Origin of the sequence: Micromonospora sp. NPDC127501, from assembly GCF_040302185.1 — a bacterium.
Lineage (GTDB): Bacteria > Actinomycetota > Actinomycetes > Mycobacteriales > Micromonosporaceae > Micromonospora.
Genome location: NZ_JBEORJ010000004.1, coordinates 172616 through 284461, shown reverse-complemented (window position 1 = coordinate 284461; position 111846 = coordinate 172616). Strand labels below are relative to the sequence as shown.

Below are 111846 nucleotides of genomic sequence, written 5' to 3'. Positions count from 1 at the left end.
CTCCGGCTCGCCCTGCTGGGCAAGGTGCTCACCGCCGGGGACGACGTGTCGCTGCTGCCGCAGGACGTGCTGCCGGACGCCTCGGTCCGCAGCCTGGTCGAGGCGGCGCGGCGCAGCCTCGCCAACACCGTCGGCTTCGCCTGGACCAGCACCCTGCTCAGCGTGGTCACCGTCGAGCCGGCGGCCGGCGCGCTGGTCACCATGGGCACATCGGTCGCCTGGGAGCACGGTGCGACGACCCACGGCGGGCCCGCCCCGGTCGGTGCCGCGTCGACAGGGCCGGGTACGAGCGCCGACGCCGTTTCGACTGAGGACGCGCCCGACGTGGACGAGCTGCCCGGGCTGCGGGCCCAGGCCGAGGAGCTGACCGAGCTACTGGACCTCGGTTTCCACCACCGGGAGGTGCTGGGCCGGCTCGGCACCACCATCTCGTTGGGGGTGTTGCTGGTCGGCCCGGCGGGATCCGGGAAGTCGGCGCTGGTCCGGGCCGTGGCCGCCCGGGTCGGTGCCCGCGTCCACCCGCTGTGGGCGCCGGAGGTGGCCGCGCTGGCCAGTCAGGCCGCCGCCGAGCGGTTACGCGTCGCGGCATCGGCGGCCCGGGCCGAAGGGCCAGCGGTGCTGCTGGTCACCGACGTCGAGGCGCTCGCCCCCGCGGACGATCCCCCTCCGGTGGCGACGGTGTTCCGTCAGGTGCTCGCGGAGAGCATCCGCGCCGGCGTCGCCGTGGTCTGCACCTCCGGCCGGCCGGAGGCGGTCGACCCGGCACTGCGCGCCCCCGACCTGCTGTCGCTGCGGATCAGCGTCCCGCTCCCGGATCAGGCGCTGCGCCGCGAACAGCTCACCGTGCTGACCCGGCAGGTGCCGCTGGCCGACGACGTCCGGCTGGACGAGGTGGCCGCGCGCACCCCCGGGTTCGTCGCCGCGGACCTGGCCGCGCTGGTCCGGGAGGCCGGGGTACGCGCGGCGCTGCGGCAGAAGTCCGCCGAGACGCCGACGGTGTCGATGGCCGACTTCACCGCCGCCCGGGAGGTGGTCCGGCCCACCACGATGGCGGCGTCCACACTGGATCTGGCCTCGGTGACCCTGGACGACGTGGGCGGCCTGGACGAGGTCAAGCAGACGCTGACCGAGTCGGTGCTGTGGCCGTTGACCTACCCGGACACCTTCGCCCGGCTCGGCGTGCAGCCGCCGCGCGGCGTGCTGCTCTACGGGCCGCCCGGCTGCGGCAAGACCTATCTGGTCACCGCACTGGCCGGGTCGGGGCGGGCCAACGTGCTGTCGGTCAAGGGGGCCGAACTGCTCTCCAAGTGGGTCGGTGAGAGCGAACGCGCGGTCCGCGAGCTGTTCCGTCGGGCCCGTGAGGCGGCCCCCACGCTGATCTTCCTGGACGAGGTGGACGCGCTGGCGCCGGTACGCGGCCAGGCCACCGACGGGGGCACCACGGACCGGGTGGTCGCCGCCCTGCTCACCGAGCTGGACGGGGTGGAGACGCTTCGCAACGTGGTGGTGGTCGGTGCGACGAACCGGCCGGACCTGGTCGACCCGGCGCTGCTGCGGCCGGGTCGGTTGGAGCGGCTGGTCTACGTGCCGCCGCCGGACGGACCCGCCCGCGCGGAGATCCTGCGGGCCGCGTCCCGGCAGGTGCCGCTGGCACCGGACGTCGACCTGCCCGCTCTCGGTGACGAGCTGACCGGCTTCTCCGCCGCGGACTGCGCGGCGCTGATCCGCGAGGCGGCGCTGGCCGCGATGCGGGAGTCGCTCGCCGCCGCCACGGTCACCGCCGAGCACGTGGCGACCGCACGGGCCCGGGTACGACCGTCGCTGGACCCGGCCCAGGTCGCCGGCCTGGCCGCGTACGCCGCCGGCCGCACGTGATCAGACCAGCACGACCTTTCGTCGCGCCCGGGATGTTCCTAAGGGAGGAGCGGACCGAGCGGACCGAGGTCCAGGTTCAGGTCCTCCGGCGCCAGCCCGAAGTGTTCGCGTAGGCCGATCATCTGCTCCTCCAGGGCCATCAGCGTCACTCCGATGCGCTCCACCTGCTCCTCGGTGAGGTCACCGAGATCCACCCGACGCAGCGCCTGCCGCTCCATGAGCTGCCGCAACAACTCGACGACCGTCAGCACCAGGCTCGCCAGCCCTCGCTCGACCGAGTCCCGGTCCACGGCGATCCGGCGGTCCAGCGGAGTCACCCGCGGCGGCTGCCACGACTCCGAGCCCAGCGCGGCCGCCAGCTCCGCCGCCTCGTCCCGGCCGGTCATCCGGCATCCTGCGGCTGGGTCAGCGTGCCGACCGACGCGACAAGCGCACGCAGCGAGATCCGGACCAGGTCCACGTCGGCGATGGCCAGCGTGATGTCCCCGCTGATCACCACGCCGGTGGCAAGCACCCGGTCGAGCAGGTCCACCAGGGCGACCGGCCGGTACGCGAACGGGTCGTCAGCGCTGTTGGGCGCGAGCGAGGTGGTCACCCCGGCTCCCGTACGGTGAACGCGGGCTCCGGCCGTTCCGCGACGAAGGAGTAGGCCGGCCACGGCCCGGTCAGCTCCAGGTGGAGACCCGGATGCCGGTCACCCAACACGCCGACCAGCTCGGTGAAGCGGGGCAGCGCCGCCACGTCGACCAGGTACGCCCCGTTGAGCACCATTGGGGTGGAAGCACCTGACAACCGCCGGTCCTGCGGCGCGTGCCGCCGGCCCGCCACCGCAAGCTCGCACAGGGCATCGTGCACCGTGTCCGCGGCAGCGCTCACCACCTGCTGGCGTTCCTCCCGGGCGGTCAACTGGGCACGCCGACGGCGCAGATAAGCCGTCCCCACCCCGCCGCCCCCGGCCGTCTCGGCGCTGTCGGTGGCCGTTTCCCGGACCAGGTAGCCCTTGACGCCCCACTCGCCGCGACCGGTCAGCCGGTCCAGGGCGGCGAGCAGTTCGGCACGACGGACGGTGAGAGAGCCGGCCACCCGCTCGTCGTCGGTGTGCACGGTGGCGAGCCGGGCCGGCACCACCGGACCTCGCCGGGCCAGCGCCTCGACCACCGCATGGTGTGCCCGGGCGGCCCGCTCCAGCCAGGCCAGATCCTCCAGGTTGCGGCGTAGTGGCTGTTCGCCGTACTCGTCCAGCGGTGCGGTGCTGACCACCGCGACGAGTCCGGCGGCGGACACCGCGCGGACCGGTCCGCCGTCCATCCCGCCAATCGCTGCCAGGGTCGCCGGCTCGGCGTCGCGGACCACGCCGTGCAGCCAGGCCCCGGCGGCCGGGGCGGGCCGGTCGGCGGTCACCTCAGCCGTCGATGTCATCCCACTCCTCCATTTCGGCGTCGCGGCGGCGGGCCCGAGCCGCCCTCCGGGACCGCCGCTCCACTTCGACCTGCTCGGGGTCACGAGGACCCGGCTCAAGAGGGGGACGAGCCCGCGAGCTGAGCCATGGGTCGTGCTCCCACCAGTCGATGCCGATCTGGCGCGCGGTGTCGACCGATGCGATCACCAGACGCAGCTTCAGGGTCAGCAGCTCGATGTCGAGCAGACTGACCCGGATGTCGCCGGCGATGACGATGCCCCGGTCGAGCACCCGCTCCAGGATGTCGCCCAGGTTGGCCGGCTCGTGGCCGGCGGGCAGGACCTGGCCGGAGTTCTGCACCACCGACGGTGGCTGTGCAGCGGTCATCTCAGCCCACCTCACCCTTCCCACGTTGGTAGCGCCGCACCCGTCGATAGCCGAGCAGGTTTCCCTCGATGTCCAGCTCCACTTCGTAGAGGCCGAGCAGGTCGATCGAGTTGGGGATCCGGCGCGCCTCCACGACCTCCACCCCGACCAGCCAGCCGTCCTCGGTGGCCTCCACCGACGCGGCGACGGACGGCTCGCGGCCGGTCAGCTCGACCAGTTGCCGGAGCCCAGCCCGGGCCGCCTCGGCCGCCGACACCGGCTGCACGTACTCGTCGTCGGGGTAACCCTCGGCGGCCGGGTCACGCCGCCGGGCCCGGGCGTCGTCGGTCATGGCGCACTCCTTCCTGGCGGGCCGGGCCGCGCCGCGCCGGGCGTGATCGCTCGGCCCGGCCCGCACCCCCGGTCAGCCGGTCCAGCACCCGCTGCTCCGCCCGGTCGCGTTCCTCGTCGCTGAGTTCGCCGGCCATTACGGCGGCGTCCAACTCCTCCAGCTCGCGACGGACGTTGACCGGGTTCCGCTGCCGCGACTCGGCTTCCCGGGCAATCACCCCGACCACCGCGGTCAGCCCGCGCACCGGCGCGTACGGCAGGGTCAGCAGCGCCCAGAGCAGGTCCACTGGTCACCCCGCCAGCTGGTGCGCGGCGACGAAGTCGTACGGGGCGAGCGGCCCGAGCAGCCGCAACCTCAGCAGGCCCCGGCGGTCCTGCGCGTACTCCTCCAGCGCGTCCACCAGCGCGGCCTCACGGTCGGTGTCCACCAGCAGGGCCACATGGGCGGCGTCCATCTCGTGACTGGGCGGCCGCAGTTGCGTGGAGACGACGAACTCGGCCGAGGCGTCGAGCAACGTGCGGTTCTCCGCCTCACGGCGCAGCTCCACCGCCTGACTGATCAACTCCCCCAGCCGGATTCGCGGCTCACGGGTGGCCGCCTCGGCCCGGCCACGCACCTGCTCGGCGAGCCTGGCCGCCGCCGGGTTCTCGTCGAGGATGCCGCGCAGCAACGTCCGCTCGTCGAAGCGCCCGTGCACGACGTACTGCACCCGGCCCTCGAACTCGGCCAGCGCGGCGGCGAACCGGTCGTGGTGCGGCCGCAGCAGGTCGAGCACCGCGTCCGGGCCGGTGACCACGGTGCCGAACCGCACCGGCAGCACCGGCGCCACCGCGGCCGTCCCGTCCAGCAGGTTCTGGTACGCCCGCAGGTCCGCCGACCGGCCGAGCGGCCCGTCCAGCGGCACCGCGCTGACCAGGGCGGCAACATCCCCGTGCCGGATCACCGTCACCTCACCGGGCGGGTCGCCGACCCCGGCGGCGTCGGGCGTCGCCTCCACGTCGGCCGGCACCAGCCCGTAGACGAAGAGGCCCGTCTCGTCCGCCATGTCAGCCCCTCCCCAGGTCCCGTACGTTGCCGCTGAGGTCTCCGACCGACCCGGTGACGTCCCGCACCGCGCCGGTGACACCACCGAGGAGACCGGACAGCCCTCCGTCCTCGTCCGGGGCGATGTCCAGCCGCTCGACCGCCTCGGCGAACCGGAGATACGTCTCGATGCTCGCCACCACCACCCTGGCGTTGATCTCCACCAGGGGGATACCGACGACTCCGACCGTCACCTGCGCGTCGATCACCACGCCCTTGTCGAGCACGGTCTCCACCACGTCGGCGAGGCCGCCGGCGGAACCCACCCGTTCGAGGGCGCCGCCGACGGCGTCATCGCCCGGTACCAGCGTCACTCGTCCTCCTCCCGGCGGCGACGCACGACCGGGCGGCGCGGCTGCTCCGTTCCACGTCGGACGGGCGGCCGGGGCCGCTGCGGCTCCTCACGCGGCTGGGTCCCCCGGGCCCGGTCCGGCGCCCGGCGACGGGGTGGCGGCGGCTCCTCGTCGGGCTCGTCGGCGTACCCCTCGTCGTAGCCGTCCTCGTATGCCTCGTACTCCTCGTCGTACTCCGGCTCGGCCGGTCGACGGGGCGGCCGTTGGCGCAGCCGCCCGGCGGGCCGGCGGCGCGGCTCCTCGGCGAACTCATCGACCTCCGGTTCGACCCGCGTGCCGCCGCGCCGCTCCTGACCCCGTTCGCGCTGTTCCTGCTCCTCGCGCAGGCCGGTCTCGTGGTCCTTGACCACCTGCGAGTCACGGATCTCGCCGCGCCAGCCCTCGACCTGGTCCGGGTCGAGCGCCACCTCGGTCATCACGTGCCGGACGAAGTGCTTCAACTCCAGCCGCACCCGCCGGCCCTGGGCGCGCCACAGGTTGCCGGTGTGCTCGAAGAGTCCCTGGGGGTGGTACTCCAGCACCACGAGGATGCGGGTCAGGTCCGGGGTGATCTCGTGGAAGCTGACGGTGCCGTCGACCGAGCCCTTCCCACCCTTGGAGCGCCAGTGAATGAGCTTGTCCGGCACCTGACGGACGATCGTCGACTCCCAGGTCCGGTGCGACCAGAAGACCTGCGCCTTCCAGGTCATCTTCTCGTCCGAATCGTTCTCGGCCTGCTCGACCTTCTTCATGAAGCTGGGAAAGTCGCCGAACTGCGTCCACTGGTTGTAGGCGGCCCGTACCGGCACACCGACCTCGATCGTCTCGACGATGTTGGTGACCTTCTTCTTGGCGCCGCCCTTGCCGCCCGCGCGGCCGAGAGCCGACATCACCTTCTCCTTACCGCCGGCCACACCGGCATGCACCATCGCCTTCAACGGTGAGCCGCCCTCGGCCAACTTCTGCGCGCCGGTGGCGGCGGCGATCAATCCGGGCCCGCCACCCTGACGCGCGTACTCGCTGAGCCGGCCGGTCGCACCGGTGATCCGCTCGGTCACCACGCTCACCGCGCGGTCGCCAATCGCACCGGCCAGGTTGCGGACCTCGTCGGCCAGTTGGCCGCGCAGCTTGTCTCCGAGTCCTGCTGGGTTCGCCGCCATGGTCACCGCCCCCGCCGTTGCTCGGCCGCTGCCTCGCCGCGGTCGTCGTCGGTCGCGCTGCGGCCGCCGTCCCCGCGAGCGCCGTTGTCGTCGGCGCCGTTCCAGCTGACCGCACCGCCCTGATCGCCCGAGCGGCGGCGCAGGGTGTCCGCGGAGTCGCGCAGCCGTCCGGTGAGCGCATCGATGCCACTGCCTGCGGCAGCATTCGCGGCGGCTCGACCGGCGTTGACCAACGGCCCGCCGAGCCGACCCAGGTTGCTCAGTTGGGGGGACGACTGCAACGCGGCGCTGCCCCGCTTGAGCAGACCGCCCGGGTCTCGGCTCGCCCGGCCGGCGGCGACGGCCGCGGCCAGGGTCAGCGCCGTACGCAACTTGCGGCGACGGCCCAGCAGGTAGCCGAAACCCACCGCCAGCCCGATTCGTGTTCCGGTCTTCATCAGGTCTCCCTCGCTCCCCGGTGGGTCCGGACGCCTGCCCGCTACGGGCCGGAAAGGGCTACCAGGGAAGAGCGCGACCGTGCCCTCGACCAGACGTCCCATATCTGCGGACCCGGCGGGCAGTACCCGGCGGCATTACTCCGAAACCGCTACGACGAATTCCTTGGACGTCGAAAAAAAGGCATTCGGAAAGCCGGCACCGGGAGGCCGAAATCGGACACCATGCAGGTCACGAGCAGGGAGAATGCCAGGAGGGCGAAACGTTACAGTCGCCGTCAGAAAGCGGGAAGGGTCGAATCGAGGCATATTCTGGCGCGTACCTTGCCGCCATCTTCGCGCAGTTTCGCACCGCATTTTTCGAGTACGGTCACCGCGCCGATGTTGTCCGGGGTCGTCTCGGCGACCACGGCCCGCATGCCGGCCCGAGCGGCGGCGTTCAGCAGCTCCCGTAGGGCGGCCGCGCCGATTCCCTGCCCGCGTGCGGACCGGCCGAGCCACATCCCGGTCTCCACCGTGCGCGGCTCGTCACAGCGCGTCATCCGGACCATGCCCATCACCTCGCCGCCGACGAGGATGGCGTACATCTGCGAACCGGTCGGGCCGTCCAGCCCGCCGAAGCTTGCCCGGTGGAATTCGCGGAACGCCTCGCGACGGGCGAGCGACCAGCCGGCGGGGGCCTCGACCGGGGGCATCACATCACCCGGCTCTGCCTCCGCAGCCGCTACGGAGAGCAACGGCTCCAGGTTCCGTTCGTCCACCGGCTCCAGCCGGACCGCACCCGCCACGTGCCGCAGTCTGCCGCCCTCATCGGCCGAAGTCCACCCCATTGGCCATCCACTGGCGGTCCGGACAGCGGTACCGGCCGGTCGGGCGGCTCGGGTGTTCCACATCACGCTCTGTTGTCACCCAACCGGGTGTCAGTGGACCAGAACGCCTACCCGAACTCGCAGAACACCACCGAGGCGTCGTCGGTGGACTTGTGTCGGCGCAGCCGATCGGGATGGTCGCGCTCGGCGTCCCGCACCCGGTCGATCAACGCGCCCGGACCGTCGACGCTCAGCAGGTCCAGCAGACCGGCCCAGTCGGTCAGCGCGAACTGCTCCACCGCGCTGGACGCGCCGTCACTGAGCAGCGCCGCCCGCCGTAGCGCCCCCGGACCGCGCCGGGGCGCGGTCCCGGTGACCGCGTGGAACGCCGCGTCCGGGTCGGAGGCCGCCACCCAGTAGCCGTGGGTGCGGTTCATCCGCTCCCGCTGGACGCTCACGGCGTGCCGGAACCGGGTGACCGGGTCCGCCGCGCCGCCCGGCACGACGGCCACCGTCTCCCGCAGCTCCGCCATCGCCGCGTCCAGCCGGTTGTCGGTGACCACGCTGACCTGCCCGCCGGCGTCGAGGACCAGTGGGCTGTCGCAGAGCACCAGGTAGTCCACCTGGTCGCCGCAGTCCCGCAGGAGGCAGACCGTGCTGGACGGGGTGCCCGGATGGTCGAGGTCGCACTGCCCGCCGTGGTCGGCGCGTACGGCGAGGATGGCCGCGGCCAGGTTGCTGGTCAGCCGGGCGGCCGGGCGTACCGCCTCGGCGACGCCGATCCGGGCGGCCAGGTGCCGGACGTACCACTCGGGCCCGTGCACGCAGCCGGTCTCGAAGCCGTCCGGCACCGTCGCGCCGTCCAGGACACCGACCAGCGGGCCGAATCGGAAGACCAGATCCTCGTTGACCAGCCGACCCGGGGCTGGCGCGGACGCGGAGCGTACCCGCATCACCGGCGCCGGCCCCGGCGCACCGAACGGATCAGCGCTGTCGAAGGTCGTCGGCGGCCGCATGCGTCTCTCCCTGCACCTGCCCGGCGGCCGAACGGCCCTGGTCGCGTATTGCGGACACGCCCTGCTGGGCGCTGGACCGGACCGACTGCGCCGCCTGCTGCGCAGGCTCCCGCAGGTTGTCCTGCATCTGGTGGCCGACCTGGCTCGCCTGGTCGCGCAGCTGATCGGAGTGCTCACTCACCATGTTCCGCGCACGCCCGGCGAGTTGCCGCTCGCGCCCACTCGGCGGGATCAGCGAGGCGGCCAGCAGACCGACTCCGAAGGCGACCAGGCCGGCAGCCACCGGGTTGCCCTGGGCCTGCTCGCGGGACTGGTGCCCGAGCGAGCGCGCCTCGTCCCGCACCGAACCCATCGCCTCCCGAGACTGGTGCCCGAGCGATCGGGTCTCGTCGCGAACCGCGCCGGCCGCGTGCGACATCCGTTGGCTGGCCTCTTGCCCCATGTGACTCGAGCTGCCCATCACCTTCTCCTTCGCTCGGGTGAACGCGCCGCGGGCCTGCCCGACACGGTCACCGGCGATCCGACGCGGGTTGACCTTGTCGGTCAGTGCGTCGACATCATTGCTCAACTCGTTGCGGGTGGTTTCGATCTCCCGCCGGATTCGATCCGGATCACTGGACATGACCTGTTCCCTCCCGACTCGTTCACCGACCCCGCAGGGCGTCCGGCAGCTCCCGGGCAGTCTGCTGCGTCCGGGGCAGAACCGCACGAGCCCGCTTCAGCTGGGTCCGGGCGTTGATGAAGAGACCACCGGCCACGGCGGCCCAGATGACCGCGACGATCAGCGCCGCCCACCCCTGGTCCATCGTGTTGGACAGCCCCCACCAGAGGGCGTACGACACGAAGAGCACCGCCAGGAACCCGGCCAGCCCGGCGCCGCCGAACATACCGCCGGCCTTGCCGGCCTGGCTGACCTCCTCGCGCAGCTCGGCCTTGGCCAGCTCGACCTCCTTGCGCATCAAAGTGGAGACGTCCCGGGTCACTTCGCCCAGCAGTTCGCCGACCGAGGCCTGGGCCCGTTCCTTCTCCGGGGCGCTCATGGCGCCACCCCGCCGGGCAGATCCGACTGCTCCCGACCGGTGGCCGAGACGTTCTGCGCCCGTGCCGTCCCCACGTACGGCTGCTGACCGGTGTCCGCCGGTGCGCCCTGCGTTGGTGACGGAGTACCGGACGCGCTGCCACCCTGACCGCTGCCCGAGGACGGCGTGGTCAGACCCCGGGTGAGCCGCCCGACCAGCAGCCCGGCCACCGCCGCGCCGGCGAGGAACGTCGCCGGGTGCTGCCGCGCGTACGTGCGTACCTCGTCGAGCACCTCGCTGGGCTCGCGCTCGTCGAGCCAACCGGCGGCCTGCTGGGCGGCGTCGGCCGCCTTGCGTACCACTTGACCGGCCAGCCCGGAATCGCCGTCCCGTTCGGCCATCGAGCTGAGGTTCTGACCCAGGTCGCGCAGGCCCGAAGCGGCCCGCCGCTGCTGCGCCTGCGCCTGATCACGAAGCTGCCCAGTGGCCTGGCCGGTCAACTGCTGGGCCTGTCGCCGCGCCTCTGCGGCCACCTGCCCGCCCTGTTCAGCGGCGGTGTGGGCGACCTGACCCCCGGCCTGCGCGGCCTGGTGGCCGACCCGGGATGCCTCCTGGCGGGCCTGCTGACCTCTACCGCTCGGTGCTCCGCTCTGGTTCGTTGCCGTCATACCCCGCTCCCTCCTTGAGACCGAGGTCGCGTAGCAACCTCGGAACGCCTCCCGCCTACCCGCCAGGCCAGCCGGCATGCGGCCATGCCGGCCGGGCTGGCGCGGAAAGACCGGCAGCGAAGGCGTGAACGAAAGGAATCGGAGGAACCAGCCGCCAGGGCGCAAGGGCGAGTAAGGCGGTCAGCGGCGGCGGTTACGGGCGCGCGACGAGCGCAACCGGCGGAGTCGGCTGATCAGCACGGGGTCGGCGGCGAGGGCTGCCGGATTGTCCAGCAGGCCGTTGAGCAGCTGGTAGTACCGGGTCGACGAGAGCCCGAAGGTGTCCCGGACGGCCTGCTCCTTGGCACCGGCGTGCCGCCACCACTGCTGCTCGAAGGCGAGGATGGCCCGCTCCCGCTCGGTCAGCCCCGCTGCGGGATCAGCGGGCTCAGTGGGCTGCGTCGACTCGTCGGCGGCAGGCGCGTCGGCGGTCTCGATGGGCGGCGCCGGTCGGGGATTCGGGACGGTCGGCCCGGCAGCATCCACGGCCTCACCCGGACGAGCGTCGATGGACGGCTCGGGGGCGGCCGGGGTGGTGTCGGCGGACATGTCGTTCAGCCTAGTCAGCGGCGACCAGGGACGCAGTAGGCGGCGCGGCCGGTTCGTACCGCCGGGAACCCCGACGGCCGGACCGGCCGCGCCGCGTCACTTCGGTCGGGTCAGGAGATGTCGCGGCGACGCATCGCCCAGAGCGCCGCCCCGAGGATCACCACCACCCCGACCGAGAGCAGGATCGAGGACTGCTGCCAGGTGATGTCCATCGTGGCCGGCTTGCACTCCCCGTAGTAGGTAGCGTTGCAGGAGTTCCAGTCCTGCAACGTGACCGTCTTCGTCATCCAGGCCAGCACGTACGTGGGCAGCAGCCAGGCCTCGGCGAACCGCACGCTCGCCATGGACAGCAGGATGCCGAGGCCGAACTGGCCGACCACCATCACCGCCACCACGCCACCGAGGGCCATCGCGGTGTGCCGACCGAGCGAGGCGAGGGCGAAGCCGATGGTGGTGAGCACCAACACCAGCACCACGCCGCGTACGCCGGTCAGCACGAACGACTGCCAGACTCCCGAGGTCATCTTCTCGGTGCTGCCCCGGAAGTTGGCGACCGCCCAGAACCCGGCGAACCACAGCACCGCGGCCGGAAGCGTCACCGCCAGGATGCCGGTGAGCAGCGCGGCCAGCTTGGTGAGCAGTACGGTGAGCCGCTTCGGTCGCCAGAGCAGCAGGTTCATCATGCCGCCGGTGCTCCACTCGGCGCCGACGAAGGACGCGCCGATGACGAACCCGACCAGGGCGAGGATCGCCGCGAACGGGATCAGGGTCTCGGCGAACGTCTCCTTGAAGTCGAACGTCGACGGCAGGAACCAACTCGCCTCGATCTGGTCCCGGGGCGGCGCCGTGATCATCGAGCAGTCGTCCGGGTAGCGGCCGTCGGTCGCCGTGCCGGCCGTCTTGGCCTGCTCACACGCGGCCCGCTCCTGCTCGCTCCAGCGCACCTGCTCCTGGTACTGCTGGTCGGCCTGACGCTCGGCCTGGGCGAGCTGGCCGGCGTCGATCTTCTGGTTGGTGAAGAACACCCCGACCACCACAGCGGCCAGCACCAGCAGGCCGAGCAGTGTCATGTAGCGGGTGAAACGCCGCTTGCTGAGCCGGCGCAGCTCGGTACGAAAGAGGCTCACGCGCCCCACCCTCCTCCAGCGGGACCGGGCTGACCCGTCCCACCGACCTTCATGGACTCGTCGACCTGCCGGTGCTGACCGGGTACCGGCGCGGTGGCGGTCAGTTCGAGGAAGACGCTCTCCAGGTCGACAGCGATCGGCGCCAGCTCACTGACGTAGAGGTTCTTCTCGGCGAGCAGCCGGGTCACCGACGCCGGCTTGTCGACGCCGGCCAGCATCAGGTGGTCCGGGTGACCGGTGACCCGGATCCCGGCCTGGGTGAGCGCCTCGGTGGCCACCGGCAGGTCGCTGACCGCCTCCAGCCGGATCCGGACCGCACCGGACGAGTGCTGCGCGAGCACCTCGTCGACCGGACCGAACGCGACCCGCCGGCCCAGCGAGATGATGGTGACCGAGTCGCAGATCAGCTGGATCTCACCGAGGATGTGGCTGGACAGCACCACTGTCATTCCGGACTCGGCGAGCGTCCGCATCAGCGTGCGCATCTCCCGGATACCGCCCGGGTCGAGGCCGTTGGCCGGCTCGTCGAGGATGAGCAGCTTCGGGTTCTTCAGCAGGGCCGAGGCCACGGCGAGCCGCTGCTTCATGCCCAACGAGTACGTCTTGACCCGCTCGCCGGACCGGTCGCGTAGCCCGACGAGTTCCAGCACCTCGTCGACCCGGACGGCCGGCACCTCGCCCGCCCCCGCGAGCAGGGACAGCGTGTCGCGGGCCGTGAAGTGCGGGAAGAACTGCGGGCTCTCCACGATCGCGCCGACCTGACCGGCGACCGTGGGCAGCGCGTCGGGGACCTCGTGCCCGAGCAGCGCCATCCGGCCACCGTCGGGTCGGATCAGGCCGAGCAGCGTACGCAGCGTGGTGGTCTTGCCGGACCCGTTGGGACCCAGGAAGCCGTGCACCTGCCCCGCGTCGACCCGCATGTCGAAGCCGTCGAGCGCGTTGCGGGTGCCGCGTCGACGACTCTTGTACGTCTTACGTAGACCTTCGATCTCCAGGACAGCTGGCAAGCTGCACCTCCCCCGATGGGTGGGCGTGACAGCCGACACCATACGCGGTATGCAGGAGCGCGCAATACGCGGTATGCATCGACGCGCCGATCGGGCTAGTTCATCGACGGAGCGTGACCTCTCAGGCGCAGATGACCTGTACGCCGGCAGCGCGGAACGCGTCCACCACCTCGGGCGCGGCACCGGAGTCGGTCACCAGCGTCTCCACCCGCTCGACCGGGCAGATCCGGGCGAAGGCGTGACCCCCCAGCTTGGACGAGTCCGCGATGATCACCACGCGCTTGGCGCGGGCCACCATCAGGTTGTTCATCGCCGCCTCCCCCTCGTGGTGGGCGGCGGCGCCGAGCTGCGGGTCGATCGCGTCCACGCCGAGCAGGGCGACGTCCAGGGTGACCTCGCGCAGCAGCGCCCCGCCCAGCGGCCCGACCAGCTCGAACGATTTCGGGCGCACCACGCCGCCGGCCACCACGACCTTCATCCGGGATCGGACCAGCAGCTCGTTGGCGATGTTCAGCGCGTTGGTCACCACTGTGAGCTGGGCACCCTCGGCGCTGGTGTTGAGATCCGGTCGCACGGCGAGCGCCCTCGCCACCTCGGTGCTGGTGGTGCCGCCGTTCAGGCCGACCACGGTGCCCGGCGTGACGAGCGCGGCGGCGGCCGCCCCGATCCGCTGCTTCTCGGCCGAGTGCTTGGCGGTCTTGTAGCGCAGAGGCAGGTCGTACGACACGCCGTTGGCGACCGCGCCGCCCCGGGTCCTCGTGATCATCTGCTGCTGTGCGAGCTGGTCGAAGTCACGCCGGATGGTGGCCTGGGAGACGTCCAGCCGCTCGGCTGCCGCCTCGACGCTGACCCGGCCGTTGTCGGTCAGCATTTCGAGCAGGGCGTTCCATCTGGCGTACCGGTCCACCGCGGGGGCCCTCCCAGCAACTGCACGGACGGTGATTGATTGCGTGCACACTAGTGCGCGAAACTAGGCTGGCGCAAAAGACTGACCTGCGCGATCGGCCGGCCGGTTGCCATGGTCACCCGCGTTCGCGCAGAATAACGCGCGAAATGCGGGTCTAACGAGCCGTATTGCGCACCGATCGGCCCTGCGAGGAGTTTCCCATGGCGTACGTGGACGCGGAGATCGCGAGCCAACCCGACTGCTGGCGGGAGGCGGCCAGCCTGGCCGAGGTCGTACGCGGTGACCTGCCGCGCCCCGGGGAGCGGGTCGCCGTCGTCGGTTGCGGCACGTCGTGGTTCATGGCGATGGCGTACGCGGCCCGCCGCGAGCAGGCCGGCCAGGGTGAGACCGACGCGTTCCAGGCGTCCGAGTTCCCCGCCGGCCGCCGCTACGACCGGCTGATCGCGATCACCCGCTCCGGCACCACCACCGAGGTGCTGGAACTGCTCGCCGCGCTGCGCGGACGGACACCCACCACCGTCATCGTCGGTGACCCCACGTCCCCGGCGGTCGAGCTGGCCGCAGCCACAGTGGCCATGCCCTTCGCCGACGAACGGTCGGTGGTGCAGACCCGCTTCGCGACCACCGCGCTGGCCCTGCTCCGGGCCCAGCTCGGCGACCCGGTGACCGCACTCGCCGCCGACGCCGAGGTGGCGGTGCGATCCCCGCTGCCGATCGACCCGGCCACCATCGAGCAGGTCACCTTCCTCGGTCGGGGGTGGACGATCGGGCTGGCCCAGGAGGCCGCGCTGAAGTGCCGCGAGGCGGCCACCTTCTGGGCCGAGGCGTACCCGGCGATGGACTACCGGCACGGGCCCATCTCGGTCGCCGCGCCGGGCCGGCTGGTCTGGGCGTTGGGTGAGCTGCCCGACGGGCTGCCCGAGAACGTGGCCGCCACCGGCGCGGCCTTCGTGCACAGCCGCACGCACGGCTGGCGCACGGTGCTCGGCAGCTGGTCCGCCGGCCGTACCCCGGTCGACCCGATGGCCGACCTGATCCTGGCCCAACGCTTCGCGGTCGCGCTGGCCACCAGCCGGGGCCTCGACCCGGACGCGCCCCGCCACCTGACCCGGTCCGTGGTGTTGGCGTGAGCGACCGCGTGGTCGTTGCGCTGGACGTCGGCGGCACCGGCATGAAGTGCGCCCTGGTCCGATCGGACGGAGTCGTGGTGCGCACCGAACGGCACCCCACCGACGCCGCACGCGGGCCGGCCGCCGTGGTCGGCACCATCCTGGAGGTGGCCGGCGGGCTGGCCGACAAGGCTCGCGCCGACGGGCTCACCCCGATCGCGGTCGGCATCGCCGTGCCCGGGGTGGTGGACGAGGCACGCGGCGTCGCGGTCTGGTCGGCGAACGTGGGCTTCCGGGACCTACCCCTGCGGGAGCTGACGGTGCAGCGGCTCGGCCTGCCGACGGCGCTCGGCCACGACGTGCGTGCCGGTGGCCTCGCCGAGGCCCGGCTCGGCGCCGGCCGGGGCACCGGGCATGTGCTGTTCGTGGCGATCGGCACCGGCATCGCCGCCGCGCACGTCGTGGACGGCACTGCCGTCGTGGGGGCGCACGGCGCCGCCGGGGAGATCGGCCACATCCTGGTCCGGCCCGATGGTCCGCGCTGCGGCTGCGGTCGCCCCGGCTGCCTGGAGGCGATCGCGTCGGCGGCCGCGATCGGCCGCCGCTACGCCGAACTCGTCGGCGAGAGCGCAGACGTCCCCGTGACGGCGGCGGAGGTGGCCGAGCGGGCCGCAGCCGGCGAACAGCTCGCCGGCCAGGTCTGGCAGGAGGCGGTCGAGGCGCTCGCCGATGGCCTCGCCAGCGGGCAGGCGCTGTTCGACGTGGCGACGATCGTGCTCGGCGGCGGCCTGGCCCAGGCCGGGGACCTGCTGCTGACCCCGCTGCGGGCGGCGCTGCACGAACGAATGACCTTCCACCGGGAGCCGCACCTGGTCGCGGCAGCCCTCGGCGACGAGGCCGGTTGCCTCGGTGCCGCCCTGCTCGCCCTGGACGCCATGGGTGTCCGTGACCATCAGGAGAAGCGATGACCGTACGGGTGAACGGCCGGGTGGTGACCCCGACCGGGGTCGTCCGACAGGGCTGCGTCGAGTGGGACGGTGATCGGATCACCGCGGTGGCCGAGTATCCGTCGGTGCGCGACGGGCACTGGATCCTGCCCGGCTTCGTGGACATGCACACGCACGGCGGTGGCGGGCACACCTTCACCACCGGGGACGCCGGCGAGGCCCGCGCGGCGGCCGACTTCCACCTGGCCCACGGCACCACCACGCTGCTGGCCAGCCTGGTCAGCGCGCCCTTTCCACTGATGCGTACGGCCACCGAGGCGTTCGCCCCGTTGGTCGACGAGGGCGTGTTGGCGGGGATCCACTTCGAGGGGCCGTACCTGTCGGCCGCCCGCTGCGGCGCACAGAACCCGGAGTACCTGCGTGACCCGTCGACCGACGAGCTGACCGAGCTGATCGAGCTGGGCCGGGGCGCGATCCGGATGGTCACCCTCGCCCCGGAGCGCGACGGCGCGCTGGAGGCGATCAAGCTGCTCACCGCGCAGCGGGTGGTCGCGGCGGTGGGCCACACCGACGCCACGTACGAGCAGACCCGCGCCGCGGTCGCCGCCGGCGCGAGTGTCGGCACCCACCTGTTCAACGGGATGCGGCCGGTGCATCACCGTGAGCCGGGGCCGATCGTGGCCCTGCTCGACGCGCCCACAGTGATCTGCGAGCTGGTTGCCGACGGGGTGCACCTGCACGACGGCATGCTGACCTTCGTCACCGCCACCGCCGGCCCGGACCGCGCCGCGCTGATCACCGACGCGATGGCCGCCGCCGGCATGCCCGACGGCGAGTACGAGTTGGGCGGCCAGGCCGTCACCGTCGCCGACGGGGTCGCCCGACTCGCCCGCGACGGCGCGATCGCCGGCAGCACGCTGACCATGGACGCCGCGCTGCGGCACGCCGTGAACGCCGGAATCCCGATCGCCGACGCCGCCCGGATGGTGGCCACCACCCCGGCGCGGGCCATCGGCCTGGGTGACCGGGTCGGGTCCCTCCAGGTGGGCCTCCGCGCCGACCTGGTGGTGCTCGACGACGACCTCAACGTGGTGCGGGTGCTGCGCGGGGGCTCCTGGGTGGAGTGACGGCGGCGTCTCCCTCGCCGCTCGCATCCGCCGGGGGTCGCGGCCGGGCCGCCCTGGCAGGGTCCGATGTGTACGCCGCATTGCCTTTGAAGCTGAATCGTTTACGACATCAGCTGCAAAGGCATCTACCGCACACTCCCCGACGGCACCCTGCGACGACAATTCCGCCTCGGCGAAGCGGGGCGGCACTCCGGCCGAATGAACGTCGGAGCAGGCGGAGGCCCCGCTCAGCCGACGGCGGGGACCTCGACGCCGAGGACGGCCTGCTCGTCGGGGCGGTGCACCAGCACGTCCGACAGGTACGACTGGACCGCGTGGCGCATCCCGACGTCCCGGCCGGCCTTCTCGGAGAGCAGCCACTTGTGCTCGATGATCTGGGCGAACAGCTCCTGCGGCTCCAGCTTGCGGCGCAGGTGCGCGGGGACGGCGCGGACCACCGGCTCGAAGACCTCGGTGAGCCAGCGGTGCGCGGCCTGCTGCTCGTCGATCAGGTCGCTCTCCGCGCGGTAGGCGTCCAGGTCGTTGAGCAGCTTGCGGGCCTGGTTCTCCTCGGCGTCCAGCCCGGTCAGCCGCAGCAGCCGCCGGGTGTGGTAGCCGGCGTCGACGACCTTCGGCCGAACCAGGAACCGCCCGTCGTCGATGGACGACATGGCCACCTCGGCGACGTCGAAGCCCAGCTCGTTGAGGCGGCGGATCCGGCCCTCGATGTCGTGTCGCGCCTCCCGCTCGATCGCCTGCTCATAGGTGATCTCGTGCCAGAGCCGCTCGTAGCGCTGCACGACCTCCTCGCAGACCACCTCCGGGTCGATGGACTCGTGCAGCAGCCCGGCGGCCTGCAGGTCCAGCGCCTCACCGAAGATGTTCACCCGGGCGATCTCCAGGTCTTCGCCACGCTGGCCGTTGGAGAGCGAGTTGTGCAGGGCACCCGTCTCCGCGTCCACCAGGTAGGCGGCGAAGGCTCCCGCGTCCCGCCGGAACAGCGTGTTCGACAGCGAGCAGTCGCCCCAGAAGAAGCCGGTCAGGTGCATCCGCACGATCAGTGCGGCGAGCGCGTCGAGCAGCCGGCTCATCGTCTCCGGCCGAAGTGTGTGCGAGAAGAGCGCCCGGTACGGCAGCGAGAACTGCAGATGCCGGGTGATCAGCACCGATTCGAGCGGCTCCCCGTCCTCGGTCTGCCGGTCGGCGACGACCGCCACCGCCTCGACCGAGGGAAAGTCGATCCGCTCCAGGGCCCGGAGCAGGTCGTACTCCCGCTCGGCGATCCGCTCGCGGGTCTCCTTGAACGCGTACACGTAGTCGCCCAACCGGACGAAACGGACGACGTGCCGGGAGATGCCCTGCGGCAGCGCCACCAGGTGTTGGGCAGGCCACTCCTCCAGCGGTGTCGACCAGGGCAGGTCGAGCAGCGCCGGGTCCACGAGGGCAGACGTGATCCGCACGGGCACAAGCATGACGCCTCGCCCCCCGCATCGCCTCACATCGTGGTTGGGCCCACAGCGCCGCACACCCCGGCCTCGCGTCGGGCCGGTAGCGTGGTCGCGTGCTCAATCCCACAGCGGTACGACGTGACCTGCGGCTACGGCCCGTCCGCCCGGCCGGCTGGTGGTTCGACGCGCTCCTGCTGGTCGGTCTGGTCGGGTTGACGGTGGCGCTCGCCGCCGACCAGCTCTTCGGATTGGACCGGGCGGTCGCCGACTGGGCCGGCGGGCACCGACCGACCGCCGCGTACTGGGTCGCCCGGGTGCTGAACTTCCTCGGCCAGGGCACTCCGCTGACGTTGATCGCCGCCGGGCTGGGCGTGCTGCTGGCCGTCCGGCTGCGGTCGGTGCGGCCGATCCTGCCTCCGGTGGTCGCGTTCGTGCTGACCAACCTGACGATCGGCCCGCTCAAGATCTGGACCGCGCGGGCGGCACCGAGCGCCAGCGTGAAGGAGCCGTTCCTGACGCCCGAGCAGACCCTGCCGCTGTTCCACGACGACCTGCCGGTGCAGTTCGCCCAGTCCTACCCGTCGGGGCACGTCGCCAACGCGATCGTCTGGTACGGGGTCATCGCGATGCTGCTCGCCCCGCTGGCTCGCAGCTTCGGCCGCCAACTGCCGGCCCGGCTCGTCACCGTGATCCGCGTCGTGCCGCCGCTGGTCGTCCTCACCACCACCACCTACCTCGGCTGGCACTGGCTGACCGACTCGGTGGCCGGGCTGCTGCTGGGCCTGCTCCTGGACCGGCTGCTGCACCGGGCACCCTGGGACGGCGTGCCGCTCCCCGGCCGGTTACGCGGATGGGATCGGCCGTTCACCTCGTACCCCTAGGGTTCTGGTTCGTGGATCAACTGGCGCGGCGGCTGGGCGTACCCGATGCGGTTGTCATCGGGTTGGGCTCGATGCTGGGTGCGGGCGTCTTCGTGGTCTTCGGCCCGGCGGTGGCGGCGGCCGGCGGTGCCGGCCTGCTGCCCGCGCTGGCGTTGGCCGGCTTCGTCGCCTTCTGCAACGCGACCAGCTCGGCGCGGCTCGCGGCCCGTTACCCGGAGTCCGGCGGCACCTACGTCTACGGCCGGGAGCGCCTCGGACCGTTCGCCGGGTTTCTGGCCGGTTGGGGCTTCGTGGTCGGCAAGACGGCGAGCTGTGCGGCGATGGCGTTGACCGTCGGGGCGTACCTCTGGCCGGGCCAGGCTCGGCTGGTCGCCGTCGGCGCGGTGCTCGCGGTGACCGCGGTGAACCTGCGTGGCATCGGCAAGACCGCCACCGTGACCAAAGCGTTGGTCGCGCTGGTGCTCGCAGTGCTGGCACTGGTCACGGTCGTCGGCCTGGTCGGTGGGCCGGTGCAGTTGGACCGGCTCGGCGAGCCCGGAGGCTCGGCGCGGGGCGTGCTCACCGCCGCCGGGTTGCTGTTCTTCGCCTTCGCCGGGTACGCCCGGATCGCCACGCTGGGCGAGGAGGTGCGCGACCCGCAGCGGACCATCCCGCGCGCGGTGCCGCTGGCGCTCGGGGTGGTGCTCGTGATCTACCTGGTGCTGGCCGTGGTCACCCTCGGCGTGCTCGGCGCCGACCGGCTGGCCGATTCCGCAGCGCCCCTGGTCGACGTGGTGACCGCCGCCGGGCTGCCCGGCCTGGCGTGGGTGGTCCGCGCCGGTGCCACCATCGCGGTCGTCGGGGTGCTGCTGTCCCTGGTCGCCGGGGTCGGTCGGACCACCCTCGCCATGGCCCGCCGCCGTGACCTGCCCGGCGCGTTGGCCGCCGTCCACCGGGTGCACCAGGTGCCGCACCGCGCCGAACTGGCGGTCGCCGCCGTGGTGATCGTGGTGGTGCTGCTCGGTGACGTACGCGACGCGATCGGCTTCTCCAGCTGCACGGTGCTCGTCTACTACGCGATCACCAACGCGGCTGCGCTCACCCTGGGCCGGGACCCGGACCGGCGGTTGCCGGTCCGGGTGCTCGCCGGTCTGGGGCTCCTCGGTTGTCTGCTGCTGGCGGTCAACCTGCCGCTGGGCAGCGTTCTCGCCGGCTTCGGTGTGCTCGCCGTCGGTGCCGCCTTCCACACCCTGCGGGCTCGTCGCCGACCCTGACATGCGGCCGCAGTCAGCGGCTCAACCGCTGGTAGCGGCGCACGGCCAGCGGGGCGAACGTCGCGATCAGCAGCACCGGCCACAGCACCGCCAACACCATCGCGTGCTCCGCCGGCCAGGAGTCGCCACCCAGGCCCGGGTTGCCGAACAGTTCGCGGATCGCCGCCACGGTTGCCGACAACGGGTTCCACTCCGAGATCGTCCCGATGACCGGAGGCATCAGCTCGGGCGACACGAAGACGTTGGAGATCGCGCTCAACGGGAACGCCGCCGGAAAGACGATCACGCCGACCGTGTCCGGGTTGCGGACCAGCAACGCCAGGTAGATCCCGACCCAGGTGATCGCGATTCGCAGCAGCAGCAGGAGACCGACGGCGAGCAACGCCTTGCCGACACCCTGTCGCCACTGCCACCCGACGAGCAGGCCACACACCAGGAGGGTGGACATCTCCAGCAGGGCGCGCAGCAGGTCGGCGGCGCTGCGACCGGTCATCAGGGCGGACCGGGCCATCGGCATCGACCGGAACCGGTCGACCACACCCCGGCTGAGGTCCAGCGCCACGCCGGTCGCGGTGGCCCCCAGCCCGTACAGCATCGTCATCACGAAGACCCCCGGCAGCAGGAACTCGCGGTAACTGCCACCGCCCGCTACCTGCATGCCGCTGCCGAACACGTACCCGAAGACCAGCACGAACATGATCGGCAGCGAGAAATAGAGGATCAGCTCCTCCGGCGCGCGGACCACATGGGTCATGTTCCGCCTGGTCATCGTCCAACCGTCAGCGATCACAGTGGTCATGCCACGTCCGCCTTTCGTCCCGCCGCCACGGGCTCACGGGCCTCATCCGGCCGGTGCCCGGTCAGGTGCAGAAACGCCTCGTCCAACGTCGCGCGCCGCAGGCCGATGTCCTCGACCGCGATCCCGGCGTCGTCCAGCGCGCGCACCACGTCGACCAGGCCGGCGACGCGATCGACCACCGGCACACTGAGCCGTCGGACCTCCGGGTCGAGTTCGGGCTCCGCACCGCAGATCGGCGCGACGAGGCGGGCCGCCTGGCTCAGCTCGGCCGCGTCGCGGACCACCACCTCGATCCGGTCGCCGCCGGTCATCGCCTTCAGCTGGTCCGGTGAACCCTCGGCCACCACCCGACCGGCGTCGATCACCGAGATCCGGTCGGCGAGCTGATCGGCCTCCTCCAGGTACTGCGTGGTGAGCAGCACCGTGGTCCCGTCCGCCACGAGACCGCGCACCAGGTCCCACACCTGGTTGCGGCTGCGCGGGTCCAGGCCGGTCGTCGGCTCGTCCAGGAACAGCACGCGCGGCCTGCGGATCAGGCTGGCGGCGAGGTCCAGTCGGCGACGCATCCCACCCGAGTACTCACCGGCGGACCGACTCGCCGCCTCGTCGAGCCCGAACCGTTCCAGCAGCTCACCGGCGCGTCGGCGGGCCTCCCCTCGGCCGAGCCGGAACAACCGGCCGAACAGCTCCAGGTTCTGCCGGCCGCTGAGGATCTCGTCGACCGCGGCGTACTGCCCGGTCAGCCCGATCCGGGCGCGCACCTCGTCCGGCCGGCGCAGGACGTCGTACCCGGCCACGGTGGCCCTTCCCGTGTCGAAGCGCAGCAGCGTGGTGAGGATCCGTACGGCCGTCGTCTTGCCCGCGCCGTTCGGTCCCAGCAGTCCGTGGACCGTGCCGGGCGGCACGGTCAGGTCGAACGTGTCGAGCGCGCGGGTCGGGCCGTAGCGCTTACCCAGACCCTCGGCGACCACCTCGAATGTCGTCATGCCCCCACGGTGCGGCCGGGCGCTGACCGGTCACGCACCGTCCGCTGACGGCGGCGCACCGGGCTTCTCCGCCTCGGTGATCTCCTTCAGGACGAGAATGATCTCCGCACGGGCGGCGTCGCCGACGTACCAGCCGGTGAGCCCGCCGGCCAACGCCTCCTCGCAGAACCGCCTCGCGGCGGCCAGGTCCCCGCGCACCCGGGCCACCTGGGCGAGGCCGAGCCGGGCGCTGGCCACGAACTCGGGCGCGCCGCTGCGCTGCGCGAGGAGCAACGCACCGGCGAAGTCGTCGTGCGCCCCCGCGAGGTCACCGGCGCGCAGCCTTGTCTCGCCCCGGGTACGCAGCATGTCGGCCTGGTCGACGGCCGACCCGAGCGCCTCGACCAGTCCCATGGCCTCATCCATGTGGGCGCCCGCGGTCTCCGGATCGCCCTGCCAGGCGGCCAGTTCGCCGAGCGCACCGAGCGTGATCATGGTGCCCCACCGGTCCCCGGTGCCGCGGAAGCCGTCCAGCGCGGTGGCCAGCGCGGCCCTGGCCCGGTCCCATTGGTCGCTCCACATCAGCGCCGAGCCGCTGCCCATCGCGCCGAGTGCGTTGATCCACGGGTCCGGGCCGACCAGCCGTCGCAGCTCCCCCATCAGCTCGTCGACATCCTCGGCACCGCCGGACGGCGGTCCCGTCGAGATTCCCGACAGGTACAGCAGGAAGGGCTGGCGGGGCGGCCGGTCGAGGCTGCGGATCACGGACCGCTGCGTCCCGAGGGACGGCAGAGGGCCGGAGCCGGCGAGCGAGGCGTTGTAGACGCAGAGGGCGAACTCCTCGCCCAACCCTGGCGGCGCCTCGGTGCCCAGCAGTTCGAGGACGTCCGCGGCGAGCCGCGCCCCCTCCCCGCGCATGCCGCGCAGCCACCAGTAGAACGACAGGGCCGCGACCATTCCGGCCGCATCGGACGCGTCACCGGCCGCGGTGGCCCGGCGCAACGCCGCGTGCAGGTTGTCCCGCTCCGCGTCGAGCCGTCGCAGCCAGTGCAGTTGCTCCGCGCAGCGGAGGTGGTCGCTGGCGGTCCAGGCGAATTCCAGGAAGTACGCGGTGTGTGCGCGACGGAGCAGGTCGGCCTCGCCTGCCTCGGCGAGACGTTCGGCGCAGAAGGCCCGCACCGTTTCGAGCATCCGGTACCGGCCGCCGGCCATCTCCACGAAGGACTTGTCGACCAGAGCGGTGAGCGCGTCGACGAACTCGGCGGTGGGTAGACCACAGACCCGCTCGGCGGCCTCCAGCGTGGCCCCACCGGCGAAGACGGTCAGCCGTCGGGCCACCTTCCGTTCGGCGTCGTCGAGCAGATCCCAGCTCCACTCGACCACGGCTCGGAGGGTGCGGTGTCGCGGCGACACGGCCCGGTTGCCCGTCGACAACAGCCGGAACCGATCGTCGAGACGGGCTGCCACCTCGGCGACGGACAGCGCCCGCAGCCGTGCGGCGGCCAACTCGATCGCCAGTGGCAGGCCGTCCAGGCTGCGGCAGATCCGCAGCACCATCTCGACGTTGGCCGGCGTGACGGTGAAGTCGGGAGCGACGTCGGCGGCCCGTTGGGCGAAGAGGCCGACCGCCGCGTACTCGTCGGCGGCCAACACGGACGCGCCGAGCGGCGGCACTGTGAGCCCGGACAGCGGGCACAGCGCCTCACCGGCCAGCCCGAGCGGCTCCCGACTGGTGGCCAGGACGCGCAACGCCGGGCATGCGCTCAGCAACCGGGCCGCCAGCCGGGCCGCGTCGACGAGGACGTGCTCGCAGTTGTCGAGCACCAGCAGCAGTCGCCGCTCGGCGAGCGCCTCGACCAGCCGATCGGTGGTCTGCCAGCCCGACTCGGCCGGGGCGCGCAGGCCCGCGTCGCGCAGGCCGAGCGCGCTCAGCACCGCCTGCGGAACGTCCGACCCGTCGGCCAGCCCGGCCAGCTCGACGAAACGGACCTCCCCGTCGACCCGGCCCGCGGCCTCGATCGCCAGGCGCGTCTTGCCCGCGCCCCCGGGGCCGGTGAGGGTGACGAGCCGGCGAGCGCCGAGCAGGTCGCCGACACGCTTGAGCTCCTCCTCGCGCCCGACGAAGGTGGTGAGTTGACTCGGCAGCACCGGTTCGGCCGACCCGCGTTCCTCACCGCGCAGCACCGCCAGGTGGACCGCGGCCAGCTCCGCCGATGGGTCGACGCCGAGCTGCTCGGCCAGCGTGTGCCGGGCGTCCTCGAACTCGGCCAGCGCCTCCGCCGGCCGACCGAGTGCCGCCAGGGCACGCATGAGCTGGCCCCGCGAGCGCTCCCGGAGGGGATGCGCGACGACCAGCTCCCGCAGCTCCGCGATCAGCGCACTCTGTGCGCCCAACGCCAGGTCCGCCTCGACCCGGTCCTCGATGGCGGCCAACCGCAGCTCGTCCAGCCGGGCCGCCTGCGCGGGCGCGCCGGCTGCGCCGATGGCATCGGCCAGGGCGGGACCACGCCACAGCTCCAACGCCTCACGCAACACCGCCGCCGCCCGGTGCCAGTCGCCGTCGACGAGCGCGCGACGTCCGGCCTCGGCGAGCCGTTCAAACCGGTACGCGTCGACATCGTCGGGGTCCACGGCCAGGCGATAACCGGCCGGGTGAAACTCGACCGGGTCGTGCTCGGCGGCCAGGGCCTGGCGCAGCCGCGACACCTGGGACTGGAGCGCGTTGGCCGCACCCCGGGGCGGATGCTCCCCGTACAGGCCGTCGATCAGGCGCTCCGCGGAGACCACCCGGCCCGCGTCGAGCAGGAGGAGCGCCAGCAGGGCGCGCAGCCGCGGACCGCCCACGGGGACCTCTCGCCCGTCGGCCAGTACCACCTGGGTCGGCCCCAGGATGCGGAAACGCATGCCATGGATTGTCGCCCACTGCCGGCCGGTTCTGGCCGCGCCGGGTGGCGTCAGCTCACCTCGCCGGTGCCGTCATGCCGGCGGGTCAGCTCGAATTCGTCAGGTGGGCCGCCGTTTGTCGCCGAAGAGGCGGCCTCGGCGGGAGGAACGGGATGCGCCGCGCCGGGTGCGGACGCGGCGACCCCGGAGTCCGTCGGGCCGGACACCGGAGGAGACGCCGCCGCCGGGGTCTTCAACCCGCCGGGGACCCCGCCCGGCCGAGGGACCGGGACCGGGTGGGCCGGCGGGGCGCACTGCCGCGTCAGCCAGTCCAACCCGCGCCGCCGGGCGACGACGGTCAGCCGGTCGCCGGCGAAGATCACCTGCCGGGGATCGAGGTCCTTCCACCAGATGGTCTTGGCGCCGCCCGCCGGGGTCCGGGCGATCAGCCGGACCTGCCCGTCCCGGTTGACCACACCCAGTGGTCGACCGTCCAGCTCGGAGCCGGCGGCGACCGGCACCTCGGCAACCGGCAGCGCGTGCCGGTCGACCGGGATGGTGCTGATCACGGCGCGTTCGGTGAGCGCCCCGATGAAGGCCGGGGCGGCCAGGTAGGAGACCGAACGGGACACCCCGAGCGCGAAGGTCTCCTCCACCCGTTCGGCGAAGTCACCGTCGAAGAGCCGAAGCACCACGCGCAGGTCGGCGCGGAGGTCGCGGGCAGCGAGCGCCGCCTCCAGGTTGGCCACGTCGTCGGTGGACGCCACCACCAGCGCCTGGCAGTCGGCCACCGAGGCGGCGACCAGCGTCTCCGGCAACGCGGCGTCGCCGACGATCAGCGGCACCTCCAGTTGGCGGGCCAGGGCGGCACCGCGCGGCTCCGGATCCTTGTCGATCGCCACCACCTCGACGTCGTACTCGCGCAACTGCGCCATCACCCGGGTGCCGACGTTGCCCAGGCCGATCACCACCACGTGCCCGACCCGCGCGGGTTGCAGGCGGCCGGTGTGCAGGGCCAGCCGGGCGTTGACGATGCCGTCCACCACGACGGCGGTGATCAGTGGGATCAGCGCCAACCCGGCCAGGTTGAGCACCACCTGCATGATCTGGGCGTCCGCCGCCTTGGTGGTGTCCGGGTCGGCGCCGCTGAGCGTGGTGACCAGCGTCAGGTACAGCGCCTCCAGCGGAGAGACGTCCTCGGCCCGGGAGATCAGCGCCCCCAGCACCGCGATCAGCGCGAGCACCGCCATCACCGCTATGCCGATCTTGCGGGTGGCGAAGCCGCGTACCGCCCCCATCACCACCGCGACCGGACGACGCCGCCGACGTGCCCGGACCAACCGGCGGGCGGCGACCTCGGTGCCCGGTGGCTGACCGGTCGCCTCGGCGAGCACCAGGTCGGCGCCGGCCTGCTCGGCCGGCAGCAGCTCCACCCCCTGCACCTCGCTGAGGTGTGCCAACGCGCAGACCACGTCCTGCGGTCGGACGTCGGCCCGCCGTGCCACCCGCAGCGTCTTGTCCCGGTGTTGGAAGGAACTCGGGTCGACCTCGTTGAGCGCGGCGGCCACGAAGGCCGGCGCGGCCATCTCGGCGTCGGAGAGCACCTCGACCGGGGCCTTGAGCAGCTTGCGTACGCCGTCCGCGAGGGTGCCGTTGAACATCCGCAGCACCTGGCGGACCCGCTGGTCGACAGCCTGGGCGCAGAGCGCGGCGTGCAGGTTGCCCACGTCGTCCTGGTGCAACAGGGCCAGCCCGGTCGCGCCGGCCAGACCGGCGGCCTCGAAGGTGGCCACGTCCAGCCGATCCGAGCGGACCACGCGGACGCCGCGCAACCCGGCCACGTCCGGCCCGTTGCTGCGGTAACGCTCCGGCACCACGACGGTCACCCGGGCGCCACCCGTCGGCAGCTCGGATTCGAGCATCGCCCGGGCCACGTAGTAGGCGAGCGCGTCCTTGCCACAGATCACGTAGTGCGGGCGCGGATCACCGACTGACCGAAGCCGCCAGTTCCACTCGACCGCCCGTCGCGCCCGGTCCCGCCACGGCTCCGCCATGCCCGGATCGTAATCAGCACGGCCACGGTGGGCGACCCCGTCCGGATCATCCCGTGACCAGGTATGTCCGCTCCGGCGACGGGTAGAGCAGCGACATGCAGACGTTCCTCCCGTACCCGGGCTTTCTGGCCAGCGCCCGCACGCTGGACCAGAAGCGGCTCGGCAAGCAGCGGGTGGAGGCCATTCAGGTGCTGCGTGGACTCACCCGACCCGGGTACGGCTGGCGCAACCACCCGGCGGTGAAGATGTGGGCCGGGTACGAGGAGGCACTCGTCCGCTACGGGCTGGACATGTGCGCGGTCTGGACCGAGCCGGGGCGGGCCGACACGTGCGCCACCACGATGACCGTCGACCTCGCCGCCGCCTGCGGGGCCGGCGTGATCCGGACCCAGGACGAGCTGGCCCGAGCCGGTGAGCTGCCACCGTGGCTCGGCCGCGACGACCTGCACCTGAGTCACCGCTCGTCGCTGCTGCGCAAGGATCCGACGCACTACCGCCCGTTGTTCGGCGACGATGTGCCGGAGGATCTGGAGTACGTCTGGCCGGCCTCCGACCGTCCCCGCCGTTGCTTGCCAGCCGACTGATCCAAGGTGGGGCAGACTGGGCCCATGGCGCTGTCGCAAGTGGTAGGTCGGCTGATCGGCGTACGGCCGCACCAGGTGGACCCGGGCGGCGGTGGCGCCGACCGGGTGCCGCGACCGACCACGGCGCTCGTGGTGGGTGGCGGCATCGCCGGGATGTCGGCGGCGGTGGTGCTGGCCGAGCGGGGTGTGGCGGTCACGGTGCTGGAGGCGGCACCCACCCTCGGTGGTCGACTGGGCGCCTGGCCGGAGGCGCTCGCCGACGGCAGCCAGCAGAACGAGCACGGCTTCCACGCGTTCTTCCGGCAGTACTACAACTGGCGGTCCATCCTCCGCCGGATCGATGGTGACCTGGGCTTCCTCAAGCCGATTCCGGGCTACCCGATTCTCAGCGAGCAGTGGCCGACGGAGGAGTTCGGCAGGTTGCCACCCGCGCCGCCGGCGAACCTGCTGGCGCTGCTGCTGCGCAGCCCCAGCCTGCGCCTGGCCGACCTGCGCCTGATGGACCGGGACGCGGCGCTGCCGCTGCTCAGCTACGACCCGGTACGCACCTACGCCGACCTGGACGACACCACAGCCGACGAGTTGCTGGCGTCGCTGCGACTGCCGGACCGGGCGCGGGCGATGCTGTTCGAGGTCTTCTCGCACTCGTTCTTCAACCACGAGGCGGAGATGTCGGCCGCCGAGATGGTCGCCCAGTTCCACTTCTATCTGCTCGGCAACCCGGAGGGGCTGGCCTTCGACTGCCCCGACGAGGACTACGCCACGGCGATCTGGGAGCCGCTGACCCGGCACGTGGAGAAGCACGGCGGCCGGGTCCTCACCAGCTGCGCCGCCACCGGGGTGCACCGCGACGCCGAGGGCTGGCGGGTGACGACCACCGACGGCGGCAGCCATCCGGCGGGTCACGTCGTGCTCGCCGTCGACCCGCCGGCGCTCGCCGCACTGGTGGCGGCCTCCCCGGACCTGGCCGAGCAGGCACCCGAGCTGGCGGCACGGATGCCGGCCTTCGGCACCCCCGGCCCGCCGTACGCGGTGGCGCGGTACTGGTGCGACGGGGACGTGGCCGCCGATCGGGCGGTGTTCAACGGTGTGTCCCGCCAGCCCACTCTGGACTCGGTGACGCTCTACCACCGGTTGGAGAACGAGCCGCGGCGCTGGGCGCAGCAGACCGGCGGGTCGGTCATCGAGCTGCACGCGTACGCCTGCGAGCCCGGCGTGCCGGCCGAGGAACTGGCCGAGCGGATGCGCCGCGAGCTGGTCGCGCTCTGGCCGGAGGCCGGCGACCTGCGGGTCCGCGAGCTGCGGGCCCGGGTGGAGGCGCAGGCGCCGGCGTTCACGCCGGGCAGCCACGCCTGGCGGCCGGGGGTACGCACCGACGTGAACGGCCTCTACCTGGCTGGCGACGGCATCGCCACGGACTTCCCGAGCGCGCTGATGGAACGCTCGGCGGCGACCGGGATCATCGCCGCGAACCACATCCTGCGCGCGGAGGGCGGCGCGGCCGAGCCGGTGCGCTCGATCCGACCGCGTGGACTGCTGGCCGGCCGCACCGGGCCAAATCGACAAAACACAACATAAGCCACCGTACGCTGCCGTACGCTCGAATGATCAACCGTCGATCGGCCGGGCGGGAGGGCAGCGGGAGATGTCACCACTGCACCGCGCCGGCGCGGAGAACGGTTCGTCGATCGACGAGATCGGCCGCGACGACGCGTACCCGCTGATCCGCGACGAGCGCGCCTGCATCGTCACCGCGCTCCGGCTGGGTTGGTGGATGGCGGACGCCTACCACCACGGGCAGCACGCGGAGCCCCAAGCCTTCGTCGAGGCCCGCCCGGCCGTACCGCCGGCCAAACTCTCCAACCTCACCGAGATGTCCGCCCACCGTCGGATGCGGATGTACCTCGACGGGGTGGACGTCGCCCTGGCCCAGATCGCCGACCTCACCCGGCACACCGGGCCGGTACCCGACACGTCGGCCGCCCGGGCTCTGCTCCCCGACCTGGGCCTGCCCGACCCCGCCGACCCGGTGCCGCTGCTGCTCGCCCTCGACGACCTCAACGTGGAGGTGCTGCGCTGGGCGATGGCCGCCAACCATCGGGTCGGGCTGGCCTACCGACTGGGCCGTTCAGTGGCCGACACCGTTCGAGCCGGCGACGTCACGCAGTTGCTGCGCCAGTTCGGCGGCCGGCAGGTCCAGATCAGCAGGTGGCTGGACGAGTTGGCCAGCGTGCTGCCGCCGTACTCGGCCGCGGTGGTGCGCCGCTCGCTGGCCGCCTGGGCGAGCGCTGTCGACCGCGCCGGCCACGGGGACCCGGCCGAGCCGACTCCCGCCACCCTGAGCCGGGCGCTGCGCGGTCAGGGTGACCTCTGGCGCGACGTGCTCACCGGCGGCCTGCACCCGCGCGACCTGCTCGACGAGGAAGACTACGCGGTGATCGCCAGGAACCTGATCATCCGGGACCGGCGGCTGGTGGCGCAGGCGGCCCGGGGCATCTTCTGGCCGGTGCTCGTACCCCTGCTGCTGGTGCTCTTCGCGGTCGTCGGGGTGAGTGCCGCCGCGGCCGCCGGCTCACCGACCACCCGGGCCACCGTCGCCCTGGTGGGCCTCGGCGCCGGGCTGGCCGCGATCTGGCGGTCGGTCTCCGGGCCCGCCCTCGCCGTCGCCGGTGAGGTCAACCGGCCGCTGCTGGACAGCGAACTCACCGCACGGATGGCCCTGCGGCTGAACCGGCCGCTGACCACCGCCCAGGTCTCGGCCAAAGCGGCTCCCCGCACCCGTCGCCAGCGGCGTCCCGACGAGGCCAGCCGATCGAAATACGTTGCTCGCGTCTCCCGGGTCGACCTACCGTGAGCGCGCAAGGTCAACCACCACCGCGGGAGCAGCTCATGACGACGTGGCACGTCAGCGCCGTGCTGTCGACGCTGCCCGGTGACGGTTACCGAGCGGAAGGTCCCTGGGCGGGCCGGCCCGACTGACGCGTATCCGTACGCGCTGAGCCGCCCCGTCCGACCGCCGGACCGGGCGGCTTCTTGCTGTCCGTTCCTCATCGCCTTGTTCGTCGTCGCCTTGCTCGTCGTCGCCTTGTTCGTCATCAGCACGGAGGGAGATCCCGGTGGACGCCGTCCTCGTCATCAACGCCGACCTCGGCCCGCTGCACCGGGTCACCGTTCAACACGCCGTCCGCATGCTCTGCCGTCGGGTGGCCGAGATCCACGAGGCCGAGCCGGACCGGGTGATCGGGGTCTTCCCGATGCCCCGGGTGGTGCGGCTGGTCCGTTTCGTGGTCACCCGGTGGAGGTTCAGCTCCGGGCCGGCCTGGTCGCGCGCCGGTGTGCTGCGCCGCGACGACCGGTGCTGCGCGTACTGCGACGGCCCGGCCTCCACCATCGACCACATCCTGCCCCGCTCGCGCGGCGGCCGGAACACCTGGCGGAACACCACCGCCGCCTGCTACGCCTGCAACCAGCGCAAGGGGGACCGGACGCCAGCGGAGGCGGGCATGCCGCTGCGTCGGGAGCCGGTGAACCCGGGCTGGGCGGCGCTGGCCGGGCGGTGACGGACCGGCCGGCGGGAACGGGGGGCCGCGTCCCGGATACGTCCCGGGCGCGGCACCCGCCGGCCCCCGATCAGACGGCGCGTTCCTTGACCTTCGACTGCAACTGGCCAGCGGGGCACTGCACCCGGATCTCGCTGCGGTGCTCCGCGGAGGTCAACTCGACCACGATCTGCTTGGCCGGCCCCGGGTCGTACCCCTCGACCCGGAAATCGGGCGCAAGCACCACGGTGAGCACCTCGACCGACCTTCCCACGCAGCGAGCGGTGACCGTCCCGCCGCGCGCGTCGACGGGTACACCGGCGGCAGCGGTGGGAGTCGGCGCGGGCCTGGTCGGAGTCGGGGTCGGGCCAGAAGTGGCGGTCGTCGGGCCGGGGGCTGCCGTTCCTCCCGGACCGGCCGGGGGGCTGATCCGGGTAGCGAGGGCGGTGTTCCTGGTCGGCGGTACGGCGGGCGGTCCGGCATCGGCGGTGTCGGTCGGCTCCTCGGTGCGGGGCATCCCCACAGTGGTGGTGCCCGGGCCGCTACCGGTCGGCGCGGCGCTCTGTCCCTGTCGACGATTGCTGAAGTCCCCGAGCGACCCGGCGAGCGCCACCGCGGCGATCACGGCTCCGCCGACCGTCAGAATGGCTCGCCCCCGACGCCACGGCCCGCGCCTCATCCGAACCGCCGAATCGCCGGTCGACCCGGTGCCGGTCGGTCCGGTGCCGCGCTGCTCGGTGCCGGTCGGTCCGGCCCTGGTCGGCTCGGCCCTGGTCGGCTCGGCCCTGGTCGGCTCGGCCCTGGTCGGCTCGGTGCCGGTCTGTTCGGTGCCGGTCGGCTCGGTGCCGGTCGGCTCGGTGCCGGTTGGCTCGCCCCTGGTTTCGCCACCGGTCGATTCGGGGCCGGTCGCGGCGACGGTTGCCGCCGAGGCAGTGGCAACGGCAGCCGCCTCGGGGGCGGTCCCGCTGGCGGCGGCGAGCAGGATGCCAGCAGCGTCGGCGGCCGACGGTCGGTCGGCGGGGTCGCCGGCCAGGCACCAGCGGTAGAGGCGGTGCACCTCGGGCGGTACGCCGTGGATCGGGGGCAGCGGGTCCGGCTCGACATGCGTGTGCGCGCGGAGCATCCCGCTCTGCGCCTTGGCGGGCCACGGCAACCGGCCGGTGAGCACCCGGTACAGCAGCAGGCCGAGGGCGTACACGTCGCTGGCCGGCAGGACCTCGCCGGCCTCCAACCGCTCCGGCGCCAGGTACGCCGGCGTGCCCAGCAGCCGCCCCTCGAAGTCGATTTCCGGCGCGCCGGCGGCTGCCGCGATGCCGAAGTCGAGCACCTTCGCGCCCGTCGGCGTGAGCATCACGTTGCCCGGCTTGATGTCGCGGTGCACCAACCCCTGCTCATGCGCGGCGGTGAGGGCCGAGGCCACCTCGGCGCACACCCGCAGACCGGCGCGCGGCGGCAACGGCCCGACCACCAACCGGTGTTCGAGGGTGTGACCGCCGAGCAGCTCCATCACCACGAACGGGACCTGGGCACCGTCCAGCACCGACTCGCCGTAGTCGTAGACGGTTGTGACGTGGGGATGCGACAGGCGGGCCGCAGCCTTGGCCTCGCCTCGGATCCGCTGTCGGGCGTTGGTGTCCGAGGCGACCATCACCTTCACCGCCACGTCCCGTTCGAGCACCTCGTCGTACGCCCGGTGCACCGCCGACATGCCGCCGCTGCCAAGGCGCTCCAGGAGCCGGTAGCGGCCCGCAAGCAACTGATCACGCTGCACAACGGACAGCCTGCCGTACCGGACTGGGAACCGGGTATCCGGGATCGAAATATCGCGATGAGTGGGACCGGCCTGCGGCTACCGTCCGCTCAGATCCGGGTGGTCCCGCAGGAACGCCTCACCCCGGCGGGCATCACGAAAGGCGAACGCCACGGCACCGACGCCCAACGCCGTCAGTACGGCGAAAAGACCGGTGAACAGCGGTGTGAACTTCAGCAGTGCCTGACCAAAGCTGGTGATCACGAAGCCGACCGGCATCAGCGAGTACCAACTTTGGTTGATCATCATTCGTGCGGTGACGCGGAGTAGTCCGAAGTCCGCATCGTCCTGGGGCGCGCCCCGCCTGACCTGTTGCTGCAGGCTCCGGATGTCCAACGGGCTCAGCCGCCGCAGCGACGACTCGCGGTCGGCGCGGAACCGGCCGCTGCGCACCAGCCAGACGATCGTGGCGATCGTCAGGGCGAGCCCGGCGAGTTGCAGGATGCCGCCGAGAGTGTTCGCCCAGGCGGGCGGGTCGCCGTCGAGGATGCCGGTGTCGCGGCCGACCACGACCGCGCCGACGATGACGGCAGCCGCCAGAATCGACAGCAGTACGACGAGCATCAGCCTCAGACGACTGCGGCTCCGCGGTGAAGTCACCATCTCCATGAAGGCCCCCGCCCTGGTTGGTCCCGGGATACCCATCGATGGTCGTACGACAAACGCGATCAGCTGTCTCGCGCCGAGGCCCGCCGGCTTCAACATCGGCCCGGGAGGCTCCGCGTTGTCATGGCACCCGCGGTAGCCGAGGCGCTCAGGCGTCGGTCGGTGGCCGCCAGGCGAAGCGGGGCTGCCGGCGTTCGGCGATCGCCGCCACCCCTTCGCGGGCCTCGCCGGTCGTCGTCACCTTCCGGTGCCACCAGGCGATCCGCGCGGGCTCGGCCCGATCGTCGATGATCTCCTTCGCGGCGGCGATGCTCAGCGGCGACCGTTGGGCGATCGTCGCGGTCAGCTCGTCCACCCGGGCGGCGAGCCGGTCGGCCGGCAGCACCTCGTCGACCAGGCCGATCCGCAGGGCGCGCTCGGCGTCGATCAGCTCGGCGGTGAACAGCAGATGCTTGGCGGCGGACGGGCCGACCAGCCGGGCCAGCCGGCGCGTCGTCGGTGCCGGATAGACCAGCCCGAGCCGGGCCGGCGGTACGCCGAAACGGGAGTCCTCCGCGGCGATCCGCAGGTCACAGGCGACAGCGAGTTGAGCCCCACCGCCGACGCAGGCGCCCCGGATGGCCGCCACGGTCGGCTTGGCGAACCGGGCCAGCCGTTCCTCGGCGGCCACCGCGATGCTGGCGTCACCGGCGTCCAACAGCTCGGCCAGGTCACCGAGGTCCGCACCCGCGCAGAAGGCGTCGCCCGCGCCGGTGAGCACCAAGGCCCGTACGCCGGGGTCGGGTTCCAGCCGGTCGAGCAGTTCGGGGAGCTGACGCCACATGGCCGCGGTCATCGCGTTGCGCCGGGCCGGGTTGCTGATGACAACGGTGGCGACCGGCCCGGTCACCTCGACGGTCAACTCCGCGTCCGACACATCCGCTCCTTCCCGCGCCACGTGGAGCGACGCCGCCAATGCGCCCGCTGGTGACGCAATCTTGGACAGTTTCCGTTAGCACGGAACGGAAACTGTCCAAGATTGCCAGAAGTGGCTCAGACCGCTGCCGTCCGGGTGGGCTCCTGGCGGGGGAACCAACGGTCGGGCTCGCGCGTCCGACGGAGATGAGACCCGCATCGACGACCGTCGCCACGGTTGCGCTCCTGGCCGCGCTCCTGACCGGTTGCACCAGCGTCGACCGAGCCCCCAGCACCCCGACCGAGCCCTCGGCCACCGCCGCTACCGGCCCGGCCGCCCCGGCCACCGGCACCTCGCAGCCGACCACCGCCCCCACGGTCAGCGCCGGGGCCAGCGGTGTGGCCCCCCGAGTGACGTTGCGAATCTCCGGTGGCTTCGCCGGGCGCGGGGACTCCATCGTCGTCGAACCGGACGGCCAGTGGACAGTGACGGACCGGGCCGGCAGCCGGCGCAACGGCCGGCTCACCAGCGCCGATCAGGGCATCCTGGCGGGGCTGGCCGCCGACCCCCGGCTCGCCACCGAGGCGCGGCGGCCGACCACCGCGACCAACTGCTCGGACGCGATGCACTACCGCCTCACCGTGGCCAGCAACGACACCGGGTACGCCGACTGCCCGGCCGACGCGACCCCGCCGCCGGCCACCCAGGCGGTGGTCAAGCTGCTCCTGCGGGTCACCGGGTCCTACGTCAGATAGTCCGGGGGCAGGCCGGTGCCCCGCAGCTCCGGCGGTAGGTGGGCCACGTCGTTGACGGCGACCAGATTCGGCGGGCCGGCCGCGCTGTACCGGATGACGGTCAGCCCCGCGTTGTGCGAGTTCAAACCCAGCCATCGCCACTCCGGCGCGTCGAGGGCGTGACGCACCAGCCAGGCGATCAGGAAGCTGTGCGTCACGACAAGCTCGCGGACCGGTTCGCCGCCAGCGGGCCCCTCGGCGACCGGGCCGGCGAACCGCCGCACCGCGTCCGCCGTCACTCGCGGCCCGTCGACCCGCTCGGCCGCCGAGAACTGGTTCAGGAATTCGGCGTACGCGGGTGGCAGGCCAGCCGGATCCGTGTCGTGTGGGAGGTGGTCACCGGCCAGCTCCGTCTCGTACACCGGAACGTCGGGCAGCGACTTGGCGACCAGCTCGGCGGTCTGCGCGGCCCGGCGCAGCGGCCCGTGGTGGACGGCGGCGAACCGCCGGGCCCGCAGACGTTCCCCGAGCAGGGTGGCCTGCCGCCGGCCGCGCTCCGACAGCCCGGTATCCGGTTCGCCGGCATCCGGCCCACTCGGCTCGGAGAGATCCTGCTCGGCGTGTCGGGTCAGGTACAGCAACCGGGTCACCATGGCCCCACCTCAACACACCGGGAGGTACGAGTTCGACCCCGCACCTCCCGGTCCTGCGGCCGTCGGGTCAGTCGACCCGACCGGACGCCGCCCGCGCGAAGGTGACCGACACCCACAGCCAGCCGGCCGTCACCGCCAGGCCGAACGCCACCATCACGGCCGGTGCCGGCCGGGCGATCAGCGTCACCCAGGCCACCGCGAAGAACATCCCGGTCAGCAGGCTGTACGCGGCTCGACCGCGCGCCCCCTGCCGTGCGGCCCGACGGGCGGCCACCACCGTCGCCACGATCAGCGACACGAAGGCGACCGCCGCCACCAGGAAGTGCAGGCCGCCGTGCCAACTGATCTCACCGGCGCCCCGAGGCGTACCGGCCGGGAACCCGTCGGCCGGGTCGGCGCTGAAGATCGCCGCCCCGACCAGGCCCAGGCCGTACAGCGCGAGCAGTCGGGGCAGCCAGACCGATCCGCCGCCTTCGCCGGTCCGGCGGCGCAGGGCTTGGGCGGCCAGCACGCAGAGCACCCCGGTGACCAGGAACGTGACGATCTGAATCCAGCCCAGCTCGCCGGTGCTCAACACGCTGACCGGGTGGCGACGGAAGTCGAAGCCGTCCCGGGTCGCCGCCTGCACCATCGCCGAGCCGACGAAGATCGGGCCGGCGAGCACCCCGCCGAGCAACAGCAGGCGGTCCCGACCGACGGCGGTCGGTCGCACCACGGGAAACGCCGCGGCCTGGCTCATCGCCCGCCCCCTACGCCCGGGGGAACATCTGGCCGATGCGGATCCGGTTGCCGAACGGGTCCCGGATGCCGAAGTCGATCCCGTACGGGCGCTCGGTCGGCTCGTCGGTGATCTCAACGCCCTTCGCCACAAGATCCTCGTGCGTCTTGCGGGCATCGTCAGTGGTCATGAAGAGGTACCCGCCGAGGGCACCCTTGGTGAGCAGCTCCCGGACCTGCTCGGCGGTGGCCGGGTCAAGCGCAGGCGGGCCCGGCTTCTCCAACAGGATCTCGCGCTCCGGGTCGCCGGGCAGGTTGACCGTGAGCCACCGCATGAAACCGAGGTCCTGGTCGGTGTTGACCTCCATGCCGAGCTTGTTGACGTAGAAGTCAAGCGCGGCGTCCTGGTCGAGGACGTAGATCTGGGAGCGGCTGATCGCGTTCATCGTCATGCCCATGACGCTAGAGGTAGACCGTGACCTGCGGCTTATCCAAAACTGCTGGGTCGTGTCCAGGCTTTGGTGAAGCACGACGGCACGTTGGCCGGCGCGACGCGCTGACGCCGGAAATCCGAGGGGGACTCCCCGACGATCTGCCGGAACGTCCGACTGAACGTGCCCAGGCTGGCGAAGCCGACGGCGTAGCAGATGTCCGTCACGTCCCGGTCGGTCTCCACCAGCAACGACATCGCCCGTTCCACCCGGCGGCGTTGCAGGTAGCGGTGCGGGGTCTCCCCGAACGTGGCCCGGAAGGTACGGATGAAGTGCGCCTGCGAGACGTGCGCGATCCGGGCCAACGCGGGAATGTCCAGAGGCTCGGCGTACGCCCGGTCCATCGCGTCCCGGGCGCGCAGCATCGCCCGGTTCGACTCCTCCACCGCCCGACTCATCGGCCCCCCGGCCTCACTCTGCTCGCCGCCGGAGCCCAGGCTACCGCCGGGCACTGCGTCGTCCGGTCGGGTAGCGCGCCGCTCAACTCAGGGCATCCGCGGACGCCCCGCTGCGGGCGGTGCTGGCGGCTGGTGCTCGCAACCACTACCGCCACCCACACCTGTGGGACACCGTGCGCCGGGCGTGACACCGGCCCGGTACGGCTGAGCTGTTACTTGCGGTAGTAGAAGTCGGCGGCCTCACCAGCGCGTGCCGGCGCGTTGATCTTCAAGGACTTGCCGTGATCTTTCATGGTGGTGGTGAGCGTCAGTTTCGGGCCCTCGCTGGGGCTCAGCTCCACCTTGATCGAGGTGACCCAACCCTGACCGTCGGTGGTGATCGTGAAGGGCGACAGGCGTATGCCGATCGAGACGATGCTCGGCGCGCCCACGGGGAGGAACGACGTGGCGTCCTTGCCGGTGGGGTCGAAACGGCCGGTGTAGGTGTGCGGGTCGACGCGGTCCACCGAGGCGATCGACGACGTGAACGCCTTCAGGCCGGTCGGGTCGACCCAGTCGAAGCGCAGGAAGGGATCGTCGCGCTTCACTCGCTTCAGATCGACGTGCACCCAGTCCTTCTCGTCGGACGGCCGCACGTAACTGTCGTTACCAATGACGATCCGGCTCCCCGCCGACGGATACTTCCCGCCGGTGACCGAGATCGTGGTCTGGAAACGACGCTTCTTCGGATCGAAGGCACCCGTGCCGTTGACGTTCTGCCCTTCGGGCAGGTTGCCGCGCACTGCGTACCGGTGGGCAGCCCCCTGCGACCGCTGCAATGCCGCGACCAATTCGCCGCGGACGTCAGGCGTTGGAGACGGCACGGCAGTGGCCGTGGCGGTGGCGACCGGTTTGTCGGCGCGCGTGGGCTCAGTCGTCGGAGTGCAGCCGGCAGCAACGAACAGGCCGCCGGTCAGAGCCAGCACGAGCAGGGTGGTGCTCTGTTTCATTGTGATTCCCCCGTGGACCGCCGCCTGATGGCGGGACGGAGGCACGATAGCGAACTTGGTCGACGTCCGGGTGCCGCTCGGGGCGGACCGGCAGAGGGACACCAGCGCCGTTCGGAAAGGTCTGATGGAATTGGAGCCCCCGGCCGGGATCGAACCGGCGACATCTCGCTTACAAGGCGAGTGCTCTGGCCAGCTGAGCTACAGGGGCGCGTGCGTCGAGGTCAGCATAGCGACTGACGTCCGGTAATCCCGATCGCGAGGCCTCCCGAGCACGGGAATCGTCAACAACCCGACGCAGACTCGTTTCAGACGGCGTCGATTGATGTGTGACCGTGCCCGAGTGACCGGAATGCGTAGCCCGCCTGATGGGCCGGACGGCCCCCCGCCTTGGCAGCGCGGGTAAACGCGTTTACGGTTCACTGACACGGACGACGACCGGGCGCCCCCGCGACCGCGCCGCCGTCCGCTGAACCGGCACGGACACGTGCCGGTTGCTCCTTCACTCGGATCGTCCGGCACGTTCCTGCCGGTGAAAGGAAGCGCTTCACCATGGCTACGGTCACCTATTCCAAGGCGTCCCGGGTCTACCCGGGCCAAGAGCGTCCCGCCGTCAACGAGCTGGACCTCGAGATCGGCGACGGGGAGTTCCTCGTCCTGGTCGGCCCCTCGGGTTGCGGTAAGTCCACCAGCCTGCGGATGCTCGCCGGCCTGGAGGACGTGGACGCCGGTTCGATCTACATCGACCAGCGTGACGTCACCCACCTTCCCCCGAAGGCCCGCGACATCGCGATGGTCTTCCAGAACTACGCCCTCTACCCGCACATGACGGTGTACGAGAACATGGCGTTCGCCCTCAAGCTCCGCAAGACCTCCAAGTCGGAGATCGACCGACGGGTCAAGGAGGCGGCCGGGCTGCTCCAGCTGGAGGAGTACCTCAGCCGTAAGCCGAAGGCGCTCTCCGGTGGTCAGCGTCAGCGTGTCGCGATGGGCCGGGCGATCGTCCGCGAGCCGCAGGTCTTCCTCATGGACGAGCCGCTGTCGAACCTCGACGCCAAGCTCCGCGTGCAGACCCGTACCCAGATCGCGTCCCTGCAGGCCAAGCTGGGCGTCACCACGGTCTACGTCACGCACGACCAGGTCGAGGCCATGACCATGGGTCACCGGGTCGCGGTGCTGCTCGACGGTGTCCTTCAGCAGGTGGACACCCCGCGGGCGCTCTACGACACCCCGGCCAACGTGTTCGTCGCCGGCTTCATGGGCTCTCCCGCCATGAACATCAAGACCGTTCCGCTGAACGAGCGGGGCGCCGAGTTCGCCGAGCTGCAGATCCCGCTGACCCGCGAGCAGGTCGAGGCGGCCCGCGCCGAGGGTGGCGACGGCAAGGTCACCGTGGGCTTCCGCCCGGAGGACTGCGAGCTGGTCAGCCCGACCGAGGGCGGCATGCCGGTCGTGGTCGAGCTGGTCGAGGACCTCGGCTCGGACGCCAACGTGTACGGCCACGCCGCCCTGGGTGGCAACTCGGAGCGCTTCGTCGTCCGCACCGACCGGCGCAACATGCCGAACATGGGTGACACCGTGTTCGTCAAGCCGGTTGCCGGTCGCAGCCACGTCTTCCACGCCGCCACCGGTGGCCGGATCTGACGTAACGCCGTACCGACAGGGGCGGTCCGCTTCGGCGGGCCGCCCCTTCGTCGTACCTGGAGTGGCTCTTCACTCTGTGGAGCCAGCGCGGGGATCGCTCTGTGGGGTGATTCGGCACGGCTGGCCGTTCTCGTACGGTCACGGCGACCCGAACCGGAGGAGGCGTCGTGCCCACCGATCTCGCCCAGCCCGCTGCTCACCACCCGACCGCGCGTTCCCGGTCGTACCGGACGGTCCGCCTGGCTGGCCGGAGCCTCGCCTACTGCGCGACGCTGATCCCGGTCGCCGTACTCACGCTGGTGACCGCCCCGCTGGGCGGAACCGGCGCCGCCGTCGCACGCTGGCGTGCTCTGCGTACCGGACTGCTCGGGATGCCACCGACGGCCGTGCCCGGCCGACGGCCCGGCACTGTCTCGGTGCTCGGCCATGCGCTGCTCAGCTTGCTCGTGGGTGCCGTGGCCCTGCTGCCACTCGGCGTCGAACTGCTGGTGGTGCTGCGCGGCGTGCTGTACGGCCTGGTGGACCCGGGGCCGTACGACCATTCCTGGGGTGGGCCGACCCGGGCCGGGGCGTGGCTGGCGCACTTCCTCGTCGGCCTGCCGATGGCCGCCGCCGGGCTGGCCGCCCTGATCGGCATCGCCGCCGTGCACCAGCGGCTGACCCGACGCCTGGACGGCGAACGCGGTCCGCTCTGGTTGCTTCCGACCGTGCTGCTGATGGCGCTCGCCGGGGCTCTGCTCTTCGTCGCGTGGACCCGTCAGATCTGAGCACGAAGGCCCCTCCCGCGCTCGGCGGGAGGGGCCTTCGTTCGACGTGTGCTACTGCTCGACGGAGCGCCGGCGAGCGACCTCAGCCAGGGCGACCGCCGCCGCCACGCTGGCGTTCAGCGACTCGACCTCGGAGATCATCGGGATGCTGACGGTCAGGTCGCAGGTCTCCCCGACCAGGCGGGAAAGACCGCGCCCCTCGGAACCGACCACCACCACCAGCGGACCGACCGCGGCCTCCAGGTTGTAGAGGTCGGTGTCGCCGTCGGCGTCCAGGCCGACGACCATGAAGCCGGCGTCCCGACACGCCTTCAGCGACCGGGTCAGGTTGGTCACCTGCGCCACCGGCACCCGTGCGGCCGCGCCGGCACTGGTCCGCCAGGCGGTCGCGGTGATCCCGGCGGCACGACGCTCGGGTACGAAGACACCCTGCGCGCCGAACGCGGCAGCCGACCGGATCACGGCGCCCAGGTTGCGCGGGTCGGTGACACCGTCCAGCGCGACCAGCAGCGGGGCCTGCTGCTCCAGGGCAGCGGCGACCATGTCCTCGAATGGCTGGTACGCGAAGGGCGGCACCTGCAAGCCGACGCCCTGGTGCAGCACGCCGCCGGTCATCCGGTCCAACTCGGCGCGGCTGATCTCCAGGTTGGCGATGCCCCGGTCGGCGGCGGTCCGGATGATCTCGTTGATCCGGTCGTCCATGTCGATGCCCTGGGCCGTGTAGAGCGCCGTCGCCGGCACGTTGGCGCGCAGCGCCTCCAGCACCGGGTTACGCCCGACGAGCAGCTCCGGGGTGTCCTTGGACGGGTTGGACTTGCGCCCCGGCGTGACTCGGGGACCGGACCGCCCGGTGGGCTTGCCGCCCCGCCCGCCGGTGGCAGCGCCCCGGCCGACCGGTACGCCCCGACCGCCGCCCCGACCCCAGGTGGTGTCCTTGCTGCCGGGCTGGCCGATCTTGGGGGCGCGCCCCTCCTCGGCCGCCGCGCGGCGCTCCTTGTCCTGCTTCCAGGCGGTGCGCTGGGGCAGCTTCTCGGTGCCCGAGTAGCCCTTGTGCCACGGCCGCTCGTCGGCGGGCAGGGTGCGGCCCCGCCCGGCCAACGAGTCCTTGTTCTTGCCGCCGGTGCCCTTGGGGGCGCCTGCCTTCGACGTCAGTCGCCGGCCACGGCGCTGCGAGTTGCCGGCCATCAGTCCTGCTCTCCAATAGTCCAACGGGGGCCCTGGGGGGTGTCCTCGACCACCACGCCGGCCAGCTTGAGCTGGTCACGCACGGCGTCCGCGGCAGCCCAGTCCTTGCGGCCCCGCGCCTGCGCACGCTGCTCCAGGGCCAGCGCGATCAGGGAGTCCACCACGGCACGAAGATCGTCCGATCGGCCGCCACCGGTCCAGGCCGGGTCGAGGGGGTCGATCCCGAGAATATCCAGCATTGCCCGCACCACGGCCAGCGTGGTGCGGACGGTCACATCGTCGCCGACGCTCAGAGCGGTGTTGCCGTCCCGAATGTGCTGTTGCAGTACGGCCAGCGCGGCGGACGTGTTGAGGTCGTCATCCATCGCCGCGACGAAGCCGGCGGGCAGATCGCCGAGCTGCCCGGCACCGACCCGCTCGACGGCCCGCTGCACGAAACCCTCGATCCGGCGGTACGCGGTGGCCGCGTCGCGCAGCGAATCCTCCGAGTAGTCGATCACCGAGCGGTAGTGCGCGGCGGCGTAGTAGTAGCGCAGCTCCACCGGCCGCACCCCGAGTGAGTCCACGTACGCCAGGCCCAGCGCGTTGCCGGCGGACTTGCCCATCTTGGCCCCGCCGATGCTGAGCAGCCCGTGGTGCACCCAGTAGCGGGCGAACGGCAACCCGGCCGCCTGGGACTGGGCGATCTCGTTCTCGTGGTGCGGGAACGTCAGATCCAGGCCACCGCCGTGGATGTCGAACTCCGGGCCGAGATAGCGCCAGCACATCGCCGAGCACTCGATGTGCCAGCCGGGACGGCCCAGCCCCCACGGCGAAGGCCAGTAGGCGTCCGCCGGCTCGTCCGGTTTGGCGCCCTTCCACAGCGCGAAGTCGCGCGGATCCCGCTTGCCCCGGTCCGGGGCGTCCCCGGCCGACTGCATGGCGTCCGGAGACTGACCCGACAGCGACCCGTACGCCGGCCAGGACGCCACGTCGAAGTAGACGTCGCCGGAGCCGTCACTCGCCGGGTACGCGTGCCCGTCGGCGATCAACTTCGTGATCAGCTCATGCATCTCGGGGATGTGCCCCGTGGCGCGCGGCTCGTAGGTGGGCGCCAGCACGTTCAACGACCGGTACGACTCGGCGAGCAGCAACTCGTTGGCGTACGCGATCGACCAGAACGGTCGACCCTGCTCGCCCGCCTTGACCAGGATCTTGTCGTCGATGTCGGTCAGATTGCGAATGAAGGTGACCTCGTAGCCGGCGGCCAACAGCCAACGGCGCAGGACGTCATAGTTGACGCCGGAGCGAAGGTGACCGATGTGCGGCGGGGCCTGAAGGGTGAGACCACACAGGTAGACCCCCACCTTGCCGGCTTCCCGCGGGACGAAGTCCCGCACCGATCGGGTGGCGGTGTCATACAGGCGTAGCGTCACCGTACAAGGGTAGCTGTCCGTGCCTGTCCGGGTCCGCCGGTGCCGGGTCGTACGCTGCCAGGCGTGGATGCGACCGCACGCTCCGGTGGCTCCGGTGACCCGCCAGCCAACCCCACAGCCCCCGCCGACCCGTCCTTCGAGCGGGCCTCCCGGCCGACCGAGGCGACCTTCGGACCGGCCGGCGCAGGTGGAGGGCGGGCCGACGCGGCCTCCGGGCGGGCCTCCGGCTCCGCCGACGCGACCCTCGGGCGGACCGAGGCTGGCGCGGGGCGGGCCGACGCGGTTGCGGGGCGGGCCGGGGAGACGTCGCAGACGCTCGACCGGGGTTTACGGCTGCTGCACCTGGTCGCTGACGCCTCTGGCGGTCTGACCGTCACCGAGGCCGCGAATCGGCTCGGAATCGGCCGGGCCGCCGTCTACCGACTGGTCAGTGCGCTGACCGGGCACGGCATGCTGCGCCGCGACGGAGACGGTCGGCTGCGCCTCGGTGCCGGGTTGCTGCACCTGGCCCGACGGGCCCAGCCGCTGCTCGCCGAGGGTGCGCTGCCCGCGCTACGCCGCCTCGCCGAGCAGGCCGGCGCGACCGCGCACCTGACCGTCGTCGAAGGTGGCGAGGGCGTCGCCCTGGCGGTGGTCGAGCCGAGCTGGACGTCGTTCCACGTCGCGTACCGGGCCGGGGCACGGCATCCACTGGACCGGGGAGCGGCCGGCCGGGCGATCCTGGCCGGTCGCGCCGGGGTGGCCGAGCCGGTGCGTAGCAGCGGAGAGTTGCAGGCCGGGGCGTACGGGGTGGCCGCACCGGTGCTCGGCGTACCTGGCCTGGAGGCCAGCGTCGGCGTGGTCGCGCTCGCCCCGCTGGACGTCGACACGATCGGCCCCCAGGTGCTGGCCGCCGCCCGAGCCATCACGACCGCCCTCAGCTGACCCCGACCCCTTCGCGCCATCCCGCCGCCCCCGCGCGCCACCCCACCGCCGCGCGCCCCGCCTTCGCGGCTTGATCGACTCGGGTTCACGGAAGTCGCGGTGTCCCGAGGCCGGTGACCGCCCGACTTCTGAAAAAGGCGAGTGGATCACCGCCCGTCGACGGCTCCGATGCCTGATTGGTCGGCCGTTCTGGCCGCTGCCATAGCACGATCGGCAGGCGGATTCGCGGTTGTCCACAGGTCCAGCGGCAAGCGCGGGCCGGGTTGTCCACAGGGGTTTCGGCGCCCAGCCGGTGGTCGGCAGGCTGCTCGGCATGCCCCCACGTCCGCATCGCCCCGATGCCCTGACCTGGCAGGTCTTCCGCGGCTCCGACGCTGTCCGGGACGGCCTGCTCACCGAACATCAGCTGCGCAACTCTGCCTGGGTGCGGTTGCGCCACGACATCTACGCCGACTCGCGACTGGACCGTGATCACGCCCTCGCGTGTCGTGCCGCCCTCCTGCGGCTACCGCCCGGCGTGGTGGTCGGCGGCCCGTCGGCCGCCTACCTGCACGGCGTCCAACACGCCGCGAGCTTTACCGAGGACGTGCACGTCCTCGTGCCCCGACCGCTGCGGATCGGCCCACAGCGTGGCCTCCGCGTGCACGTCAACGCCATCACCCCACTCGCGGCGAGCGAGACTTCTGGGCCCGCCGCGCCAACCACACGACGACCGACGAACACGAGACGACCATCAGGCCGACCGCCGGACGCGGGCCGTCCGCCGAGCGCTGGAAGTCCGTGTGACGCAGCACGACCTACCGGAGTGGGCCGTCCACCTACCGGCGGAATGTCGCCACGCCCAGCGCGGCAACTGTCCCGCCCGGCCGCCGTGTCCGTCGGGCCAGGGGGCATGGTGGTGGCTGGTCGAGGCGAGGCGTGGGCGGCGACCAGCCCGCCCAGGCCAGAGCAACACCTCCCAATCCCCCGATCCGACCCGGGCGGGGCCGCCTGGGAGACGGCTGTCTGGCTCGACCCCGTGCGGGCGGTCGCCATCGTCGATTCGCTGCTCGGGCAGGGGCTGACCGATCGCGAGACCCTGGCCGCCATGGCTGCTCACAATGCTGACCGGCCGGGTGCGCGACGCGCACGCTGGGTCTTCGACCTGGCCGACGGCGGAGCCGAGTCTCCTCCGGAGTCACAGCTACGCGTGCGGTTGGTGCTGGGTGGGCTGCCGCGCCCAGCGGTTCACCATCCGGTATGCCTGCCCACCGGCGTTGTTCTGCACCCCGATCTGGCCTGGCCGCACTATCGGGTAGCGGTGGAGCATGACGGGAAGTGGCACTCCGACGTAGAGCAACTGCACCGCGACCGCCGTCGGCTGAACCAGCTGGTCGCCTCCGGTTGGCTGGTCCTGCACGTCACCAGCCGCCGGCTGCACGGCGAGTTCCCGGCGGTGCTTCGCGAGGTACGCGACGCGCTGGTCAGCCGCGGTTGGCGACAGGGATCGTCCAGATGACCGGGATCAACTCGGGTTCCTGGAAACCGCGCCACCCTTCATGCACCAACACCGCGTCTTTCAGAAAGCCGAGTCGATCATGACCGGTGTCGGGCGATGCCGGTGACAACAGGCCTGGACGAGCCGGGGCCCGGTCGACGACAGGTCGACCGGGCCCTGGCGGACGGTGGCGGTTGGGCCACCGCGGTGCGATGTGCGCTACGGGCGGACGTTCGGCTTGAGCGGGGTCTTCACCGCCGCGTAGGCGTCGACGATCCCGTAGCCGTAGAAGCCGTTGAAGTTGATCCCACCGGCGCAGTACGCGTCGTAGGTCTCGTCCCGGCCCTCGTTGCGGTACTGCTGAAGGCGCGGCTCCGGGCACGCGTGCTCAGCGGCCGTGCGGTAGAGGTGCTGCTCGACCAGGTCCGGCGACATGCCGAAGCCAGTCCTACCCTGCGCCTTGCCGTGCCGGCTGACGATCAGCGCGGCGACGCCGGCGGCGTGCGGGGACGCCATCGAGGTGCCCTGGAGGTACGTGTAGTACCCGCACTCGCCGTTGGCCTTGCACTGCTTGAAGACCTCGTTGGCGATCCGGGGGTCGATGTTGCCATCGGCGTCCACCCGTGGGTCCGGGATGGTCGCCGAGATCGGCTCCTCCTGGAGCACCTTCAGCGGGTACGTGGAGAGGATCATGTTGGCCGGGGTGCGGTGGGTGTCGGTGCCGAAACCGTCCCGGAACCAACCGCCCGGCGCGGCGACCGAGATCTGCTCGGTGCCGTAGTTGGAGAAGTCCGACTTCTTGCCGGACGGGCCGACCGACGACACGCCGATCACGTGCGGGCCCTCGGCGGGGAGGTCCCAGCAGCTCTCGTTGTCGATCGGGCGGTCGTACGGGGCGGCGCCGTAGTCGGGGCTCGTGACGTCGGTGCGCGGTGCACCCAGGTCCTCGTTGTTGTTGCCGAGCGCACCGACCAGGGTCACGCCCTTGTTGTGCGCGAAGATCAGCGCCCGCTTCATCGCCTTGATGATGGCCCGCTGCTCGGCCTGGTCCTCGGGCGAGTCGGCCGGGTTGGCGGTGCAGTTGTAGAGCCACGGGTCGACATAGAACGACATGTTGACCACGTCGATCCCGGACCGGCCGGCGTAGACCAGGGCGTTGACCACCGGGTCGAGGAAGAAGTAGCCGGAGTCCTGGCCACCCTTGAGCTCGACCAGCGAGACGTTCGGAGCGACGCCGGAGAGACCGAAGCCGTTGGCCGCGGCGCCGATGGTGCCGGCCACGTGGGTGCCGTGCCCGCCGTCGTCGGTGCCGACCGGGTCGAGGCAGCTCGGCACCTCGCAGGGGCCGTCCACATCGGTCAGGTCGGGCGCGAAGTTACGCGACAGCGACCAGTTGAAGTTCGGCGCGATGTCCGGGTTGCTGGCGTCGACGCCGGTGTCCAGTACGCCGACGGTCACCCGACGGTCGCCCGGCTCGATCTTGCGGGCCTTGTCGGCCTGGATCATCTCCAGGCCCCACAGCTTGTCATCGAGCGGATCGAGCTTGGCGCCCTTCTTGGCAGCACCGGCAGCACCGGCACGAGCACCGGCGGCGGCCAGCAGATGTTCCTGTTCGACCCGGTCCAGCTTCGGCTTGCGGCCGATGGCCTTCTGCTCGGCGGCGCCGATCAGCGTCGGTGCCGCGGTCGCCCTGGCCGCGAAGTCGGCCCGGTCGCTGCTGACCTGGAACATGCCGACCTCATCGGACCGGGACACCACAGTGCCGCCAGCTGCCCGGATCGCGGCGACGGCCGTGTCGGTGGCGACGCCATCCTCGGCGACGACGGTGAAGGTCCGGGAGTTGCTCGGCGCGGCGTTGGCCGGCACACCCAACCCCGTAGCCGTAAGTGCCAGCACAGCCGCGGTCGCGACCGTACGGGCGGTGAAGCGCTTGCTCACCACATCGGATCCTCTCGTTGAGGGACGTGGCAGCCATCACACAACAACGATCCGGATTACGCCAGTTGAGCGCCCGTTATGGCCGTGAATCCCGCCAGTTCGAGCCGCACACCGCAGGCCGCACAGGCACACCCCGCACGGACACCCGCACCGGCGGCCTCGACCTACACACCTACCGCGTCGACACCCAGATTCGCCAGCGCGGCCGGCAGGTCGGCCATGCTGGAAACTTCAGCGTCGGGTGGGCAGCCGAGGGGGCGAGGCAGGCCGAGCCGGTTCAGCCACACCGATCGCAGGCCGGCCCGCCGGGGCGCCACCACGTCGTGCTCCCACGAGTCGCCGACGTACACGATCTGCCCGGCTGGCACCCCGGCCGCCGCGACCACCGCGGCGTAGAACTCCGGGGCCGGCTTCTTGGGCAGGCCGTTCTCGTGCGCGTACAACTCGAAGGCGAACTCGCCGGCGAGCCCGCACCGTTCGGCGCGGCTGTTGCCGTTGGTGGCGAAGCCCAGCGTGTACCGGCCGCGCAGCGTGGCCAGCGCCGGTGGTACGTCCGGAAACGGTCGGGTGAGAGCGAAGCGCTGGGCGAAGAAGAGGTCCGCGATCTCGTCCAGGTCGTTCACCAGCGCGGCGCGGGCCAGCGACCGGGCCAGTGCGGCGCGCCGGATCTCCGCCACCGGGGCGGCGCTCAGCTCGCCGAAGACCGCGCCCCAGTCCGACTCCAGTTCGGCGAGCGTCACCCCGGCCGCCGCAGTTGTGCGTCGCCGCATCTCGTCGAGGACGGCCACCAGCCCGCCCGTGACCGCCGGACGCAGGTCCAACAGCGTTTCGTCAGCGTCGAACACCACAGTGGTCAGCACGGCTCCCACCCTCTCACCGCCAGCGGAACCCACCGCCAGCGGATCCTCACCGACCGTCGAGCGCCAGCTCGGGCTCGGGCGTGGCCGGCGCGGGCGTCGAGGGCGAGCCGCGCAGCTCGTCGAGGCGTACCAGGGCGACGCCGCCGACGATCAGCGCTCCGCCGAGCAACTGCCAGCCGGTGGGCAGCTCGTTCAGGAGCAGCCAGGCGATCAGCACCGCGAAGAGCACCTCGGTCAGCCCGAGGAACGACGACAGGCGGGGCCCGAGGATCCGGGTGCCGGCGATGCCGGCGAGGTACGCGATGACGGCGGCCACCAGCGACAGCCCGGCGATGGGCACCAACCAGCTGGTGGGCTGCCCGGCGAAGGTGACCTCGCCGAAGGTGGCGTGCAGCGGCAGCAGGCCGGTCAGCCCGATGAGGAGCAGCATGGCGGCGCCGACGGCCATTCCGCCGCTGGCCATGGCGACCGAGGGCAGCCGGGGGTCGACCCGGCCGGCGAGCACGAAGTATCCGGCCAGGCCGAACGCCGCGCCCAGCCCCCAGAGCACGCCCACCGGGTGGAAGTCGGCGGTGCCGGCGAGGTCGAGCACGAACGCCAGCCCGGCCAGCGCGGCCACCGACCCGGCGATGGTGAGTCGGCGGGGCGGCTGCCCGTGCCGCACCCACATCCAGGCCACGACGAGGATGATGCCCAGGTATTCCAGCAGCAGCGCGACACCGACCGGCAGGTAGCGCACGGCGTTGAAGTAGCACACCTGGGCCAGCCCCACACCGAGGAGCCCGAACAGCCCGATGGCGGTGGCGTTGCTCCGTAGCACGTCCCATTTGCCCCGCAGCGACAGCAGGGCGGGGATCGCCAGCACCAGGGCGGCCACGCCGACGCGGGCGATCACTGCGGACTCGGCTGACCAGCCGGCTTCGATGAGTGAACGGGCGAAGGTTCCGGAGGTGGCGAAGGTGACCGCGGCGAGCAGTGCCAACCCGACGCCGGCAGCAGATCGTGAGTGCATGTCGCGCTCCTCGGGATGGGCACCGTGTCATGGGCAAACTATCCTTGTACTGATGACGCTAGGCGGAAGCCGTGACAGGAGTCAAGTTGCTATTCGCTCATGACACCGAGTGTTCGCTGATCGCCGCCGCGGCGCTGGTCAACACCGCGGGTCGGGACGGTGAGTTGCTGCCCGACATCGCGGCGCTGGACGCGTTCTTCGTCCGCCACTCCTACAGCGGCCGGCACGAGCACACCGAGGCCGAACTGCGCGCCGTACGGGAGCTGCGGCCCCAACTGCGCCGCATCTGGTACGCCGAACCACCCGAGATCGTCGCGGTGGTCAACGGCCTGCTGCTGGAACACAAGGCGCTGCCCCAGCTCATCGAGCACGACGACGAGCCGTACCACCTGCACGCCGTTCCCCGCGACGCGCCGCTGGCCACCCGGATCGCGGTCGAGGCCGCCATGGCGATGGCGGACCTGGTCCGTACCGGCGAGCTGAGCCGCTTGCGGATCTGCGAATACCCGGACTGCGACAACGTGGTCGTCGACCTGTCCCGCAACCGGTCCCGGCGGTTCTGCGAGGCCGGCTGCGGCAACCGCGCCGCGGTGACCGCCTACCGCGCGCGCCGGGCCGCCGGCCGCTCCTGACCGACGGTCGCCCACTCCTCGGCCCGCACCTCGTACTCCACCTCGCCCTGCTCGGTGCCCGGAATCGGGTCGTCCCACTGAAGGTGGAAGGTCCGCACGTAGTGCAGCCCGGCCTTCACCATCACCCGCCGGGAGCGTTCGTTGACAGTCATCGTCTCGGCCCAGACCCGACGCACCCCGACGTTGTCGAAGGCGTACCGGACCAACGCCCGCGACCCCTCGGTGGCCAGCCCCCGCCCCCACGTCGAGCGGCGCAGCCGATAGCCCAACTCAACCTCGGTGCCGTCCGCCGACGGGTCCAACGCGAACCAACCCAGGAACTCGCCGGACTCCCGGTCGTGCGCCGCCCACCGACCCAGCCCGGGATACCTGTCGTACTGGGCCAGCAGCCTCGGCAACTGCTCATCTCGGACGGTGGCCAGCGGGGTCGCGACGCCGCCGGTGAGGAAACGCATCACCTCGGGGTCGCTGTCCAACTCGACCAGCACGTCCACGTCGGCCATGGTCAGCCGCCGCAACCGCAGCCGCTCGGTCCCCGCCGGCACATCCGCGCCATCGTCACCCATGGCCCGGATCATCCATCCTGTTCAAAGCCTCGTCGAGCCGTTTATCAGGGCCAGCGGCGCGGAAAACCCGACCGCCGTGGTGGGCGAGGCCGTCGGGTCAGCGCGGGGGCGCGGCCACGAAGAGCCGCCAGGAGTACGCGTCGACGACGAGCACGGGCCCGTCCGAGTCCTTGCTGTCTCGCACCCCGACCACGTCCCCGAGATTCGTCGCCACCTCGACGCACCAGTTGTCCTGGTTGCTGCGGCTGCTCTTGTGCCAGCGAGCACCGGTCAACTCCACGACTCGGCCACCTCGTCCATCAACTCGATCGATGCCTGCGGGGGCAGGGCTTCGCCCAGGGTAGCCTCCCAGACCCGCTGCAACCGCAACAGATCCTTCGGCTGGTCCAGCTCCTGGCCGCGAACCTGGCACTCGAGATAAGCCACCTCCGTGCCGTCGGGCAGGACGGCGAGCGCGAACTGCCCGCCGAGCCCCGGGTACTCGTCGGCGGATCGCGGCACCACGTGCAACCGGACCGGGGGTGCCCGGTGGCGATGCCCACCAGGTGCAGCGTCTGGTCGCGCATCACCTTCCGCCCGCCCACCCGTCGCCGCAGCACCGCCTCGTCCAGCACCGCCACGATCTGCGGCGCACGCTCGCTGTGCAGCACGTCCTGACGCTCCATCCGGGCGGTCAGTCGCCGGTCGACCTCTTCTGGGGCGAGCAGGCCGCCCGCCTCGAAGACCGCCCGCGCGTAGGCCTCCGTCTGGAACAGCCCGGGCACGTAGCGGGGCTCATACCAGCGAAGTGTGCGCGCCTGGGCAAAGATCGCCTGCCAGCCGCGTAGCCAGGGCTGCGCCCGGTCCAGGCTGACCAGTTCGGTGGACATCCGGCCGAAGAGGCCGCCGGTGTCCAGGGCGCGGTCGACGAGTTCCAGGTACTTGGCGGTGGGCGGCTGCTGCCCCAGCTCGACAGCGCTGACCATACAAGCGACGGCGATGCCACAAACGAGTCAGGTCCAAAGCATCCGCCCAAGACATCCCCGACCACGCGCACGCCGGCCACCCCGGCCACCCCGGCCGACCACGGCCGACCACGCCCACCAGTCCAGCCGTGCTCAGCACCCGGCCACGCCCACCACCCGACCGACCACTTCGGCCACCGGACCCCGGCGGCAGCCCGGCCGACCACGCAAGATCGTGCTCGATCGTGGAAAGAGTGGGGTCCTGGCGTGCGGAAGCCACTACATCCAGGATCGAGCACGATCTTGGCGCAGCTCGGCCCGGGGCGAGCGGGGGCGAGCGGGGGCGACCGGGGGGCGAGCGGGGGGCGTGGTGATGCCACAAACGATTCAGGTCGAAAGGAGGGCCGCCGCATGTCCCGGACCGCCCCGGACGGCCGCGCGACGACACCACGTCGACAGCACCTACCGCTGCGCCCGCTCTGGCTCTGCCGGATCTGCGCCGCGCCCTGGCCGTGCCCGGTCGCCCGACTCACCCTGCGCCAGGAGTACGCGCTCGACCGCATCGGGTTGAGCATCTACCTGTGCACGGTCCTGCACGAGGCCGCTGCCGACCTGTACCGACTCAACCCGTACGACGGCCCCGACCCCGCCGCGCTCTTCGCCCGCTTCCTCGGCTGGGCGAGACCACGGCACCTACCCTGACCAGGGCAGGCGAGCCGGGTCAGGGGTGGGTCATCCGGAGCAGGTCCAACGTCTCGTCCAGCTGGGTCTCGGTGAGCTTGCCGGAGTCGACGTGGCCCCGGGAGATGACCACCTCGCGGATCGAGGTCTGCTTGGCCAGCGCCTCCTTGGCGATCGACGCGGCCTCGTCGTACCCCAGGTAGCGGTTGAGTGGGGTGACGATCGACGGTGAGCCCTCGGCGTACGCCAGGCAGACCTCAGCGTCCGCGACCAGGCCGACCACCAACCGGTCGGCGAAGAGCCGGCTCACCGCGGAGAGCAGCCGGATCGACTCCAGCAGGTTGCGGCCCATCACCGGGAGCATCACGTTCAGCTCGAAGTCGCCCTGTGAGCCGGCGAACCCGACGGTCGCGTCGTTGCCGATCACCTGGGCGCAGACCTGCCGCATCGCCTCGGCGACCACCGGGTTGACCTTGCCGGGCATGATCGACGAGCCGGGCTGAAGGTCCGGGATACGCAGTTCGCGCAGACCGGCGCGGGGGCCGGAGCCCATCCAGCGGATGTCGTTGGCGATCTTGTAGAGGCCGATCGCCACGGTCCTCAGCTGCCCGGAGGTCTCCACCAGCGCGTCCCGCGCGCCCTGCGCCTCGAAGTGGTTACGCGCCTCGCTCAGCGGCAACCCGGTCGACTCGCGCAGCTTGTCGATCACGGCGGCGGCGAAGCCGAGCGGGGTGTTGATCCCGGTGCCGACGGCGGTGCCGCCCAACGGCAGCTCGGCCAGTCGGGGCAGCGCACCCTCCAGCCGTTCGATCCCGTAGCGGATCTGGGCGGCGTACCCGCCGAACTCCTGGCCGAGGGTGACCGGGGTGGCGTCCATCAGGTGGGTACGCCCGGCCTTGACCACCGTCTCGAACTCGGCGGCCTTGGCCTCCAACGCCGACGCCAGGTGGGCAAGCGACGGCAGCAGGTCCTCGACGATGAACTGGGTGGCCGCCAGGTGGATCGAGGACGGGAAGACGTCGTTGCTCGACTGGGAGGCGTTGACGTGGTCGTTCGGGTGCACCGGGGAGCCCAGCTCCCGGCTGGCCAGGGTCGCGATCACCTCGTTGGTGTTCATGTTCGACGAGGTGCCGGAGCCGGTCTGGAACACGTCCACCGGGAACTGGTCGTCGTAGCCACCGTCGGCAACGTGCGCGGCGGCGGCGGCGATCGCGGCGGCCACGTTGGCGTCGATCACGCCCAGTTCGCCGTTGACCTCGGCCGCCGCGCCCTTGATCTGTGCGAGGGCCTTGATCTGGGCCGGTTCGAGGCCCCGGCCGGAAATCGGGAAATTCTGCACCGCGCGCTGGGTCTGCGCCCGCCACAGCGCCTCGGCGGGCACCTCCACCTCGCCCATCGAGTCGCGTTCGATGCGGTAACCGGTCGCCTCTGGAGTCGTCACGCGTACCATCCTGCCGCGCCCGTGGCCGACTCGCAGATGATCCGTCAGCCCGATTCGGTGAGCAGGCGTTCCACCTCGTGCTGCTCCGGCGACTCGACCTGCCGGAACAGCGCCAACGCCTGCTCCAGGTGCGCGCGGGCTGCCGTCGGATCCGTATCCCGTACGCAGCGGGCGATGCCCTCCAACGCCCGCGCCTTTTCGTAGCGGGCACCGAGCCCGCTGGCGTCGACGAGCACCCGGCGGTGCAGGTCGAGCGCGCTGGCCACGTCCCCCTGCTCGAGGATTGCCCGGGCCAGCAGGTTGCGGGACGCGCACTGGCCGATGCGGTCGCCGGCATCGACCATTGCCACCATCGCTTCCCGGTGCAGCCCGGCGGCATGATCCGGCTGTCCGGCGTTGCGCTCCAGCACACCGATCTCGTTCAGCAGCTCACCTTCGCCAAACCGATTGCCGGCCTTCCGCTTGAGGCGTAGAGCAAGCCGCAGGAGCCGACGCGCCGGCTCGTCGTCACCCAACCGATGGCGAATCATGCCCAGGTGCCCCAACGCGTTGCCGATCTGTCGCGGGTCGCCGAGCTCGCGAGCCAGCGTCAGGTGCCGCCGACATGTGCGCAGCGCCTCGTCGTGCCGTCCCCACAGCAGCAGGGTCGCCGAAAGATTGTTGAGGGTGTTGGCCAGTGGCACCTGCTCCTGCATCCGCCGGGCCAGCGCCGCGGATGCCTCCAGGCACTCCCAACCCCGGCGGTAGTCGCCGCTGGCTACGTAAGAGTTGCCAAGGTTACCCAGGGTATTGCGCACATCGCTCTGCAACCCGAGCCGGCGGTAGACGCCGAGCGCCCTCTCCATCAGCCGGTTCGCCTCGGCGAACCGACCCAACCGGTAGTGGGCCGAGGCGAGGTAGTTGAGCATCATCGCCACCGCGTCCTCGGCGCCAAGTTCCTCGGCCACACGCAGCCCAACCACGTGCGTTTCGATCAACTCGTCGAGGTGACCGCCCTCGAACTGGGCGTACCAGCTGGCCCTCGCCAGCTGCCAGCAGTGCCGGCGGAAGCCCTCAGCTTCGGCCAGGCGGACCAGGGCGGTGATCGCGGCCAGGTTGTCGTCGAACCATCCTCGGCCCTGCTCCGCAACGGGCAAGACCAGATCGGGACGCGCCGGCTCGGGTAGCAGCGTCAGGCTGAAGTTGGAGGAGAGCTCACTCTTGCGGGCGATCACCGCGGCGACGTGCAGGTGATGGTCAAGCAGACGTTCGATGCCCTCCCGCCGTTCACCCGCCCACTCCGGCTCGGCGACGAGCGTCCGCGCGTACTCCCGCACCAGGTCGTGCAGCCGGTAACGGCCGGGCTCCGTCTCCTCGACCAGGTTCGCGTCGACCAGCTCGTCGAGCAGGTCCTGCGCCTTCGCAAGCGGCTGCCCGGTGAGAGCGGCGGCCACCGGGGCTGCGAACCGCACCCCGGGGTGCAGGCCCAACAACCGGAACGCGCGCTGCGCGACCGGGGACACCTGGGCGTACGACAGGGCGAAGGCGCGGCCCACCGACCGCTCGCCCGCTTCGAACTCGGCCAACGGATCGGGTCGGCTGGTCAGCCGCTCGGCCAGGTCGGCGATTCGCCAATGGGGTCGGTGTGCCAGCCGGGTACCGGCCAGCCGGATGGCCAGCGGCAGGTGTCCGCAGCGTCGGACGACCTCGGTGGCCGCATCCGGCTCCGCCGCCACCCGGGCCACGCCGACGACCCGCCCGAGCAACTCGACCGCCTCGTCGCTGTCGAGCACGGGCAGCGACGAGGGTCGCCCCTCATCCACCCCGACCAGCCGGCGGCGGCTGGTGATCAGGATCAGGCAGTGCGAGCCGTTGGGCAGCAGCGGCGTCACCTGGTCGGCCGTCGCCGCGTTGTCGAGCACCAGCAGGGCCCGTCGACCGGCAAGCTCACTACGCCAGAGCGCCAACCGGTCGTCCTGGCTCGTCGGCACCCTCTCGGCGGGCACACCGAGCTGCCGCAGCAGCGTGGCCACCGCCGCGGCCGGCGTCAACGGAGTGCGCTCGCTGTGCCCGTGCAGGTCTATGTAGAGCTGGGCGTCCGGGTAGTCGTCTGCGAGAACGGTGGCGAGATGCACCGCGAGGGTGGTCTTGCCGCTGCCCGCCATGCCGTCGATGAGCTGAATCCGGGCCCCGGCCTCCACCTCCTTGATGAGGCGGGCCAGCGTCTGCTGCCGGCCGGTGAAGTCGCCGATCGCCCGGGGCAGCGACCGGACCGGAGCGATCGAACGCGCCTCCCGGCCGGCCAGGGCCAGGTCACCGGCGAGCACCCGCTGGTGCAGCTCCTGCAACTCGGCGCCCGGCTCGATGCCCAGCTCGTCGGCGTAGGTCCGCCGGCCCTCCCGGTAGACCGCGAGCGCGTCGGCCTGCCGCCCGACCGCGGACAGTGCCAGCATCAGTTGCCCGCGCAGCCGCTCCCGCACCGGGTGCTGGTCGACGCTCTCGGCGAGTTCGCCGATCAGCTCGGCGGCCCGGCCGAGGCGCAGCTCGACATCGACGCACTCCTCCAGCGCGGTGAGACGCTGCTCGTCGAGTGCCTGCGCGCGGCGGCGGACGCTGCGGCTCGGGATTCCACCCAGCGCCGGACCGCGCCACAACGCCAGGGCGGTGCGGAATTCGGCACGCGCGTCGACCAGGCGACCGGCCGTGACGGCGGCTCGTGCCGCCTCCACGCCCCGGGTGAAGGCCTCGGCGTCCAGGTCGTTCGGCGCGGTACGCACCCCGTACCCCGCCGGGTCGGTGACGATGAGGTCCGGTGCCAGCTCGAGTTCGGTGAACCGGCGACGCAACCGCGACACGCAGGTCTGCAACTGCGCCCGCGCGGTGGCCGGCGGGCGGTCCTCCCACACCGCGTCGACAAGCTCGTCGACCGGCACGAGCCGGCCGGCCCGCAACAGGAGCATGGCGAGCACGATCCGGTCGCGCCCGGCGGTGACAGTGGACTCGCCACCGCCCACCCGCAGGGGCCCCAGGATCCCGAACCGCATCTGCTCTCCCGCGTCAGTGGTGCAACTTCCAGCAGCGTAGTCCGGCGGTAACGGACCGCCGTGGTGAGGCGATAGCGATCTGAGAGCGGATCGACAGCGGTGCGCCGCACACTCATTGCGAGTTGTCGGTGACGGCATCCGACGGGGGCGGTGCGCCCGTCCCACCCCAGGGGGCGGGCGTACCGATGTCGGCAGAGCACGGGCGACAGAACGGGCGCCGGGCGAATTCGCCCGGCGCCCGTTTGCGTACCTGTCGGGTCAGCGGCGGCCGACGGTGAGCACCGGCTTGGTGACCTCGGCGAAGAAGTCGTTGCCCTTGTCGTCGACCACGATGAAGGCGGGGAAGTCCTCCACCTCGATCTTCCAGACCGCCTCCATGCCCAGCTCCGCGTATTCGAGCACCTCGACGTGCTTGATGCAGTCCTGGGCGAGGCGGGCCGCGGGGCCGCCGATCGAGCCGAGGTAGAAGCCGCCGTGCTGCTGGCAGGAGCGGGTCACCTGACCCGACCGGTTGCCCTTGGCCAGCATCACCTGGGAGCCGCCGGCGGCCTGGAACTTCTCCACGTAGGCGTCCATCCGGCCGGCGGTGGTCGGGCCGAACGAGCCGGACGCGTACCCCTCGGGGGTCTTCGCCGGGCCGGCGTAGTAGACCGCGTGGTCACGCAGGTACTGCGGCATCGGCTCACCGGCGTCCAACCGCTCGGCGATCTTGGCGTGGGCGATGTCCCGGGCGACCACGAGCGGCCCGGAGAGCGAGAGGCGCGTCTTCACCGGGTACTTCGACAGCTCCGCGCGGATCTCGTCCATCGGCCGGTTCAGGTCGACCCGGACCACCATCTCGGCGTCGAGCGAATCGTCGGTGACGTCGGGCAGGAACCGCGCCGGGTCGGTTTCGAGTCGCTCCAGCCACACGCCCGACGGGGTGATCTTGGCGACGGCCTGGCGGTCCGCCGAGCAGGAGACGGCGATCGCCACCGGGCAGGACGCACCGTGCCGGGGCAACCGGACCACCCGTACGTCGTGGCAGAAGTACCGCCCACCGAACTGCGCGCCGATGCCGAAGTTGCGGGTCAGCTCCAGCACCTCCGCCTCCAGCTCCAGGTCGCGGAAGCCGTGCGCGCTCATCGAACCCGAGGTCGGCAGCGCGTCAAGATACTTGGCGCTGGCGTACTTCGCGGTCTTCAGCGCGTACTCGGCGGAGGTGCCGCCGATGACGATGGCCAGGTGGTACGGCGGGCAGGCGGCGGTGCCGATCAGCCGCAGCTTCTCCTCCAGGAACTGCATCATCCGCGTTGGATTGAGCAGCGCCTTCGTCTCCTGGTAGAGGTACGACTTGTTGGCCGAGCCACCGCCCTTGGCCATGAAGAGGAACTTGTACGCGTCGGGGTGCCCGTCCGGGTCCTCGGCGTACAGGTCCACCTGGGCGGGCAGGTTGCTGCCGGTGTTCCGCTCGTCCCACATGGTCAGCGGGGCGAGCTGGGAGTAGCGCAGATTGAGCTTGGTGTACGCCTGGTAGACGCCCCGGGAGATGGCCTCCGCGTCGGCGCCGTCGGTCAGCACGTGCCGACCGCGTTTGCCCATCACGATGGCGGTGCCGGTGTCCTGGCACATGGGCAGGACACCACCGGCGGCGATGTTGGCGTTGCGCAGCAGGTCCAGCGCGACGAACCGGTCGTTCGGCGAGGCGGCCGGGTCGTCGATGATCGCCCGGAGCTGCGCCAGGTGCGCCGGGCGCAGGAAGTGCGCGATGTCGTGCATCGCCTCGGCGGTCAGCGCGGTGAGCGCGGCCGGCTCCACGGTGAGGAACCGACGGCCTCCCGGGCCGTGTACGACGTCCACGCCCTCGTCGGTGACCAGGCGATAGTCCGTCTGGTCCGGGCCGGTCGGCAGCAGAGGGGCGTACGAGAATGCGGCGGCACTGCTCATGAGCGGCAAGCCTAGGGCAGACCGGTCGATCACTCCCACCCGCCGGGCGGGTCCTGGGACGCCGCTCTCATCCACCAGGCGTGCCGGGCCCGGCACGCCTGGTGAATCATCGGGCGAACGGCCCGCTCAGCCGTCCTTGCCGCCGCCCGGATCGGGGCAGAGTTCCCCCTTCGGCCCGCAGTCGCCGTTGTTCGGCCCACCGGGGCCGGGGCCGCCCGGCCCGGGATTCCCACCGTCGCCTGGCGGTCGGGTGGGCGAGTTTCCGGACGCGCCGAAGCGGACGTACCCGATCTCCCGCCCCTCGCCGATGATCATGCCCTGCGACCCGATGGCGAGGGCGTTCGCCGAGGTACGCAGGACGGCCAGCTCACGGCCGGTGCGCGGGTCCAGTGCCGCCAGCCGGGACGGCTTCTCGTCGGCCACCACCGCCGCGTACGGGGTGAGCGCGGCCCCGGCCTTGCCGCTGGCCTGTCGCGTCCAGAGCACCTTCTCGGTGCCCAGCTCACGGGCGATGACCGAGCGCTTGTCGGCGGCCCGGAACACCGCCGAGCGGTCATCCACAGCGATCAGCTTGGTGCCCGGCTCACCGACCCAGAGCAGCCGGCCGTCGTACCCGTCGATGACCGCCTCGCGGCCGTCCGGGGCGACGCCGATCAGCACGTTCCGTGCACCCTGCGGGTCCTCGCGTTGCACACAGCCGGCGGAGTCGGCGGTGCGCAGGTTGATGCCGGCCCGCTGCCAGGCCTCCTGTCCGGTCGCCGAGTCCCGCGCGGAGATGGCGAAGTAACAGGTGCCGTCCTGGGAGCGGGCGGCGATCCGCAGCAGCCGGCCGCCCACCACGGAGAGTCGCTCCTCCCGGCCGGGCTCGACGTTCTGCAGCACCCGGCCGGTGGCGGTGTCGACCACGTGGACCCGACCGTCGACCGGGAAGCCGAGCAGCGGTGGCGCGGCCTCCGCCCCGGCCACGCCGTCGTCGATCCGGGTGGCGGTGAGCCGGCGGGTACCGCGCAGACCCGGGTTGTCGGCGAGCAGGCCGCTGTGCACCCCGGGCAGGAAGGCCGTCCAGAGCGGCGCGGTGCCACGCGGGTCCCAGGCGCTCAGGGTGCAGTCGGTGGCGTCCGTGCACCTGGCGTCGAGGAGCAGGTTGCGGTACGTCCAGACGGCCACCGCGTCATCGTCACGCCGCCGGGTCACCCCGGTCGTCGGGTCGAGCAGCTCGTACCCCTTGACCAGGAGCTTGCCCACCGCCACGACCGGGTCCCGGTCGCCACCGGCGACCGCCGCCCAGTCCGCCTTGCGCTCCCAGAGCTGGGCGCCGGTGGCCAGGCTGCGAGCCTCGACCCGGGTGCGCTGCTCGACCACGACGGCGTCGCCGGCGATGGTCACGCTGCGCGGAGTGCCGCCGACCCGTTGCTGCCAGACCACGTCGGGCTCGGAGATGGGTTCGCTGCGGTCCACCCAGTCCCACAGGCCGGGGAACGGGTTCCACACGCCGGTGGCGGCGAGCGCGACGACCACGGCGAGGCCGAGCAGCAGCCCACCGCGCACGCTCCCCTTCGCCACCCGCACACCGTAGCCACGATCACGGATCTTCCGTACGCCCGCGCCGCCGTGTCGCCGCGCTTTCTGCGCTCGCAGGTGTTACAGCGCCCTTCCCTCGGCCCGAACAGCACTGCGCACCAGCGGCAGTGTGCGGTAGGGAATCTGTTCGGCCAGCGCGATGATCGTCGAGGCGCGGGTGATGCCGGCGGACGAGACGATCTGGTCGATGACCCGTTGCAGGTCGGTGTTGGAACGGGCCACGATCCGGCAGAGCAGGTCGCTGGAGCCGGTGATGGTGTGCGCCTCCAGCACCTCGGGGATGGCGGCGAGGTGAGCGGTGACCGGGTCGTGGCCGTGCCGCTGACTGATCTCCAGGGTGACGAAGCTGGTCACCCCGAACCCGATCGCGGCCGGCGCGATCTCGGGGCCGAAGCCCATGATGACCCGCCGCTCGACGAGCTTGTCCAGCCTCGCCTGCACGGTGCCCCGGGCCACCCCGAGCCGCCGGGAGCACTCCAGCACCCCGATCCGCGGCTCCTCGGCGAGCAGTTCGATCAAGCGCACGTCGAGCGCGTCGAGCTGTACATTCTGCTCAGCGTTCATGGGTGAAGACCATACCGAATGCGCAACCTGACCAGCATTTCTGCCAACAGTTGCCCACTCGGCACCGGGGCAGCGATCCTCGCCACAAGAACCGACCACGGCGGCCCACAAGGCCGGCCGGTACGCGAGGGAGCCCACCATGACCCAGGCGATCGACCGACCCCAGTCGACCGAGGATGTCGACGTCGACCGGCTCGTCGGCGCTGTCGACCACGACATCAGCCACGACCCGTTCCCGGTCCGCGGCCTCGACCACGTGCACTTCCTGGTCGGTAACGCCAAGCAGGCCGCCCACTACTACTCCACCGCCTTCGGCATGACCTGCGTGGCGTACCGCGGCCCCGAGCAGGGCTACCGGGACCACGCCCAGTACGTGCTGACCAGCGGCTCGGCCCGGTTCGTGCTGACCGGCGCGGTGCGCCCGGACGCCGAGGGCGCCGAGCACGTGGCCCGGCACAGCGACGGGATCAGCGACATCGCGCTGGAGGTCCCGGACGTGGACGCCGCTTACGCGCACGCCGTCGCGCAGGGCGCCGCCAGCGTCGTCGAGCCGCACGAGGTGACCGACGAGCACGGCACCGTCCGGATGGCCGCCATCGCCGCGTACGGCGACACCCGGCACACGCTGGTCGACCGGTCCCGCTACACCGGCCCGTTCCTGCCCGGCTTCGTGGCTCGGGGCCCGATCGTGGACCGGCAGCCGATGATCGACGCCGGCATCCAGCCGAAGCGCTTCTTCCAGGCCGTCGACCACGTGGTCGGCAACGTGGAGCTGGGCCGGATGGACGAGTGGGTCGAGTTCTACAAGCGGGTGATGGGCTTCTCCAACATGGCGGAGTTCGTCGGCGACGACATCGCCACCGACTACTCGGCGCTGATGAGCAAGGTCGTGGCGAACGGCACCCGCAAGGTGAAGTTCCCGCTCAACGAGCCGGCGATCGCCCGCAAGAAGTCCCAGATCGACGAGTACCTGGAGTTCTACCAGGGCCCGGGCGCGCAGCACATCGCCGTCGCCACCAACGACATCCTGGCCAGCGTCGACGCGATGCGCGCGGCCGGCCTGGAGTTCCTGGACACCCCCGACTCGTACTACGACGACCCGGAGCTGCGCGAGCGCATCGGCAACGTGCGGGTGCCGATCGAGGAGCTGAAGGCCCGCAAGATCCTGGTCGACCGGGACGAGGACGGCTACCTGCTCCAGATCTTCACCAAGCCGGTGCAGGACCGTCCCACGGTCTTCTTCGAGCTGATCGAGCGGCACGGCTCGCTGGGCTTCGGCAAGGGCAACTTCAAGGCGCTCTTCCAGGCGATCGAGCGGGAGCAGGAAGCCCGCGGCAACCTGTAACACTTGCGAGCGTGACGCAACCTCCGTCGTACCCGACGCCGCCAGCCGGTGGGCCCCGACCCACCGCCGGCGGTTTCGCGCCGCAGCCCGGACCAGACCCCCAGGGGTACGCCCCGCAGTACCGCCATGCCGAGTTCGCACGAGCAGTCGTCGTTAAGGTGTCCCCGTGAGCGAGCGAAGCGGACTGGTGGCGGCGTGAGCGAGCGCAGCGAGCGAACCAGCAGGGTCAGTAGCGTGGCGCCTCGCGCCGTCGCGAAGCGAAGCGGAGCGACGGCGTGAGCGTTCAACCTGGTTGGTACGTCGACCCCGCCGACACCGAGACCCGGCGTTACTGGGACGGCGAGGGTTGGCTCGGTGCGCCCATTCCCGTCGACGCGACACCGCCGGACGGTCCTCCGCCGGCCGAGCCACCTCCCGCGCCGGTCACCCCGGCCGCGCCCGCGGCGTCGACGACCCCCGACTCGACGACCGGCGCGCCGGGCTGGTCGCCCCAGCAGGGCCCACCCCCGGGGTACGGCCCGCAACCGGGGCAGGGCCCGGGCTGGGGACCGCAGGCTGGCCCTCCCGGCTGGGGCCCGCAGGGCGGTCCGCCGGGCTGGACCCCGCCGGGTGCCCCTCCCGGCTGGGCGCCTCCGGCTGGTCACCCCGGGTGGCCCGGACGACCGCCCGAGCCGCGACCGCACGGCCTCAGGCTGGCCGGCTACGGCCGCAGGTTGGTCGCCCGGCTGATCGACTTCGGCCTCGTCTTCGCACTGAACGTGGTTGTCAACGGCTGGTTCGTCTGGCGCTGGGCTCAGGAGTGGGCGCCGTACTGGCAGGAGGTCTTCCGGCGCGCGTCGCGGGGCGACACCTCCGCCGACGGCCTGCCGCTCCCCAGTGAGCAGGCCAATTCCCTGCTGGTGGCGATCCTGCTGATCGCCACCGCGCTCTGGCTGGCGTACGAGGTGCCGACAATGGCCTCCGGCGGGCAGACCGTCGGCAAGCGGGTGATGCGGATCCGGGCGGTGCCGATGGCCGCCGACCAGCCGCTGGGCGTCCGCCGGGCGCTGAGCCGGTGGAGCACGCTGGGCCTGCCGACTCTGCTCTGGTACTGCGCCGGCCTCGGCCTGGTGCTGCAACTGGTCGACGCTCTCTCGCCCCTCTTCGACCACCCCCTGCGCCAGGCGCTGCACGACAAGCGCGCGCAGACGGTGGTCGTCGAAGTCCCCCAACACACCGTCACCGCCCCCTCGAACGACCGTAACCAGCCCCCGGGAGACACCCCATGACCGACTCCGGACGTCACCAGCCGGCGCTGCGGCTGACCCGCGTCGACCTGGACGCGCTGCCCAGCTACGTGCCGGGGCGCAGCCCCGCCGACCTGGCCCGGGAGCTGGGCCTGCCGGAGGCCATCAAGCTGGCCAGCAACGAGGTGCCGTACGGGCCGCTGCCCGGCGTGGTGGAGGCGGTCACCGAGGCGATCACCACCTCGCACCGCTACCCGGACATGGGTGTGGTCGCGCTGCGGGACGCGCTGGCCCAGCGGTACGGGGTGGACGCCGATCGGATCGCCACCGGCTGCGGTTCGGTGGCGCTGGCCGAACACCTGGTGCGTGCCACCTGCCTGCCCGGCGACGAGGTGCTCTACTCGTGGCGGTCCTTCGAGGCGTACCCCATCATCGTGGCGACCAGCGGCGCGACCAGCGTGCGGGTGCCCAACGACGCCGGGCACGGGCACGACCTGGCGGCGATGGCCGCGGCGGTGACCGACCGGACCCGGGTGATTTTCGTCTGCAACCCGAACAACCCCACGGGTACGGCGCTGCGCCGGGCCGAGCTGGACCGGTTCCTCGACGCGGTGCCGGACGACGTGCTGGTGGTCATCGACGAGGCGTACCGGGAGTTCGTCACCGACGCGGAGGTGCCGGACGGTCTCGACTACCTGGACCGGCCGAACGTGGCGGTGTTGCGCACGCTGTCGAAGGCGTGGGGGCTCGCCGGGCTGCGGATGGGCTGGCTGGTTGCCCAGCCGGTGGTGGCGGCAGCCATCCGCAAGGTGGCGACCCCGTTCTCCAGCAGCACGGCAGCCCAGGCCGGGGCGCTCGCCGCGCTGACCCAGGTGGCGGAGATGGAGCGTCGCTGCGCCCTGGTCGTCGCCGAGCGGGACCGGGTCACCGAGGCGCTGCGCAAGTTCGTGCCCGAGGTGCCGACGAGCCAGGCCAACTTCGTCTGGCTGCCGTTGGGCGAGCGGGCCGTGGCGTTCGGCAAGGCGTGCGAGGCACGCGGGGTGATCGTGCGGCCGTTCGCCGGTGACGGGGTCCGGGTCACCATCGGCACCCCGGCGGAGAACGACGCGTTTCTGGCGGCGGCCGAGGCCGCCCTGGCCTGAGCGACAGCTCGCCGTCGCGGCGGTTACCGCGCCGGCCCGCAGGCAGACAACGAACGACGGGGCGGGCGGGACAGCGCTCAGCTGCTCCGCCCGCCAATACCCGCTTCGGCCATCGCGGCCGGACCAGGCGGCCTCAACTTCAATCATGAACTAAGCCCTGTTTGTCCAACTTTGCGTAGTTTCTGCCTTATCTTCCGAAGTAGCCGGTTGTGCCGAAGACCCACTCCGGCTCACTTCGAGAAAACGGGGTAACAACAGTGCGCACTGCCAAGATCTGTCTGGCCGGGGCGGCCGCCGCGGCGATGGTCGGCTTCCTCGCCTCGCCGGCCGCCGCCGCGCCCACCGATACCACCGACACCACGTTCGAGGTGCTCGCCGGCACCCTCGACATCGTCGCGCCGGCCACCGCCGACCTCGGTGACGGCGCCCCCGGTGGCACCATCACCGGCCAGCTCGGCGTGGTGACGGTCACCGACTCCCGGGGCGCCGCCGACGCCTCCTGGGTCGCCTCGGTGACCGCGAGCGTCTTCCAGACCGGCGGTGGCTCACCGCCCGAGACGGTACTGCCGTCCGAGATCGAATACTGGTCCGGTCCGGCGACGGCGACCACCGGTAACGGCACCTTCACGCCGGGGCAGGCCACCGCTGGCGACGCCGCAGCGCTGGACAGCGTCACCCCGCTCACCGCGTTCACCCACAGCGGCGGCACCGGCGGCAACACCGCCAGCTGGAACCCCACCCTGGAAGTCAACGTCCCGCTGGACAGCATCGCGGGCGTCTACACCGGCACGGTGACACATTCGGTGGCGTAGCCGCCGGGGGCGGTCGACCATCGCGGTCGCCCTCGCCCTGTTCTGCCTCGCCGGTCCGGGTCTGTCGACCCGGGCCGGCGCGGTCGAACCGGAAGCGGGATCGGACGACGGCACCATCGGGATCCGGTTGCTCGAAGCCCCGACCGAGCGCCGCACCGACCCACGGGCGCTGCGCTACATCGTCGACCACCTACCGCCGGGCACCACCATCAAGCGGCAGCTGCTGATCGTCAACCGCACCGACCAGACCCGTCGGGTCGACGTGTATCCGGCGGCCGCGACCCTGGAGGATGCGGCGTTCCGCTTCGGCGAGGGCCACGCCGAGAACGAGCTGACCTCCTGGGTCACCCTCGACGAGCGCTGGGTGGAGCTGGGACCGTGGGCCGAGACCCGGGTCCGAGCGACCATCACCGTGCCGTCGACCGCCTCCCGGGGCGAGCGGTACGGGGTGGTCTGGGCATCCGCCGCCTCAACTCCCCGGGCCGGCGGCGAGGTCATGCAGGTCCACCGGGTCGGAGTCCGGATGTACCTCGACATCGGGCCCGGTGGCGAACCCGCCTCCGACTTCGCGATCGGCGAGGTACGCCCGGCCCGCGGCCCCGAGGGCGAACCGTCGATGACCGTCCAGGTCACCAACACCGGAGGCCGTGCCATCGACCTGACCGGCGCGGTGATCCTGAGCGATGGCCCGGCCGGCAGTCGGGCCGGCCCGTTCCCGGTAGGGCAGGGCGTCACGCTCGCGCCGGGCGCCTCCGGGCAGGTCGTCGCCCGACTCCCGACCGCGTTGCCGAACGGCCCCTGGAAGGCGGAGGTGAACCTGGAGAGCGGCCTGGTGAAGCGGAGCATCACCGCGCAGGTCACGTTCCCCGACGCTGGTCAGGTCGGGAAACGGGGCAGTGCCGTCTCCCGGATCTTCTCCCGGTGGACCGTGGCGGCGGCCGTCGTGGGCCTGCTACTGGTCGTCGGCCTCGCCACGCTGGCCCGCCGGTCCGGTCGGCCTCCCGCCGGGCGCCCGAGGGAGCGCACGCCGGCGGGCCGTTGATCGCGCGGGACAGCCCGTTGGCCGGCTCCGACCGGGCCCGTCCGTCAGCTCGGTCTGCTCCGGCCGGGCCCGTCAGCTCGGCCGGCTACGGCGGGCGGCGAACCACCCGGCAGCGATCAGGGTTGCGCCCAGCACGGCGAGGAGCAGCGCCGCCCCGCCCGACCCGGTGACCGGCAACTCGCCGCCGTGGCTCGGTGTGGGCTGGGGCGGTGCCGTCGGTGTGGACGTGGGTGGCGGCTGAGTCGGGGGCGGGGTCGGCGACGCCGGCAGGATCTCGAAGGTGACGCCGGTGTCCGCCGACGGCTCGGCCCGGACCGCACCGAACCCCCGCGCGGAGGCGGGATCGGCGGCCAGCACCGGCGACACCGCCAACGCCAAGCTCGCGGTGGCGGCGAGCGCGCCGCCCACGAGGTAGTGGGCTGCCGTCCTGACCATGCGCCGACCCCTTCCACCGGGAACCTGAACCGTGAAAAACGTACCCTTTCACGACAAAGGGAATGGAATGGTTCGGTGTTCCAGGGCCGAAGACGCCACGATCAGGTGGCGGCCAGGATCACCGTCTCGCCGGTGTAGTAGTAGCGCCGATCGTCGCCGGTGGGGTCGACCGGCTTGCGAAGCCGCTCGACCGCGACGAACCCGTCCTCGGCCGTCACCGCCCCGGGTGCCCAGCCGGTCCCGTCCGAGCCGACATTGAGCACGAAGCGGGACAACTGTCTACCGGTCACCGGATCCAGCGTCACCAGATCGTTCGCCTCGGTCAGCAGGTGCACCCGGCCAGGCTGCCCGGCCAGCACCCGGGCCGTGCCCAGGCCCGGGGCACGCCACAGCTCGGTACCCGTACGCGCCGATCGGCCCACCACGACCCCGTCGAGCACGGCGACGGACTGCTCACCGACCAACGCGGCGCCGGCCGGGTCCAGCGCGGGGGCGGCGACCGGCGGACCGGCGGCCAACAACCAACCCCGACCGCCCTCGTCACCCGGCCCGGCGGTCCGCAACCCCAGACAGTCCGACCGCCCGGTACGACAGCCGAGCGGCGTCACCACAAACCCCTCCGGACCACCCGGCGGTCGCCAACGCTCACGTACCTCGCCCGTCGCCGCGTCCCGGAACTCGACGGTGGCCGATCCGGCGCAGGTGTCCAGGCCGATCAGCTGCCCGGCCGCTGTGGTGCCGACATCGCTACGGCACCTGCCGGGCAGCTCGACCCGCCACAGCTCCCGACCGCCGCTCAGCTCGACCCCGCGCGCCTGGGCGTCCCCGGTCACCACCAGCACGGTCCGCCCGTCGGGAAGCTCGGTCAGCCGCAGCCCGGGCGCATCCCAGACGGTCGCCGCCCAGGTACGACGCACCGGTGCCGTGCTCTCGACGGGCTCCGGGCCGTCGGCTCGCCAGAGCACCCCGCCGGTCCGGGCGTCGAGCGCGACGAGCTGCCCGTCGGACCAGCGGCTGACCACCGTGCTGCCGCTCGCCACCACCCCGGTCAGCTCCGCCGGCCACCGCCGGTACGACCAGAACGGGCTGGTCCGGTACCGACCGTCGACCGGCCGGTCGGCGTAGACCTGGCGGTGTGCGGCGTACACCCGCAGTCTCCCGTCGACGATCAACGGGGCGACCGGCAACCGACCGATCACTCCGGCAGCCGGTCGGGCCGGGGCCGGATAGTCGGCCCGCGCCACAGTGCTCACCTCTGCCGGTGCGAGGACCCGGTGGACGATGACCACGACGGCCGCCGTCGCGAGCAGCGCCGCGACCGCGATCGCGAGCCGTCGCCGGCCTCTCGGGAACCTCATGCCGCACCTCCGCCCGGCACCCTACCCAGCGGAGAGGGCCGGACCCCGTTCAGGTCACGGCGAGGGCTGACCGCCTGTCGGTCAGGCGGCTTCGACGGAGCCGGTGGCACCGGCCGCGACGGCGAGGTCGGCGAGATCACGCCAGAGCGCCGCCTCGACCGCCCGCGCGGCCAACCCGCCGAGCAGCAGCGCCACCACCCGACCGTACGAAGCGGTCGGCACCGCCTCGTGAGTCACTGTGATCGCCGTGCAAGCCCGACGGCGGCGGCGGACCGGCCGCAGGCTCCAGGTGATCCGGTAGTCCGCGCCGGTGCCGGAGGAGCAGAGCACCAGTCGCTGCGGTGCGAGCGCCTCGACCACCAGGAACTCCTCGGTCAGCGTGCCGCCGCCCGGCTGGACCCGCTCCTCGCGCCAGGAGGTGCCCGGACCGAACGAACCCGGGGTGAGCACCTCGATCGGGCCGGCTGCGGTCAACCGGGCCGCGCGGCCGGGCAGGTCGGTCAGCAGACGCCAGACGTCGACAGCGTGCGCCTCGATGATCCCGGTAATCGCCACCGTCGACATGCCACCCTCCCGTGTCCCCGACGGTACGCGGAGTGAGGGCCGGACGGGGCCCCCGGAGCGGAATTTCCACCACCCGGAGGCCACGCTGTCCGATTGGGCGGTCGCTTCGGCACCGGTCGTCGTCGACCGGCGCCGAAGCGCCGGTCAGCGCTCGAAGCGACCGGCCCGAATCGCCCCGATGAACGCTGTCCACCCCGGCGGGCTGACCGCGAGTGTGGGACCGGCCTGGTCCTTGGAGTCGCGGACTCCGACCAGACCATGGACATCGACCAGGTTGTCCGCCACTTCCACGCAGAGCCCCTGGTCGTTTGAGCGGCTGCTGGTACGCCAGACCGCGCCCGCAAGATCGTGCATCGTCGTTACCTCCGTGTGCGTCGGGATTGCCCCACCGCTGACGGCCGGGCAGAGCCCGGCTCGGATTGCGCGGTGTAGCAACGGAATCCGGACGATCAACGGATCAACCAGGGCCGGTGATCGCACAGCCGGTGCGATCACGGGTCCCGTGCACGAGACGGATGGCGGGTGCCCGCTCAGCGGGCCGGACGAACCGTGCCGGATACCTCACCGAGGGCGATGGTGGTGCCGTCCGGGCCGGGGGCGGTGGCCGTGATGGTCACCGTGTCGCCGTCGTCGAGGAAGGTACGGCTCTCGCCGCCGACCTTGACCGGCTCGGCCCCGCCCCAGGTCAGTTCCAGGAAGGAGCCGACCTGTCCTCGGTCCGGGCCGGAGACGGTCCCGGAGGCGTACAGGTCACCGGTGCGCAGCGAAGCGCCGTTGACGGTGAGGTGCGCCAACTGCTGGGCGGGGGTCCAGTACATGGTGGCGAACGGCGGCTCGCTGACCTGGTCGCCGTTCCACTCGACCGCCAGGCGCAGGTCCAGGCCCAGGTGCGGCACGTCCCGCAGGTAGTCCACCACCGGCGGGTCCTGGTCGGGGGCTGGCACGAAGGCGTCGGCGAGGGCGTCCAGCGGCGTCACCCAGGCCGAGACCGAGGTGGCGAACGACTTGCCGAGGAACGGGCCGAGCGGCTGGTACTCCCAGGCCTGGATGTCCCGAGCCGACCAGTCGTTGACCAGCACCACCCCGAAGACGTGCTCGGCGAAGTCGTCCGCCGAAACCCGATCACCCAACGCGCTGGGTACGCCCACCACGAAGCCCACCTCAGCCTCGATGTCGAGGCGTACCGATGGGCCGGTCACCGGGCCCTCGGCGGAGGCCCGCTGCCCGGTCGGCCGGGTCACCGGCGTGCCGGAGACGACCACCGTGCCGGCCCGCCCGTGGTAGCCGATCGGCAGGTGCTTCCAGTTGGGTAGCAGCGGCGGCTGGCCGGGGCGGAAGATCTGCCCGACGTTCGACGCGTGGTGTTCCGAGGAGTAGAAGTCGACGTAGTCGGCCACCTCGATGGGGAGCAGCAACTCCACGTCGTCGAGGGGGACAAGCAGCGGCTCCACCGCGTCCCGGTGCGTCGGGTCGGTCAGCAGCTCGGTGAGCCGCTGCCGTACGGCCGTCCACTGCGGACGCCCCAGGGCCATGAAGTCGTTGAGCACGGGCCGGCACAGCGTGCCGGCGGCCAGCACCAGCTCGGCGGCCTCGGCCGCTGCGAGGTCGAAGACCCAGGACCCGATCCGTACGCCGATCCGCGCCGGACCCCCGTTCTGCCGGAACACCCCGTACGGAAGGTTCGTCACCCCGTACGGCGAACCGTCGGCGCCGGTCACCCAGGTCATGCGTCGTAGCCCCCGTTCACCAGCCCAAGCCGGATCAGATCGGTCAGTGGTTCCAGGATGCTGCACGAGCCGAAGCCCACCCACAGGGGGCGAGGCCCGTCCAGCCGTGCCGTCGCGCGCTCCACCAGGGGGCGCGGGTCGACCACGGTCAGCAGCTCGGCGACCGAGCGCACACCGTCACCGTCGGCGGCGGCCAGGGTCGCGGCCAGCACGTTCGCGTAGCCGTGGTGGGTGAACCCGGTCTCCGGGTCCAGGTGTCGGATCGCCTGGTGCAGCCCGGCGGTGAGCTTGAACGGCAGGCCCCGGTCCCGGCAGGCGCAGATCACCGCGGCCAGCTCGGTCGGGGTGGGGAAGAGTTCGGCGGCCAGGCCGCCGGTGCGGAACTTGGCCGCGATCGGCGTCCCGTCGGCCCGCGCGGCGACGAGCGCGTCCAGTGCGCCCATCAGCCCGAAGGTCAGGGGCAGCTCGGCGTAGACGGCTTCCACGCCCGGTAGTGCGTCGGTCAGCCGCAGCAACTCGGCGATGCCGGGCAGCGGGTCCTCGCCGCGCTTGGCGACCGCCACCTCGACCTGACGCGCGGTGACGCCGTCGGGGGCGAGGAACGACAGCGCGAACGGCAGATTTCCGATCCCGGTGTCACCGATCACGCCGACCACCAGGCCCTCGCCCGGGTCGACGAGACCGCTCAGCTCACCGGCGGCCACGGCCGAGGCGGGGATCAGCAGTGGGCCGACCAGGTCGGCGTACCAGGCCGCACGGTGTTGACGGTGGGCGGCCAGGGCGTCGTGCAGCGCGGCGCTGCCCGGTGGGAAGACGGCGGCGTCGTCCACCAGGCCGTCCAGGAGTGCGGGCACCTGCGTTGACACGGAACAAGAATGTACGGGACGCTACGAGGAACGGACAACAGCGTCCGATTATCGGACGCCTTCGGCCGGTGAACGGGAAATATCGGGAGGCGAGATGCCGTATTACCGCAGCGTCGGCGAGGTGCCGCGCAAGCGCCACACCCAGTTCCGGCAGCCCGACGGCAGCCTCTACGCCGAGGAGCTGATGGGCCAGGAGGGCTTCTCCTCCGACTCGTCCCTGCTCTACCACCGGCACGCGCCCACCGCGATCCTGGCCGCCGACGAGTTCACCCCGCCCGCGTTCACCCGGGCGCCGAACCTGCCGCTCAAGCCCCGCCACCTGCGCACCCACAAACTGGGCACCGGCGGCTCCGACCCCATCCTCGGCCGGCAGTACCTGCTCGCCAACGACGACGTACGGATCGGTTACGTCCTCGCCGACCGGCCCTCACCGCTGTTCCGCGACGCCACCGGCGACCACTGCCTCTACGTCGAGTCGGGCACCCTGCGGGTCGAGTCCCCGTTCGGGGTGCTCGACGCGGTCGCCGGCGACTACGTCGTCATCCCCACCTCGACCATCCACCGGCTGGTGCCCACCGGTGACCAGCCCGTCCGGCTGCTCGCCGTCGAGGCGTCCGGGCACATCGGCCCGCCCAAGCGCTACCTCTCCGTACGCGGCCAGTTCCTGGAGCACTCGCCGTACTGCGAGCGGGACGTCCGCGGCCCCGACGCCCCGCTGCTCGTCGACGGTGAGGAGGTCGAGGTGCTGGTCCGGCACCGGCGCGGCTGGACCCGCTACGTCTACGCCCACCACCCGTTCGACGTCGTCGGCTGGGACGGGCACCTCTACCCGTGGGCGTTCTCCATCCACGACTTCGAGCCGATCACCGGCCGCATCCACCAGCCCCCGCCGGTGCACCAGACCTTCCAGGGACCCAACTTCGTCATCTGCTCGTTCGTGCCGCGCAAGGTCGACTACCACCCGCAGTCGATCCCGGTGCCGTACAACCACCACAACGTCGACTCCGACGAGATGCTCTTCTACACCGGGGGCAACTACGAGGCGCGGCGCGGCTCCGGCATCGAGCAGGGCTCGATCTCCCTGCACCCGTCCGGTTTCACCCACGGCCCCCAGCCGGGTGCCGCCGAGCGTTCCATCGGCGCGGACTACTTCGACGAGCTGGCCGTCATGGTCGACACCTTCCGCCCGCTGGATCTCTGCGACGCCGCCAACTCCTGCGAAGACGAGGGGTACGCCTGGACCTGGGCGCGTTCCGTCTAGCGGATGGCGGTGCGCGTGAAGACGGCGAACTCGGCTACCGCCGTGGTGGCGATGGCCAGCACCAGGGGCCACGGGGAGCCGACCATGGCGTACACCAGCAGCAGCAGCGGCGCGGCGGCCACGGCGTAGATGGCCAACGCCATCGCCCGGTCCGAGTGCAGCAGGGCGGGCAGGACGGTCCGGGTCAGCCCGGGCAGCCGGGCCGCGAGCTGCCACACGACGATCCCGCCGGTGAGGGCGGCGAGCACCGCCAGGACGCGGGAGAAGCCGTCGCTCGCCGGCGCCGCGAACGCGACCAGCACCGCCGTCACCAGTGACCAACCCGCGCCGTAGAGCACCAGGCGGTGCAGCCCGTACGCGAGGGTTCGTGGCGAGTCGATCCGGCTCGGGCTGACCGTCACCGCCTCGGCGACGTGCTCCAACGCCTCCGACCAGCGGCGTTGCTCCAGCCGCATGACACCCACGTCGTGGCCGGCCTCGCCGATCCGCGGGTCGAGGCGCAGCGCCTCCCGGTAGGCCCGCTCGGCCAGGTCGAACAGGTCCAGGCGAGCGGCGACCAGGCTGAGCACCAGGTGCGCCTGCGGCTCCTGCGGGGCCAACTCGACACCGCGCCAGGCAGCGTTCAGCGCCGGCTGACCGTTGCGGGCGCCGGCCAGGATCGCCGCGGCGCTCCGCTGGGCGTACGCGTCGGCCGGGCCGAGGGTGAGGATCCGATCGGCGGTGGCGGCCGACTCGCTGTAGCGCTCCAGGTCGGCCAGGGCCATGCCCCTGGCGACCAGCGGCGGCAGGGCCTCCGGTGCGGCGGCCACGGCCGTGTCGGCGGCGGTGAGCGCCTCGGCCGGGCGGCCGGCGGCCAGGTGCACCCGGGCCAGCATGGTGAGCGCGTCGACGTCATCCGGCTGGAGGGCCAACCCGTAGGCCAGCTCCCCGGCCGCCTCGTCGTAGCGGCCGAGTTCGGCGAGGAGTTGAGCCCGCTGGACGTAGCCGTCGGCGGCGGACTGGTCGGGGGCTGGGTCGCTGGACATCGCGGCGAGCTTAGGCGGCCGACGCGTCGTACACCAGGGCCACCGCGACCCCGGCCAACCCTTCCTCGCGGCCGGCGAAGCCGAGCCCGTCGGTGGTTGCCGCCGAGACGGTGACCGGGGCGCCGACCGCGGCGGAGAGGACCTCCTGCGCCTCCGCGCGGCGCCGGCCAATCTTGGGGCGGTTGCCGATGACCTGCACGGACACGTTGCCGATCTCCAGGCCGGCGGCGCGCACGCGACGGGCCGTCTCGGTCAGCAGAGCCACCCCGGACGCGCCGGCCCACTCCGGTTGGCCCACCCCGAAGGCGGAACCGAGATCACCCAGACCGGCGGCGGAGAGCAGCGCGTTGCAGGCGGCGTGCGCGGCCACGTCGGCGTCCGAGTGCCCGGCGAGGCCGTCCTGATCGGGCCAGAACAGCCCGGCTACCCAGCAGGGCCGGCCCGGCTCGAACGCGTGCACGTCGGTGCCGATGGCCACCCGGGGAACGATCATGATCAGAGGGTACGCGTCAACCGGCAGCGGCAAGCAGATGCTCGGCCAGAGCCAGGTCGAACGGTCGGGTGATTTTCACTGCGTACTCCGAGCCGGGCACGCAGCTCACCGCGACGCCCTGCTTCTCGACAAGCCCGGCGTCGTCGGTGAGGGAGTCACCGGCGGCGGCGTGGGCGGCGCTGAGCACGGCCCGACGGAAACCCTGCGGGGTCTGCACCGCGCGCAAGGCGGAACGGTCGACGGTGCCGAGCACCACCTCGTCGGCACCGACTTCCTTGATGGTGTCGACCACCGGCAGGACCGGGATCACCGCGTCCCGCCCGCCACGCACCGCCGCCGCGACGGATTCGACCAGATCAGGTGGGGTGAGCGCCCGGGCGGCATCGTGCACCAGGACGATCGTCGGGCCGGCGGGGACCGCGGCCAGCGCGGCGGCCACCGACGCCTGCCGTTCGGCGCCGCCGGGCACCACGATCACCGGGGCGACCGGGGCCAACAGCTCGCGGACGGCCTGCACCTCGGCGACCGGAGCGGCCACCACGATGGTGTGCACCGACGCAGCGGCGGCCAGTCGACGCACGGCGTGCACCAACAGCGGTTCACCGGCGAGCAGGCGCAGCGCCTTGGGTCGGCCGGGGCCGAGCCGTACGCCGGCACCCGCCGCAGGCACGAGGACCGCGACGTCACCGCGCGGATTGAGCTGCGCGGTCACGTCGCGGTCCTCGGTGGTTTCTTCACTACGAAGTGGGTACGACGATGCTGTGCGGACTAGGCCTCGGTGAGGACCTTGTCGAGCAGCGTCTCCGCCTCGTCCTTGGTGCTCTTCTCGGCCAGCGCGACCTCGCCGACGAGAATGTCGCGGGCCTTGGCGAGCATCCGCTTCTCGCCCGCGGAGAGGCCCCGCTCCCGCTCCCGGCGCCACAGGTCACGCACGACCTCGGCGACCTTCAGCGGGTTGCCGGAAGCCAGCTTTTCCAGATTGGCCTTGTAACGCCGCGACCAGTTGGTCGGCTCCTCGGTGTGCGGAGCCCGCAGAACGTCGAAGACCTTCCCGAGGCCCTCTTCGCCGACCACCTCGCGCACGCCCACGATCTCGGCGTTCTCGGCCGGCACCCGGACCGTCAGGTCACCCTGCGCGACCCTCAGGACGAGGTATTGCTTAGGCTCGCCCTTGATGACCCGAGTCTCGATTGCCTCGATGAGTGCGGCCCCGTGGTGGGGGTAAACAACGGTCTCGCCGACACTGAAAACCATAGGTTCGAAACCCCTTTCGCTGTGTCTAGGGTAACACGCTCAGGCACCGATGTCTCACCGATGTCCTGACCGTTGGCGCAGCTCAGGGGCCCTGTGAGAGGTCTTGCTTCAGCTTGACAGGCGGTCAAACCGATGGTTCGAACACGCTCCGTAACGCGGAAATGACTGCCCGGTACGGGTGAACAGAACGTCGAGATCAAGGGCTATGCGCTCCTCCCATGGTAGCCCGGCCAGCAGGACCGCGCCCAGATGTAGCGGGAGGAGCCCCTGGTGCGCGACCCTGGAGACAGAGCCGCACTCCGCTCTCGAGACGCTTCCAGGAGGTCCGATGGGCAAGCCGGACGCAGAGGGTCACGGGCCAGCCGACGGCCTGCCCGGCCTACCGCCCGAATGGGGCCGCGTGGTGGTTCCCGACGACGCCTCCGCGTTGGCCGCCGAGGCCGCGGAGATCCGCCGTGAGCTGCGCCGGGCCAGCGGCCTCCCCGGCGGTTACCGGTCCCTGGGCCTGCCGCTGGTGGTCCTGCTGGTGGCGGTCCTCACCACGCTGGCCGGCCTGCTGGCGGTCACCTGGCCCCGCGCCAACCGCGGCGCCGACCGGCCGACTCCGGCCCCCTACTCGCCACCCGCGACCCTCGTCGGTCGGGCGCTGCCCGCACTGGACCTGGTCGACGCGGACAACGCACCCGTGCCACTGCGCGGCCTGCTACCCGCCATGATCATTTTATTGGACGGCTGCCCCTGCCCGGACCGCGTCAGCGACGCCCTGGCGGCCGCGCCCGCCGGCGTCTCCGTGGTCACCGTCACCGGAGGGCGGACGGCGCCAGCCAGGCCGACCATCGAGCGGCAGGCTCGCGCCCTGGCCGACCCCGCCGGAGGCCTGCGTTCGTTCCTGAGCCAGCCGGCCCGCCCCGGCGCCGCGACCGCCCTGCTGGTCGACCGGGCCGGCACGGTGACCCGAGTGCTTCCCGACCTGGGCACGATCGAGTCCTACCGGAGCGACCTGAGCGCCTTGGCCGCCTGAGCGGCCCTACTAGCGAGGGGGCAGCGCGACGAGCTGCGCCTGGATGTCGATGGGTCGGTCGACGGCCGACAGCGACACCTGGAACGGCCCGCCACCGGGCAGCACCTCGGCATTGGCGATCATGCCGTCGCAGTCGATCCGCGGCCGGCCGACGATTCCGGCCCCGGTGCTCGTCACGACCATCGTGCCGGGGCGGGTGCACCGGTACTGGAGCAGGTAGCGCGCACCGTGGTTGCTGGCCTGCCGGGTCACTTCCTGGCCAGGGGCGAGGTCCCGCTGCTCCCGCCAGATCGTCTCCTGGAACGGGGGCAGGTCACCCGCGGAGAAGAGCACCCCGGGATCGCCCTCGATGTCGGTGATCGAGCCCGTCGCCGGGTCGATGACGGCCAGCGGGCCGCTTCGCACCCGGATGGCCTCGCCGGTGTTGGGGTCCATCCGCACCGTCAGCCGCTCATCGGGCTCCTCAGCCGCGAGGAGACGTTCCAGTGGGGTGCTGACGCTCGGCCCGACCGATGGCACCGCCGCCGCCGAAGGGACAGCCGTCCCTGCCGTCGACGCGGGCGCGGCGGCACGCCACCACCAGCCGCCGACGACCAGGACGGCCACCGCCGCGCCAAACAGCACCACCGAGCGCAGCCGGTCGTCCGCCGTCGCATCCACCACCCGAGCGTACCGGCCGGGCCGACGAGGTTCAGTAGTGTCGATCGAGCAGGGCGGCGTACAGGGTGAGGCCGGGGCCGAAGGCCAGCATGACGATGCGCCGAGCCGCCGGTGTCGCCCGACCCAACCGGTCCAGGATCAGCAGCACGGTCGGCGACGAGCAGTTGCCGTGCTCGTCCAGCGTCGCCCGGGACGCCGCCAGCCCGAGCGGGGGCAGCGCCAGCTCCCGCTCCACCACGTTGAGGATCCGCGGCCCGCCCGGGTGCACCGCCCAACCGTCCACCTCGGAGCTGGTGACGCCGTGCCGGGCCAACAGATCGTCGACCAGCCCGCGGACGTGCTTCGACAGCACCTGCGGCACCTTCGGCGACAACCCCATCCGGAAACCGGCGTCGGTGACGTCCCAGGTCATGTGGTCGGCGGTCGAGGTGTCGGTGACGGCGGTGACCTCGCGCAAGGCGTACCCAGGGCCGCCCGGCACCACCACGGCGGCGACCGCGGCGTCCGAGAAGAGCGCGTGGGAGACGATCTGCTGCGTGTCCACCCGGGCGCTGGACGGCTGGATGTGCAGGCTGGTCAGCTCCGCGCAGAGCAGCAGCGCCGGGCGGCCCCGGGCGGTGACGAAGTCACTCGCCGCGCCGAGCCCCGGCAACGCCGCGTAACAGCCCATGTGGCCGATGAACATCCGCTGGGTGTCCGCGGCCATGCCCAGGTCCCGGGCGAGCAGGATGTCCAGCCCCGGTGTGGCGTAGCCGGTGCAGGAGCAGACGATGAACAGCCCGATGTCGGCGGCGCTCAGCCCGGCCGCTGTCAACGCCCGACCCACCGCCTCCTTGCCCAGCGGCAGCGCCTCCACCTGGTAGCGGCGCATCCGGCGCTCGGTCGGCCAGTCCGAGACGTCCTCCAGCAGCGGATTGACCGCGGCCTGCCGCCGGGTCACCCCGGAGTTGGCGAAGATTCGCTGGGCCAACGACCGGGTGGTGCCGGAGAAGTGCCGGGAGAAGAAGCCCTCCCACAACTCGCCCTGCGAAGCGGACGGCGGCTGCGCTGTCCCGAGCCCCGCGATCACTGGTACGAACACGATCCCCACCTCTCGTCAGATGCTTTCCTCCCCCTGGCCGTCCCACCAGCCACCTCGGCTGGTCGTTCTTCCGTTCGAGCCCGGTGCGGCGGGCTCACCAACGCGGTGCCGATCCGTCACGATCCGGGTCGCCGCCCAGCGCGGCGATGCCGAGCCAGTCGGCGCAGACATCCGACGTGGCCGGATGCAGCGAGCCGCAGCGGGCGTCGCGGTAGAGCCGCTCCAGCGGATGTCCACGGCGGGTCGCCGAGGTGCCCGCCGCCTCCAGGACCGACGCCGCCACCTCGGCGGCCGTGGTCCCGGCGAGCAGCTTCGCCCGCCACACCCAACGGTTGGTCTCCTCGTCACCGGGCGCCTCGTCCACCCGGCGGGCCGCCTCGGCCACCACCAACTGCGCGGCGGCCGTCGCCGCGTCCGCCCGACCCAGCCGGGCCCGCACCGCCGGCAGTCCGGACAGGTTGCGCGCGTTGAGGTGCTCGGCCGCCGCGTCGATCGCCGCACGGGCGACCCCCACGTAGACGGCCGCGTAGCTGGCCACCAACCAGTGCGGCATCAGCTGGGCGACCACCAGCGCCAGCCCCTCCACCCCACCGAGCAGCCGGTCGGCGGGCACCGTGACGTCCAGGTGCAGGTCGTGGGAGGAGGTGGCGCGCATGCCGAGCGAATCCCAGGTCGGCTCCACGGTCAGCCCGTCGCCGGCCGGCACCAGGAACTGTGAGACCACCGACTGGTCGGCCGCGCTACGCGCCGCCACCAGGTAGCCGTCCGCGTGCCCGGCGCCGGAGCAGAAGGTCTTGCTGCCCTTGAGATGCCAGCCCCCGTCGGTCGGCTCGTACGCCGTGGTCAGCTGGGACAGCCGCGCGCCCGCGCCACGCTCGCTCATCGCGACCGCGTACCAGGAGCCCTGCGCCGCCGCGCTGAGCAGCCGGTCCCGGGCGGCCAGCGCCTCGTCCGGTACGCCCAACGCCTCGGCCAACTCCTCGGTGACCGCGCCCAGCGCACCGGTCACCGAGGCGTGCATGTTGAACACCAGGGCGGTCGCACCGTTGCCCCGGGCAAGCTCACTGGCCACCGCGGCGTACTCGGCGAAGGTGGCACCCAGACCGCCGAGCGCCCGGGGCACCATCAGCCCGAACAGGCCGGCCTCGCGCAGGTCGGCGAAGTCGTCCACGGGGAAGGAACCGTCCCGGTCGTGCTCGGCCGCCCGCGCGGCGAACCGCGGCGCCAACCGGCGTGCTGCCTCAAGCGCGTGCACCGTCATCTCGTTCCTCCTCGGCGTTCCATACCCCGCCACGGCCTGACTATCCTTTGCGGACCCCCCGGCCCTGGTAGAGCACGGCGGTGGAGCGGGTCGGCACGATGCGCGGCGCGCGGCCGGCGGGCACCGCCCCGGCCGTTCGGCTCGCGCGAGCACGGCGCAGCAGCCAGGCGAGCATGCCGCCGACCTGCGGGCGGATGCCCCGTAGCCGCAGGTCGACACCGTGTCGGGCGCACTCGGCCACCAGCGCCCGGGCGTCCACGAACAACCGTGGATCATGGATGCCACGGGGCACCGTCGGCAGCCGCTCGGCGATCCGGACCGCGACCAGCCGGGCCAGCGCCGTGTCGTTCAGGGTGTCCAGCACCAGCACACCACCGGGGCGCAGCAGCCGACACGCCTCGGCCACCGCGCGCGGCCAGGCCGGCACGTGCTCCAGCAGCTCACCCGCCGAGACCACGTCGGCGCAGCCGTCAGGCAGCGGCACCGCTGTGGCATCGCCCTGGACCACCCGCACCCCGTGCTCGGCCGCCTGGACGAGCGCCGAGCGGGTCAGATCAACCCCGACGTGGCGGTAGCCCTTACCAGCCAGGTGTGGCGCGAGCAGGCCGGCGCCGCAACCCAGATCGACGAGCAACGCGTCCGGGCGGGTGGCCGGCGGCACCAGCGCGGCACGGGCCTCAGCCAGCCAGTGCAGCATCGCGAACGCGCCATCCGGCCGCCACCACTCACCGGCCAGATCGTCGTACTGACGCGGATCGTTTCGCGGCAGCACCCTCGGACCGGTGGACGCCCCGGCCGCAGCCACGTCTCGCATGGAACCGAGCGTGGCACGACTGCTCGGTAACGACCAGACTTCCCTTATGTCGTCGAGGGTGTTAGGGCTGGTCAGAGCGAGCCATCCGGAACCGGCCGCGGCGGTGACCACGGTGGCCGGTCTGCTGGCCTGGGGAGTGGGCCACCGGCCGGCCGGAATCGTCTCGGTGGTGCTCGCCGTGCTCGCCAGCCAGCTCGCCGTCGGCTGGACCAACGACGCGCTGGACGCCGAGCGGGACGCCACTGTGGGGCGTACCGACAAGCCGGTCGCCAGTGGCGCGGTCGGTCGACGCGTCACGGCCTGGGCCGCCGCGGCGGCCGCGGTGGCCTGCCCGCTGCTGGCGCTGACCACGAACCCGGTGGCGGCGTTCTGGCTGACGCTCGCCCTGGTCTCCGCCCTGCTCTACGACTGGCCGCTCAAGGCCACCGCGTTCTCGGTGCTGCCCTACGCCGTGTCGTTCGGCGCGCTTCCCGCCTTCGTGGTGCTGGCGCTGCCCGGTCAGCCGGCCCCGCCGATCTGGCTGGTGGCGGCGGCTGCCTGCCTGGGCGCCGGTGCGCACTTCGCCAACGTGCTGCCCGACCTGGCCGACGACGCCCGCACCGGCGTGCGCGGCCTGCCCCACCGGCTGGGTGCCGCCGGCAGCCGGGTGGCCGCGGCGGGTCTCCTCCTCGCGGCGACCGCGACACTCGTCCTCGGACCACCCGGGCCGCCGTCGGCGATCGGCTGGGCGGCGGTCGGCACGGCCGCCGTCGTGCCGCCGCTGAGCTGGTACGCCGGGCGCTCCGCGATCCGGGCCGGCCGGCGGCCGGTGGCGGCCTTCCGGGCGGTGATGCTGGTGGCCCTCATCGACGTGGTTCTGCTGGTGGCGAGCGGTCGGGTGGTGTGAACGCCACCCGGGCAGGTGGCATTGCCGGGTCCGCGTGCGGGCCTCGATCAGCCCCAACTACCCTGGAGCGCGGTCTGCGCGGGTATGGCCACCGTGCCCGGCGTACGGCCCGGGTGGGGATTGTGACGAGGAGGACCGACGTGACGCGCTCGATCAGGGGATCCCGGCGGGCGGCCCTGTTGCTGTCCGGGATTGCGGCGGCCAGTCTGCTGACGTCCGGCTGCGGCGCCGGTCAGATCGCCGAGACCGCCACCAAGGAGGCGTCGGTCCAGGGCGTCAGCCTCACCACCAGCAACGGATCCTTCTCCGTGCGTGGCCTGGTCGTGGACTACCCGGGCACCGAGGGCTACAAGGTCGGCCAGGACGCGGGGCTCGGCGCCGTGATCTACAACGACTCCAAGGAGACGGTGACGGTCACCGTCACCACGGAGAGCGCCCGCGAGGTCGTGATCAGCGGCGGCTCGGCGAGCCCGTCGCCGTCCGCCTCGGAGTCCGCCTCCATGAGCCCGTCGCCGTCCGGTTCGGCCAGCCCGTCGAACTCGACGTCCGGTTCGCCGAGTCCGTCGGTGACGCCCTCCGAGACCGGATCCTCCTCGGCCACCCCGTCCGCCCCGGAGTCGGCGCGGGCGTCCGGATCGGCCAGCCCCTCCGCCCCCGGCCAGCCGGCCCGGATCGAGCTGGCGCCGTTGAGCTACATCCAGTTCAACTCCGAGGCCACCACCCAGCTCCGGCTGATCGGCCTGACCGAGGCGCTGCGCTCCGGCCAGAACGTCGTCGTGACCTTCGACTTCGGCAACGGCAACACGGTCACCGGGCAGGCGCCGGTCGCGGTTCCGCTCACCCCGGCGGCCCCTCCGTCGCCGATCATCGAGCGTGAGGGTGGCTACGAGGGCAACGAGGGCGGCACGACCCACGAGTGACCCGACCCGCACATCGACAAACGCCCCGGCGTGGTGACCACCACGCCGGGGTGTTTTCGTCGTACGCGAGGGCTAGCGTCCTGATGTGACCACCTCCCGATCGACCCCTCCGCGTGGCGGCACGGCCGGTGCCGCCCGTGGTCGGTCCGCCGCCCGCGAGCCGCGTCCGGCCTACCAGTGCGACGCCTGCGGGCACCAACCGCCCAAGTGGGTGGGGCGCTGCCCGGAGTGCGGCGAGTGGGGCGCGGTGGTCGAGCACACGGTGACCGGCCCGACCGTCTCCGGCCGGGTGGTCAGCTCCCGGATGCCGTCCGAGCCGGCCCGACCGATCGCCACCATCAGCGCCGCCCCGGCCCGCGCCGTGCCCACCGGGGTGAGCGAGCTCGACCGGGTGCTCGGCGGTGGCCTGGTCCCCGGTGCCGTGGTGTTGCTCGCTGGCGAGCCCGGCGTGGGCAAGTCGACCCTCCTGCTCGACGTGGCGCAGCAGTGGGCGGTCGGTGCCGGCAGCCCGTCGCTGGTGGTCAGCGGCGAAGAATCGGTCAGTCAGGTGCGCCTGCGCGCGGAGCGGATGGGCACCCTGCACGAGCAGCTCTACCTCGCTGCGGAGAGCGACCTGGGCTCGGTGCTCGGTCACCTCGACGCGGTCAAGCCGGGCCTGTTGGTGCTCGACTCGGTGCAGACCATCTCGACCACCGGCACCGAGGGGGTGCCCGGTGGGGTGACCCAGGTCCGCGCGGTCACCGCCGCGCTGGTCTCGGTCGCCAAGGAACGGGGCATCGCCACCGTGCTGGTCGGGCACGTCACCAAGGACGGCCAGGTGGCCGGGCCTCGGGTGCTGGAGCACCTGGTCGATGTGGTGCTGCACTTCGAGGGCGACAAGCACTCGTCGCTGCGCCTGGTGCGCGGCGTGAAGAACAGGTTCGGCGCTGCCGACGAGGTCGGCTGCTTCGAGATGCACGAGGGCGGCATCAGCAGCCTGGCCGACCCGTCCGGGCTGTTCCTGACCCGCTACGCGGAGCCGGTCCCGGGCACCTGCGTGACGGTGGCCATGGAGGGGCGGCGGGCGCTGGTCACCGAGGTGCAGGCGCTGATCGGCGCGACAGTGGCGGGTTCTCCGCGACGCACCGTCTCCGGCCTCGACTCGGCGCGACTGGCGATGGTGCTCGCGGTGCTGCAACGGCGCACCGAGCGGCTGACCCTGCACGACCGGGAGGTGTTCGCCGCCACCGTGGGCGGGATCCGGGTGGTGGAGCCGGCCGCCGACCTGGCGGTGGCTCTGGCGGTCGCCTCCGGCGGGCTCAACCTGGCGATCGCGCCGCACCTGGTGGCGATCGGTGAGGTGGGGCTGACCGGCGAGGTGCGCCGGGTCGGAGCGGTGCCGCGCCGGCTGGCCGAGGCCGCCCGGCTGGGGTTCAGGGTGGCCCTGGTGCCGCCAGGCTGCGGCCCGGCCAGCACTGGCGCGGGCCCCGGGCAGATGCAGGTGACCGAGGTCACCGACGTCCGTTCGGCACTGCACCATGCGGCCCGCGCGTCCGCCGAGTGACCCACCGTGCCGACGAGGGCGGCGAAAACGGACAGCACGTCGCAAGCGGGAAACGGTGGAAAGGGCGGCATCGTGACACATCACAGTAACCACGACAGCACCCACCGCACGGCAGTCCGTAGACTGTGCCCGTGCCGATCGACCGCGATACCACCAAGCCAGCCGGCGCGCCGCCCCAGGCCCGCACCGGCGCCGTGGGCTCGCCCGCCCGCCCGATCAGCGTGAGCGTGACTGCGGGAGCCGCCGGGAGCGCCGGAGATCCGCTACGCGCCAACCTCGCCCTGATGGCTCCGGGCACCGCGTTGCGCGACGGTCTGGAGCGCATCCTGCGGGGTCGCACGGGCGCGCTCATCGTGCTCGGCTACGACAAGGTGGTCGAGGGCCTCTGCACCGGCGGCTTCCCGCTGGACGTGGAGTTCTCCGCGACCCGCGTACGCGAGCTGTGCAAGATGGACGGCGCTGTCGTGCTCTCCAGCGACGGCACCAGGATCGTCCGGGCGGCAGTGCACCTGATGCCCGACCCGTCCATCCCGACCGAAGAGTCCGGCACTCGGCACCGCACCGCCGAGCGGGTGGCCCGCCAGACCGGCTATCCGGTCATTTCGGTTAGCCAGTCCATGCGGATCATCAGCCTCTACGTCAACGGCCAACGGCACGTGCTCGACGACTCGGCGGCCATCCTCTCCCGCGCCAACCAGGCGCTCGCCACCCTGGAGCGCTACAAGCTCCGGCTGGACGAGGTCTCCGGCACGCTGTCCGCCCTGGAGATCGAGGATCTGGTCACCGTTCGGGACGCGGTGGCCGTGGTGCAGCGACTGGAGATGGTTCGCCGGATCGCCGACGAGATCGCCGGTTACGTGGTGGAGCTGGGCACCGACGGCCGCCTGCTCGCCCTGCAACTCGACGAGCTGATGGCCGGCGTGGACGCCGACCGGACGCTGGTCATCCGGGACTACCTCCCCGTCGGCCGCAAGTCACGCACCCTGGACGAGGCTCTCGTCGAGCTGGACCTGCTCGGCGCCACCGAGCTGATCGACCTGGTGTCGGTGGCCAAGGCGATCGGCTACCCGGCCGCGTCCGACGCGCTCGACGCCGCGGTCAGCCCGCGCGGCTTCCGACTGCTGGCCAAGGTGCCCCGGCTGCCGGTGGCGGTGGTCGACCGCCTGGTGCTGCACTTCGGCAGCCTTCAGCGTCTGCTCGGCGCGACAGTGGAAGACCTGCAAGCCGTCGAAGGGGTCGGCGACGCCCGGGCCCGTGGCGTCCGTGAGGGGCTGTCCCGGCTGGCCGAGGCATCCATCCTGGAACGCTACGTCTGACCCGGCTCAGCCGGTGACGGTGAGCTTCACCGGGTCGCTGAGCTTCGTGCCGACCCGGGCGAACACCTGGTACGACCCGATCGGCGGGAACGGCCCGCCGGCCAACGCGCCGTCGCAGCGGCTGGTGTCCCGGCCGTTCCACGGCACCTCGTAGGAGCGCACGAAGTCCGGCGTGAAGGACTGCACGTCCGAGCCCACGACCTTGCCGCAGGTGTCGGACGACCAGACCTTCTCGGCGCCGGACTTGATGAAGATCTCCTGGAGGTCGGCGCCGACGTTGCGGCTGCACGTCCGATCCGACGTGTTCTTGATCTTCAGTTGCAGCTGGACCACCGCTCCCCGCTGCACCGAGGTCGGGCTCGCCGACGCGACCACGCTGATCTCCCCGTCGGTGCAGGTGCCGTCGTCCTCCGAACCGGCCGCCGCGCCCAGCGGCGGTGTGTTGCTGGTGATCGCCGGGCTCGGGCTCGTCGCGCCCGGATCACCGGACGCGGACGACGACGGACCGCCGGTCTGCGGTGTCAGCACCGGCCCTCCGGGACCAGACGTCGCGGCGGACGTTGCCGACGGCGAACCCCCCGCCTTTGGGTCCTTGTCGCCGGAACGACCCGAACCGGTGCAGGAGTAGAGCAGGACAATCAGGAACAGGAACCCCGCTCCGAGTACGACGGCGCGACGCCGCCAGTACACGGCGGGTGGCAGGGGGCCGACCGTCAGACGCATGATGCCCTCCACCGTAGCCGCGCCGTACCCGGCAGGGCGGCGCGACGCGCCGGAGCCGCCCTGAGGCGCCCGCGCCACTCTCCATCAAGGACGGTCCGGCACCCGATCACAGGTAGACCTTGCGCTGATAGACCGCGTGCGCACCGGCCACCCGATCCAGGAACAGCAGCCCCGCGCAGTGGTCGATCTCGTGCTGCAACGCCCGAGCCTCGAAGCCGTCGGTCACCAGCCGGACCGGCTCGCCGCTGCCCGGCAGGTCACCCTCCACCACCAGCCGGCTGGCCCGCTTCACGTCCCCGGTCAGGTCCGGCACCGACATGCAGCCCTCCCGGCCGGGCTTCCACCGCGTCGCCTCGACCACGCGCGCGTTGCACAACACGAAGGTCCCGTGCACCGTCACCGCCTTCGGATGCCCGGTCACGTCGACGGCGAAGACCCGGGCGCCCACCCCGACCTGCGGCGCGGCCAGCCCGACGCAGCCCGGCGAGACCTTCATCGTGGCTATCAGATCGGCCGCGAGTTGGACCGTCTCCTTCGCCGTGGGGTCGACCTCGTCCGCTGCCCGACTCAGCACCGGATGCGGGGCGGACACCACCGCCCGCACCTCGCCCGGCACGTCCAGCGACTCCGGTGTCCAGTCCCCCAGGCCGACCTCCGGCCCACGCTCCTCGCCGGTCACAACAGGTCCGGGTCCGCCGGCCGGAGGGTGACCTCCACGCCCAGCTCGGCAGCCGTCCGATGCAGCCGGTCGAGCAGAGTGTCCGCCACACCGGCCGGCAACTCGACCTCCGCCAGGACCACGTAGAGCGCACCGGTCAACCGGGTACTCAGGTCGGTGACATTCCCCCCGGCATCCACCAGCACCCGCGTCATCGCCGCGACGATCCCCATCCGGTCCGAACCGTGCACCGCCATCACGTACGGCTCACCCACCGGAGGAACATCGCCGTCCGGGGTGACCGCGCGTACCGTCGCCAGCAGTTGCCCCTCGGCAGCCAGCGACGCCAGTGCGGCCTCGACCTCGGCGGCGGCCGGACCGGTGCAGATGAGGGTCATCGCGAAATGCCCCCGCAGCCGCGTCATCGTGCTGTCGGTGAGGTTGGCCCCCAGTCGGGCCAGCACCTCCGCGACGTCGGCCACGATGCCCGGCCGGTCCCGACCGATGACGGTGATCGCGAGCTCGTTCATCCGCGCATTCTCCCCCGTCCACCGAACGAGGACGTGGCACCCCGCCCGAGCCGCCCACCCAACGGGAACGCCGGGCGTGACATCATCGACGACGCCATGACTCAACCCGACTTCGCCTCCCTGGTCAGCCGGTGGTTCCAGCAGCACGCCCGTGACCTGCCGTGGCGCGAGCCCGGCGTCACCCCGTGGGCCATCCTGGTCAGCGAGGTCATGCTCCAGCAGACGCCCGTGGTCCGGGTGGTGCCGGCCTGGCAGGCGTGGCTGGCCCGCTGGCCGGAGCCGGCCGCGTTGGCGGCGGACACCCCAGCCGAGGCGATCCGGATGTGGGGACGCCTCGGCTACCCCCGTCGGGCGGTCCGGCTACGCGAATGCGCTGTCGCGATCGTCGACCGACACGGCGGTCAGGTGCCGGACCGGCTGGAGCAACTGCTCGCACTGCCCGGCGTCGGCACGTACACCGCCCGGGCGGTGGCCGCCTTCGCGTACGGGCAGCGGCACCCGGTCGTCGACACCAACGTACGCCGGGTCGTGTGCCGGGCGGTGGCCGGCGAACCGGACGCCGGGCCCGTAACCCGACCAGCGGACCTGGTCGCCACCGAGGAACTGCTTCCCACCGAACCGGCAGCAGCGGCACTGGCCAGCGCCGCGTTCATGGAACTGGGCGCGGTGATCTGCACAGCCCGGTCACCGCGCTGCACCGCCTGCCCCGTCGAGTCGGTCTGCGTCTGGCGGGCGTCCGGCCAGGAGGCGCCCGCCGGGCCGACCCGCCGACCCCAGCGGTACGCGGGAACCGACCGACAGGTCCGCGGTCTGCTGCTGGGAGTGCTCCGGGACAGCACCGGGCCGGTTCCGCACCAGCGGTTGGACCAGGTCTGGACCGACGACGTGCAACGCGCCCGCGCCCTCGCCGGGCTGGTGCAGGACGGGCTGGTCGAACCCGCCGGCACCGACTCCTTCCGCCTGGTCGGTGACGGCCCGTCCCTGCCAACCGCGGACCTCACCACCTGACCCGCGCGCACCCTGCCCGCTGGCCCCCACGCCGAACGCCCGAACGCGGCGCGCACCGGTGCCCTCCACCTCAAGATCGTGCTCGATCCTGGATGTAGTGGTGTCGGGCGGGCCGGATGCCACTACATCCAGGATGTTGAGCGATCCTGCGAGAGCGCCCGCATGCGGCGGGGTGCGTCGGGCATGTGCGACGCGGAGGTTGGCCGGGAGGGCACGAGCCGGCGCGGCGGCGGGGTGACCCGAGGGGGCGCAACAAGGCGGGGCCCCGGTGGCTTGCGCCACCGGGGCCCCGCCCCTTGCTGGTTGTGTTACTCGTCCACGCCTGCGGCGGCGGTGCCAGCGGCGGTGCCACCGAGATCGGCCGGGACGGCGTCCGGAACCTCGACCGGCTTGTCCGAGCCCCGGAACACGAGCTTGGACTTGTCGATGTCGTCCGGGTCGCCCTCGCAGTCCACCACGACGATCTGACCCGGGGTCAGCTCGTTGAACAGGATCCGCTCGGAGAGGTTGTCCTCGATGTCGCGCTGGATCGTGCGACGAAGCGGACGGGCACCGAGCACCGGGTCGAAGCCCTTCGCGGCCAGGTACTTCTTGGCGTTGTCGGTCAGCTCCAGACCCATGTCCTTGTTCCGCAGCTGACCCTCGATCCGCTGGATCATGATGTCCACGATCGAGAGGATCTCGGTCTGACGCAGCTGGTGGAAGACGATGGTGTCGTCGATCCGGTTGAGGAACTCAGGCCGGAAGTGCTGCTTGAGCTCGTCGTTGACCTTCTGCTTCATCCGGTCGTAGTTGGACTCGGAGTCCTCCGACTGCTGGAAGCCCAGCGACACCGCCTTGGCGACGTCACGGGTGCCCAGGTTGGTGGTCAGGATGATGACCGTGTTCTTGAAGTCCACGATCCGACCCTGACCGTCGGTGAGCCGACCGTCTTCGAGGATCTGCAGGAGCGTGTTGAACACGTCCGGGTGGGCCTTCTCGATCTCGTCGAAGAGGACCACCGAGAACGGCCGACGCCGCACCTTCTCGGTCAGCTGCCCGCCCTCGTCGTAGCCGACGTAGCCGGGAGGGGCACCCACGAGCCGGGAGACCGTGTAACGGTCGTGGAACTCGGACATGTCCAGCTGGATGAGGGCGTCCTCGCTGCCGAAGAGGAACTCGGCGAGCGCCTTGGACAGCTCGGTCTTACCGACACCGGACGGGCCGGCGAAGATGAACGAGCCCGACGGGCGCTTCGGGTCCTTCAGGCCGGCCCGGGTACGCCGGATCGCCTTCGAGACCGCCTTGACCGCGTCCTCCTGGCCGATGACGCGCTTGTGCAGCTCGTCCTCCATGCGCAGCAGGCGCGAGGTCTCCTCCTCGGTCAGCTTGTAGACCGGGATGCCGGTCCAGTTGCCGAGCACCTCGGCGATCTGCTCGTCGTCAACCTCGCTGACGACGTCCAGGTCACCGGCCTTCCACTCCTTCTCCCGCTGAGCCTTCTGGCCGAGGAGCTGCTTCTCCTTGTCACGCAGCTGGGCGGCGCGCTCGAAGTCCTGCGCGTCGATCGCGGACTCCTTGTCGCGACGCACCTGGGCGATGCGCTCGTCGAAGTCACGCAGGTCTGGCGGCGCGGTCATCCGACGGATCCGCATCCGGGCACCGGCCTCGTCGATCAGGTCGATCGCCTTGTCCGGGAGGAAGCGGTCGGAGATGTACCGGTCGGCCAGGGTCGCGGCAGCCACGAGAGCGGCATCCGTGATCGAGACGCGGTGGTGGGCCTCGTAGCGGTCCCGCAGGCCCTTGAGGATCTCGATGGTGTGGGCCAGCGACGGCTCACCCACCTGGATCGGCTGGAAGCGGCGCTCGAGAGCGGCGTCCTTCTCCAGGTGCTTGCGGTACTCGTCGAGCGTGGTGGCACCGATGGTCTGCAGCTCACCACGGGCCAGCATCGGCTTGAGGATGCTCGCGGCGTCGATCGCGCCCTCGGCGGCACCCGCACCCACCAGGGTGTGGATCTCGTCGATGAACAGGATGATGTCGCCGCGGGTGCGGATCTCCTTGAGCACTTTCTTGAGGCGCTCCTCGAAGTCACCGCGGTAGCGGGAACCGGCGACGAGCGCGCCCAGGTCGAGCGTGTAGAGCTGCTTGTCCTTGAGGGTCTCGGGCACCTCGCCCTTGATGATCTTCTGGGACAGGCCCTCCACCACGGCGGTCTTGCCGACGCCGGGCTCACCGATCAGGACCGGGTTGTTCTTGGTACGGCGGGAGAGCACCTGCATGACCCGCTCGATTTCCTTCTCGCGCCCGATGACCGGGTCGAGCTTGCCCTCGCGGGCGGCCTGAGTCAGGTTGCGGCCGAACTGGTCCAGCACCAGGCTGGTCGACGGCGCGGCCTCACCCGGCGCGGCGCCCGCCGCGGCAGGCTCCTTGCCCTGGTAGCCGGAGAGCAGCTGGATCACCTGCTGGCGGACCCGGTTGAGGTCGGCGCCGAGCTTGACCAGCACCTGGGCGGCGACGCCCTCGCCCTCACGGATCAGCCCGAGCAGGATGTGCTCAGTGCCGATGTAGTTGTGGCCGAGCTGCAGCGCCTCGCGCAGCGACAGCTCCAGCACCTTCTTGGCCCGCGGCGTGAACGGGATGTGCCCGCTCGGCGCCTGCTGACCCTGGCCGATGATCTCCTCGACCTGCTGGCGGACGCCCTCCAGGGAGATGCCGAGGCTCTCCAGGGCCTTTGCCGCGACGCCTTCACCTTCGTGGATCAGGCCCAGCAGGATGTGTTCCGTACCGATGTAGTTGTGGTTGAGCATCCGGGCCTCTTCTTGGGCCAGGACGACAACCCGTCGCGCTCGGTCGGTGAACCGCTCGAACATGCCCTCGTGCTCCTCACGTGCCGTGCGCCTTGATGGTCAAGATCTTGGCGGGGCCGGTGCACGAACGTCCAGGACGGGCGTCCGTGCCTCCTTACTCTATCGTCGCTGACCGACTCAGCTGAGGTCGTGTGTCTCTGCTCTGGGTCGGTTGCACGTCGTTTTGAACAACCGTCCGCGCTCAGGAGGTGTTCCGGTAGCCCTGTCGCTACGCGCAGAGCGAAATCCGACTGGCTCGACGGAAGCCCGATCCGGGGTCCGGAAGCGCTCCGCGAGGCCCCGGAGGGCCGACCGGCGGTCGCGGCGAGTGCCGCGCCGGGCCCCTGAAGGAGGTTGTCCACAGGCTGTGGACAGCTGTTCCACTGGTTGTGGACAACGTCGGTGGGCCCGGAATGCTTCCCGGCCCCGAACGGAGACGACGACGCAGCGCCGAAACGGACACGGCGACGCCGCCCGGATACGGCGACGCCGGCCCGGAGAACTCCTCCGGGCCGGCGTCGGTGTCGCCTGCGGTGGCGGCTGGCCACCAAGCTGCTGACGGATCAGCGCTTCGCGTGGAACTCGTCCACGATCTCCTGCGGGATACGACCCCGGTCCGAGATGTCCTTGCCGGCCTTCTTGGCCCACTCCCGGATCGCCTTGTTCTGTTCCCGATCGGCGGTCGCGCCACCCCGACCGCGGGCAGCCCGCCCACCGATCACGACACCACCACGGCCGACCTTGGTGCCGGCACCCACGTACGACGCAAATGCATCGCGCAATTTCGCGGCGTTGGCGCTCGACAGGTCGATCTCGTACTGAACGCCGTCGAGGGCGAACTTGACGGTCTCGTCCGCGTCCCCGCCGTCCAGGTCATCGACCAGCTTGTGAATGATCTGCTTGGCCACGTCCCACATTCCTTTCGAGCAGGGTGCTCCTGCTAACGAGAGCACAATAACCCGCGCGCCGCTCGTCGCGTCAATAGGACCCGGTTACGGCTCGGCGTACGCCCGGACGGGACTACTCCTGGCGGACCAACGGGAAGAGGATCGTTTCCCGAATTCCGAGGCCGGTCAGGGCCATCAAGAGCCGGTCGATTCCCATTCCCATACCGCCGGCCGGCGGCATTCCATACTCCATGGCCCGAAGAAAGTCCTCGTCGAGACGCATCGCCTCGTCGTCGCCACGGGCGGCCAACTGCGCCTGGGCGACCAGCCGTTCCCGCTGCACGATCGGGTCGACCAGCTCGGAGTACGCGGTGCCCAGCTCGAAGCCGAGCACGTAGAGGTCCCACTTCTCGGCCAGCCCCGGCTCGCTGCGGTGGGCCCGGGTGAGCGGGCTGGTCTCCTCCGGGTAGTCCCGTACGAAGGTGGGCGCCTCCAGGCCGGGAACCACCAGTTCCTCGAACAACTCCTCGGCCAGCTTGCCCGGGCCCCACTTCGGGTCCACGGCCAATCCGACCTTGTCCGCGTACTCCACCAGGCGGGTGCGTTCGGTGCGGACCGTGACCTCCTCGCCCAGCGCTTCGGAAAGCACACCGAACAACGTCACGGACCGCCACTCGCCGCCCAGGTCGAACTCGCGCCCGTCGGCGTGGGTCACCACCGTCGAGCCGCTCACCGCGATCGCCGCCTGTTGCACGAGATTGCGGGTCAACTCGGCCATCGTGTCGTAGTCGCCGTACGCCTGGTACGTCTCCAGCATCGCGAACTCCGGCGAGTGCGAAGAGTCGACACCCTCATTACGGAAGTTGCGGTTGATCTCGAAGACGCGGTCGACGCCGCCGACCACAGCGCGCTTGAGAAACAGTTCCGGAGCGATTCGCAGATACAGATCGGTGTTCAACGCATTGCTGTGGGTCACGAACGGTCGGGCCGCCGCGCCGCCATGCAGCAGTTGCAACATCGGCGTTTCCACCTCGATGAAGCCCTGCCCGTGCAGTGAATCGCGCAGACTGCGTACCGCGGCGGCCCGGGTCCGCACCATCTCCCGTGCCTGTGGCCGGACAATCAGGTCGACGTAACGCTGCCGGACGCGCGCCTCCTCGGAAAGGGGCTTGTGGGCCACCGGCAACGGTCGCAGCGCCTTGGCGGTCATCTCCCATTGCTGGGCCAGGACCGACAGCTCACCCCGACGGCTGGTGATCACCTCACCGGTGACGCCGACATGGTCGCCGAGGTCGACGAGGCGCTTCCACGCCTCCAGCCGCTCCGGCCCGACCCGGTCCAGGGAGAGCATCGCCTGCAACTCGGTGCCGTCGCCGTCCCGGAGGGTCGCGAAGCAGAGCTTGCCCGTGTTGCGTACGAAGATCACCCGGCCGGTGACCGCCACCTGGTCACCGGTCGCGGTGTCGGTGGGCAGGTCGGCGTAGGCCGCCCGGACCCGCGCCAGGGTGGTGGTGCGGGGAAAGCCGACCGGGTAGGGCTCGACGCCCTCGGCGAGCATCCGGTCCCGCTTCTCCCGGCGGACCTTCATCTGCTCGGGAAGGTCATCGGCGGGGTCCACTGGCACGGGGTTCTGCTCGGTCACGGCACGCTTCCTCGTCACGAGATACAGGGGGTCAGGCCCGAGCGTACTCAAGCGGTCCGGAGGCCGTTACGGGATAACCTGCCCGTCATGGTCGATCACACTCACGCCCTGTCGTTCGGTGCCGCCGCGAGTGATTACGACCGGTTCCGACCACGTTATCCCGATGCTGCGGTCCGTTGGGCGCTCGACGGGCTGAGCGAAGCCCGGGTGGTCGACCTCGCGGCAGGCACCGGCATCCTGACCCGCGCTGTGCTGGCCCTGGGCCACGAGGTCGTACCGGTCGAGCCCGACTCGGGGATGCGGGCGCAACTCGCCGCCAGCACACCGGGCACGACGGCGCTGGCGGGCAGCGCCGAGGCCATGCCGCTGCCCGACTCGGCGACCGACGCGGTGCTGGTCGGGACGGCGTACCACTGGTTCGACCGGGAGCCCGCACACGCCGAGATCGCCCGGGTGCTCCGCCCCGGCGGCACCTTCGCCCCCATCTGGAACATCCGGGACGGCAGCGTCGACTGGGTGGCCGAGCTGGGTCGCATCGCCCACTTCGGGGACAAGTCGACCAGCCAGATCTTCGGCGAGCGCCCCGACTTCGGCCCCGCGTTCGACGCCGTCGACAAGCGCGAGTTCACGCACCGCACCACGCTCACGCCGGACGAGCTGCTCGGCATGGTCCGCACCCGCTCGTACTGGCTCACCGCCTCCACCGAGGATCAGCGACGGGTCGAGCGGGAACTGGCCGAACTCCTGAACACCCACCCCGCCCTGACCGGTCGGGACACCATCGAGCTGCCGTACCGGACACTGGTGCTGCGCGCCCGGCGGCGCTGACGCCGGCACGGAGGCCGCCCCCCGACGGCGGCCGGGGGTCACAGGTTGCGGTCGTAGACCATCCGCAGGCCGATCAGCGTGATCATCGGCTCGTGGTGGGTGATGCTGCGGCACTCGTTGATCACCAGGGAGGCGAGGCCGCCGGTGGCGATCACCGCCCGTACCTCGCCCAACTCCTCGGTCATCCGCTCGACGATCCGGTCCACCTGCCCGGCGAAGCCGAAGTACAGGCCGGCCTGGAGGCACTCCACGGTGTTCTTGCCGATCACCGAGCGGGGCTTGGTGGCCTCGACCTTGCGTAGCTGCGCGGCCCGGGCGGCAAGCGCGTCGAAGGAGATCTCGATGCCGGGGGCGAACGCGCCGCCGAGGAACTCACCGCGCTCGCTGATCACGTCGAAGTTGGTGGTGGTGCCGAAGTCCACGACGATCGACGGCCCGCCGTAGAGGGTGTACGCGGCCAGGGTGTTCACCACCCGGTCGGCGCCGACCTCCTTCGGGTTGTCGATCGCCAACTGCACCCCGGTCCGCACGCCCGGCTCGACCACGACGCTCGGCAGGTCGGCGTAGTAACGACTGAGCATGGTGCGCAGCGACCGCAGCGCGGCCGGCACCGTGGAGCAGGCGGCCACACCGGTGATCTCGACGTTGTCCCCGGCGAGCAGACCCCGGAACATCAGGCCCAGCTCGTCCGCCGTCGAGCGGGCATCGGTCTTGATCCGCCAGGAGTGCACCAGCTTGTCGCCGTCGAAGGTCGCCAGCACGGTGTTGGTGTTTCCGATGTCGATGCAGAGCAGCACGCACGCAGCCTAGACAACTACTCCGTGCGCAGGTCCAGCGCGATGTCCAGGATCGGCGACGAGTGCGTCAGCGCGCCCACCGAGAGGGAGTCCACGCCGGTGGCCGCGTACCGGCCGGCAACCTCCAGGGTCAGCCCGCCGGTCGCCTCCAGCTCGGCCCGGTCGCCCACCGCGGCCACCGCCTCGGCCAGCACCTCCGGCGTCATGTTGTCGCAGAGCAGGAAGTCCGCCCCGGCCTCCACCGCCTCCACCGCCTCCTCGACAGTGGTCACCTCGACCTGCACCGGCACCTCCGGGAACGCCTCCCGGACCCGCCGGTAGGCCGCGGTGATGCCGCCGGCCGCCAGCTTGTGGTTGTCCTTGATCATGGCCACGTCGTAGAGGCCCATCCGCTTGTTGGTGCCGCCGCCGGCGCGCACCGCGTACTTCTCCAGCGCCCGCAGGCCCGGCGTCGTCTTGCGGGTGTCCAGCACCATCGCCTTCGAGCCGGCCAGCGCGTCCGCCCAGGCGCGGGTGTGGGTGGCCACCCCGGACATCCGGCAGAGCAGGTTGAGTGCCGTCCGCTCGGCCGTCAGCAGCAGCCGGGTCGGGCCGGTCACCGTCGCCAGTACGTCGCCGCGGGCCACCCGCTCGCCGTCGCGGGCCAGCACCGACACCTCGACGGTACGACCGAAGCCAGTCACCTCGCCCACCAGCTCGAACACGGCGGCGGCCACCGCCATCCCGGCCAACACCCCGTCCGCGCGGGCCACCAGGTCGGCGGTGTCGGTCTGTTCCGCCGGAATGGTGGCCACGCTTGTGACGTCCAGGAAATCCGGGCCCAGATCCTCGACCAGCGCACCCTCGATCACCTGTCGTACGTGCGCCGGGTCCAACCCAGCCGCCTGCAACGCCGTCTCCGTCGACTCGATCACGAGTTTCCCTCCCACTGTTGCGTCACCCGGCCCTGCGCCCCGACCGCCCCGACCAGATGGCCCAGCCACCGTTCGTCGGCCGTCGGGAAGTCCTCCCGCCAGTGGCAGCCCCGGGTCTCACCACGGGCGTACGCGGCGGCAACCAGCGTCGACGCCACGGTGAGCAGGTTCGTCGCCTCCCAGTCGGCGGTCCGCGGCCGGCCCCGGGCCACGCCCAGGTCGGTCAACGTCCCGGCCGTCTCGGCCAGCGTCGCCGCGGATCGGAGCACCCCGGCCCCCCGGGTCATCGCCCGTTGCAGGGTCGGCGTCACCTCCGCCGGCAGCACCCAGCCCGTCCCGCCACGCCAGGCGCCGGTCTCCGCCGGCTGGGCCTGCTCGGGCAGGCCGGCCGCGATGTCCTCGGCGATCCGCCGGGAGAAGACCAGGCCCTCCAGCAGCGAGTTGCTGGCCAGGCGGTTCGCGCCGTGCACGCCCGTGCAGGCCACCTCGCCGCAGGCGTACAGGCCGGGAATGGAGGTACGGCCGCGCAGATCGGTGCGGACTCCGCCGGAGGCGTAGTGGGCGGCCGGTGCCACCGGGATCAGATCGGTCGCCGGGTCCACGCCGATCGCCAGGCAGGACGCCACGATGGTGGGGAACCGACCGGCCAGGAAATCGCCGCCCAGGTGCCGTGCGTCGAGGAAGACGTGGTCCGCGCCGCTGGCCAGCAGCACCCGGTGGATGCCCTTGGCCACCACGTCGCGGGGTGCCAGCTCGGCCAACTCGTGCTGGCCCACCATGAACCTCTTGCCGTCCGCGTCCACCAGGTACGCGCCCTCGCCGCGCAACGCCTCCGAGACCAGCGGCTGCTGCGCGTGCCCCGCCCCGGGCACCCCCGCTCCGGGCGGGGTGATCAGTGCGGTCGGGTGGAACTGGACGAACTCCACGTCGGTCACCGCCGCGCCGGCCCGCAACGCCAGCGCCACCCCGTCCCCGGTGGAGACCGCCGGGTTGGTGGTGGCGGAGAAGATCTGCCCCATGCCGCCGGTGGCGAGCACCACGGCACGGGCCAGCAGCGCGCCGACGCCGTCCTCGCTGCCCTCACCCAACACGTGCAGGGTGATCCCGCAGGCCGGGCCGAGCCCGTCCGGGCCGTCGCCGGGCGCGCGCAGCAGATCCAGCACGAGGGCGTGCTCGACCAGCCGGATCCACGGGTCGCGCTGCACCGCGGCGTGCAGGGCCCGCTGCACCTCCGCGCCGGTGGCGTCGCCACCGGCGTGCACGATCCGGTCCGCCCGGTGCCCGCCCTCGCGGGTCAGCATCAGCGAGCCGTCCGGGTGTCGATCGAACTCGGCGCCGATCCGCATCAGCTCACGGAGCCGGGTCGGGCCCTCCTCGACCAGCACCCGGACCGCCGCCGGGTCGCACAACCCGACCCCGGCGACCTCGGTGTCCCGGGCATGCGCCGCCGGGGTGTCGGCCGGGTCGAGCACGGCGGCGATGCCGCCCTGCGCCCACCGGGTCGAGCCGTCGTCGATGTTGACCTTGGTGACCACCGTGACGTGCAGACCGGCCTCACGCAGGTGCAGCGCCGCGGTCAACCCGGCCACGCCGGAACCCACAACGATCACGTCGGTGGTCTCCACCCAGCCGGGCGCGGGCGCGGCCAGCAGCGCGGGCAGGGCAGGCAGGTCGACGGTCGGGAGGTCCATCCCCCCAGTCAACCCGAACCATCCTCGTCCGGGGCGGCGGGGGCGGGACGAGTGTTTTGGGCTACCCCGTCCGGCGCGCGCCGCGCCGCGCCGACCGTCAGGCAGCGGTCACTTCGTCCGGACCGGCAGACCAGCCGGGCCCGCGCCCTTCAGCGAGGCGGTCACCGTACGGTCGCTGAGCCACAGATAGCAGCGGACGCCCCGGTCACCGACCTTCCAGCGCCCCGCCCCCGGCGGGCGGACCACCACACCGCTGCGGAAGCGCAGCGTGGCATCGTCCGGTACGCCCGCGTACCGGGCCAGGACGCTACGACAACCGGTGTAGAGCGGCAGCCAGTCGGCGTCCCGGGTCGGGTACGCCAGGTCCGGTGCGCGCCACACCCCGACGAACTCGGCGTCGTGCTGTTTGCCGCACTCCACCGGGGTCAGCGTCTGCACACCCCGGCCGGCGCCACCGCGAGTCTGCTGGCAACCGAGGCGCAGCCCGGTGGGCCCCTTCAACGCGTCCCGCAGACTGCCCGAGCGGACCACCACTGTGGCCGCCGCCTCGACAGTGGTCAGCTCGGTGAGGTCGCAGCGGAACCACCGGGAACCCGCCGCCCACCCCGGCCCGTTGGGCAGCGCCACGGACAGCCGGAGCCGGCCGGACCGCCAGTCGTCACCCACGTAGCCGGTCGCCCGGGTGTCGCACTCGGCGAACGCGCCCCGCAGCTCGGCCGAACCACCCGCCGGAGCGGCCGTCCGCTCGGCCGGGAAGGCACCGACGTGCACGGTCTCCAGGCGGTGCGGCCCGGCGCAGTCCACCGGCTCATAGCTGGCCAGGCTGACCAGATCGGTGAAGTCGGCGGCGTGACACACACCGGCGGCCGGGGTGAACGCCGACGGTGCCGGCAACGCCGCCCAGTCGTCGGTCAGATCACCGTCCAGGCCGCCGGACCCGGCACAGCCCACCAGCAGCACTGCCGTCACGGCAGCGGCGAACAGGGTCGTCATGGCACGGCTCATCGCGGCCTCCCCCAGCCACCGACCGGCTTCCGCCAGCGTGCCCAGGGTAACCGGAAATGACCTTCTGGTGACAGACCGGAATCGTGGTACGCGGGATCAGACTCCGGACACGGCCAACGGGCTGGGCACCGGGTTACCGGCCGTGCCGGGTGCCGCCGCGGCCGGGTCGACACCCAACTCGATCACCCGGTTGTCGGCGTCGACGTGCACGACCCGTGGCCGGTAGGTCCGGGCCTCCGCGTCGTCCATCTGCCCGTACGAGATCAGGATGACCAGGTCACCGGGGTGCACCAGGTGCGCGGCGGCACCGTTGATGCCGATCACGCCGCTGCCCCGCTCGCCCGGGATCACGTACGTCTCCAGCCGGGCGCCGTTGGTGATGTCCACGATCGCCACCTGCTCGCCGGGGAGCAGGTCGGCGGCGTCGAGCAGATCCTCGTCCACCGTCACCGAACCGACGTAGTGCAGGTCGGCCTGGGTCACCGTGGCTCGGTGGATCTTCGACTTGAGCATGGTCCGCAACATCGGAGTGGCCTTTCGCGGTATCGGTGGGGGGTGGTACGGCCGGGTCAGGGACGCGGGGCGAGGCGGATCGCCGCGTTGTCGATCAACCGGGTGGCGCCCACCCAGGCGGCGATCACCAGCCGAGCCGGCCCGGTCACCGGCCCCGGTTCCAACTCGGGATCGGTGAGCACCAGGTAGTCGAGGCGGGCACCGGGCGCACCGGCGCCGAACGCGGCGTGAGCGGCGGTCAGCACCGCCCCCGCGTCCAGGCCGTCGTCGGCGGCTTGCGCGCCGGCCCGCAGCGCGGCGGACAGACTCAGCGCGGCGGCCCGCTCCGGCTCACTCAGGTAGCGGTTGCGGCTGGAGAGCGCCAGCCCGTCCGGCTCCCGGACGGTCGGCACGCCGACCACCTCGACCGGCACGTCCAGGTCGCGGGTCATCCGCCGGATCAGGGTGAGCTGCTGGTAGTCCTTCTCGCCGAAGAACGCCAGGTCCGGCTGGGTGAGCTGGAGCAGCTTCAGCACCACGGTGAGCACCCCGTGGAAGAAGCCGGGGCGGCTCGCCCCCTCCAGCTCGGCACCGAGCGGGCCCGGATCGAGGCGTACGCGGGGCTGACCGTCCGGGTACATGTCCGCCACCGACGGGGCGAAGACCAGATCGGCGCCCGCCCGCCGGCACACCTCCAGATCGGCGTCGAGGGTGCGCGGGTAGCGGTCGAAGTCCTCGTTCGGCCCGAACTGCAACGGGTTCACGAAGACCGTGACCAGCACGTGGTCGGCCTGTTCCCGGGCCGCGCGCAACAGCGTCTCGTGCCCGGAGTGCAGTGCGCCCATGGTCATCACCACCCCGACCGTGCCCTTCAGCCCGGCCCGGGCCTCGGCCAACTCGGCGCGCGTGTGCACCACCTGGGTCATCGCGGCACCTCGGTTCGCGATTGCGGGGCTCGCAAGATCGGCTCACTCCTCACGCTCACGCGGCCACCTCCCGACCGCTGTCGGCCAGTACGCCGAGCAGCGACTGTGCGTCCACCGGCCGCAGCCGGCCGGCGGCGATCGCCCGGTCGGCGGTACGACGGGCCAACGCCAGGTACGCGGGGACGGACTCCGGTGCGGTGGCCACCAACCGGGCCAGGTGCCGCTGCACGGTGCCCGCGTCGCCGCGGGAGACCGGGCCGGTCAACGCGTCGTCGCCGAGCCGCAGCGCGTTCTCCAGGGCGGCCCGCAGCAGCGGGGCGAGCACCTTCTCCGGCCGGGACACCCCGGCGTCCCGCAACCGGTCGGTCGCCTCGTTCACCAGGGTCACCAGGTGGTTCGCGCCGTGGGCCAGCGCGGCGTGGTAGAGCGGGCGGTCCGACTCGGCCACCCACTCGGGCACGCCACCGAGGTCGGCGACCAGCCGGGCAGCCAGCGGGCGCAACTCCGCCGGGGCGGTCACCCCGTACGAGATGCCGTCCAGCCGGGCCAGGTCGTCCGGTGTACCGGTGAAGGTCATCGCGGGGTGCAGTGCGAGCGGCCGGGCACCGGCCGCGACGGCCGGCCCCAGCACGGCCAGGCCGTGGGCTCCCGAGGTGTGCGCGACGATCTGACCCGGATGCAGCGCGCCCTGCTCGGCGAGGTCGGTCACCACACCGGCCAGCCTGTCGTCCGGTACCGCGATCAGCAGCAGGTCGGTGGCGGCGTGGCCCACGGCGGCGACCGGGCGGCGGGGCACCTCGGGCAACAGCAGGGCGAGGCGGGCGCGGCTGGCTCCGGAGTTGCCGGAGACGGCGACCACCCGGTGCCCGGCGGCGGCGAGCGCCGCGCCCAGCACGGCGCCGACCCGACCGGCGCCAACGACACCGACGGTGAGCAGACGGGAGGTGGCGCGGGCGCCGGGAACGGCGCTATCCCACGAGGCGGCGGGCCCGGATGGGCCGGCCGGACGCGGGCGCAACGGTGCGCTCATGACGACGATCCAGTCCTCGAGAAGGGGTACCGGTCGATGGCAAGTATGCGCCCGGCCTACCGAACCCGGACAAGCATGTGTGAAAACCTTCACCACCACCGCAACGCCCCGTCCGCGGCGTCAGACCGAGCCGCGTCGATCATGGAGACATGGTGCCCAGTTTGGCGCCAACAGAGCATTTTGTCGCCCACCACAACTCCATGATCGGCGAGGCGGACCGTAGGGTCGGCACGGTGACCCACGCGCGACGCGGAACCCACTGATGCCGATCCTGTGGCGGAACGCCATGGCCAGCGCCCTCTACGGGCCGGGCGGCTTCTTCGTCGCCGGCACCGGGCCGGCCGACCACTTCCGCACCAGCGTGCACGCCTCCCCGGCCTTCGCCACCGCCCTGCTGCGCCTCGTCACGGAGGTGGACGCCGCCCTCGGCCACCCTGACCGGCTCGACGTGGTCGACGTGGGCGCTGGGCGCGGGGAACTGCTCCGCGCCCTGCTGGCGTCCGGCGGAGTTGCGGTGGGGGTTTCCGGGGAGCCCGCCCGCTCCGGGCGGTCAGGCTTGATCCCTCCGCGGGCGGGCTCCCCGGAAACCCTGACTCCCACAGCCGCCGTCCGTTCCTTGCGGGATGAGCCGTCGTCCGGCACGGTCCGACCGTCGCTCGCGGACCGCGTGCGCTTCACAGCAGTCGAGTACGCCGACCGCCCCGAGAACCTGCCCGAAGAGATCAACTGGACAGCCGAGATCCCCGCCGAGATCACTGGAGTGCTGTTCGCCACCGAGTGGCTGGACAACGTCCCGCTGGACGTCGCGCTGCACACCGAAGACGGCTGGCGATATGTGCTGGTCGACACCGACACCGGTGCCGAATCAGTTGGTGAGCTGGTCAGCCCAGATGATCATGATTGGCTGACGAAGTGGTGGCCCATCCCCGCGAGTCCGCCCAGTACGGACCGTCACCTGAGTCCCGCGGTGACCTGGACAGACGCGACAAGCGAAAGCGAGTCGGGTTTCCGGGCAGCCCGGCCGGCGCAGGGATCAAGCCTGACCGCCCGGAGCCGGCCGGGCTGCCCCGAAACCCCCCACAGCAACCACCGAGCCGAGATCGGGCGGACGAGAGACGAAGCCTGGGCACACGCGGTAAGGAAGATCAGCCGAGGGCTGGCGGTGGCAGTCGACTACGGGCACCTGCGGGAGGCGCGACCGGTCGACGGGACGTTGACCGGGTACCGGGGTGGGCGGCAGGTGTCTCCGGTGCCCGACGGGTCCAGTGATGTGACAGCGCACGTGGCCATGGACTCGGTCGCCTCCGCTGGTGCGGCGGTCGCCCGGTGCGCGTACTCCCTGGTCCTGCAGCGGGAGGCGCTGCGGGCGCTCGGGGCCGACGGCGGGCGACCACCGCTCAGCCTGGCCGGCACCGACCCGGTCGGCTACGTACGGGCGCTGGCCGCCGCGTCGGCGGTGGCCGAGCTGACCGACCCGGCCGGGCTCGGCGGGCACTGGTGGTTGCGCCAGCCGGTCGGCATCCCGCTCGGGCCGGCCGTGGCACGATGACGGGCATGACCACCGACGCCGGGGACCTCCGTGAACTGACCGTCGGCACCGGGGCCGGGCTGATCGCCGGCACCGGTGATCAGCAGCTCGGCACCGACATGGTGCTGAACATCGGCCCGCAGCACCCCTCCACCCATGGTGTGCTGCGGTTGAAGCTGGTGCTCGACGGCGAGCGGGTGGTCGCCTGCGAACCGATCGTCGGTTACATGCACCGGGGGGCGGAGAAGCTCTTCGAGGTGCGTGACTACCGGCAGATCATCGTGCTGGCCAACCGGCACGACTGGCTCTCGGCGTTCTCCAACGAGCTGGGTGTGGTGCTCGCTGTGGAACGCCTGATGGGCATGGAGGTGCCGGAGCGGGCCACCTGGCTACGGATGGCCCTCGCGGAGCTGAACCGGGTGCTCAACCACCTGATGTTCCTCGGCTCGTACCCGTTGGAGATCGGGGCGATCACGCCGATCTTCTACGCCTTCCGGGAACGCGAGACCATCCAGGCGGTGATGGAGGAGGTCTCCGGCGGCCGGATCCACTACATGTTCAACCGGGTGGGTGGCCTCAAGGAAGAGGTGCCGTACGGGTGGACCGGGCGGGCCCGCGCGGCGATCGGCGAGGTACGCCGCCGGTTGCCCGACCTGGACCACCTGATCCGGCGTAACGAGATCTTCCTGGCCCGGACCGTCGGCGTGGGCGTGCTGTCCGCCGAGGACGCCGCCGCGTTCGGTGCGTCCGGTCCGGTGGCCCGGGCCTCGGGGCTCGACCTGGACCTGCGCCGCGACGACCCCTACCTGGCCTACGACGAGCTGGACGTTCCGGTGGTCACCAAGACCGCCGGCGACTGCCACGCCCGTTTCGAGGTACTGCTCGACCAGGTGTACGCGTCACTGGACCTTGCCGAGCAGTGCCTCGACCGGGTGGACCGGCTGACCGGGCCGATCAACACCCGGCTGCCGAAGGTGCTCAAGGCGCCGGAGGGACACACGTACGCCTGGACGGAGAACCCGCTCGGCATCAACGGCTACTACCTGGTGTCCCGGGGCGAGAAGACGCCGTGGCGATTGAAGCTGCGCACCGCCTCGTACGCGAACGTCCAGGCGTTGGCCACCCTGCTCCCCGGCTGCCTGGTCCCTGATCTGATCGCGATCCTCGGCTCGATGTTCTTCGTGGTCGGCGACATCGACAAGTGACCCGAGCCGCCTGACCGGTCACCGCCAGCGGTCGGCGGGTGGCGCGCCGCCGGCACGCGGTACGTCGTCCTGCGGCGGGTAGCCGTAGCGCTCGTCGAGCCGCCGCCGGCCGGTCCGTTCCGGCGCGGGTTCCGCCTGGTGGCCGCGTTGGCGCGGTGGGCGCCACTCGTCCGGCACCGGCACACCGCCCACCGGCAGCGCGGGCCTTCCCGGCTCGGCCCGCCGACCACCGTCGTGGCGGCGCGGTTCCGCATACCGGTCGGCGTCCTCGTAGCGGGCAGCGTCCTCGTAGCGGCGCGGCTCCTCGTAGCGGCGCGGCTCCTCGTAGCGGGCAGCATCCTCGTGACGGCGCGGCTCCTCGTAGCGGGCGGCGTCCTCGTGACGGCGCGGCTCCTCGTAGCGGACGGCGTCCTCGTGACGGCGCGGCTCCTCGTAGCGGGCGGCGGCCCAGCGGTCGGCCACCCGGTACTCGGTGCCGGCGGCGTCGGCGTGCACCTCGGCCCGACGTTCGCCGACCCGCACCTCGCGACCGTTCTCGTCGTCGCGGACGGCGGCCCACCGGTCACCGGCCCGCAGCTGCGACCAGTACTCGCCGGTGTCGTCGGCCCGCAGCGGCGGTCCGGGCTGCGGTGCCGGGGCGCGCTGCTCCGACCAGCCCCGATCCTCCGGGCTGTCCCAGGATTCCGCCGCCGGTCTCTCCGGGGTGCGGTGTGACCGGGCCGCCGGAGCGGGCTCGTCGGGCTGGGCGTAGGCGTCGCGCCGATCCGTCCACTCCGGTTCGTCGCGGCGGCCCGTCCAGCCCGGCTCGTCGCCGTACCCGGCCCTGGGGCGCTGCTCCGGCTCGCTCCTCGCCCGGCCGGACGGGCGAGAGGGCTGATCGGCGTCGCCGCCCCGAGTCCACTCCTGCGCGGGTGGGGTCCACTGACCGGCGTACCCACCGCCGTAGCGCCCGGCCGGCTCGGCCGGGCCGCCGTCGACCACTGTGTGCCGGGTGGTGACGTGCACGGTCTCGGTGTGTCGGACCACGCCACCCGGCCGGTGCGCCGCCTCGGGGCGGTCGTGCTCCCGGGGGCGAGCTGAGCCGTACGCGGTGGCGGCCGGCCGTTCCCCGCCGTACATCCCGGCGGTGGCCGGCGGCTCGGGGGCCTCCCGGGCGTACGCCGGCTCGTCGTCGTCCGGATGCTCGGGGCGCCCCCACCGGGGCGCGTCGTCGGGGCCGGACACCCGGGCGCGGCCGGCCGGCGCGTCGCCCCGGTTACGGGCCACCGGTGTGTCGTCCACCGGAGGCTCCACGGCAGCCACCCGCGCCCGTCCGGCGCCTGCCGGCTCGACGGCGGGGGCGGCACCGGCGAGGGCTGCACCGCTGGCGTCGAGACGGCGGCGCACCGCGGCGATCCCCTCCTGGGCCCGTTGTGCCTGATCGAGCGCCTGGTTACCGCGCTGGGCGGCGGCCACGATCTCGCTGCGCAACTCCCGACGCAGCTCCTCGATCTCGTCCAGCAACTCGTCGGTCCGCGCCGAGGCACCCTCGCCGTCGGGCCGCAACGCGATGGAGAGGCCGATCAGCACCACCGCGAGGATGGCGAGCACCGCGGCGAAACGCAGCGGGCCGTTGCCGTCGGCCACCAGCAGGATCAGCGCCGCCACCGGCGCGAGAGCGACGCCCGCCCAGAAGAGCATGGTCAGCAGCGGGGGTTGACGCCGGACGTCAGAGGTGGCCGGGGCTGGCATGGATGTGCAGCCTACCCACGTTGTCCACCGGAGGGAACGGGGTCCCCGGGACGCGCGGACGCCCCCGCCCGGTCGGGCGGGGGCGTCCTCAGCACGTGCGGAAAGGGCTCAGCTGGTGGCGAAGGCGCCATCCGAGGAGAAGATCAGACCCACGCTGATCGAGCCGTCGCGCAGCCCGCTCTTGGTCAGCGGTCCCCCCTGGTCCAGCGAGGAGAACTTGCCGACCGACAGCCCGTAGGTCTTCTCCAGGCCCGGCTTGCAGAACGGACGCTGCTCGCACTCCGGCGGGCCACCCAGCACGGTCGCGCTGCCGGAGCACTTCGCCGCCAGCTCGGAGAGGGTCCGCACGCCGTACTTGTCGGCGAAGGCCTGGGTCACCGCGAAGGCGTTCTGGTCCTGTGCGGCGGCCGGGGTGCCGAAGGTGAGGCCGGCCTTGTCGCCCTCGGCCTTGAGCGCGGTCACCGTCGTGTTGATGTCCGGCGAGGAGACCGGCTGGGCGTTCTGGCCGTTGGCCTTGGTGTTGAGGAACTCGGCCATGGTCGCCGCGTACTCCGGGACGACCTGGATCTCGCCCTTCTCCAGGGCCGGTGCGTAGAGCTCCCGGTTGCCGATCTGCTGCACCTTGACCTGGTAGCCGGCGGCGCTGAGCGCGATCCGGTACAGCTCGCCCAGGATCTGGCTCTCGGCGAAGTTGCCGGCACCCACCGTGATGTTGCCGCCCGGGCCCTTGGCGATGCCCGCGGTGAGGTTGTTCGCGCTGGCGAACTCCTCGGCCGCCACCTTGGGGGTCTTGCGGTCCTCGTTGACGGCCTTGTTGAGCTGGATCAGCTTCGGGGTGTCGAGCGCGGCGGAGACCTTGTCCAGTGCGGCGATCAGCTGCGGGTTGGCCGCCTTGCTGTTGACCGCGGGAATGACGTTGTCGGAGTTCTGGAGCTTCTTGTCGTCCTGCAGAGCGATGAGCTGCTGGCCGGCGACCGGGGCGCACCCGGCGCCGGAGGCGCTCGTCTGGGGTGCGTCGGTGCCGGACGAGCCGGCGTCACCGCAGCCGGTGAGGAGTGCTGCCCCGGCGACGGCACTGACCGCCCCGATCGCCAGACGTGTACGTGCGCGCATGTGCCCGCCTTCCGTGTCCCGGCGCGACCCGTCCCGGGCCGGCCGCGTGTCCGACGGGCGATCCTGGCTGTCGGCCGCCCGCGAATGTCCACCCAACATGCTCCGGACCCGACCGACAACTTGGGATGGACTTCGTCACCCCATCGTCACCGATTTGACGGGCGTGGGTCGCCAGCTCGATGCGGGCTCACCCGGACGGGTCAGGCGCTCCCGGTGGCGTCGGCGGCCCGGGGCCGGCCGAGGCGCTGCCGCCCACGCCGCAGCGGCTTGGGGGTGACCAGCCGTTCGACGCCACCGAGGACAACCTCGGCCAGCAGCGCGAGCCCGGCCACCAGCACACCGCCGGCGACGATCTGCCCACCGCCGGCCGCGATACCGATACCGAAGCCGGTCCGGATGATCTGGCCCAGGCCGCCGCCGTTGACGAAGGAAGCCAGCGCTGCGGTCGCGATCACCTGGACCGCCGCGGTGCGGAAGCCGGCCGCCAGATAGGGCACCGCGAGCGGCAACTCCACCCGGCGCAGCAACTGCCCGCTGGACAGGCCCATCCCCCGGGCCGCGTCGCGGGCCTCCGGGTCCACCTGTCGCACCCCGGTGTACGCGTTGGCCAGCAGCGGCGGCACGGCGAAGACAGCCAGTGCCACCACGACCGGTGTCTTCCCGAAGCCGCTGGCGAAGACGACCGGGAGAATGGTCAGCAGCGCCAGGGTGGGGATGGCCAGGGTGGCGTTGGAGATCAGCACCACGAGGCCGCCACCTCGACCGAGGTGGCCCAACCAGAGCCCGAGCGGCCAGGCCACCAGGCAGCCGAGCGCCACCGCCAGGGCGGAGATCGTCAGGTGCTCGCCGAGCCGGTCCAGCATGCCGCCGGGGTTGGTCCAGTTCAGTGGGTCGTTGATCCAGGTGATGGCCTGCCCGATCGGGTTCGCCGCGACGGTCACCGTGCCCTCCGGGTGGACCAGGGAGTCACCAGTCGGGCGACCAGGATGAGCAGCAGGTCGAGCACGACCGCGAGCGCCACGCAGAGCAGTGCGGCCGTCATGATCTCGGCCTTGTAGAGGTTGTTCTGGAAGCCCGCGAAGATCAACTGCCCGAGCCCGCCGTGCCCGACCAGCACCCCGACCGTGACCAACGCCACCGTCGAGACCGTCGCCAGCCGTACGCCGGTCACGATGCCCGGCAGCGCCAGCGGCAGGTCGATCCGGAACAACCGCCTCCAGCGGCCGTAACCCATACCCTCGGCGGCTTCCCGAACCTCCGGGGGCACCTGGTTGAGACCGGCCACCACATTGCGCACGATCAGTAGAAGCGCGTAGAGGACCAGCCCGACCAGCACCGTGGTCGCCCCGGTGCCCAGGTAGGGGGCGATGAACGCGAAGAGCGCCAACGACGGGATGGTGTAGACCACCCCGCTGACGGCGAGGATCGGACCGGCGACTGGACGGACCCAGTACGCCAGCACGGACAACGGCAGGGCGATCAGCACCGCGATCAACACCGCTCGGCCGGTGAGGGAGGCGTGTTCGCGCACCGCGGCGAGGATCGTGTCAGAGTTGTCCCGCACGTACTGCCAGGAGAACCAGGGGTTACCCGGGTCGGCCCGGTAGCTCAGGCGGAAGGACATACGTGGACGTTACCCCGGAGGCTGCCAGCGTGGCCCAGTCCCCTCGCGCGGCGTCGATCGCGCTGCACGGCATCCAGAAGCGCTACCCGAACGGCACCGAAGCCGTCCGGGACCTCAGCCTGGATGTCCGGGCCGGCGAGCTGGTGGTGCTGATCGGCCCGTCCGGCTGCGGCAAGTCGACGGTGCTGCGGATGATCAATCGCCTGATCGAACCGACCGCCGGTCGCATCACGCTCGGCGACGAGGACGTCACGAACGTCGACCCGGTGCGACTGCGCCGCCGAATCGGGTACGTGATCCAGAACGTCGGTCTCTTTCCACACCAGACCGTGCGGGCCAACGTGGCCACCGTGCCGGGACTGCTCCGCTGGCCCAAGGGCCAGACCCGGGCCCGGGTCGACGAGCTGCTCGACCTGGTCGGGCTGGACCCGGCGGAGTTCGGCGGTCGCTACCCGCACGAGTTGTCGGGTGGCCAGCGGCAGCGGGTCGGGGTGGCCCGGGCGCTCGCCGCCGACCCGGTGGTGCTGTTGATGGACGAGCCGTTCTCGGCCGTCGACCCGATCGTCCGGGCCCGCCTCCAGGAGGAGTTCCTGCGCCTCCAGGCCGAGGTGCGCAAGACGATCGTGCTGGTCACCCACGACCTCGACGAGGCCGTCCGACTCGGTGACCGGATCGCGGTCCTCTCCGAGGGCGGGCACCTGGAGCAGTACGACACCCCGGCCGCGCTGCTCGGCGCGCCCGCCACGCCGTTCGTACGCGAGTTCGTCGGCGCCGACCGGGGCATCCGCCGGTTGGCGGTCACCCCGCTCAACCGGGAGGCGCTGGAGCCGGTGCCCGAGGACGCCGCACCGGACCTGCCCACCGTCGCTGTGGACGGCTCGGCGTACGACGCGTTGGCGGTCCTGCTCACCTCGGGCCGGGACCGGCTCCTCGTGACCGACGCCGGCCGGCCGGTGGGCGCGCTCAGCCGACAGCGTCTCCTCGACCTCGGCCGCCCGACCAGCTGACCCCCGGTCGGGGCAGGCACGACCGTCGCGGCCGACCCCGCCTCGGCCGGGTCAGGCGCGACCGCCGAGGCTGGCGATGCCGATGATCCACCCGGTGAGGAAGCCGTAACCGGCACCGGTGCTGGCGTCCTGCAGTGCCCCCAGCAGTGACGGTGCCGGGCCGAGCAGCGCCGCCAGCACGGCGGCCAGCCCGCCGGCCAGCACGTACGCGGCCCAGCCGGAGAAGAACTGACTGACCGGCCCGGGCACCCGGGCGACCTGCGCGGCGGGCAACAGGTAGAGCAGCGCCACCGCGAGGACCACCAGCAGCACAGCTCGCAGGTCGGCGGCGAACAAGCCGCCGGCCTGCCCGTCCGCGTCGAGCCGCCAGGCCGGCCAGGCGAGCAGGCGCGCGTAGAACGCGCCGCCCGATTCCGGGTCGGTCAGGGTGGCGGCCCAGCCGGTGTACGCCGGACTTCCGCAGATGCCGATTAGCAGCAACACGGCGAGCGCGCCGGTGCCGGCGGCTGTGCCGTAGCGGCTGACCGGGCGGGAACGGTGGACGAGCGACGCGATCCGCCCAGGCCCCGAACCGGTGGCTCGGGCGGACCTGGGCTGCCCCGAGCGGCTCAGTGCTTCATCAGGTAGTCGATGAAGGCGGCCCGCAGCAGCGGCGCCGACTCCTCGTAACCGTGACCGGTCAGCTCCCGCCACAGCGCGTTGGCCTCGTCGATCGTCGGGCCGATCGAGTTCGGGGCGCCGTCCAGCACCGTGGCCTCGTCCGCGTTCGGCAGGTGGCGCAGCACCGACCAGAAGAAGCCCACGTCCCGGTGCTCCCGGGCCCGAGCGAACGCCCGCTCCCGCAGCTCCTCGGTGGACAGCGCGTCAAGCTCCTCGAACGAGGTTCCGCCCGGGGTGGCGGCAGGTGAGTCGGTCATGTCGCCGAGCCTAACGGTCGAGATCAGCTCCGGCTCGGCGGACGCGACGCGGCTCACCGCTCGTCGGTGTCCCACCGTCGCGGGCCGTCCTCCCACCGCGGATCCCTCCACGGGTCGATCGGTTGGGGTGCGGCCTGGGTCGGCAGCGTGGGAGGCCAGTTGTCGACGGACTGCGGCTGCGGCGCGGTCCAGCCCGAGCTGATCGTGCCGTCGCTGACCGGCTCGGGCCGCTCGGGGCTGCCCGGTCGGGGCCGCCCGAGCGTCTCGACCAGCCGGGTGGCCAGCAGCCCGACGCCGAGCGCGGCCCCGCCGACCGCCCAGTTGCTCAACGTCCAGCCGCGCTCCGGCGCGTACACCTGGAACACGGTGACCAGGCCGACCGCCAACAGCGTGCCGAACACACCGCCCCGGCGGCCGTACGCGCTGGTGCCGGCGAGCAGGGCCACGCCGATGGCCAGCACCGTCCAGTCCAGCCCCGAGGTGGGTGCCACCGGCCCGGGGTCGTTGGCGGCGAGCAGCATGCCGGCCAGAGCGGCCAGCACCGTGGAGACGACCAACGCGACGGCGGTCACCACTGCGGCCACCGCGCCCCGCCGACGGGCCGGGTCGACGATCGGACGGTACCGGCCGACGAGCCGACGGATCGCCCGGATCGCGCCGAACAGCCCACCGAGGACGGCCACCGCGGCGAAGCCGGCGAAGAGGTAACCGGCGCTGCTGGTGGGGTCGTAGTCGCCCTGTACCAGCACGGGCGCCGAACGGCGTTCGATGTACACCACCACGGCGGCGGCGCCGGCCAGGCTGGCGGCCCAGCCCGGCACGTGCAGCACCACCACGGCCAGAGCCAGCGCCAGCCCGCCCACCGCGGCGACCGCCACGGCCGGGCCGAGCGACGCCGGCAGGCCCCGGTCACCCTGCTCGGCGTAGTGCAGGGCCGCCGCCACCGCGATCGGGCCGACAGCCAGGTTCGGTGCGGCCGTCCGCAGGCTCAGCCCGGCGGCCAGGGCGAGCAACCCCAGCCCGACCGCGTCGATCAGCAGCGTGCGCAGGTTGCCGTCGCGCACCGCGGCCGGGTCCTCCCGCCAGAGCAGCCAGCACACGGCGGCCAGCCCGGCCAGCAGCAGCAACTC

Annotated in this window: 111 protein-coding genes, 1 tRNA gene and 2 pseudogenes (2 of these 114 only partly in view); 33 read left to right on the top strand and 81 right to left on the bottom strand. The window is 72.1% G+C overall.

Annotated features, from left to right (window positions below):
• Window positions 1–1875: the 3' portion of an AAA family ATPase gene (locus tag ABTW72_RS11410; RefSeq protein ID WP_350857360.1), read on the top strand. The gene continues 339 nt to the left of window position 1, outside the view; the window shows 1875 of its 2214 coding nt (coding positions 340–2214); the start codon falls outside the window, past its left edge; it ends in the stop codon at window positions 1873–1875.
• 38 nt (window positions 1876–1913) lie between these two features.
• Here the strand turns inward: ABTW72_RS11410 and ABTW72_RS11405 are convergent, their stop codons facing one another.
• The 19 genes from ABTW72_RS11405 to ABTW72_RS11315 form a co-directional block, all read right to left on the bottom strand.
• Entirely contained in the window at window positions 1914–2261 is a 348-nt protein-coding gene (locus tag ABTW72_RS11405) for a gas vesicle protein K (RefSeq protein ID WP_350857357.1), read from the bottom strand.
• On the bottom strand, window positions 2258–2470 hold the full coding sequence (locus ABTW72_RS11400) for a gas vesicle protein (protein WP_350857354.1): 213 nt from the start codon (window positions 2468–2470) through the stop codon (window positions 2258–2260). Before ABTW72_RS11400 ends, ABTW72_RS11405 begins: the two co-directional genes overlap by 4 nt.
• On the bottom strand, window positions 2467–3294 hold the full coding sequence (locus ABTW72_RS11395) for a GvpL/GvpF family gas vesicle protein (protein ID WP_350857351.1): 828 nt from the start codon (window positions 3292–3294) through the stop codon (window positions 2467–2469). Before ABTW72_RS11395 ends, ABTW72_RS11400 begins: the two co-directional genes overlap by 4 nt.
• Window positions 3278–3661, bottom strand: a complete 384-nt coding sequence (gvpJ, locus tag ABTW72_RS11390) for a gas vesicle protein GvpJ (protein ID WP_350857348.1) — start codon at window positions 3659–3661, stop codon at window positions 3278–3280. Before gvpJ (ABTW72_RS11390) ends, ABTW72_RS11395 begins: the two co-directional genes overlap by 17 nt.
• Before the next feature lies 1 nt (window position 3662).
• Entirely contained in the window at window positions 3663–3992 is a 330-nt protein-coding gene (locus ABTW72_RS11385; RefSeq protein ID WP_350857345.1) for a gas vesicle protein GvpO, read from the bottom strand.
• On the bottom strand, window positions 3961–4278 hold the full coding sequence (locus tag ABTW72_RS11380) for a gas vesicle protein GvpG (protein WP_350857342.1): 318 nt from the start codon (window positions 4276–4278) through the stop codon (window positions 3961–3963). Before ABTW72_RS11380 ends, ABTW72_RS11385 begins: the two co-directional genes overlap by 32 nt.
• A 3-nt stretch (window positions 4279–4281) precedes the next feature.
• Window positions 4282–5037 carry a GvpL/GvpF family gas vesicle protein gene (locus ABTW72_RS11375; protein WP_350857339.1) on the bottom strand — a complete coding sequence of 252 codons (756 nt, stop codon included), beginning with the start codon at window positions 5035–5037 and terminating at the stop codon, window positions 4282–4284.
• A 1-nt stretch (window position 5038) separates the two neighbouring features.
• On the bottom strand, window positions 5039–5389 hold the full coding sequence (gene gvpJ, locus ABTW72_RS32700; protein WP_502892185.1) for a gas vesicle protein GvpJ: 351 nt from the start codon (window positions 5387–5389) through the stop codon (window positions 5039–5041).
• Window positions 5386–6567, bottom strand: a complete 1182-nt coding sequence (locus tag ABTW72_RS11365) for an SRPBCC family protein (protein ID WP_350857337.1) — start codon at window positions 6565–6567, stop codon at window positions 5386–5388. Before ABTW72_RS11365 ends, gvpJ (ABTW72_RS32700) begins: the two co-directional genes overlap by 4 nt.
• A gap of 2 nt (window positions 6568–6569) precedes the next feature.
• Complete coding sequence (locus ABTW72_RS11360) at window positions 6570–7004, bottom strand: hypothetical protein (RefSeq protein WP_350857334.1); 435 nt, start codon at window positions 7002–7004, stop codon at window positions 6570–6572.
• A gap of 275 nt (window positions 7005–7279) precedes the next feature.
• Window positions 7280–7789, bottom strand: coding sequence for a GNAT family N-acetyltransferase (locus ABTW72_RS11355; protein WP_350857331.1), 510 nt, complete (start codon window positions 7787–7789; stop codon window positions 7280–7282).
• Window positions 7790–7938: 149 nt separating this feature from the next.
• The gene (locus tag ABTW72_RS11350) at window positions 7939–8826 is read right to left on the bottom strand and encodes a hypothetical protein (RefSeq protein WP_350857328.1); all 888 of its coding nucleotides are present in this window, start codon (window positions 8824–8826) and stop codon (window positions 7939–7941) included.
• Window positions 8795–9448 (bottom strand): DUF3618 domain-containing protein, encoded by a 654-nt coding sequence (locus ABTW72_RS11345; protein ID WP_350857325.1) that lies wholly within the window; start codon window positions 9446–9448, stop codon window positions 8795–8797. Before ABTW72_RS11345 ends, ABTW72_RS11350 begins: the two co-directional genes overlap by 32 nt.
• 22 nt (window positions 9449–9470) lie before the next feature.
• Complete coding sequence (locus ABTW72_RS11340; RefSeq protein WP_350857322.1) at window positions 9471–9866, bottom strand: phage holin family protein; 396 nt, start codon at window positions 9864–9866, stop codon at window positions 9471–9473.
• Window positions 9863–10513, bottom strand: a complete 651-nt coding sequence (locus ABTW72_RS11335) for a hypothetical protein (RefSeq protein ID WP_350857319.1) — start codon at window positions 10511–10513, stop codon at window positions 9863–9865. The genes ABTW72_RS11340 and ABTW72_RS11335 overlap by 4 nt, the downstream gene beginning before the upstream one ends.
• A gap of 180 nt (window positions 10514–10693) precedes the next feature.
• Complete coding sequence (locus tag ABTW72_RS11330) at window positions 10694–11101, bottom strand: DUF3263 domain-containing protein (protein ID WP_350857316.1); 408 nt, start codon at window positions 11099–11101, stop codon at window positions 10694–10696.
• 110 nt (window positions 11102–11211) lie between these two features.
• The gene (locus tag ABTW72_RS11325; RefSeq protein ID WP_350857313.1) at window positions 11212–12228 is read right to left on the bottom strand and encodes an ABC transporter permease subunit; all 1017 of its coding nucleotides are present in this window, start codon (window positions 12226–12228) and stop codon (window positions 11212–11214) included.
• Complete coding sequence (locus ABTW72_RS11320) at window positions 12225–13235, bottom strand: ABC transporter ATP-binding protein (RefSeq protein WP_091403013.1); 1011 nt, start codon at window positions 13233–13235, stop codon at window positions 12225–12227. Before ABTW72_RS11320 ends, ABTW72_RS11325 begins: the two co-directional genes overlap by 4 nt.
• Before the next feature lie 121 nt (window positions 13236–13356).
• Complete coding sequence (locus ABTW72_RS11315) at window positions 13357–14142, bottom strand: DeoR/GlpR family DNA-binding transcription regulator (RefSeq protein ID WP_091403015.1); 786 nt, start codon at window positions 14140–14142, stop codon at window positions 13357–13359.
• A 200-nt stretch (window positions 14143–14342) separates the two neighbouring features.
• Here ABTW72_RS11315 and ABTW72_RS11310 point away from each other — a divergent pair, with 200 nt between their 5' ends.
• From ABTW72_RS11310 to nagA, 3 genes are read left to right on the top strand one after another with little or no spacing between them, the layout of a single operon-like run.
• Window positions 14343–15272, top strand: coding sequence for an SIS domain-containing protein (locus ABTW72_RS11310; RefSeq protein ID WP_350857309.1), 930 nt, complete (start codon window positions 14343–14345; stop codon window positions 15270–15272).
• Window positions 15269–16219 carry an ROK family protein gene (locus ABTW72_RS11305; RefSeq protein ID WP_350857306.1) on the top strand — a complete coding sequence of 317 codons (951 nt, stop codon included), beginning with the start codon at window positions 15269–15271 and terminating at the stop codon, window positions 16217–16219. The genes ABTW72_RS11310 and ABTW72_RS11305 overlap by 4 nt, the downstream gene beginning before the upstream one ends.
• Window positions 16216–17325 carry an N-acetylglucosamine-6-phosphate deacetylase gene (nagA, locus tag ABTW72_RS11300; protein WP_350857303.1) on the top strand — a complete coding sequence of 370 codons (1110 nt, stop codon included), beginning with the start codon at window positions 16216–16218 and terminating at the stop codon, window positions 17323–17325. The genes ABTW72_RS11305 and nagA overlap by 4 nt, the downstream gene beginning before the upstream one ends.
• A 227-nt stretch (window positions 17326–17552) precedes the next feature.
• Here nagA and ABTW72_RS11295 read toward each other — a convergent pair whose 3' ends face one another.
• Window positions 17553–18776 (bottom strand): DUF4032 domain-containing protein, encoded by a 1224-nt coding sequence (locus ABTW72_RS11295; protein WP_350857300.1) that lies wholly within the window; start codon window positions 18774–18776, stop codon window positions 17553–17555.
• Between the two features lie 119 nt (window positions 18777–18895).
• On the opposite strand from ABTW72_RS11295, the gene ABTW72_RS11290 reads away from it, so the two are divergent.
• Together ABTW72_RS11290 and ABTW72_RS11285 are read left to right on the top strand one after the other, a co-directional pair.
• Window positions 18896–19633, top strand: a complete 738-nt coding sequence (locus ABTW72_RS11290; RefSeq protein ID WP_350857871.1) for a phosphatase PAP2 family protein — start codon at window positions 18896–18898, stop codon at window positions 19631–19633.
• 11 nt (window positions 19634–19644) lie between these two features.
• The gene (locus tag ABTW72_RS11285; protein ID WP_350857297.1) at window positions 19645–20886 is read left to right on the top strand and encodes an APC family permease; all 1242 of its coding nucleotides are present in this window, start codon (window positions 19645–19647) and stop codon (window positions 20884–20886) included.
• A 13-nt stretch (window positions 20887–20899) separates the two neighbouring features.
• On the opposite strand, the gene ABTW72_RS11280 is transcribed toward ABTW72_RS11285, so the two are convergent.
• From ABTW72_RS11280 to ABTW72_RS11265, 4 genes are read right to left on the bottom strand one after another with little or no spacing between them, the layout of a single operon-like run.
• Window positions 20900–21655, bottom strand: coding sequence for an ABC transporter permease (locus tag ABTW72_RS11280; RefSeq protein WP_350857295.1), 756 nt, complete (start codon window positions 21653–21655; stop codon window positions 20900–20902).
• Between the two features lie 26 nt (window positions 21656–21681).
• A complete protein-coding gene (locus tag ABTW72_RS11275; RefSeq protein WP_350857293.1) occupies window positions 21682–22671 on the bottom strand; it encodes an ATP-binding cassette domain-containing protein in 990 nt (329 codons plus the stop codon).
• A gap of 30 nt (window positions 22672–22701) precedes the next feature.
• Window positions 22702–25554 carry an AfsR/SARP family transcriptional regulator gene (locus ABTW72_RS11270; RefSeq protein ID WP_350857290.1) on the bottom strand — a complete coding sequence of 951 codons (2853 nt, stop codon included), beginning with the start codon at window positions 25552–25554 and terminating at the stop codon, window positions 22702–22704.
• 50 nt (window positions 25555–25604) lie between these two features.
• Entirely contained in the window at window positions 25605–27587 is a 1983-nt protein-coding gene (locus ABTW72_RS11265) for a potassium channel family protein (protein ID WP_350857287.1), read from the bottom strand.
• A gap of 95 nt (window positions 27588–27682) precedes the next feature.
• Here ABTW72_RS11265 and ABTW72_RS11260 point away from each other — a divergent pair, with 95 nt between their 5' ends.
• The 4 genes from ABTW72_RS11260 (at window position 27683) to ABTW72_RS11245 (ending at window position 31731) form a co-directional block, all read left to right on the top strand.
• Complete coding sequence (locus ABTW72_RS11260; RefSeq protein ID WP_091403045.1) at window positions 27683–28171, top strand: MSMEG_6728 family protein; 489 nt, start codon at window positions 27683–27685, stop codon at window positions 28169–28171.
• 24 nt (window positions 28172–28195) lie between these two features.
• On the top strand, window positions 28196–29749 hold the full coding sequence (locus ABTW72_RS11255) for an FAD-dependent oxidoreductase (RefSeq protein WP_350857284.1): 1554 nt from the start codon (window positions 28196–28198) through the stop codon (window positions 29747–29749).
• Between the two features lie 67 nt (window positions 29750–29816).
• The gene (locus tag ABTW72_RS11250) at window positions 29817–31025 is read left to right on the top strand and encodes a hypothetical protein (RefSeq protein ID WP_350857281.1); all 1209 of its coding nucleotides are present in this window, start codon (window positions 29817–29819) and stop codon (window positions 31023–31025) included.
• A 262-nt stretch (window positions 31026–31287) separates the two neighbouring features.
• A complete protein-coding gene (locus ABTW72_RS11245; protein ID WP_350857278.1) occupies window positions 31288–31731 on the top strand; it encodes an HNH endonuclease in 444 nt (147 codons plus the stop codon).
• A gap of 70 nt (window positions 31732–31801) precedes the next feature.
• Here the strand turns inward: ABTW72_RS11245 and ABTW72_RS11240 are convergent, their stop codons facing one another.
• From ABTW72_RS11240 to ABTW72_RS11230, 3 genes are all read right to left on the bottom strand, one after another.
• The gene (locus tag ABTW72_RS11240; protein ID WP_350857276.1) at window positions 31802–33481 is read right to left on the bottom strand and encodes a serine/threonine-protein kinase; all 1680 of its coding nucleotides are present in this window, start codon (window positions 33479–33481) and stop codon (window positions 31802–31804) included.
• Window positions 33482–33559: 78 nt separating this feature from the next.
• Complete coding sequence (locus ABTW72_RS11235; RefSeq protein ID WP_350857273.1) at window positions 33560–34225, bottom strand: hypothetical protein; 666 nt, start codon at window positions 34223–34225, stop codon at window positions 33560–33562.
• 49 nt (window positions 34226–34274) lie between these two features.
• Entirely contained in the window at window positions 34275–35042 is a 768-nt protein-coding gene (locus ABTW72_RS11230) for an enoyl-CoA hydratase/isomerase family protein (RefSeq protein WP_350857270.1), read from the bottom strand.
• Window positions 35043–35227: 185 nt separating this feature from the next.
• On the opposite strand from ABTW72_RS11230, the gene ABTW72_RS11225 reads away from it, so the two are divergent.
• The gene (locus ABTW72_RS11225) at window positions 35228–35776 is read left to right on the top strand and encodes a hypothetical protein (RefSeq protein WP_350857267.1); all 549 of its coding nucleotides are present in this window, start codon (window positions 35228–35230) and stop codon (window positions 35774–35776) included.
• Here ABTW72_RS11225 and ABTW72_RS11220 read toward each other — a convergent pair.
• From ABTW72_RS11220 to ABTW72_RS11195, 6 genes are all read right to left on the bottom strand, one after another.
• The gene (locus ABTW72_RS11220) at window positions 35764–36408 is read right to left on the bottom strand and encodes a histidine phosphatase family protein (protein ID WP_350857264.1); all 645 of its coding nucleotides are present in this window, start codon (window positions 36406–36408) and stop codon (window positions 35764–35766) included. The genes ABTW72_RS11225 and ABTW72_RS11220 overlap by 13 nt on opposite strands.
• Window positions 36409–36475: 67 nt before the next feature.
• Window positions 36476–37147, bottom strand: a complete 672-nt coding sequence (locus ABTW72_RS11215; protein ID WP_350857261.1) for a DUF998 domain-containing protein — start codon at window positions 37145–37147, stop codon at window positions 36476–36478.
• Window positions 37148–37157: 10 nt separating this feature from the next.
• Window positions 37158–37577 carry a VOC family protein gene (locus tag ABTW72_RS11210; protein WP_088952055.1) on the bottom strand — a complete coding sequence of 140 codons (420 nt, stop codon included), beginning with the start codon at window positions 37575–37577 and terminating at the stop codon, window positions 37158–37160.
• A 35-nt stretch (window positions 37578–37612) separates the two neighbouring features.
• Window positions 37613–38014 (bottom strand): helix-turn-helix domain-containing protein, encoded by a 402-nt coding sequence (locus tag ABTW72_RS11205; protein ID WP_350857870.1) that lies wholly within the window; start codon window positions 38012–38014, stop codon window positions 37613–37615.
• Between the two features lie 212 nt (window positions 38015–38226).
• Window positions 38227–39003, bottom strand: coding sequence for a hypothetical protein (locus tag ABTW72_RS11200; protein ID WP_350857258.1), 777 nt, complete (start codon window positions 39001–39003; stop codon window positions 38227–38229).
• 131 nt (window positions 39004–39134) lie between these two features.
• A tRNA-Thr gene (locus ABTW72_RS11195) sits at window positions 39135–39211 on the bottom strand.
• Between the two features lie 341 nt (window positions 39212–39552).
• Here ABTW72_RS11195 and ABTW72_RS11190 point away from each other — a divergent pair.
• Both ABTW72_RS11190 and ABTW72_RS11185 read left to right on the top strand, forming a co-directional pair.
• Window positions 39553–40644, top strand: coding sequence for an ABC transporter ATP-binding protein (locus ABTW72_RS11190; protein ID WP_091403085.1), 1092 nt, complete (start codon window positions 39553–39555; stop codon window positions 40642–40644).
• A 167-nt stretch (window positions 40645–40811) separates the two neighbouring features.
• Window positions 40812–41411: a hypothetical protein gene (locus ABTW72_RS11185; RefSeq protein WP_350857254.1), complete on the top strand. Its 600-nt coding sequence runs from the start codon at window positions 40812–40814 to the stop codon at window positions 41409–41411.
• Window positions 41412–41462: 51 nt separating this feature from the next.
• On the opposite strand, the gene rlmB is transcribed toward ABTW72_RS11185, so the two are convergent.
• Together rlmB and cysS are read right to left on the bottom strand one after the other, a co-directional pair.
• Window positions 41463–42596 carry a 23S rRNA (guanosine(2251)-2'-O)-methyltransferase RlmB gene (gene rlmB / locus ABTW72_RS11180; protein ID WP_112582882.1) on the bottom strand — a complete coding sequence of 378 codons (1134 nt, stop codon included), beginning with the start codon at window positions 42594–42596 and terminating at the stop codon, window positions 41463–41465.
• The gene (cysS, locus tag ABTW72_RS11175) at window positions 42596–44011 is read right to left on the bottom strand and encodes a cysteine--tRNA ligase (protein ID WP_350857252.1); all 1416 of its coding nucleotides are present in this window, start codon (window positions 44009–44011) and stop codon (window positions 42596–42598) included. The genes rlmB and cysS overlap by 1 nt, the downstream gene beginning before the upstream one ends.
• Before the next feature lie 282 nt (window positions 44012–44293).
• Between cysS and ABTW72_RS11170 the strand changes: the two are divergent.
• Window positions 44294–44935, top strand: a pseudogene (locus ABTW72_RS11170) (IclR family transcriptional regulator); the annotation flags it as partial.
• 505 nt (window positions 44936–45440) lie between these two features.
• On the opposite strand, the gene ABTW72_RS11165 reads toward ABTW72_RS11170, so the two are convergent.
• The gene (locus ABTW72_RS11165) at window positions 45441–45581 is read right to left on the bottom strand and encodes a hypothetical protein (RefSeq protein ID WP_350857249.1); all 141 of its coding nucleotides are present in this window, start codon (window positions 45579–45581) and stop codon (window positions 45441–45443) included.
• A gap of 372 nt (window positions 45582–45953) precedes the next feature.
• On the opposite strand from ABTW72_RS11165, the gene ABTW72_RS11160 reads away from it, so the two are divergent.
• A complete protein-coding gene (locus ABTW72_RS11160) occupies window positions 45954–46433 on the top strand; it encodes an endonuclease domain-containing protein (protein ID WP_350857246.1) in 480 nt (159 codons plus the stop codon).
• Window positions 46434–46631: 198 nt separating this feature from the next.
• Here ABTW72_RS11160 and ABTW72_RS11155 read toward each other — a convergent pair whose 3' ends face one another.
• The 3 genes from ABTW72_RS11155 to ABTW72_RS11145 all read right to left on the bottom strand — a co-directional run bounded on the left by ABTW72_RS11155 (window position 46632) and on the right by ABTW72_RS11145 (window position 50222).
• The gene (locus ABTW72_RS11155) at window positions 46632–48350 is read right to left on the bottom strand and encodes a S8 family serine peptidase (RefSeq protein ID WP_350857245.1); all 1719 of its coding nucleotides are present in this window, start codon (window positions 48348–48350) and stop codon (window positions 46632–46634) included.
• A gap of 164 nt (window positions 48351–48514) precedes the next feature.
• Window positions 48515–49210, bottom strand: coding sequence for an HAD family hydrolase (locus ABTW72_RS11150; RefSeq protein ID WP_350857243.1), 696 nt, complete (start codon window positions 49208–49210; stop codon window positions 48515–48517).
• Window positions 49211–49256: 46 nt separating this feature from the next.
• On the bottom strand, window positions 49257–50222 hold the full coding sequence (locus tag ABTW72_RS11145) for an EamA family transporter (RefSeq protein WP_350857240.1): 966 nt from the start codon (window positions 50220–50222) through the stop codon (window positions 49257–49259).
• 86 nt (window positions 50223–50308) lie between these two features.
• Between ABTW72_RS11145 and ABTW72_RS11140 the strand changes: the two genes are divergently transcribed.
• On the top strand, window positions 50309–50854 hold the full coding sequence (locus tag ABTW72_RS11140; RefSeq protein ID WP_091403587.1) for a CGNR zinc finger domain-containing protein: 546 nt from the start codon (window positions 50309–50311) through the stop codon (window positions 50852–50854).
• Here the strand turns inward: ABTW72_RS11140 and ABTW72_RS11135 are convergent.
• The 3 genes and pseudogenes from ABTW72_RS11135 to ABTW72_RS11125 form a co-directional block, all read right to left on the bottom strand.
• Window positions 50821–51420, bottom strand: coding sequence for a GNAT family N-acetyltransferase (locus ABTW72_RS11135; RefSeq protein WP_350857237.1), 600 nt, complete (start codon window positions 51418–51420; stop codon window positions 50821–50823). The genes ABTW72_RS11140 and ABTW72_RS11135 overlap by 34 nt on opposite strands.
• A 97-nt stretch (window positions 51421–51517) precedes the next feature.
• The gene (locus tag ABTW72_RS11130) at window positions 51518–51700 is read right to left on the bottom strand and encodes a DUF397 domain-containing protein (RefSeq protein WP_350857234.1); all 183 of its coding nucleotides are present in this window, start codon (window positions 51698–51700) and stop codon (window positions 51518–51520) included.
• Window positions 51691–52385 (bottom strand): annotated as a pseudogene (locus ABTW72_RS11125) (DUF5753 domain-containing protein); the annotation flags it as partial. The gene ABTW72_RS11130 and the pseudogene ABTW72_RS11125, both read right to left, overlap by 10 nt.
• Window positions 52386–52775: 390 nt before the next feature.
• On the opposite strand from ABTW72_RS11125, the gene ABTW72_RS11120 reads away from it, so the two are divergent.
• Complete coding sequence (locus ABTW72_RS11120) at window positions 52776–53066, top strand: hypothetical protein (protein ID WP_350857231.1); 291 nt, start codon at window positions 52776–52778, stop codon at window positions 53064–53066.
• A gap of 19 nt (window positions 53067–53085) precedes the next feature.
• Here the strand turns inward: ABTW72_RS11120 and ABTW72_RS11115 are convergent, their stop codons facing one another.
• The 5 genes from ABTW72_RS11115 to ABTW72_RS11095 all read right to left on the bottom strand — a co-directional run bounded on the left by ABTW72_RS11115 (window position 53086) and on the right by ABTW72_RS11095 (window position 61580).
• Window positions 53086–54495: a class II fumarate hydratase gene (locus tag ABTW72_RS11115; RefSeq protein WP_350857229.1), complete on the bottom strand. Its 1410-nt coding sequence runs from the start codon at window positions 54493–54495 to the stop codon at window positions 53086–53088.
• 35 nt (window positions 54496–54530) lie between these two features.
• Window positions 54531–57509 (bottom strand): AfsR/SARP family transcriptional regulator, encoded by a 2979-nt coding sequence (locus tag ABTW72_RS11110; protein WP_350857226.1) that lies wholly within the window; start codon window positions 57507–57509, stop codon window positions 54531–54533.
• Between the two features lie 258 nt (window positions 57510–57767).
• A complete protein-coding gene (locus ABTW72_RS11105) occupies window positions 57768–59435 on the bottom strand; it encodes a fumarate hydratase (RefSeq protein WP_350857223.1) in 1668 nt (555 codons plus the stop codon).
• A gap of 126 nt (window positions 59436–59561) precedes the next feature.
• Window positions 59562–61004, bottom strand: a complete 1443-nt coding sequence (locus tag ABTW72_RS11100; RefSeq protein ID WP_502892184.1) for an outer membrane protein assembly factor BamB family protein — start codon at window positions 61002–61004, stop codon at window positions 59562–59564.
• Window positions 61005–61076: 72 nt separating this feature from the next.
• Complete coding sequence (locus tag ABTW72_RS11095) at window positions 61077–61580, bottom strand: Lrp/AsnC family transcriptional regulator (RefSeq protein ID WP_350857220.1); 504 nt, start codon at window positions 61578–61580, stop codon at window positions 61077–61079.
• Between the two features lie 139 nt (window positions 61581–61719).
• On the opposite strand from ABTW72_RS11095, the gene hppD reads away from it, so the two are divergent.
• The 5 genes from hppD to ABTW72_RS11070 all read left to right on the top strand — a co-directional run bounded on the left by hppD (window position 61720) and on the right by ABTW72_RS11070 (window position 67147).
• A complete protein-coding gene (hppD, locus tag ABTW72_RS11090) occupies window positions 61720–62925 on the top strand; it encodes a 4-hydroxyphenylpyruvate dioxygenase (protein WP_350857217.1) in 1206 nt (401 codons plus the stop codon).
• 275 nt (window positions 62926–63200) lie between these two features.
• Window positions 63201–64193, top strand: coding sequence for an RDD family protein (locus tag ABTW72_RS11085; protein ID WP_350857214.1), 993 nt, complete (start codon window positions 63201–63203; stop codon window positions 64191–64193).
• On the top strand, window positions 64190–65293 hold the full coding sequence (gene hisC / locus ABTW72_RS11080) for a histidinol-phosphate transaminase (RefSeq protein ID WP_350857211.1): 1104 nt from the start codon (window positions 64190–64192) through the stop codon (window positions 65291–65293). Before ABTW72_RS11085 ends, hisC begins: the two co-directional genes overlap by 4 nt.
• Window positions 65294–65550: 257 nt before the next feature.
• Window positions 65551–66105, top strand: a complete 555-nt coding sequence (locus tag ABTW72_RS11075; RefSeq protein ID WP_350857208.1) for a hypothetical protein — start codon at window positions 65551–65553, stop codon at window positions 66103–66105.
• 127 nt (window positions 66106–66232) lie between these two features.
• Window positions 66233–67147 carry a hypothetical protein gene (locus ABTW72_RS11070; RefSeq protein WP_350857205.1) on the top strand — a complete coding sequence of 305 codons (915 nt, stop codon included), beginning with the start codon at window positions 66233–66235 and terminating at the stop codon, window positions 67145–67147.
• Window positions 67148–67219: 72 nt separating this feature from the next.
• On the opposite strand, the gene ABTW72_RS11065 is transcribed toward ABTW72_RS11070, so the two are convergent.
• From ABTW72_RS11065 to ABTW72_RS11040, 6 genes are all read right to left on the bottom strand, one after another.
• Window positions 67220–67582: an LPXTG cell wall anchor domain-containing protein gene (locus ABTW72_RS11065; RefSeq protein ID WP_350857203.1), complete on the bottom strand. Its 363-nt coding sequence runs from the start codon at window positions 67580–67582 to the stop codon at window positions 67220–67222.
• Between the two features lie 101 nt (window positions 67583–67683).
• The gene (locus ABTW72_RS11060; RefSeq protein WP_350857201.1) at window positions 67684–68940 is read right to left on the bottom strand and encodes an outer membrane protein assembly factor BamB family protein; all 1257 of its coding nucleotides are present in this window, start codon (window positions 68938–68940) and stop codon (window positions 67684–67686) included.
• An 81-nt stretch (window positions 68941–69021) separates the two neighbouring features.
• Complete coding sequence (locus ABTW72_RS11055; RefSeq protein ID WP_350857198.1) at window positions 69022–69504, bottom strand: SRPBCC family protein; 483 nt, start codon at window positions 69502–69504, stop codon at window positions 69022–69024.
• A 144-nt stretch (window positions 69505–69648) separates the two neighbouring features.
• The gene (locus tag ABTW72_RS11050; RefSeq protein WP_030327888.1) at window positions 69649–69858 is read right to left on the bottom strand and encodes a DUF397 domain-containing protein; all 210 of its coding nucleotides are present in this window, start codon (window positions 69856–69858) and stop codon (window positions 69649–69651) included.
• A gap of 176 nt (window positions 69859–70034) precedes the next feature.
• Window positions 70035–71231, bottom strand: a complete 1197-nt coding sequence (gene fahA / locus ABTW72_RS11045) for a fumarylacetoacetase (protein WP_350857195.1) — start codon at window positions 71229–71231, stop codon at window positions 70035–70037.
• On the bottom strand, window positions 71228–72097 hold the full coding sequence (locus tag ABTW72_RS11040; protein WP_350857192.1) for a hypothetical protein: 870 nt from the start codon (window positions 72095–72097) through the stop codon (window positions 71228–71230). The genes fahA and ABTW72_RS11040 overlap by 4 nt, the downstream gene beginning before the upstream one ends.
• 94 nt (window positions 72098–72191) lie before the next feature.
• Between ABTW72_RS11040 and ABTW72_RS11035 the strand changes: the two genes are divergently transcribed.
• Entirely contained in the window at window positions 72192–73358 is a 1167-nt protein-coding gene (locus tag ABTW72_RS11035) for a homogentisate 1,2-dioxygenase (RefSeq protein ID WP_350857189.1), read from the top strand.
• Here the strand turns inward: ABTW72_RS11035 and ABTW72_RS11030 are convergent.
• The 4 genes from ABTW72_RS11030 to ABTW72_RS11015 are packed head-to-tail and all read right to left on the bottom strand — an operon-like array spanning window position 73355 to window position 76130.
• Window positions 73355–74383 carry a tetratricopeptide repeat protein gene (locus tag ABTW72_RS11030; RefSeq protein ID WP_350857186.1) on the bottom strand — a complete coding sequence of 343 codons (1029 nt, stop codon included), beginning with the start codon at window positions 74381–74383 and terminating at the stop codon, window positions 73355–73357. The two genes, ABTW72_RS11035 and ABTW72_RS11030, sit on opposite strands and share 4 nt — an antisense overlap.
• 10 nt (window positions 74384–74393) lie before the next feature.
• Window positions 74394–74879: a 2-C-methyl-D-erythritol 2,4-cyclodiphosphate synthase gene (gene ispF, locus ABTW72_RS11025; RefSeq protein ID WP_124854979.1), complete on the bottom strand. Its 486-nt coding sequence runs from the start codon at window positions 74877–74879 to the stop codon at window positions 74394–74396.
• Window positions 74880–74892: 13 nt separating this feature from the next.
• Window positions 74893–75588, bottom strand: a complete 696-nt coding sequence (ispD, locus tag ABTW72_RS11020; RefSeq protein ID WP_350857184.1) for a 2-C-methyl-D-erythritol 4-phosphate cytidylyltransferase — start codon at window positions 75586–75588, stop codon at window positions 74893–74895.
• 56 nt (window positions 75589–75644) lie between these two features.
• On the bottom strand, window positions 75645–76130 hold the full coding sequence (locus ABTW72_RS11015) for a CarD family transcriptional regulator (RefSeq protein WP_007073334.1): 486 nt from the start codon (window positions 76128–76130) through the stop codon (window positions 75645–75647).
• A gap of 328 nt (window positions 76131–76458) precedes the next feature.
• On the opposite strand from ABTW72_RS11015, the gene ABTW72_RS11010 reads away from it, so the two are divergent.
• Window positions 76459–77151 carry a hypothetical protein gene (locus ABTW72_RS11010; protein WP_350857181.1) on the top strand — a complete coding sequence of 231 codons (693 nt, stop codon included), beginning with the start codon at window positions 76459–76461 and terminating at the stop codon, window positions 77149–77151.
• A gap of 9 nt (window positions 77152–77160) precedes the next feature.
• Here the strand turns inward: ABTW72_RS11010 and ABTW72_RS11005 are convergent, their stop codons facing one another.
• The 4 genes from ABTW72_RS11005 to ABTW72_RS10990 all read right to left on the bottom strand — a co-directional run bounded on the left by ABTW72_RS11005 (window position 77161) and on the right by ABTW72_RS10990 (window position 80967).
• Window positions 77161–77811 carry a flagellar basal body-associated FliL family protein gene (locus ABTW72_RS11005; protein WP_350857178.1) on the bottom strand — a complete coding sequence of 217 codons (651 nt, stop codon included), beginning with the start codon at window positions 77809–77811 and terminating at the stop codon, window positions 77161–77163.
• Between the two features lie 31 nt (window positions 77812–77842).
• The gene (locus tag ABTW72_RS11000; RefSeq protein ID WP_350857175.1) at window positions 77843–78901 is read right to left on the bottom strand and encodes a type III polyketide synthase; all 1059 of its coding nucleotides are present in this window, start codon (window positions 78899–78901) and stop codon (window positions 77843–77845) included.
• An 85-nt stretch (window positions 78902–78986) separates the two neighbouring features.
• Entirely contained in the window at window positions 78987–80153 is a 1167-nt protein-coding gene (locus ABTW72_RS10995; protein ID WP_350857172.1) for an acyl-CoA dehydrogenase family protein, read from the bottom strand.
• A 40-nt stretch (window positions 80154–80193) separates the two neighbouring features.
• Window positions 80194–80967, bottom strand: a complete 774-nt coding sequence (locus tag ABTW72_RS10990; RefSeq protein WP_350857169.1) for a class I SAM-dependent methyltransferase — start codon at window positions 80965–80967, stop codon at window positions 80194–80196.
• A gap of 46 nt (window positions 80968–81013) precedes the next feature.
• Here ABTW72_RS10990 and ABTW72_RS10985 point away from each other — a divergent pair, with 46 nt between their 5' ends.
• The 4 genes from ABTW72_RS10985 (at window position 81014) to disA (ending at window position 85632) form a co-directional block, all read left to right on the top strand.
• Window positions 81014–81853, top strand: a complete 840-nt coding sequence (locus tag ABTW72_RS10985) for a UbiA family prenyltransferase (RefSeq protein WP_502892192.1) — start codon at window positions 81014–81016, stop codon at window positions 81851–81853.
• Window positions 81854–81993: 140 nt separating this feature from the next.
• Window positions 81994–82773, top strand: a complete 780-nt coding sequence (locus tag ABTW72_RS10980) for a hypothetical protein (protein WP_350857163.1) — start codon at window positions 81994–81996, stop codon at window positions 82771–82773.
• Between the two features lie 85 nt (window positions 82774–82858).
• Window positions 82859–84316, top strand: a complete 1458-nt coding sequence (gene radA, locus ABTW72_RS10975) for a DNA repair protein RadA (protein ID WP_350857160.1) — start codon at window positions 82859–82861, stop codon at window positions 84314–84316.
• A 131-nt stretch (window positions 84317–84447) separates the two neighbouring features.
• On the top strand, window positions 84448–85632 hold the full coding sequence (disA, locus tag ABTW72_RS10970) for a DNA integrity scanning diadenylate cyclase DisA (protein ID WP_030327921.1): 1185 nt from the start codon (window positions 84448–84450) through the stop codon (window positions 85630–85632).
• Window positions 85633–85638: 6 nt separating this feature from the next.
• Here disA and ABTW72_RS10965 read toward each other — a convergent pair whose 3' ends face one another.
• From ABTW72_RS10965 to ABTW72_RS10955, 3 genes are all read right to left on the bottom strand, one after another.
• Window positions 85639–86355, bottom strand: a complete 717-nt coding sequence (locus ABTW72_RS10965) for a hypothetical protein (protein ID WP_350857157.1) — start codon at window positions 86353–86355, stop codon at window positions 85639–85641.
• 106 nt (window positions 86356–86461) lie between these two features.
• Complete coding sequence (locus ABTW72_RS10960) at window positions 86462–87034, bottom strand: peptide deformylase (protein ID WP_350857154.1); 573 nt, start codon at window positions 87032–87034, stop codon at window positions 86462–86464.
• On the bottom strand, window positions 87031–87543 hold the full coding sequence (locus ABTW72_RS10955; RefSeq protein WP_091403183.1) for a glycine cleavage system transcriptional repressor: 513 nt from the start codon (window positions 87541–87543) through the stop codon (window positions 87031–87033). The genes ABTW72_RS10960 and ABTW72_RS10955 overlap by 4 nt, the downstream gene beginning before the upstream one ends.
• Before the next feature lie 96 nt (window positions 87544–87639).
• On the opposite strand from ABTW72_RS10955, the gene ABTW72_RS10950 reads away from it, so the two are divergent.
• Complete coding sequence (locus ABTW72_RS10950; protein WP_350857151.1) at window positions 87640–88551, top strand: iron-sulfur binding domain-containing protein; 912 nt, start codon at window positions 87640–87642, stop codon at window positions 88549–88551.
• A gap of 308 nt (window positions 88552–88859) precedes the next feature.
• Here ABTW72_RS10950 and ABTW72_RS10945 read toward each other — a convergent pair whose 3' ends face one another.
• From ABTW72_RS10945 to lysS, 3 genes are all read right to left on the bottom strand, one after another.
• Window positions 88860–91403 (bottom strand): ATP-dependent Clp protease ATP-binding subunit, encoded by a 2544-nt coding sequence (locus tag ABTW72_RS10945; RefSeq protein ID WP_030327930.1) that lies wholly within the window; start codon window positions 91401–91403, stop codon window positions 88860–88862.
• Between the two features lie 539 nt (window positions 91404–91942).
• Window positions 91943–92287 (bottom strand): histone-like nucleoid-structuring protein Lsr2, encoded by a 345-nt coding sequence (locus tag ABTW72_RS10940; RefSeq protein ID WP_036392792.1) that lies wholly within the window; start codon window positions 92285–92287, stop codon window positions 91943–91945.
• Window positions 92288–92399: 112 nt separating this feature from the next.
• Window positions 92400–93908: a lysine--tRNA ligase gene (gene lysS / locus ABTW72_RS10935; protein ID WP_350857146.1), complete on the bottom strand. Its 1509-nt coding sequence runs from the start codon at window positions 93906–93908 to the stop codon at window positions 92400–92402.
• 87 nt (window positions 93909–93995) lie between these two features.
• Here lysS and ABTW72_RS10930 point away from each other — a divergent pair, with 87 nt between their 5' ends.
• Window positions 93996–94736: a class I SAM-dependent methyltransferase gene (locus ABTW72_RS10930; protein ID WP_350857143.1), complete on the top strand. Its 741-nt coding sequence runs from the start codon at window positions 93996–93998 to the stop codon at window positions 94734–94736.
• A 38-nt stretch (window positions 94737–94774) separates the two neighbouring features.
• Here ABTW72_RS10930 and ABTW72_RS10925 read toward each other — a convergent pair whose 3' ends face one another.
• The 7 genes from ABTW72_RS10925 to ABTW72_RS10895 form a co-directional block, all read right to left on the bottom strand.
• Complete coding sequence (locus tag ABTW72_RS10925) at window positions 94775–95533, bottom strand: type III pantothenate kinase (protein ID WP_091403191.1); 759 nt, start codon at window positions 95531–95533, stop codon at window positions 94775–94777.
• A gap of 17 nt (window positions 95534–95550) precedes the next feature.
• The gene (gene nadC / locus ABTW72_RS10920; RefSeq protein ID WP_350857141.1) at window positions 95551–96447 is read right to left on the bottom strand and encodes a carboxylating nicotinate-nucleotide diphosphorylase; all 897 of its coding nucleotides are present in this window, start codon (window positions 96445–96447) and stop codon (window positions 95551–95553) included.
• Window positions 96444–98138 (bottom strand): L-aspartate oxidase, encoded by a 1695-nt coding sequence (locus ABTW72_RS10915; RefSeq protein WP_350857138.1) that lies wholly within the window; start codon window positions 98136–98138, stop codon window positions 96444–96446. Before ABTW72_RS10915 ends, nadC begins: the two co-directional genes overlap by 4 nt.
• A 108-nt stretch (window positions 98139–98246) precedes the next feature.
• Window positions 98247–99143, bottom strand: coding sequence for a septum formation family protein (locus tag ABTW72_RS10910; RefSeq protein WP_350857135.1), 897 nt, complete (start codon window positions 99141–99143; stop codon window positions 98247–98249).
• A 96-nt stretch (window positions 99144–99239) separates the two neighbouring features.
• The gene (gene panD / locus ABTW72_RS10905; protein ID WP_350857132.1) at window positions 99240–99668 is read right to left on the bottom strand and encodes an aspartate 1-decarboxylase; all 429 of its coding nucleotides are present in this window, start codon (window positions 99666–99668) and stop codon (window positions 99240–99242) included.
• Between the two features lie 44 nt (window positions 99669–99712).
• On the bottom strand, window positions 99713–100561 hold the full coding sequence (gene panC / locus ABTW72_RS10900; protein WP_350857129.1) for a pantoate--beta-alanine ligase: 849 nt from the start codon (window positions 100559–100561) through the stop codon (window positions 99713–99715).
• Window positions 100562–100616: 55 nt separating this feature from the next.
• Entirely contained in the window at window positions 100617–101591 is a 975-nt protein-coding gene (locus tag ABTW72_RS10895) for a Rossmann-like and DUF2520 domain-containing protein (RefSeq protein WP_350857126.1), read from the bottom strand.
• A 262-nt stretch (window positions 101592–101853) separates the two neighbouring features.
• Here ABTW72_RS10895 and ABTW72_RS10890 point away from each other — a divergent pair, with 262 nt between their 5' ends.
• Complete coding sequence (locus ABTW72_RS10890; RefSeq protein WP_350857123.1) at window positions 101854–103140, top strand: SAM-dependent methyltransferase; 1287 nt, start codon at window positions 101854–101856, stop codon at window positions 103138–103140.
• A complete protein-coding gene (locus ABTW72_RS10885; RefSeq protein ID WP_350857120.1) occupies window positions 103137–104324 on the top strand; it encodes an NADH-quinone oxidoreductase subunit D in 1188 nt (395 codons plus the stop codon). Before ABTW72_RS10890 ends, ABTW72_RS10885 begins: the two co-directional genes overlap by 4 nt.
• Before the next feature lie 18 nt (window positions 104325–104342).
• On the opposite strand, the gene ABTW72_RS10880 is transcribed toward ABTW72_RS10885, so the two are convergent.
• From ABTW72_RS10880 to ABTW72_RS10865, 4 genes are all read right to left on the bottom strand, one after another.
• Window positions 104343–106055: a hypothetical protein gene (locus ABTW72_RS10880; RefSeq protein WP_350857117.1), complete on the bottom strand. Its 1713-nt coding sequence runs from the start codon at window positions 106053–106055 to the stop codon at window positions 104343–104345.
• 108 nt (window positions 106056–106163) lie between these two features.
• Window positions 106164–107168, bottom strand: a complete 1005-nt coding sequence (locus tag ABTW72_RS10875; protein ID WP_350857114.1) for a glycine betaine ABC transporter substrate-binding protein — start codon at window positions 107166–107168, stop codon at window positions 106164–106166.
• 200 nt (window positions 107169–107368) lie between these two features.
• A complete protein-coding gene (locus ABTW72_RS10870; RefSeq protein WP_350857110.1) occupies window positions 107369–108109 on the bottom strand; it encodes an ABC transporter permease in 741 nt (246 codons plus the stop codon).
• Window positions 108106–108792, bottom strand: coding sequence for an ABC transporter permease (locus ABTW72_RS10865; RefSeq protein WP_350857107.1), 687 nt, complete (start codon window positions 108790–108792; stop codon window positions 108106–108108). The genes ABTW72_RS10870 and ABTW72_RS10865 overlap by 4 nt, the downstream gene beginning before the upstream one ends.
• Window positions 108793–108794: 2 nt before the next feature.
• Between ABTW72_RS10865 and ABTW72_RS10860 the strand changes: the two genes are divergently transcribed.
• On the top strand, window positions 108795–109799 hold the full coding sequence (locus ABTW72_RS10860) for an ABC transporter ATP-binding protein (protein WP_350857104.1): 1005 nt from the start codon (window positions 108795–108797) through the stop codon (window positions 109797–109799).
• Window positions 109800–109850: 51 nt separating this feature from the next.
• On the opposite strand, the gene ABTW72_RS10855 is transcribed toward ABTW72_RS10860, so the two are convergent.
• From ABTW72_RS10855 to ABTW72_RS10845, 3 genes are all read right to left on the bottom strand, one after another.
• Window positions 109851–110282 carry a hypothetical protein gene (locus tag ABTW72_RS10855; protein WP_350857101.1) on the bottom strand — a complete coding sequence of 144 codons (432 nt, stop codon included), beginning with the start codon at window positions 110280–110282 and terminating at the stop codon, window positions 109851–109853.
• A gap of 125 nt (window positions 110283–110407) precedes the next feature.
• Window positions 110408–110716, bottom strand: a complete 309-nt coding sequence (locus ABTW72_RS10850) for a hypothetical protein (protein ID WP_091403607.1) — start codon at window positions 110714–110716, stop codon at window positions 110408–110410.
• A 53-nt stretch (window positions 110717–110769) separates the two neighbouring features.
• Window positions 110770–111846, bottom strand: the 3' portion of a protein-coding gene (locus ABTW72_RS10845) for an ABC transporter permease (RefSeq protein ID WP_350857098.1). Its footprint extends 138 nt past the window's final position; only the last 1077 of its 1215 coding nucleotides appear in the window; its start codon lies beyond the right edge, outside the window; the stop codon is at window positions 110770–110772.

Excerpts from the sequence above, each read along its gene's own strand:
- hisC (WP_350857211.1), top strand. The coding sequence starts at position 64,190 with ATGACCGACTCCGGACGTCACCAGCCGGCGCTGCGGCTGACCCGCGTC.
- ABTW72_RS11060 (WP_350857201.1), bottom strand. The coding sequence starts at position 68,940 with ATGAGGTTCCCGAGAGGCCGGCGACGGCTCGCGATCGCGGTCGCGGCG.
- panC (WP_350857129.1), bottom strand. The coding sequence starts at position 100,561 with ATGACCCAGGTGGTGCACACGCGCGCCGAGTTGGCCGAGGCCCGGGCC.
- ABTW72_RS10965 (WP_350857157.1), bottom strand. The coding sequence starts at position 86,355 with ATGCGTCTGACGGTCGGCCCCCTGCCACCCGCCGTGTACTGGCGGCGT.
- ABTW72_RS10985 (WP_502892192.1), top strand. The coding sequence starts at position 81,014 with ATGTCGTCGAGGGTGTTAGGGCTGGTCAGAGCGAGCCATCCGGAACCG.
- ABTW72_RS11375 (WP_350857339.1), bottom strand. The coding sequence starts at position 5,037 with ATGGCGGACGAGACGGGCCTCTTCGTCTACGGGCTGGTGCCGGCCGAC.
- hppD (WP_350857217.1), top strand. The coding sequence starts at position 61,720 with ATGACCCAGGCGATCGACCGACCCCAGTCGACCGAGGATGTCGACGTC.
- ABTW72_RS10955 (WP_091403183.1), bottom strand. The coding sequence starts at position 87,543 with ATGAACGAGCTCGCGATCACCGTCATCGGTCGGGACCGGCCGGGCATC.
- ABTW72_RS10995 (WP_350857172.1), bottom strand. The coding sequence starts at position 80,153 with ATGACGGTGCACGCGCTTGAGGCAGCACGCCGGTTGGCGCCGCGGTTC.
- ABTW72_RS11205 (WP_350857870.1), bottom strand. The coding sequence starts at position 38,014 with ATGAGTCGGGCGGTGGAGGAGTCGAACCGGGCGATGCTGCGCGCCCGG.
- ABTW72_RS10895 (WP_350857126.1), bottom strand. The coding sequence starts at position 101,591 with ATGAGCGCACCGTTGCGCCCGCGTCCGGCCGGCCCATCCGGGCCCGCC.
- rlmB (WP_112582882.1), bottom strand. The coding sequence starts at position 42,596 with ATGGCCGGCAACTCGCAGCGCCGTGGCCGGCGACTGACGTCGAAGGCA.
- panD (WP_350857132.1), bottom strand. The coding sequence starts at position 99,668 with ATGTTGCGGACCATGCTCAAGTCGAAGATCCACCGAGCCACGGTGACC.
- ABTW72_RS10945 (WP_030327930.1), bottom strand. The coding sequence starts at position 91,403 with ATGTTCGAGCGGTTCACCGACCGAGCGCGACGGGTTGTCGTCCTGGCC.
- ABTW72_RS11105 (WP_350857223.1), bottom strand. The coding sequence starts at position 59,435 with ATGAGCAGTGCCGCCGCATTCTCGTACGCCCCTCTGCTGCCGACCGGC.
- ABTW72_RS10910 (WP_350857135.1), bottom strand. The coding sequence starts at position 99,143 with ATGAGCCGTGCCATGACGACCCTGTTCGCCGCTGCCGTGACGGCAGTG.
- nagA (WP_350857303.1), top strand. The coding sequence starts at position 16,216 with ATGACCGTACGGGTGAACGGCCGGGTGGTGACCCCGACCGGGGTCGTC.
- ABTW72_RS11265 (WP_350857287.1), bottom strand. The coding sequence starts at position 27,587 with ATGGCGGAGCCGTGGCGGGACCGGGCGCGACGGGCGGTCGAGTGGAAC.
- ABTW72_RS11350 (WP_350857328.1), bottom strand. The coding sequence starts at position 8,826 with ATGCGGCCGCCGACGACCTTCGACAGCGCTGATCCGTTCGGTGCGCCG.
- ABTW72_RS11065 (WP_350857203.1), bottom strand. The coding sequence starts at position 67,582 with ATGGTCAGGACGGCAGCCCACTACCTCGTGGGCGGCGCGCTCGCCGCC.
- ABTW72_RS10885 (WP_350857120.1), top strand. The coding sequence starts at position 103,137 with ATGACGGGCATGACCACCGACGCCGGGGACCTCCGTGAACTGACCGTC.
- ABTW72_RS10880 (WP_350857117.1), bottom strand. The coding sequence starts at position 106,055 with ATGCCAGCCCCGGCCACCTCTGACGTCCGGCGTCAACCCCCGCTGCTG.
- ABTW72_RS11215 (WP_350857261.1), bottom strand. The coding sequence starts at position 37,147 with ATGAGCCAGGCCGCGGCGTTTCCCGTGGTGCGACCGACCGCCGTCGGT.
- ABTW72_RS11225 (WP_350857267.1), top strand. The coding sequence starts at position 35,228 with ATGAGACCCGCATCGACGACCGTCGCCACGGTTGCGCTCCTGGCCGCG.
- ABTW72_RS11220 (WP_350857264.1), bottom strand. The coding sequence starts at position 36,408 with ATGGTGACCCGGTTGCTGTACCTGACCCGACACGCCGAGCAGGATCTC.
- ABTW72_RS10990 (WP_350857169.1), bottom strand. The coding sequence starts at position 80,967 with ATGCGAGACGTGGCTGCGGCCGGGGCGTCCACCGGTCCGAGGGTGCTG.
- ABTW72_RS11405 (WP_350857357.1), bottom strand. The coding sequence starts at position 2,261 with ATGACCGGCCGGGACGAGGCGGCGGAGCTGGCGGCCGCGCTGGGCTCG.
- ABTW72_RS11120 (WP_350857231.1), top strand. The coding sequence starts at position 52,776 with ATGTCCCGGACCGCCCCGGACGGCCGCGCGACGACACCACGTCGACAG.
- ABTW72_RS11255 (WP_350857284.1), top strand. The coding sequence starts at position 28,196 with ATGGCGCTGTCGCAAGTGGTAGGTCGGCTGATCGGCGTACGGCCGCAC.
- ABTW72_RS10930 (WP_350857143.1), top strand. The coding sequence starts at position 93,996 with ATGGTCGATCACACTCACGCCCTGTCGTTCGGTGCCGCCGCGAGTGAT.
- ABTW72_RS11235 (WP_350857273.1), bottom strand. The coding sequence starts at position 34,225 with ATGTTGAAGCCGGCGGGCCTCGGCGCGAGACAGCTGATCGCGTTTGTC.
- ABTW72_RS11280 (WP_350857295.1), bottom strand. The coding sequence starts at position 21,655 with ATGACCAGGCGGAACATGACCCATGTGGTCCGCGCGCCGGAGGAGCTG.
- ABTW72_RS11110 (WP_350857226.1), bottom strand. The coding sequence starts at position 57,509 with ATGCGGTTCGGGATCCTGGGGCCCCTGCGGGTGGGCGGTGGCGAGTCC.
- ABTW72_RS11260 (WP_091403045.1), top strand. The coding sequence starts at position 27,683 with ATGCAGACGTTCCTCCCGTACCCGGGCTTTCTGGCCAGCGCCCGCACG.
- ABTW72_RS11330 (WP_350857316.1), bottom strand. The coding sequence starts at position 11,101 with ATGTCCGCCGACACCACCCCGGCCGCCCCCGAGCCGTCCATCGACGCT.
- ABTW72_RS10950 (WP_350857151.1), top strand. The coding sequence starts at position 87,640 with ATGACTCAACCCGACTTCGCCTCCCTGGTCAGCCGGTGGTTCCAGCAG.
- ABTW72_RS11360 (WP_350857334.1), bottom strand. The coding sequence starts at position 7,004 with ATGAAGACCGGAACACGAATCGGGCTGGCGGTGGGTTTCGGCTACCTG.
- ABTW72_RS10890 (WP_350857123.1), top strand. The coding sequence starts at position 101,854 with ATGCCGATCCTGTGGCGGAACGCCATGGCCAGCGCCCTCTACGGGCCG.
- ABTW72_RS11210 (WP_088952055.1), bottom strand. The coding sequence starts at position 37,577 with ATGACGATGAACGCGATCAGCCGCTCCCAGATCTACGTCCTCGACCAG.
- ABTW72_RS11310 (WP_350857309.1), top strand. The coding sequence starts at position 14,343 with ATGGCGTACGTGGACGCGGAGATCGCGAGCCAACCCGACTGCTGGCGG.
- ABTW72_RS11050 (WP_030327888.1), bottom strand. The coding sequence starts at position 69,858 with ATGCACGATCTTGCGGGCGCGGTCTGGCGTACCAGCAGCCGCTCAAAC.
- ABTW72_RS11340 (WP_350857322.1), bottom strand. The coding sequence starts at position 9,866 with ATGAGCGCCCCGGAGAAGGAACGGGCCCAGGCCTCGGTCGGCGAACTG.
- ABTW72_RS11010 (WP_350857181.1), top strand. The coding sequence starts at position 76,459 with ATGGGCAAGCCGGACGCAGAGGGTCACGGGCCAGCCGACGGCCTGCCC.
- ABTW72_RS11055 (WP_350857198.1), bottom strand. The coding sequence starts at position 69,504 with ATGTCGACGGTGGCGATTACCGGGATCATCGAGGCGCACGCTGTCGAC.
- ABTW72_RS11135 (WP_350857237.1), bottom strand. The coding sequence starts at position 51,420 with ATGGGTGACGATGGCGCGGATGTGCCGGCGGGGACCGAGCGGCTGCGG.
- ABTW72_RS11365 (WP_350857337.1), bottom strand. The coding sequence starts at position 6,567 with ATGGCGGCGAACCCAGCAGGACTCGGAGACAAGCTGCGCGGCCAACTG.
- ABTW72_RS11035 (WP_350857189.1), top strand. The coding sequence starts at position 72,192 with ATGCCGTATTACCGCAGCGTCGGCGAGGTGCCGCGCAAGCGCCACACC.
- ABTW72_RS11030 (WP_350857186.1), bottom strand. The coding sequence starts at position 74,383 with ATGTCCAGCGACCCAGCCCCCGACCAGTCCGCCGCCGACGGCTACGTC.
- gvpJ (WP_350857348.1), bottom strand. The coding sequence starts at position 3,661 with ATGACCGCTGCACAGCCACCGTCGGTGGTGCAGAACTCCGGCCAGGTC.
- ABTW72_RS11395 (WP_350857351.1), bottom strand. The coding sequence starts at position 3,294 with ATGACATCGACGGCTGAGGTGACCGCCGACCGGCCCGCCCCGGCCGCC.
- ABTW72_RS11385 (WP_350857345.1), bottom strand. The coding sequence starts at position 3,992 with ATGACCGACGACGCCCGGGCCCGGCGGCGTGACCCGGCCGCCGAGGGT.
- ABTW72_RS11015 (WP_007073334.1), bottom strand. The coding sequence starts at position 76,130 with ATGGTTTTCAGTGTCGGCGAGACCGTTGTTTACCCCCACCACGGGGCC.
- ABTW72_RS10865 (WP_350857107.1), bottom strand. The coding sequence starts at position 108,792 with ATGTCCTTCCGCCTGAGCTACCGGGCCGACCCGGGTAACCCCTGGTTC.
- ABTW72_RS11345 (WP_350857325.1), bottom strand. The coding sequence starts at position 9,448 with ATGTCCAGTGATCCGGATCGAATCCGGCGGGAGATCGAAACCACCCGC.
- ABTW72_RS11145 (WP_350857240.1), bottom strand. The coding sequence starts at position 50,222 with ATGCACTCACGATCTGCTGCCGGCGTCGGGTTGGCACTGCTCGCCGCG.
- ABTW72_RS11275 (WP_350857293.1), bottom strand. The coding sequence starts at position 22,671 with ATGACGACATTCGAGGTGGTCGCCGAGGGTCTGGGTAAGCGCTACGGC.
- ABTW72_RS10915 (WP_350857138.1), bottom strand. The coding sequence starts at position 98,138 with ATGGACCTCCCGACCGTCGACCTGCCTGCCCTGCCCGCGCTGCTGGCC.
- ABTW72_RS10875 (WP_350857114.1), bottom strand. The coding sequence starts at position 107,168 with ATGCGCGCACGTACACGTCTGGCGATCGGGGCGGTCAGTGCCGTCGCC.
- ABTW72_RS11095 (WP_350857220.1), bottom strand. The coding sequence starts at position 61,580 with ATGAACGCTGAGCAGAATGTACAGCTCGACGCGCTCGACGTGCGCTTG.
- fahA (WP_350857195.1), bottom strand. The coding sequence starts at position 71,231 with ATGACCTGGGTGACCGGCGCCGACGGTTCGCCGTACGGGGTGACGAAC.
- ABTW72_RS10850 (WP_091403607.1), bottom strand. The coding sequence starts at position 110,716 with ATGACCGACTCACCTGCCGCCACCCCGGGCGGAACCTCGTTCGAGGAG.
- ABTW72_RS11335 (WP_350857319.1), bottom strand. The coding sequence starts at position 10,513 with ATGACGGCAACGAACCAGAGCGGAGCACCGAGCGGTAGAGGTCAGCAG.
- ABTW72_RS11200 (WP_350857258.1), bottom strand. The coding sequence starts at position 39,003 with ATGAAACAGAGCACCACCCTGCTCGTGCTGGCTCTGACCGGCGGCCTG.
- ABTW72_RS11115 (WP_350857229.1), bottom strand. The coding sequence starts at position 54,495 with ATGGTACGCGTGACGACTCCAGAGGCGACCGGTTACCGCATCGAACGC.
- ABTW72_RS11270 (WP_350857290.1), bottom strand. The coding sequence starts at position 25,554 with ATGCGTTTCCGCATCCTGGGGCCGACCCAGGTGGTACTGGCCGACGGG.
- ABTW72_RS11190 (WP_091403085.1), top strand. The coding sequence starts at position 39,553 with ATGGCTACGGTCACCTATTCCAAGGCGTCCCGGGTCTACCCGGGCCAA.
- ABTW72_RS11250 (WP_350857281.1), top strand. The coding sequence starts at position 29,817 with ATGTCACCACTGCACCGCGCCGGCGCGGAGAACGGTTCGTCGATCGAC.
- ABTW72_RS11295 (WP_350857300.1), bottom strand. The coding sequence starts at position 18,776 with ATGCTTGTGCCCGTGCGGATCACGTCTGCCCTCGTGGACCCGGCGCTG.